The following is a 103,164-nucleotide window of genomic DNA, read 5'->3' as shown; positions in this document are numbered from 1 at the left end:
GGGCCGCTTTGCGGCCGTTTCGCGGCACAAGGCCGCTCCTACAGGAACAACGCGATCCTTGTAGGAGCGGCCTTGTGCCGCGAAAGGGCTGCAAAGCAGCCCCAATCAAGCAATATCACTTCTCTTCTTTGGTGGCCACCGGCGCTGGCGGCGGCCGCAGCCCCACCTCGGCCACCAGCTTCAGCTGCTGCCCATTGCGCACCACCTCGATGGTGATCTTCTCATTGGGCTTGATCCGCGCCACTTGGTTCATCGATTTGCGCCCGTCACCGGCCGGCTCGCCATTGATGCTCAGGATCACATCGCCCAGTTGCAGCCCCGCGCGCGCCGCCGGGCCATCGCGGAAGATACCCGCCACGACAATGCCCGGGCGGCCCTGCATGCCGAACGACTCGGCCAGTTCCTGGCTCAGCGGCTGCACTTCAATGCCCAGCCAGCCACGGATCACCTGGCCGTGCTCGACAATCGACTTCATCACCTCCAGCGCCAGCTTGACCGGGATGGCGAAGCCGATGCCCTGGGAGCCGCCGGACTTGGAGAAGATCGCCGTGTTGATGCCCACCAGGTTGCCGTTGGCATCCACCAGCGCGCCGCCGGAGTTGCCCGGGTTGATCGCAGCGTCGGTCTGGATGAAGTCTTCGTAGTTGTTCAGGCCCAGCTGGTTGCGACCGGTGGCGCTGATGATGCCCATGGTCACGGTCTGGCCGACGCCGAACGGGTTGCCGATGGCCAGGGTCACGTCACCGATGTGGATGTTGTCGGAGCGGCCGATGGTGATCGCCGGCAGGCTCTTGAGGTCGATCTTCAGCACCGCCAGGTCGGTTTCCGGATCGCTGCCGATCACCCGGGCGAGGGTCTCGCGGCCGTCCTTGAGGGCCACGACGATCTGGTCGGCGCCGCTGGTGACGTGGTTGTTGGTCAGCAGGTAGCCTTCCGGGCTCATGATCACCGCCGAGCCCAGGCTCGACTCCCAGCGCCGCTGCTTGGGCAGGTTGTCGCCGAAGAAACGACGGAACTGCGGGTCTTCGAACAGCGGGTGGGCGCTCTTGTTCACCACCTTGGTGGTGTACAGGTTGACCACCGCAGGCGCGGCCAGGGTCACGGCATCGGCGTAGGACACCGGGCCCTGCATGATCTTCGTGGTTTGCGGGGCCTGCTGCAGGTTGACGTCCTGGCTGGGCAGGCCGACCCATTGCGGGAAGCGCTGGATGATCAGGATGGCGATCAGCACACCGGTGAGCAGGGGCCAGCCGAAGTAACGCAGAGCCTTGAACATGAATGAATCCTGGGAGTAGGGCGGGGGCCTTGTCAGTTCGGCCCGGGGCGAGCGCGCGCGATCATACACGTGAAAAAACCGGACGGCGACGGTTGGTGTATCGCGGGGCAAGCCCGCTCCCACGCCGTTCGCGCACGGCGTGGGAGCGGGCTTGCCCCGCGAAGGGGAGAACCTGACAGCGGTTCCCCCGAAACCGGCGACGGCCCATAATGGCGGCCATTATAGGGCCTCGCGCCCTGGTGCAACGCCGAATTCGAGGAGATTTTTCATGGCCGTCGCCCTCAATACCCTGGTCGAGGAAGCCGAGCGCTACCTGGGCAGCGCGAAGATCCAGGACTACTGCCCCAACGGCCTGCAGGTCGAAGGCCGCCCCCAGGTCAGCCGTATCGTCAGCGGCGTGACCGCCAGCCAGGCGCTGCTGGACGCGGCGGTCGAGGCCGAAGCCGACCTGGTGCTGGTGCACCATGGCTACTTCTGGAAGGGCGAGAACCCGTGCATCACCGGGATCAAGCAGCGGCGCCTGAAGACCCTGCTCAAGCACGACATCAGCCTGCTGGCCTTCCACCTGCCGCTGGACGTACACCCGGAAGTGGGCAACAACGTGCAGCTGGCGCGCCAGTTGGATATCACGGTCGAAGGCCCGCTGGACCCGAACAATCCCAAGGTGGTCGGCCTGGTCGGTTCGCTGGCGGAACCGGTGTCGGCGCGGGACTTTGCCCGCCGGGTGCGCGAGGCGCTGGGGCGTGAGCCGCTGGTCGTCGAGGGTGAGCAGATGATCCGCCGGGTCGGCTGGTGCACCGGCGGTGGGCAGGGCTACATCGACACCGCCATCGCCGCCGGGGTCGACCTGTTCATCAGTGGCGAGGCGTCGGAGCAGACCTTCCACAGTGCCCGCGAGAATGGCGTGAGCTTCATTGCCGCCGGGCACCACGCCACCGAACGCTATGGCGTGCAGGCGCTGGGCGATTACCTGGCGCGGCGGTTCGCGGTCGAGCACCTGTTCATCGATTGCCCGAATCCGATCTGATGATGCAGATGTCGTTCCTGTAGGAGCGGCCTTGTGCCGCGAAAGGGCTGCGCAGCAGCCCCAGGATTTCAGCGTTGATGCATAAATCGCCGGGGCTGCCTTGCAGCCCTTTCGCGGCACAAGGCCGCTCCTACAGGGCCCAAACCCCCAGTCATATCGTTAGATTGTTTCGATCTAGGCAGCCTCCTAAATAGAATCAGGTGCTGTGATAAAGTGGCTCGCTCGAACACGGCCCGCAGGCCGTCCATAAGATCGTTTTTCGTGAGTAGCCATGGTCGACAATCTGACGCACTTGAAACAGCTGGAGGCGGAGAGCATCCACATCATCCGCGAGGTGGCCGCCGAGTTCGACAACCCGGTGATGCTGTACTCGATCGGCAAGGATTCCGCGGTCATGCTGCACCTGGCGCGCAAGGCGTTCTTCCCGGGCAAGCTGCCGTTCCCGGTGATGCACGTCGACACCCAGTGGAAGTTCCAGGAGATGTACCGCTTCCGCGACAAGATGGTCGAAGAGATGGGCCTGGAGCTGATCACCCACGTCAACCCCGAGGGTGTGGCGCAGGGCATCAACCCGTTCACCCATGGCAGCTCCAAGCACACCGACATCATGAAGACCCAGGGCCTGAAGCAGGCGCTGGACAAGCATGGCTTCGACGCCGCCTTCGGCGGTGCGCGCCGTGACGAAGAGAAGTCGCGGGCCAAGGAGCGCGTCTACTCGTTCCGTGACAGCAAGCACCGCTGGGACCCGAAGAACCAGCGCCCGGAGCTGTGGAACATCTACAACGGCAAGGTCAACAAGGGCGAGTCGATCCGCGTGTTCCCGCTGTCGAACTGGACCGAGCTGGACATCTGGCAGTACATCTACCTCGAAGGCATCCCGATCGTGCCGCTGTACTTCGCCGCCGAGCGCGAAGTGATCGAGAAGAACGGCACCCTGATCATGATCGACGACGAGCGCATCCTCGAGCACCTGAGCGACGAGGAGAAGGCGCGCATCGTCAAGAAGAAAGTGCGTTTCCGTACCCTGGGCTGCTACCCGCTGACGGGCGCGGTCGAGTCTGAAGCCGAGACCCTGACGGACATCATCCAGGAAATGCTCCTGACCCGAACGTCCGAGCGCCAGGGCCGCGTCATCGACCACGATGGCGCCGGTTCCATGGAAGACAAAAAACGCCAAGGCTACTTCTAATTTCAGGGTTTCCTCATGTCGCACCAATCCGATTTGATCAGCGAGGACATCCTCGCCTACCTGGCCCAGCACGAGCGTAAAGAGCTGCTGCGCTTCCTGACCTGTGGCAACGTGGACGACGGCAAGAGCACCCTGATCGGGCGCCTGCTGCACGACTCGAAGATGATCTACGAGGACCACCTCGAGGCCATCACCCGCGACTCGAAAAAATCCGGCACCACTGGCGAGGAAGTCGACCTGGCGCTGCTGGTGGACGGCCTGCAGGCCGAGCGCGAGCAGGGCATCACCATCGATGTCGCCTACCGCTACTTCTCCACCGCCAAGCGCAAGTTCATCATCGCCGACACCCCGGGCCACGAGCAGTACACCCGCAACATGGCCACCGGCGCGTCCACGTGCGATCTGGCGATCATCCTGGTCGATGCCCGCTACGGCGTACAGACCCAGACCCGCCGGCACAGCTACATCGCCTCGTTGCTGGGCATCAAGCACATCGTCGTCGCGGTCAACAAGATGGACCTCAAGGGCTTCGACGAGCAGGTCTTCGAGTCGATCAAGGCCGACTACCTGAAGTTCGCCGAGGGCATCAACCTCAAGCCGAGCAGCCTGCACTTCGTGCCGATGTCGGCGCTCAAGGGCGACAACGTGGTCAACCGCAGCGAGCGTTCGCCGTGGTACACGGGCCCGGCGCTGATGGAGATCCTCGAGACCGTCGAGATCGCCGCCGACCGCAACGTCACCGACCTGCGTTTCCCGGTGCAGTACGTCAACCGTCCGAACCTGAACTTCCGTGGCTTCGCCGGCACCATCGCCGGTGGCGTGGTGCACAAGGGCGACGAGATCGTCGTGCTGCCGTCGGGCAAGAGCAGCCGGGTCAAGTCCATCGTCACCTACGAAGGTGAACTGGAGAACGCCGGCCCCGGCCAGGCCGTGACCCTGACCATGGAAGACGAGATCGACATCTCCCGTGGCGACCTGCTGGTACATGCCGACAATGTACCGTCGGTCACCGACCAGTTCGATGCCATGCTGGTGTGGATGGCCGAGGAGCCAATGCTCCCGGGCAAGAAGTACGACATCAAGCGCGCCACCAGCTACGTGCCGGGCTCGATTGCGAGCATCACCCACAAGGTCGATGTGAACACCCTGGAGCAGGGCGCCGCCAGCGCGCTGCAGCTCAACGAGATCGGCCGGGTCAAGGTCGCGCTGGACAGCGCCATTGCCCTGGACGGCTACGAGAGCAACCGCACCACCGGCGCGTTCATCGTCATCGACCGCCTGACCAACGGCACCGTCGGCGCCGGCATGATCATCGCCCCGCCGGTACTGCCGCACGGCAGCACCGGTCAGCACGGCAAGCTGGCCCATGTGTCGACCGAAGAGCGCGCCCTGCGCTTCGGCCAGCAGCCGGCCACCGTGCTGTTCAGCGGCCTGTCCGGCGCCGGCAAGAGCACCCTGGCCTACGCGGTGGAGCGCAAGCTGTTCGACATGGGCCGTGCGGTCTATGTGCTCGATGGCCAGAACCTGCGCCACGACCTGAACAAGGGCCTGCCGCAGGATCGCGCCGGGCGCACCGAGAACTGGCGCCGCGCCGCCCATGTGGCGCGCCAGTTCAACGAAGCCGGCCTGCTGACCCTGGCTGCGTTCGTTGCCCCGGATGCCGAAGGCCGCGAGCAGGCCAAGGCGCTGATCGGCAAGGAGCGCCTGGTCACGGTCTACGTCCAGGCGTCGCCGCTGGTGTGCCGTGAGCGTGATCCACAGGGGCTGTACGCGGCCGGTGGCGACAACATTCCGGGCGAGAGCTTCCCGTTCGATGTGCCGCTGGATGCGGACCTGGTGATCGACACCCAGTCGGTCAGTGTCGATGAAGGTGTGAAGCTGGTGCTGGATGTGCTGCGTCTGCGTGGCGCGATCTGAGTAACCGCGTGATCTGAGAAACCCCGCTTCGGCGGGGTTTTTTGTTTGGTTCGGGAGAGCCGGGGCTGCTGTGCAGCCCGTTCGCGGCACAAGGCCGCTCCTACAGGGGACCGCGCAACCCTGTAGGAGCGGCCTTGTGCCGCGAAAGGGGCGCAGCGCGCCCCCGACTCTCTAAATGTGTTTCTCGGAAACGGGAATCACCCGCCGCTCCTTCACCGCCTTGTACGAAAAACTCGAATAGATCTCCTTCACCCCCGGCAACCGTTGCAGCACCTCCCGGGTGAATTCGCCAAACGACTCCAGGTCCCGGGCGAGGATCTCCAGCAAAAAGTCATAGCGCCCGGAGATGTTGTGGCAGGCGACGATCTCGGGAATTTCCATCAGCCGCTGTTCGAATGCCAGGGCCATCTCCTTGGTGTGCGAGTCCATCATGATGCTGACGAACGCGGTCACCCCGAAGCCCAGCGACTTGGGCGAAAGAATGGCCTGGTAGCCGGTGATGTAGCCGTTGTCCTCCAGCAACTTGACCCGCCGCCAGCAGGGCGAGGTGGTCAGGGCGACCTGGTCGGCGAGTTCGGAAACGGTCAGGCGGGCGTTGTCCTGCAGGGCGGCGAGCAGGGCGCGGTCGGTACGGTCGAGAGCTGAAGGCATATCTTGCCCTCCTGGTTCTGTTTTTGTTGTTTTTCTTTCAAAACATGCCCGATTGCGTGGGCAAATTTGGAAAAAGCGCGGCAGCTTGGTGGCATAAGCTTATAACAAACCACAAGAGGCTGTTGCCATGCGCGACTCCAACAAGAACACCGGATTCTCCACGCGGGCCATCCACCATGGCTACGACCCGCTGTCCCACGGCGGCGCCCTGGTGCCGCCGGTGTACCAGACCGCCACCTATGCCTTCCCCACCGTCGAGTACGGCGCCGCCTGCTTCGCGGGTGAGGAACCGGGGCATTTCTATAGCCGTATTTCCAATCCGACCCTGGCCCTGCTCGAGCAGCGCATGGCGTCCCTGGAAGTAGGCGAGGCCGGGCTGGCGCTGGCCTCCGGCATGGGCGCCATCACCGCCACGCTATGGACCCTGCTACGCCCGGGTGACGAGCTGATCGTCGGCAGCACCCTGTACGGCTGCACCTTCGCCTACCTGCACCACGGCATCGGCGAGTTCGGCGTGAAGATCCGCCATGTCGACCTCAACGACATCCCGGCACTGCAGGCCGCGATCACTCCGAAGACGCGGATGATCTATTTCGAAACCCCGGCCAACCCCAACATGCAACTGGTGGATATCGCCGCGGTGGTCGATGCCGCCCGTGGCCACGACCTGAGCATCGTGGTCGACAACACCTACTGCACGCCCTACCTGCAGCGCCCGCTGGAACTGGGCGTGGACCTGGTGGTGCATTCGGCCACCAAGTACCTGTCCGGGCATGGCGACATCACCGCCGGGCTGGTGGTCGGGCGCAAGGCGCTGGTCGATCGCATCCGCCTGGAAGGGCTCAAGGACATGACCGGCGCGGTGCTGTCGCCCCATGACGCGGCGCTGCTGATGCGCGGCATCAAGACCCTGGCCCTGCGCATGGACCGCCACTGCGCCAATGCCCAGCAGGTGGCCGAGTTCCTCGCCGAACAATCACAGGTCGAGCTGCTGCATTACCCGGGCCTGCCGTCCTTCCCGCAGTACGCGCTGGCCCAGCGGCAGATGCGCCTGCCGGGCGGCATGATCGCCTTCGAACTCAAGGGCGGGATCGAGGCCGGTCGTCGTTTCATGAACGCCCTGCAGCTGTTCAGCCGCGCGGTCAGCCTGGGCGATGCCGAGTCGCTGGCCCAGCACCCGGCGAGCATGACCCATTCGAGCTATACCCAGCAGGAGCGTGCCGAGCACGGCATCTCGGAAGGCCTGGTGCGTCTGTCGGTGGGGCTGGAAGACATCGACGACCTGCTCGCCGACATTGCCCAGGCCCTGAAGGCCTGCGCCTGAACCGCCACGGACGAGGCCTGCGCGATGGTAGCGATGATGAACCCGAACGAGCCGTTGACGGCCCTCGAAGCCGCCCTGGACAGTGACCCCGGGGAAACCGCCGAGTGGTGCGAGGCCCTGTCCTCGACCCTGGCACACTGTGGCCCGGCACGGGCGCGCTATCTGCTGCAGCGCCTGCAGGCCCATGCCCTGGAACTGGGCCTTGAACGTGAGGCCCAGGCCTTCTCGGCCTATCGCAACACCTTGCCGGTGGAGCAGCAGGGCAACTATCCGGGCGATCTGGAGCTGGACGAGCGAATCACCGGCATCCTGCGCTGGAACGCCCTGGCCATGGTGGTGCGGGCCAACCATGCCTACGGCGAGCTTGGCGGGCATATCGCCAGCTATGCCTCGGCGGCGGAAATCTTCGAGGTCGGTTTCCAGCATTTCTTCCGTGGCGAGGGCGGCGGCGCGCAGCGCAGTGGCGACCTGGTGTTTTTCCAGCCGCACTCGGCGCCGGGCATCTATGCCCGCGCCTTCCTTGAAGGGCGTCTGAGCGAGGCGCAACTGGCCAACTACCGGCAGGAAGTCGCGGGCAATGGCCTGTGCTCCTATCCGCATCCCTGGCTGATGCCTGACTTCTGGCAGTTCCCCACCGGCTCCATGGGCATCGGCCCACTCAATGCCATCTACCAGGCGCGGTTCATGCGCTACCTGCAGCACCGCGGCCTGCTCGACACCTCGGCGCGGCATGTGTGGGGCGTGTTCGGCGATGGCGAGATGGACGAGCCGGAATCGATCGCCGGCCTGACCCTGGCGGCCCGCGAAGGCCTGGACAACCTGACCTTCATCGTCAACTGCAACCTGCAGCGCCTGGACGGCCCGGTGCGCGGCAACGGCCAGATCATCCAGGAACTCGAAGCGCTGTTCAGCGGCGCCGGCTGGAACGTGATCAAGGTGCTGTGGGGCTCGGAGTGGGACGCGCTGTTCGCCCGGGATCATGAGCATGCGCTGCTGCGCCAGCTGGCAGCGACACCCGACGGGCAGTTCCAGACCCTCGGCGCCAAGGACGGCAGCTACAACCTCGAGCACTTCTTCAAGCAGAACCCGGCGCTGCAGCGCCTGGTGGCGCATATGAGCGCCGACGAGATCAACGCCCTCAAGCGCGGTGGCCACGATTTTCGCAAGCTGCATGCCGCCTATGCCGCGGCCAAGGCCTGCAAGGGCCGGCCGACGGTGATCCTGGCCAAGACCAAGAAAGGCTACGGCATGAGCAGCGCCGGCGAGTCGCGGATGACCGCGCACCAGGCCAAGAAGCTCGATGTGCAGGCACTGCTGGCCTTCCGCGACCGTTTCCACCTGCCGCTGTCGGATGAGGCAGTGGAGCAGCTGCGGTTCTATCGTCCGGCCGCCGACAGCCCGGAGATGATCTACCTGCGCCAGCGCCGCGAGGCCCTGGGCGGGCCGCTGCCGGTGCGGCGCAGCGACTGCGCCGGCCTGCCCGTGCCGGACCTGGACAGCTTCGCCGGCTTTGCCCTGCGCGCCGAGGGCAAGGAGATGTCCACCACCATGGCCGCCGTGCGCCTGCTCGGCAACTGGCTCAAGGTGCCGGGGCTGGGGCCTAGGGTAGTGCCGATTGTCGCCGATGAGGCGCGGACCTTCGGCATGGCCAGCCTGTTCCGCCAGATCGGCATCTACTCGCCCCAGGGGCAACGCTACGAGCCGGAGGACGCCGGCTCACTGCTGGTCTACAAGGAAGCGCGCGACGGCCAGTTGCTGGAGGAGGGCATCACCGAGGCCGGGGCGATCTCCTCGTGGATCGCGGCGGCGACTGCTTACGCGGTGCATGGCGAGGCGATGCTGCCGGTGTACATCTATTACTCGATGTTCGGCTTCCAGCGGGTCGGCGACCTGATCTGGGCCGCCGCCGACCAGCGCGCCCGCGGTCTGTTGCTCGGTGCCACCGCGGGGCGCACCACGCTGGGTGGCGAGGGGCTGCAGCACCAGGACGGCTCGAGCCTGGTCATGGCTTCCATGGTGCCCAACTGCCGGGCCTGGGACCCGTGCTTTGCCGGCGAGCTGGCGGTGATCCTTGATCATGCCGCACGGCGCATGCTGGTAGAGCAACAAGACGAGTTCCACTACGTGGCGGTGATGAATGAAAACTACCCGCAGCCGTCATTGCCCGAGGACGTGCACGAGGATGTGTTGCGAGGCATGTACCGGTTTGCCCGGCATGCGTCGGCAGCGCCCCGTGGCCAGGTACGGCTGTTGGGTTCGGGCACCATCCTGCGCGAGGTGATCGCCGCCGGCGAGTTGTTGGCCAGCGACTGGCAGGTCGACAGCGAGGTGTTCAGCGTCACCAGCTTCAGCGAGCTGGCGCGTGGGGCCAGGGATGCGCAACGCCTGGCGATGGCCGGGGATCAGGGAGATTGCCATGTGCGTCAAAGCCTGCCCGGTGATGCCCCGGTGATTGCGGCTAGCGACTATGTGCGTGCCTGGCCGCAGCTGATTGCCGAGTATGTGCAGGCGCCCTACATCACCCTGGGCACCGATGGATTCGGGCGCAGTGATACGCGTCAGCAACTGCGGCGGTTCTTTGAGGTGGACCGGCATGCCGTGGTCTTGGCGGCGTTGTACGGGCTGGTGTGCCAGGGCGTATTGCCGGCGGATGTGCTGGGGGAGGCGAGGGCGCGGTATGGGATTGGCGAGGAGGGGGCGGCCTGGTATCGGTGAGGTAGCCTGTGCCAGCCCTATCGCGGGTCAAGCCCGCTCCCACGGAAAACATTACGCTGTGAGTTAAATGGAACTGCGTGGGAGCGGGCTTGCCCCGCGATCACCGGCGAAGCCGGTGCCATACACCACAGCAAGCCCGCTCCCCCCGCTGGTGCAATTTGCGACGTTTCCCTGCACGCAGGCGCAGCTGGGAGATCTTCTACAGGTATTGAGTGAGTGATATGGCGGGTAGATCCTGCCCACAAAAAAGGCCTCTTTCGAGGCCTTCTGCTTGTCATCGACTCAACGCTTGAGCCCGTAGCTCTCGTCGAGCATGCCCGGCGAGTTCGGGGTCTTCGGTGCGTAGTCGCGCGGCACCTCGGCGGTGTCCTTCGGCGGCGTCAGGCGATCACGCGGGCCTTGCGCGGCTTCCGAGTGCAGCGCGGCCAGCAGGCGCTGGCGGGTCAGTTCATCCAGGGCCAGGCGGTTGGCGCCGTCGGCCAGGTGATCCTGGACGTCCTGGTAGCTCTGGGTCAGCTTCTTGACCAGCGAAGCGGTGCTGTTGAAGTGGGTCACCACTTCATTCTGGTAATTGTCGAAGCGCTGCTGGATGTCATCCAGCTGGCGTTGGGTGTTGCTCGGTGCCGCGTTGGGCAGCAGGCGGGCCAGCGCGAAACCGACGCCGACGCCGACAACCAGGGCCAGGGTCGGCAGCAACCAAACAAGGAGCGAGTGTTCCACGAGTCCTTCCTCTATAAACGGCTTTGCTTTACGTTAACGGCTCAGACCTGCGCTGTATACCGCGAGCGATCGCAAATCAGAACAGAATTCCTCAGCTAGACGAGTCGACCCTCCTCGAGGTCACGGAGTAGTGCCTTGCTTATCCGCGAAACACCCTTGTTCATCGATGGCCCGTGTGGCCAGCTGGAAGCCTTGTACCTGGACGTGGCCGACGCCCGCGGCGCGGTGCTGATCTGCCACCCCAACCCGGTCCAGGGCGGCACCATGCTCAACAAGGTGGTCTCGACCCTGCAACGCACCGCCCGCGACGCCGGTTACGTCACCCTGCGCTTCAACTACCGTGGCGTTGGCCAGAGCGCCGGCAGCCACGACATGGGCGCCGGTGAAGTGGCCGATGCCGAGGCCGCCGCGGCCTGGCTGCGCGCGCAGCATCCCGAACTGCCGCTGGTGCTGATGGGCTTCTCCTTCGGTGGTTTCGTCGCCGCCAGCCTGGCCGGGCGCCTGGAAGCCGGGGGCGCGGCCCTGCAGCAGCTGTTCATGATCGCCCCGGCGGTGATGCGCCTGAGCGAACAGTTCCCGTTGCCTGAGCGTGTCACCCTCACGGTGGTGCAGCCGGACACCGACGAAGTGGTCGATCCGCAGCTAGTCTACGACTGGTCGAATGACCTGTCGCGTCCCCATGAGCTGCTGAAAGTGGCAGAATGCGGACACTTCTTCCATGGCAAGCTGACCGATCTGAAGGATCTGCTGCTGCCGCGCCTTTCGAACTGAGCCAAGCCTGAATAAGCGAACACCCATGACCACGCGCATCCTCACCGGTATCACCACCACCGGCACCCCGCACCTGGGCAACTACGCCGGCGCCATCCGTCCGGCCATCCTCGCCAGCCAGCAGCCCGGCGTCGACTCGTTCTACTTCCTGGCCGACTACCACGCCCTGATCAAGTGCGACGACCCGCAGCGCATCCAGCGCTCGCGCCTGGAAATCGCCGCCACCTGGCTGGCCGGTGGCCTGGATCCGGACAAGGTGACCTTCTACCGTCAGTCGGACATCCCCGAGATCCCCGAGCTGACCTGGCTGCTGACCTGCGTCGCCGCCAAGGGTCTGCTCAACCGCGCCCACGCCTACAAGGCCTCGGTGGACAAGAACGTCGAGGCCGGCGAAGACCCGGATGCCGGCGTGACCATGGGCCTGTTCAGCTACCCGGTGCTGATGGCCGCCGACATCCTGATGTTCAACGCCAACAAGGTACCGGTCGGCCGCGACCAGATCCAGCACGTGGAAATGGCCCGCGACATCGGCCAGCGCTTCAACCACCTGTTCGGCCAGGGCAAGGACTTCTTCGCCCTGCCGGAGGCGGTGATCGAGGAGAGCGTCGCCACCCTGCCGGGCCTGGACGGTCGCAAGATGTCCAAGAGCTACGACAACACCATCCCGCTGTTCACCAGCGCCAAGGACATGAAGGACGCGATCTCGCGCATCGTCACCGACTCCAAGGCGCCGGGCGAGGCCAAGGACCCGGACAATTCGCACCTGTTCACCCTGTTCCAGGCCTTCTCCACGCCAGCGCAATGCGCCGAGTTCCGCGAAGAGCTGCTGCAGGGCCTGGGCTGGGGCGAGGCCAAGCAGCGTCTGTTCCAGCTGCTCGACGGCCAACTGGCGGAAAAGCGCGAGCACTACCACCAGCTGATCTCGCGCCCGTCGGACCTGGAGGACATTCTCCTTACCGGTGCCGCCAAGGCCCGCAAGATCGCCACGCCGTTCCTCGAGCAGCTGCGCGAGGCGGTTGGCCTGCGTTCGTTCCGCACGGCGGTCCAGGCCAGCACCGAAGTGAAGAAGAAGGCCGCCAAGGCCGCCCGCTTTGTCAGCTTCCGCGATGAAGACGGCAGCTTCCGTTTCCGCCTGCTGGCCGCCGATGGCGAGCAACTGCTGCTGTCGCGCAGCTTCGCTGATGGCAAGAGCGCGGGGGCGGTGAGCAAGCAACTGCAGCAAGGTGGCGAGGCCGATGTACGGGTCGAGGGCCTGAGCTTCAGCCTGTGGCTGGAAGGTGAGCAGGTTGCCGACGGGCCGCAGTTCGAGGCCGCCGAGGCCCGTGATGCAGCCATCGCAAGCCTGCGCGAGGCCCTGGCGCCACAGCAGGACTGAGTGCTTCCCCTGTAGGAGCGGCCTTGTGCCGCGAAAGGGGCGCGAAGCGGCCCCGGCAGTTCTGCATGAAACGGAGATCCCGGGGCCGCTGCGCAGCCCTTTCGCGGCGCAAGGCCGCTCCTACAGGTGCAGGTAATGAGGCAAGTGGTCGCATGTATCATTGCCATCAGGCGGGCCGGTCGCTACAGTGACGGCCCGTTTTTTGTTGCCTCGCTAACGAAATCATGACGCCCCTAGAACGATATCAAGCAGATCTGAAACGTCCCGACTTCTTCCATGACGCGGCGCAGGAAACTGCGGTGCGTCACCTGCAGCGCCTGTACGATGACCTGGTGCGCGCGCAGAACAACAAGCCGGGCATGTTCGGCAAGCTGTTCGGCAAGAAGGAGCAGACGCCGGTCAAGGGCCTGTACTTCTGGGGTGGGGTAGGGCGAGGCAAGACCTACCTGGTCGACACCTTCTATGAAGCGCTGCCCTTCAAGCAGAAGATGCGCACGCACTTCCACCGTTTCATGAAGCGCGTCCATGAGGAAATGAAGACCCTCAAGGGCGAGAAGAACCCGTTGACCATCATCGCCAAGCGCTTCAGCGAAGAGGCCAAGGTGATCTGCTTCGACGAGTTCTTCGTCTCCGACATCACCGATGCGATGATCCTCGGCACCCTGATGGAAGAGCTGTTCAAGAACGGCGTGTCGCTGGTGGCCACCTCCAACATCGTGCCGGACGGCCTGTACAAGGACGGCCTGCAACGTGCGCGCTTCCTGCCGGCCATCGCCATGATCAAGCAGTACACCGACGTGGTGAACGTCGACAGCGGCGTCGACTATCGCCTGCGCCACCTGGAACAGGCCGAGCTGTTCCACTTCCCGCTCGACGACGCGGCGCATGAAAGCCTGCGCGCCAGCTTCAAAGCGTTGACCCCAGAGTGCACCCAGGCCGTCGAGAACGACGTGCTGATGATCGAGAACCGCGAGATTCATGCCCTGCGCACCTGCGACGACGTCGCCTGGTTCGACTTCCGTGCCCTGTGCGATGGGCCGCGCAGCCAGAACGACTACATCGAGCTGGGCAAGATCTTCCACGCCGTGCTGCTGAGCAACGTCGAGCAGATGGGCGTGACCACCGACGACATCGCCCGGCGCTTCATCAACATGGTCGACGAGTTCTACGACCGTAACGTGAAGCTGATCATCTCGGCCGAGGTGGAGCTCAAGGACCTGTACACCGGCGGGCGCCTGAGCTTCGAGTTCCAGCGGACCCTGAGCCGGTTGCTGGAGATGCAGTCCCACGAGTTCCTGTCGCGGGCGCACAAGCCGTAAGCCATTCCTGTCGTGGGAGCGGGCTTGCCCCGCGATGGCGCCAGATCAAACAGCCCTTTTGTCTGATCTGGCGCCATCGCGGGGCAAGCCCGCTCCCACGATAGAAGGCTCAGGCCTCCTGCATGAACTGCTGCCGATACTGGTTCGGCGACAGCTCCGTGTGCTGGCGGAACAACCGGGCGAAGAAGCTCGCGTCGTCGTACCCCACCTCGTAGCTGATGGTCTTGATGCTCTTGCGCGTGCTCGACAGCAGGCCCTTGGCCGTCTCGATCCGTAGCCGCTGAAGGTAGTGCAGGGGCTTGTCGCCGGTGGCGCTCTGGAAGCGGCGCATGAAGTTGCGGATGCTCATGCCGTGGTTGCGGGCCACGTCCTCGAAGCGGAACTTGTCGGCGAAGTGTTCCTCGAGCCAGTGCTGGATCTGCAGGATGATCAGGTCCTGGTGCAGCTTCTGGCCGCCGAAGCCCATGCGACCCGGGGTGTAGCTGCGCTGCACCTCGTAGAGGATGTCGCGGGCCACGGCGCGGGCCACGTTGGCGCCGCAGAAACGCTCGATCAGGTAGATGTACAGGTCGCAGGCCGAGGTGGTGCCGCCGGCGCAGTACAGGTTGTCGGCGTCGGTCAGGTGCTTGTCCTGGTTCAGGCGGATCTTCGGGAAGCGCTCGGCGAAGTTGGCGAAGAAGCGCCAGTAGGTGGTCGCCTCCTTGCCATCGAGCAGCCCGGATTCGGCCAGCCAGAACACGCCGCTGGCCTCGGCGCACAGCACCGCGCCACGGGCATGCTGCTCGCGCAGCCAGGGCAGGACCTGGGGGTAGCGCTGCAGCAGGTTGTCGAAGTCGTCCCAGAACGCCGGCAGGATGATCACGTCGGCGTCGTTCAGGCCGCTGTCGACCGGCAGCTGCACGTTGCTGAAGCTGTCCACGGGCAAGCCGTCCGGGCTCACCAGGCCGATCTCGAACATCGGCTGCAGGCCCAGGCCCAGCTGCTTGCTGTAGCGCAGGCTGGCCAGGTGGAAGAAATCCTTGGCCTGCATCAGTGTCGAAGCGAACACTTTATCCACGGCCAGGATGCTGACGCGCCGCAAGGACGCGGAGGGTTGGGTAAACATCATTGTCATTGTTCTTATAGGGTAGAGTGGTCAATCACCGGCTGGATCGTCTTATTTTTTGGCGATTGTGTCTACCCCGCCAAAGTACGATCTCCCTCGCGGGGCAAGCCCGCTCCCACGCCTGCCTCGCGATGGGGGCTGCGCTCAAGGCGCCGGGTTCGGCTGCTCCTGATGCACCGCCTCGATCGCCGCCAGCAGCTCATCGCCCAGGTTCAGCGCCTGGCTGTCGATATTGCTGCGCAACTGCTCGAGGCTGGTGGCGCCGATGATGTTGCTGGTCACGAACGGCTGGCGCGTCACGAAGGCCAGCGCCATCTGCGCCGGGTCCAGCCCATGCTCGCGGGCCAGCTGCACGTAGCGATCGCAGGCGGCCACGGTCTGCGGGTTGGAGTAGCGGGCGAAGCGGCTGTACAGGGTCAGGCGGGCGTTTGCCGGGCGGGCGCCGTCCTGGTACTTGCCCGAGAGCATGCCGAAGGCCAGCGGCGAATAGGCCAGCAGACCGCACTGCTCGCGGATCGCCACCTCCGCCAGGCCCACCTCGAAGCTGCGGTTGAGCAGGTTGTAGGGGTTCTGGATCGACACCGCCCGCGGCCAGCCGCGGGTCTCGGCCAGGTGCAGGAACTTCAGGGTGCCCCATGGGGTTTCGTTGGACAGGCCGATATGACGGATCTTGCCGGCGCGCACCTGGTCGTCGAGCACCTCCAGGGTTTCCTCCAGCGGAGTGAAGATGTCCTGGGGCAGGTGCTGGTAGCCGAGCTTGCCGAAGAAGTTGGTGCTGCGCTCGGGCCAGTGCAACTGGTACAGGTCGATGCGGTCGGTCTGCAGGCGCTTCAGGCTCTCGTCCAGGGCGGCGACGATGTGCTGGCGGTTGTGCTTGAGCTGGCCGTCGCGGATATGGCTGATGCCGTTGCCGGGGCCGGCGACCTTGCTGGCGAGGATCCAGTCGTCGCGGTCGCCGTTGGCGGCGAACCAGTTGCCGATGATGCGTTCGGTGGCGGCATAGGTTTCCGGGCGCGGCGGCACCGGGTACATCTCGGCGGTGTCGATGAAGTTGATGCCGTGGGCCTTGGCCAGCTTGATCTGGGCGAAGGCGTCATCCTGGGTGTTCTGCTCGCCCCAGGTCATGGTGCCCAGGCACAGGGCGCTGACGTTGAGGTCGGTACGAGCGAGCTTGCGGTAATCCATCGGGAAGGCGCTCCGTGGCAAAGAGGTCCATAAAAGCAGGTTGAAATTTTTCCTGCAATCTGGATAATTCGGCCCCTCTCCGTGTGGCGGAAGTGATGCACCACCACAAAGGGAACCCTTGTCGAACATTGGCGTGCCCGACCCGAGCCCCCAAAAGCGTCAGCGTTCGGCTGCGCGCTTGCCCTTGGCAAGCTGTGCACTATCCAGTAAGATTCGCCGTCTATTTTTCGCTGGGCGGCCTCTGAGGCTTTAGAGAATGAAAACTTTTACTGCTAAACCGGAAACAGTAAAGCGCGAGTGGTTCGTAGTCGACGCCGCTGGTCAGACCCTGGGTCGTCTGGCTACCGAAATCGCTAGCCGCCTGCGTGGCAAGCACAAGCCAGAATACACCCCTCACGTTGACACCGGCGACTACATCGTCGTCATCAACGCCGAGCAAATCCGTGTGACTGGTGCCAAGTCTTCCGACAAGATGTACTACTCCCACTCCGGCTTCCCGGGCGGTATCAAGGAAATCAACTTCGAGAAGTTGATCGCCAAGGCCCCTGAGCGTGTTATCGAAACCGCGGTCAAAGGCATGCTGCCGAAGAACCCGCTGGGTCGCGACATGTACCGCAAGCTGAAAGTGTACGCGGGTGCAGCTCACCCACACACTGCTCAGCAGCCTCAAGAACTGAAGATCTAACGGGATAGTTCATTATGTCGGCGACTCAAAACTACGGCACTGGCCGTCGCAAGACCGCAACCGCACGTGTATTCCTGCGTCCGGGCACTGGCAACATTTCCATCAACAACCGTTCTCTGGACGTGTTCTTCGGCCGCGAAACCGCTCGCATGGTTGTTCGCCAGCCGCTGGAACTGACCGAGACCGTTGAGAAGTTCGACATCTACGTCACCGTTTCCGGTGGTGGTGTCAGCGGTCAAGCCGGTGCAATCCGCCACGGCATCACCCGCGCCCTGATGGAATACGACGAAACCCTGCGTGGCGCCCTGCGTCGTGCTGGCTTCGTCACCCGCGACGCTCGTGAAGTCGAGCGTAAGAAAGTGGGTCTGCGTAAAGCGCGTAAGCGTCCTCAGTACTCCAAGCGTTAATACCGCTTCGGCAGTCGAAAAAAGCCCGGTTCCTTTTTGGAACCGGGCTTTTTTTATGTCTTCAACTAACCTGTTTGCTAGTCCGTGGCCGTTTGTCGCATAGACGCAGATCAAGCAAAGCGAGGGTAGTGGCCCGACCAGCGGGTAATCACCTTGTCAGCGTGTGGATTTGTTCCTTACCATTGCGGCCAATTTTTAGTGCCACAGACGTACCTAAGTAGATGCCTGTTAGAACAGGCCAAGCAAGCTGATGGGAGAGGACTGAATGAGCAATGACGGCGTCAACGCAGGCCGGCGCCGCTTCCTCGTAGCCGCGACATCCGTGGTCGGGGCAGCGGGGGCAGTGGGGGCAGCGGTACCGTTCGTGGGGTCATGGTTTCCCAGTGCCAAGGCGAAAGCCGCAGGGGCACCGGTGAAGGTCAATATCGCCAAGGTCGAGCCCGGCCAGCAGATGGTGGCCGAGTGGCGCGGTCAACCTGTATTCATCGTGCGGCGAACGGAAGAGATCCTCGGAAATCTGAAAAAGATCACCGGCGAGCTGTCCGACCCCGAATCCAAGGCGTCGGTGCAGCCGACCTACGTCGATCCGCAAGTTCGCTCGATCAAGCCCGAGATCCTCATCCTGGTCGGCCTGTGCACGCACCTGGGCTGCTCGCCGACGTTCCGTCCTGAAGTCGCTCCCGCCGACCTGGGCCCGAAATGGGTCGGTGGCTATTTCTGCCCGTGCCACGGCTCGCACTACGACCTCGCCGGGCGCGTCTACAAGTCCCAGCCGGCGCCTCTTAACCTGCCAGTGCCACCGCACTCGTACGAGTCGGACGAAATCATCGTCATCGGCGTCGATCAGGAGAACGCATGATGAGCAAGTTCATGGAGTGGATCGATGCGCGCTTCCCCGCGACGAAGATGTGGGAAGACCACCTGAGCAAGTATTACGCGCCCAAGAACTTCAACTTCCTGTACTTCTTCGGCTCCCTGGCACTGCTGGTGCTGGTCAACCAGATCGTCACCGGCGTGTGGCTGACCATGAGTTTCACCCCCTCGGCGGAAGAGGCCTTCGCCTCGGTCGAGTACATCATGCGCGACGTCGAGTACGGCTGGATCCTGCGCTACCTGCACTCCACCGGTGCGTCGGCGTTCTTCATCGTGGTCTACCTGCACATGTTCCGCGGGCTGCTCTACGGCTCCTACCAGAAGCCGCGCGAGCTGGTCTGGCTGTTCGGCATGCTGATCTACCTGGCGCTGATGGCCGAGGCCTTCATGGGCTACCTGCTGCCGTGGGGCCAGATGTCCTACTGGGGTGCCCAGGTGATCATCTCGCTGTTCGGCGCGATCCCGGTCATCGGTGACGACCTGACCCAGTGGATCCGTGGTGACTACCTGATCTCCGGCATCACCTTGAACCGCTTCTTCGCCCTGCATGTGGTGGCCCTGCCGATCGTGATCCTCGGCCTGGTGGTGCTGCACATCCTGGCACTGCACGAAGTGGGTTCGAACAACCCCGATGGTGTGGATATCAAGAAGAACAAGGACGAGAACGGCATTCCGCTGGATGGCATCCCGTTCCACCCGTACTACACCGTCAAGGATATCGCCGGTGTGGTGGTGTTCCTCTTCGTGTTCTGCGCGGTGGTGTTCTTCTTCCCGGAAATGGGTGGCTACTTCCTGGAAAAACCGAACTTCGAACAGGCCAACGCCTTCAAGACCCCTGAGCACATCGCGCCTGTGTGGTACTTCACGCCGTTCTACGCGATCCTCCGTGCGGTGCCCGACAAGTTGTTCGGGGTCATCGCCATGGGTGCGGCGATCGCCGTGCTGTTCGTGTTGCCCTGGCTGGACCGCAGCCCCGTGCGCTCCATGCGCTACAAGGGCTGGCTGAGCAAGATCTGGTTGCTGGTGTTCTGCGTGTCCTTCGTCATCCTTGGCGTGCTGGGCGTACTGGCGCCAACCCCGGGACGTACCTTGCTGTCGCAGGTGTGCACGGTGCTGTACTTCGCCTACTTCCTGCTGATGCCGTTCTACACAAGGCTCGAGAAGACCAAACCGGTTCCGGAAAGGGTGACTGGCTGATGAAAAAGTTGATTGCAGTATGCTTGCTGGCACTGATGCCTAGCCTGTCGTTCGCCGCCGAACATGGCCTGGAGCTGGACAAGGTCGATATCGACCTGACCGACAAGGCCGCGATGCAGGATGGCGCGCGCACCTTCGCCAACTATTGCATGGGCTGCCACAGCGCCAAGTTCCAACGCTATGAGCGCGTGGCCGACGACCTGGGGATTCCCCATGAGCTGATGCTCGAGAACCTGGTGTTCACCGGCGCCAAGATCGGCGACCACATGAAGATCGGCATGCAGCCCAACGATGCCAAGACCTGGTTCGGCGCCGCGCCGCCCGACCTGACCCTGGTCGCCCGGGTGCGTGGCAACGACTGGCTGTACACCTACCTGCGCAGCTTCTACGAGGACAAGTCGCGACCATACGGGGTGAACAACAAGGTCTTCCCCAACGTCGGCATGCCCAACGTGCTGGTGGGCCTGCAGGGCAACCAGGTGATCGGTTGCAAGCAGGTGCAGACCGAAGTCGATGGCAAGAAGCAGTTCGACCCGCTGACTGGCAGTCCGCTGACCCATGAAGCATGCGACCAGCTGACCGTGGAGGAGAAATCCGGTACCCTGACGGCCGAGCAGTTCGACGAGAAGGTCAAGAACCTGGTGACCTTCCTGGCCTATTCGGCCAACCCGGTCAAACTGGAAAGCCAGCGCATCGGTACCTACGTGTTGCTGTACCTGGCTTTCTTCTTCGTGTTCGCCTACTTGCTCAAGCGCGAATACTGGAAGGACGTGCACTGATCACGCAGTAGTTTCTGGTAGTTGAACGCGCCCGGGGGGCTCCAGCGATATTGCTGGGGCGCCCCGGGCGCGTTTTCATTTGAAGTTTTACAAGCATCCCGTGCGAGGAGGCGCTACATGGGCGCAACCAACAGGTTAGCCTGCTATTCCGACCCCGCTGATCATTACTCTCATCGGGTCCGCCTGGTGCTCGCGGAGAAAGGCGTCACGGTGCAGATCATCGATGTCGACGCCAATCGCCTGCCGCCCAAGCTGATTGAAGTGAACCCTTACGGCAGCTTGCCGACCCTGGTCGATCGCGACCTGGCGCTGTACGAGTCGACCGTGGTGATGGAGTACCTCGAGGAGCGTTACCCGCACCCGCCGCTGATGCCGGTCTACCCGGTGGCCCGGGGCAACAGCCGCCTGCTGATGCACCGCATCCAGCGTGACTGGTGCGCCCTGGCCGACACCGTGCTCGATGCGCGCAGCAGCGAGGCGGCACGCACCCAGGCGCGCAAGGAACTGCGCGAGAGCCTGACCGGCGTGGCCCCGCTGTTCGGCGAGATGGCCTGCTTCATGAGCGAGGAGCAAAGCCTGGTCGATTGCTGTCTACTGCCCATACTCTGGCGCTTGCAGGTGATGGGTATCGAATTGCCGCGGCAGGCCAAGCCGCTGCTGGATTACATGGAGCGACAGTTCGCCCGCGAGCCTTTCCAGGCGAGCCTGTCCGCTGCCGAACGTGAAATGCGCAAGGTTTAAGAGGAACCGTTGATGAACTCCAGTCGCCCCTATCTGGTTCGTGCGCTGTACGAGTGGATCGTCGACAACGATTGCACGCCGCATATGCTGGTCAATGCCGAGTATCCGGCGGTCCAGGTGCCCCAGGGTTTTGCCAGCGATGGCCAGATCGTCCTGAACATTTCTCCCAGTGCCGTGCGCAGCCTGCACATGGACAACGAGGCGGTGAGCTTCGAAGGCCGCTTCGGCGGCGTGGCGCACTCGCTCTTTGTGCCGGTCGGCGCCATCCTCGGGATCTACGCCCGGGAGAACGGTCAGGGTATGGTCTTCGAGCTGGAGCCACCGCTCGAGGATGAGGATGACCTTGAAGACGACGCCGTGGAGCCGGATGACCAAGGTCCGCCCGAGCCGCCGCGCCCGAGTGGCCGTCCAAGCCTGAAGGTGGTCAAGTAACTACGCAGCAAGAAGATCCCGGCCGCTGCGCGAGCCTCATGGAGCGCATGCCTGTGTTTTGTGACAGCTGTTGGCTATTTATTAACGCCGATTGACATATCGTAATCAATTTCAGAAGCTCACGACTTGCAGCCGAAGGCTGCCTCCAGGCCTGAGGCCGAAGTAACCTGGCCAGGGGCGGGAAACCGCCTCTGGCTCGATGGGGCCTTGCGGCCAGGTAATGCAGCGACACACCGGTCGACCCAGGACGGGCGACCCGACAACAAAAACAAGAGAAGTCATCGACATGGATGTGAGATGTGATCAGCTCAAGGCGCTGACGGGCACCCTGTGCCTGGCGTTCGCCACCGGACTGCCGCTGTCTGCTGCGGCGGCCTACCAGGAAACCGGTCGCCCGGGCGACCCCGCCAGCTGGCGGTCGGCCGAGTACCAGCAGGACTGGGGCCTGGAGCGCATGCAGGCGAGCCAAGCCTATGCCGCCGGCATCACCGGCGCCGGGGTCAGCATCGGCGCCTTGGACTCGGGGTTCGATGCCGCCCATCCCGAAGCCAGTCCCGGACGTTTTCACTCGGTTACCGCCACCGGCCAGTATCTGGACGGCACTCCGTTCAGCGTGTCCGGGGTGCTCAATGGCGCCAACGACAGCCATGGCACCCATGTCACCGGCACCATGGGTGCGGCCCGTGATGGCGCTGGCATGCATGGCGTGGCCTTCAATGCCCAGGTCTACGTGGGCAACACCAACCACGACGACAAGTTTTTGTTCGGTCCCGGCCCTGACCCCAAGTATTTCAAGGCGGTCTACGATGCCCAGGTGGACGCCGGTGTGCGGGCCATCAACAACAGCTGGGGCAGCCAGCCCAAGGATGTCAGCTACCAAACCCTGGACGGCTTGCGCGCGGCCTACGCCCAGCATTTTCAGCAGGACACCTGGCTCGACGCCGCCGGCGACGTGGCGCGCCGCGGCGTGATCAACGTATTCAGCGCCGGCAACAGCGGCTATGCCAACGCCAGCGTGCGCTCGGCGCTGCCGTACTTCCAGCCGGAGCTGGAAGGTCACTGGCTGGCGGTGTCGGGTCTGGACAAGAACAACCAGCAGAAATACAACCAGTGCGGTATCGCCAAGTACTGGTGCCTGGCGACCCCGGGTGCGGCGATCAGCAGTACCGTGCCCGGTGGCGGCTACGCCACCTACAACGGCACCTCGATGGCCGCGCCCCATGCCACCGGGGCCTTGGCCCTGGTCATGGAGCGCTATCCCTACCTGAACAACCAGCAGGCCCTGCAAGTACTGCTGACTACCTCGCGCCAGCTCGACGGTTCGCCAACCCAAGGACCTAGTGACCGGGTAGGTTGGGGCGTCCCGGACCTGGGCCGGGCGTTGCACGGGCCCGGGCAGTTGCTGGGTGAATTCGACGTCAACCTGGGGCGCGGGCAGGGCGATACCTGGAGCAACGGCATCTCTGACCAGGCCTTGGTGCAGCGTCAAACCGAGGACGCCGCGGAGCGCCAGGCCTGGCAGCAGACCCTCAAGGATCGCGGCTGGGAGCATGGCCTGGCAGCGGGCGCCAGCCAGCAGGATCGCAGCGACTATGCCCTGGGCATGGCTCGCGACGCGGCTGCCGCGCAGCGTGTCTACCAGGGCAGCCTGGTCAAGTCCGGGGCTGGCTGGCTCGAACTCACGGGGGACAGCAGCTACCGTGGCCCGACCCGGGTCGATGGCGGCCTGCTGGCGGTCAACGGCAGCCTGCAATCGGCGGTGACGGTCAACGCAGGCGGTACCCTGGGCGGCAATGGGCGGGTCGGCGCCCTGACCGCCAGCGCCGGGGGCGTGGTGGCCCCGGGTAACTCCATTGGCACCTTGAATGTCGCTGGCAACCTGGACTTGCAGCCGGGCTCGACCTACCGGGTGGAACTGTCGCCCACGGCCAGCGACCGGCTCGTCGTTGCTGGCCAGGCCAGTGTCGGCGGCGCCAATCTCAGCCTGGAGCCCCAGGCGCGGGCGAACCTGTTGGCCGGCGGCCCGGTATCCAGCCTGGTGGGGCGCCAGTTCGATATCCTGCAGGCGGCGGGTGGCGTCAACGGGCGCTTTGCCCAGGTCGAGCCCGACTACCTGTTCCTGGGGACCTTCCTCGATTATTCAGCCAACGGCGTGCAACTGGACGTGACGCGCAGCGCCACGACGTTCGCCAGCGTCGGCGCCACGCCCAACCAGCGCGCCAGCGGCGGCGCCGTGGAACGGTTGGGTCCAGGCAATCCCGTGTATGAAAGCCTGCTGCTTTCGACCTCGGCGGACCAGGCCCGGGACGGCCTGCGCCAGCTGGCCGGGGAGATCTACCCGGCGCTGGACTCGATGCTGCTCAGCCAGGGCTCGGTCTTGCGCGATGCCCTGGGTGAGCGCGTGCAAGACCGAGCCTTGAGCGCTGGCGCGTCTGGAGCGAGTGCCAGCGAGTCGGGCTCGACCCAGCTCTGGCTCAAGGGCCTGGGCAGTTGGGGGCGCATCGAGGGCGTGCAGGGCAGCGAGTCCTATACCAGTTCCCTGGGCGGCGTGCTGTTGGGCGTGGACCATGACCTTGACGAGCAGACCCGGGCCGGCCTGGCCGCAGGTTATAGCGACAGCTCCCTGGGCATGGGCGGCAGCCATTCCCGGGCCACGGTCGACAGCTATCACCTGGGCGCCTATGTCCGCCACGACCTGGACCAGCTGCGCCTGAGCCTGGGCGCCAGCCACAGCTGGCATCGTGCCGAGGTCCGGCGCGACCTGGCCTATGGCGAGGTGTCCGGTCGTCAGCGCGCACGGGTCGATGCCCGCAGCCAGCAGGTGTTCGCCGAGGCGGCCTATCGCCTGGCGTTGCCAGCGGTGCAGTTGGAACCTTTCGCCAACCTGACCTACCAGCATCTGGATCGCGACGGCTTCCACGAGAAAGGCGATGCCGCGGCGCTGCATGCCGGTGACGAGCAGCGCGATGCCTGGCTCAGCACCTTGGGCCTGCGTGGGCGCCAGCAATGGCAACTGGGCCCGCAACAAGACCTGCAGTTGGCGGCAAGCCTGGGCTGGCAGCATCGCCTGAGCGGCACCCAGGATCGCGAACACCTGGCTTTCGCCAGCAGCGACCTGCCGTTCCGGGTGGAGACTGCGCCGGCCTTGCGCGATGCCGCGCTGGTGGGGCTGCAGGCGCGGGTGGGGTTGACCCGCGACCTGGACCTGAGCCTGGACTACCAGGGGCGCCTGGCCAGTCGCGAACAACAGCATGGCGCGGGACTCAACCTGCAATGGCGGTTCTGAAACGCCCTGGCGCGAGTTGGGCCAGGCGTTGCAACACGGAGTGTGACCAACGCGGTACTAAACCAAAACAAAACTAAGGAAGGTTGTAGTGAAGCAAGTCAGAAAGGATGACAGCGCACTCGCGCAGGGCTGGGCCCTGGCCCCACTGGGGCGGGCATTGGTGGGTTGGGTGGCGTTGATGGGCACGGCCCAGGCCGCGCCCTATGTGGAGAGTGGCCGGCTGGATGACGCCAGCAGCTGGCGCAGCAGCGAGTTCAAGGCCGATTGGGGGCTGGGGGCAATCCACGCCGACAGCGCCTATGCCGCCGGCTATAGCGGCAAGGGGGTGAAACTGGGGATCTTCGACCAGCCGGTATACGCCCCGCACCCCGAGTTCGCCGGCAAGGACAAGATCGTGACCCTGGTCACCAGCGGCATCCGCCAGTACACCGACCCCTATATTCCGGTGAAGGCCGGCGATGCGTTCCGCTATGACGGCAGCCCGTCGGTGGGCTCGGACGGCAAGCTCGGCTCCCACGGCACCCACGTCGGCGGGATCGCCGCCGGCAACCGTGACGGCGAGTCGATGCACGGCGTGGCCTATGATGCGCAGATCATCAGCGCGGACAACGGCGACCCCGGTCCCGAGGACGGCATCGTCCTGGGCAACGATGGCGCGGTATACAAGGCCGGTTGGGACAGCCTGGTGGCCAGCGGCGCGCGGATCATCAACAACAGCTGGGGCATCGGCATCACCGATCGCTTCGCCAAGGGCGGGCGCAATCCGGACTTCCCGCATTTCACCGTGGACGATGCCCGGGCACAGTTCGCGCAGATCCAGCCGCTGCTGGGCACCTTGCCCGGCGGCGCCTACGACGGGGCCATCGCCGCCGCCCGCAGCGGAGTGCTGACGATCTTCGCCGCCGGCAACGACTACAACCTGAACAACCCGGATGCGATTGCCGGGCTGGGCTACTTCGTCCCGGAGATCGCGCCCAACTGGCTGACCGTGGCGGCGTTGCAACAGAACCCAGACACCAGTAGCGCCAACCCCTACCTGGTCAGTACGTTCTCTTCCCGTTGCGGCTATACCGCAAGCTTCTGCGTATCGGCTCCCGGTACCCGGATCTACAGCGCGGTGATCGGCGGCACCAGCCTGGCAGACCTGACCCAGGGCTACGCCAACAAGAACGGCACGTCCATGGCCGCGCCCCATGCCGCTGGCGCGGCGGCGGTGCTGATGGAGCGCTTCCCCTACATGAGCGGCGCACAGATCGCCAGTGTGCTGCGCACCACCGCCACCGACATGGGCGCGCCCGGCATCGATGCCTTGTACGGTTGGGGCATGATCAACCTGGACAAGGGTATCCGTGGCCCGGGGATGTTGGTCACCGAACAGGACATTCCCGAGGAGTTCCGTATCGCCGGCGGCTACGGCCCGAGCCAGTTCGTGGTCGATCTGCCGGGTGTCGGCGCTGTGGTGGATGACGGCAGGCCGACCAAGCGGCTCTGTAACAGCCCTGATTGCGGGTGGGACCTTTGGAGTAACGATATCGCTGGCCATGGCGGCCTGACCAAGCAGGGCATCGGCACCCTGGTACTCAGCGGTAACAACACCTACGGCGGCCCAACCCTGGTAAACCAGGGGCGGCTGGCGGTCAATGGCTCGCTGCAATCGACGGTGACGGTCAATGACGGCGGCGTGCTGGGCGGCAACGGCCGGATCGGTGCGCTGGTGGTCAACAGTGGCGGCGTGGTGGCGCCAGGCAATTCCATCGGCACCCTACGCGTGGGCTCCGACGTGACCTTCCAGCCGGGCTCGACCTATGCCGTGGAGGTTGATGCTACTGGCAGCGACCGCCTGGTCAGCGATGGCACGGTTTCGGTAAACGGTGCGAACCTGGCCCTGGATCTGCAGAACCCCGGGGTTTCGCTGCAGTCCCGGCAGGCAACCAGCCTGGTGGGGCGTCAGTTCGACATCCTGCAGGCCGCAGGCGGCGTGCAGGGCGGTTTTGCCGCTGTGCAGTCCAACCTGCTGTTCCTCGGTGGTGGCTTGGCCTATACCGGCACCGGGGTGCAGCTGGCGGTGCAACGTAGCGCCAGCTTCGCCAGTGTCGGCTTGACCGCCAACCAGCGTTCGGTGGCCGAGGCCGCCGATCGGCTCGGCGCGGGCAACCCGGTCTATGAGAGCCTGCTGTTGTCGGCTGATGCCGGCAGCGCCCGGCAGGCGTTCGATCAGCTGTCCGGTGAAATCCACCCGGCGGTGGGCAACCTGCTGCTCAACGACAGTCGCCAATTGCGCGACGCCGTGGGCGAGCGTACTCGCCAGCAGGGTGTCGCCGCCGCTCCGGCCTTGGACGGTCAGGGCAACGGCCTGTGGGTCAAAGCCCTGGGAGCCTGGGGCAAGGCCGACGGTGATTCCGGGCATGCGCGCTACAGCAGTTCGATTGGCGGCATGCTGCTGGGGGTTGATGGACAGATGAGCGAGGACACCCGCGTCGGCGTCTTCACCGGCTACAGCGACAGCTCGCTGAGCATGGGCGATGGTCGTCATTCCTCGGCCAGCGTCGACAGCTACCACCTGGGTGCCTATGCCGGTAAGGAACTGGAGCAGGTGCGCCTGAGCCTGGGCGGCAGCCACAGCTGGCACCGCATCGAGACCAAGCGCGAGCTGCAGTACAACGAGGTCAGTGATCGCCAGAAGAGCAAGCGCGATGCGCAGAGCACCCAGGTGTTCGGCGAGGCCGCCTGGAAGGTCGCGGTGCCGGGCATGGCGCTGGAGCCGTTCGCCAACCTGGCCTATGTGCATATCGCCAGCGACAGCTTCAAGGAGCATGGTGGCGCTGCCGCGCTCAAGGGTGGACGGGATAACCGCGATGCCTGGCTCTCGACCCTGGGCATGCGCGCCGGCAAGCAGCTGCAGTTGTCCAGCGGCCAGGCGGTGGAACTTTCCGCAACCCTGGGCTGGCAGCACAACCTGAGCTCCACCGGATCCGACCAGCACCTGGCCTTTGCCGGTCAGGGCGATACCTACAAGGTCCAGGCGCTGTCTCTGGACCGTGATGCGGCGGTGGTCGGCGCACGGGCGGGGATCAGCCTGGGGCGTCAGGCCCGGGTCAACCTCGATTACAACGGACTGCTGGGTAGCCGCGACAAGAGCCACGGGGTCGGCCTGACCCTGGACTGGGCGTTCTGAGGCCCTGAAAAACAAAACGCCCGATGCTGTGCATCGGGCGTTTTGCTTGGCCTGGCTGAACCGCCATTTCGCAATTACAGGTCCTTGATGCTCTGCACCTGGTCCTTGTTGATGCGGGTCGGCTTGCCGTCCAGTTGCTTGAACTCGTAGAAGCCGGAGTTGCGGTCGAAGTGCGGAGTGTCGGTAGTCTGCAGTTCGCGGCCATCGTTGAGGGTGATCACGCTCGGGGTGGAGCAGCCGGCCAGGGTGGCGAAGGCGCCGATCAGCAGGGCGGGCAGCAGCAGCTTTTTCATGGGGTACTTCCTGGATCAGAGGGAAAAGGCGAGCGTCATGACGCTCGCCGAAGGGTTGTCAGTCGATGTATTCGAACAACTTGACGATCTTCTGCACGCCCGACACGCCCTGCACCACGTTGGTGGCGGCGTTGGCCTCCTGCTGCCGGACCAGGCCGAGCAGGTAGACAATACCGTTCTCGGTGATCACCTTGATGCGCGAGCTGGGAACGCTTTCGTCGGTCAGCATCTGGGTCTTGATCTTGGTGGTCAGCCAGGCGTCGTTGTTGCGCGCCAGGATCGAAGAGGGCTGAATCACTTGCAGCTCGTTATGCACCTTCTTGACCCGCTGCACCTGGCCGGCGGTCTGCTCGGCGAGGGACTTGAGGTCGGCGCGCGGGGTCTGGCCGGCGAGCAGCACCACGCCGTTGTAGCTGCTGACGACGATGTGCGAGCCCTTGTCCAGCTCAGGGTTGGCCTTGGCGATGTTGACCGAGACCTTGGTCTCGATCAGCGAATCGTCGATCTTGCTGCCGATGGTGCGGGTGCCGCGGTCATCCTCGATCGGCGAGTTGCGGGTCGAGGTCAGCACGGAACTGCAGCCGGAGACACCCAGGCACAGGGTTAGGGCCATCAGGCCGAGACGCTTGGAGATCATTCTTCACTCCCGAACAGTTGGCTGTCGATCAGGTCGCACAGACAGTGGATCGCCAGCAGGTGGACTTCCTGGATGCGTGCGGTCACGGTCGAGGGTACGCGGATTTCCACGTCCTCGGGCAGCAGCAGCGAGGCCATGCCGCCGCCGTCGCGCCCGGTCAGGGCAACGACGATCATTTCGCGGTCATGGGCGGCCTGGATCGCCTGGATCACGTTGGCCGAGTTGCCGCTGGTGGAGATCGCCAGCAGAACGTCGCCGGGCTGGCCCAGGGCGCGGATCTGCTTGGAGAAGATTTCGTTGTAGCTGTAGTCGTTGGCGATCGAGGTGAGCGTGGAGCTGTCGGTGGTCAGGGCGATGGCCGGCAGGCTCGGGCGCTCGCGCTCGAAGCGGTTGAGCAGCTCCGAAGAGAAATGCTGGGCATCACCGGCCGAGCCGCCGTTGCCGCAGGCGAGCATCTTGCCGTCGTTGAGCAGGGTGTTGACCATGACCAGGCTGGCCTGCTCGATGTAGGGTGCCAGGATGTCCATTGCCTGTTGCTTGGTGTCGATGCTGTTCTGGAACAGTCGGCGGATTCGGGATTGCATGTCCATCTGGGTGACCTTAAGAGGGGCGGTGGCCTTTGCTACGCGCAACAGTGACCAGCCCGCGAAACATAGAGCTAGAAAATCGAATTGGGTTCAGCATTCGAAGGCGTTTTTCAGCCAATGAAGCGGTTGCCCCGCATGCCCCTGGCCCTGCAGGGCGACTACGTCGAAACGGCAGGGGTGGGTGGCCCAGTGAGGCGTTTGCTGCAGGAAGAGGTTGGCGGCCAGCGCCAGTCGCTGCTGCTTGCGCCCATCGATACTGGCGAGCGCTCCGCCGAACTCCGCATGCAACCGGTAGCGGACTTCGACGAATACTACTGTATCGGCATCGAGCATGACCAGATCGAGCTCGCCCCGCTTGCATCGCCAGTTGCGCGCCAGCAGCCGCAGGCCTTGCCCTTGAAGGTAGTCAAGGGCATGGTCCTCGGCGGCCTGGCCGGCATGGCTGGGCGATGCGCCAGGCATCAGCGCGGCGTGTCCGGCAGGCGCTTGACCTGACCGCCGGCGAACTCGGCCCACGGCAGCTGGCGTTCGACGCGCTGGTTGGCATTCATGCTCAGGCTGCCGGACAGGCCTTCGACGCGGTTGTCCGGCAGTGCCTTGAGCTGGCCCAGGCGCGGTGCCAGGCTGTAGGCATCGACGCCCATGGCGTACAGGCGGCCGAGGCTGCCGGCGGCCTGCGGCCACTGCTGCACGACCTGCTGGCGCAGGCTGTTGCTGGTGTCCAGCAGCCACGGCGTTTCGCAGAAGCGGATGCCGTTCATGTCGTTGTACTGGTTGACGTCGCCGCTGGCGCTGTACAGGTTGGAGGTGGCGTAGACCGGCACGTCGCCGGCGTACTGGAAGTTCAGCGTCGGCTTGATCTGCTGGGCCTGCTGCGGCGTCGAGGCGAGGAAGATGAAGTCGATGTCCTGGCGACGCGAAGGCTGGGCGGCGATGTTGCCGCCGACGGTGCTCTGCAGGCTCTTGGCGCGGCCTTCGCTCTGGCGCAGCTGGAACAGGTCGGCGATCTGCTGGGCGAGGGCGACCGGCTGGGCGATGCGCTGGGCGCTGATCAGGGTGCCGCCATTGCCTTCCCAGTCCTGACGGAAGGCGGCGAGCACGCGGTCGCCCCACTCACCGCTCGGCACCAGGGCCACGGCGCGGACCATGCCGTCGGCGCGGGCGCGGCGGGCGACTTCGCGGGCTTCGTCTTCGGCGGCCAGACCGAACTGGAACAGTTGCGGCGGGGCTTTCTGGCCGGCGTCAGCGTAGTTCAGGGCCAGGGTGGTGATGGGCAGTTGCGGGTAGGCGGCGAGCTTCTTGACCAGCGGTTTTTCCAGCGGGCCGACCACCAGTTGCACACCGGCGGCCTGGGCCTGGCGGTAGAAGTCATCGAGCGAGGTGATGCGCGAGCTGTCGAACACCTGCACCGCCGGGGCCGGCTGGCCACCTTGCTGGGCCTGGAAGTGGGCGGCCATGAAGCCGTCGCGCAGGGCGCGGGCGACGCCGGCCAGCGGGCCTTCCTGGGGCAGCAGCAGGGCGATCTTGGTCAGCGGCTGGCTGGCCAGCTCCTTGAGCTTGACCAGGGCGGTCGGCAGTTGCCTGGCCGCCGGGTGCTCGGGGTGTTGCTGGCGCCAGCTGTCGATGGCGGCCTGTTGCTGTTCCAGGGTGCCGGCGCGCTTCACGGCGAGGGCCAGGCTGGTCCAGCCGGCCAGGGTCTCGTTGGCGGCGGGCTGCTGCAGTTGCTCTGCGGGCAGCGAGGCGACCAGGGCCCAGGTCGCGTCGTTGTTGGCGGCGGCGGCCTGCTCGCTGAGCAGCGGCGCCAGCAGTACGCGCTGCTGGGCGGCGGCCAGGGCCTGGCCATCGGCTTCGAGGGCGGCGGCGTGGACGCTGTAGGTGCGAACCTGCTGCTCGGCCGGCAGTTCGCCGACGCGCTGCAGGCTCGGGTGGCCGAGGGCGGTCAGGGCGGCCTTGGGCTGGTTGCGGCTCATGGCCAGTTCCGCGGCCAGGGTCGAGGCGAACACCTGCTGGGCGGGCTTGAGCGGTTCCAGCGGGACCTGCTCGAGGATCCGGGCCGCGCGCGGGAAGTCCTTCTGCTTGTATGCCAGGTCCGCGGCGCTCAGGCGCAGCAGGGCCGCGTCCTCGGCGGACTTGCTGGAGGCTGCCTTCTCGAGCAGTTGCTCGATGCTGGCGTCCGGGGTGCGCGGCAGTTCGCCCAGGCTGGATGAGGGCGAGCTGGCGCAGGCTGCCAGCAGGGCAGCGAGGCAGAGGGCTGTGAGCAGCCGCAGACAAGCGATCATGTAAAGGTCCTGTTACTCGATCAAGTTGGCCGGCAATTGTACCCAAGCGGGGGGCGGGGCGCGATCTCGTCGACACTGATCCTTCACTATAGGTGGCCGCTGGGGGTGCCGGGGGTGAAGTTCTTTGCGCCCTGTTACCGGCGCTCGGGCTACAATGACGACCTTTGATCCGGAAAGCAGGTGTGCGCAGTGACTGATGTTGCAGGGGTTTCGAAATCCACGTTGGGCAAGCTTTACGTCGTCGCCACGCCCATCGGCAACCTCGACGACATGAGCGCCCGGGCGCTGAAGGTGCTGGCCGACGTGAGCCTGATCGCCGCCGAGGACACCCGTCACTCGGTGCGCCTGCTGCAGCATTTCGGCATCGACACGCCGCTGGCGGCCTGCCATGAGCACAACGAGCGCGATGAAGGCGGGCGTTTCATCACCCGCCTGCTGGCCGGCGACGATGTGGCGCTGGTGTCCGATGCCGGCACCCCGCTGATTTCCGACCCGGGCTATCACCTGGTGCGCCAGGCGCGTGCCGCCGGGGTGCAGGTGGTGCCGGTGCCCGGCGCCTGCGCGCTGATCGCCGCGCTGTCGGCGGCGGGGCTGCCGTCGGACCGCTTCATCTTCGAGGGGTTCCTGCCGGCCAAGGCCGCCGGGCGCAAGGCGCGCCTGGAGCAGGTCAGGGAAGAGCCGCGCACGCTGATCTTCTATGAGGCGCCGCATCGCATCCTCGAATGCCTGCAAGACATGGAGGCGGTGTTCGGTGGCGAGCGTCCGGCGTTGTTGGCCCGCGAGATCACCAAGACCTTCGAGACCCTGAAGGGGCTGCCCCTGGCCGAGCTGCGCGCGTTCGTGCAGGACGACAGCAACCAGCAGCGTGGCGAGTGCGTGGTACTGGTGGCTGGCTGGAGCGCGCCGGAGGGCGAGCAGGCGATCAGCGCCGAGGCCCAGCGCGTGCTCGACCTGCTGCTGGCCGAGCTGCCGTTGAAGAAGGCCGCGGCATTGGCGGCCGAGATTACCGGAGTACGCAAGAACCTGCTCTACCAGTTGGCGCTGGAGAAACAGAAATCCCATTAATGGCGTAATGGTATTATTTGTCACATCGCTTGTTCTTGGGCGCGCCTACCGGTAACCTTGGCGGCGGAGAGTCGATCGGACAGTCGCTGCCGTCTTTTGTTCCGCAAGAGGCGGGGGAGGAAAGTCCGGGCTCCATAGGGCAGAGTGCCAGGTAACGCCTGGGAGGCGCGAGCCTACGGAAAGTGCCACAGAAAACAACCGCCTAAGCACTTCGGTGCCGGTAAGGGTGAAAAGGTGCGGTAAGAGCGCACCGCACGGCTGGCAACAGTCCGTGGCTAGGTAAACCCCACTCGGAGCAAGACCAAATAGGGTTCCATACGGCGTGGCCCGCGTCGGAACCGGGTAGGTTGCTAGAGGCGTCCAGTGATGGCCGTCGTAGAGGAATGACTGTCCTCGACAAAACCCGGCTTACAGATCGACTCTCCACCTCTTCCCTCCCTGCTTGAATCGATAGCAGAAGCGTCCTGGTAATACCGAAAAATTCTTACTCTTAATAAATCACTTTAACTTCGCACTCTATCCGCTTGAGTGTGTTTGATTTTTCCCGTCAGTTTTCTTCTCCGGCAATCCTTCCACCTTCCTTTGTTGAGCTAAATCGCCGTCCTGTAAGGGATTTCCTTATGAACGTGCCTTGACGGTGTGGCGGGCGGATTCCTATAGTGTGCGCAAGTGGCAGAAAGTGGGATGAAGTGGGTTTTCTGACACAAAAAAGCTAACATTGTGGGGAATCGCAGCCGTGTTCCGCGGAGCCAACGCCGTCAGCCTCGATGCCAAGGGCCGTCTCGCCATGCCGAGCCGGTACCGTGACGAGCTCGATTCGCGTTGCAATGGTCAACTGATCGTGACCATCGACGCCGTTGACCCCTGCTTGTGTGTTTATCCCCTCGATGAGTGGGAACAGATAGAAGCCAAGTTGCGCGCCTTGCCGTCGTTGCGTGAGGAAAACCGTCGCCTGCAGCGTTTGCTGATCGGTAACGCGGTTGACCTGGAGCTCGATGGCAGCGGGCGTTTCCTGGTGCCGCCGCGCCTGCGTGAGTACGCCAAGCTGGACAAGAAGGCGATGCTGGTGGGGCAGCTGAACAAATTCCAGCTGTGGGATGAGGATGCCTGGAACGCGGTTTCGGCAGCCGACCTTGCAGCTATTCAACAACCGGGCGCCATGCCCGATGATTTGCGTGACCTGATCCTGTGACCATAGATAGCGGCTTCAACCACATCACCGTCCTCCTCGACGAAGCCGTCGAGGCCTTGGCCCTGCGCGCCGACGGTTGCTATCTGGACGGCACCTTCGGGCGCGGCGGCCACAGCCGCCTGATCCTCAGCAAGCTCGGGCCGCAAGGGCGGCTGCTGGGGTTCGACAAGGATCCACAGGCGATTGCCACCGGGCAAGCGCTGGCGGCCGAAGACGGCCGCTTTGTCATTGTGCAGCGCAGCTTTGCCGAGCTGGGCGCCGAGGTGGCCGAGCGCGGACTGGACGGCAAGGTCGGCGGCATCCTGCTCGACCTGGGCGTGTCTTCGCCGCAGCTCGATGACCCCGAGCGCGGCTTCAGCTTCCTCAACGACGGCCCGCTGGACATGCGCATGAACCCGGACCAGGGCGTCAGCGCCGCCGAGTTCATCGCCACCGCGCCAGAGGAAGAAATCGCCCGCGTGTTCAAGGAATACGGCGAGGAGCGCTTCGCCAAGCGCATGGCCCGTGCCGTGGTGCTGCGCCGCGAGCAGCAGCCGTTCACCCGCACCGGCGATCTGGCCGAGGTGCTCAAGGTCGCCAACCCGGCCTGGGAGAAGGGCAAGAACCCGGCCACCCGTGCCTTCCAGGGGCTGCGCATCCACGTCAACAACGAACTGGGCGACCTGGAGACCGGCCTCGAAGCCGCGATCGACGCGCTGGAGGTCGGTGGCCGCCTGGCGGTGATCAGCTTCCATTCCCTCGAGGATCGCATCGTCAAGCTGTTCATGCGCAAGCTGGCCAAGGGCGAGCAGGACAACCTGCCGCGCAACCTGCCGGTACAGCACAAGACCTTCGAGCCGAAGATCAAGCTCATCGGCAAGGCGCAGTTCGCCTCCGAAGTCGAGCTCAAGGCCAACCCGCGATCGCGCAGCGCCGTGATGCGGGTGGCGGAGAAGTTGCGGTGAGCCGGCTGTTTGCCAAACCTTTGCCAGGCGGAAGCTTCCTGATGCTTCTGCTGTTCGTCGCCGTCCTGATTTCGGCCATTGCCGTCTCCTACAGCGCCCACTGGAACCGCCAGCTGCTCAACACCCTGTACGGTGAGCTGAGCGAGCGCGACAAGGCCCAGGCCGAGTGGGGTCGGCTGATCCTCGAGCAAAGCACCTGGACCGCGTCCAGCCGTATCGAGAGCCTGGCCTCCGAGCAGCTCAAGATGCGCGTGCCCGCCGCTGACGAAGTGCGGATGGTGGCGCCATGATGAAGCTCGAGGGCGCACTCTACCCCTGGCGGTTCAGGGTGGTGATCGGCTTGCTGGCGCTGATGGTCGGTGCCATCTGCTGGCGCATCATCGACCTGCAGGTGGTCGACCGTGACTTCCTCAAGGGCCAGGGCGATGCCCGCAGCCTGCGTCATATCCCCATTCCCGCGCACCGTGGCCTGATCACCGATCGCAATGGCGAGCCGCTGGCCGTCAGTACCCCGGTCACCACCCTGTGGGCTAACCCCAAGGAGATGCAGGCAGCCAAGGAACGCTGGCCGCAGCTGGCCGCCGCGCTCGGGCAGAACCCGCAGCAGCTGACCGAGCGCCTCACCCAGCAGGCCAGCAAGGAATTCATCTACCTGGTCCGCGGCCTGACCCCGGAGCAGGGCCAGCACGTGCTCGACCTGAAGGTGCCGGGCGTCTACGGCCTGGAAGAGTTCCGCCGCTTCTATCCGGCCGGCGATGTCACCGCGCACATGGTCGGCTTCACCGACCTGGACGACCATGGTCGTGAAGGCGTCGAGCTGGCCTATGACGAATGGCTCGCCGGAGTGCCCGGCAAGCGGCAGGTGATCAAGGACCGGCGCGGCCGGCTGATCAAGGACATCCAGGTAACCAAGAACGCCAAGGCCGGCAAGACCTTGGCGTTGTCGATAGACCTGCGCCTGCAATACCTGGCCACCCGCGAACTGCGCAACGCCATCGCCGAACAGGAAGCCAAGGCCGGCAGCCTGGTGATCATGGACGTCAAGACCGGCGAGGTCCTGGCCATGGTCAACCAGCCGACCTACAACCCCAACAACCGCCGCAGCATGTTCCCGGCGGCCATGCGCAACCGGGCGATCATCGACGTCTTCGAGCCGGGCTCGACGGTCAAGCCGATCTCCATGAGCGCGGCGCTGCAGAGCGGCCGCTGGAAACCCACCGACAAGGTCGAGGTGTATCCGGGCAGCCTGCAAATTGGTCGCTACACCATCAAGGACGTGTCCAGGAGCGAGGGCCCGATCCTCGACCTGACCGGCATCCTGATCAACTCGTCCAACGTCGGCATGAGCAAGATCGCCTTCGATATCGGTGGCGAGGCCATCTACCGGGTGATGTCCCAGGTCGGTCTGGGCCAGTACACCGGCCTCGGTTTCCCGGGCGAGCGCGTCGGCAACCTGCCCAACCACCGCGAGTGGCGCAAGGCCGAGACCGCGACCCTGTCGTACGGTTACGGCGTGTCGGTGACCGCCCTGCAACTGGTGCATGCCTACGCCGCGCTGGCCAACGACGGCAAGATGGTGCCGCTGTCGATCCTCAAGGTCGACAAGGCGCCGGAAGCCGTGCAGGCGATCCCCAAGGAAACCGCCGAAACCGTGCAGGCCATGCTGCAGCAGGTGATCGAGGCGCCGCGCGGGGTATTCCGCGCCCAGGTGCCGTTCTACCACGTGGGGGGCAAGTCGGGTACCGCGCGCAAGGCCACCGTCGGCTCCAAGGGCTACACCGAGAACGCCTATCGCTCGCTGTTCGCTGGCTTCGGCCCGATGAGCGACCCGCGCTACGCCATCGTCGTGGTCATCGACGAGCCGAGCAAGGGCGGCTACTTCGGCGGCCTGGTCTCGGCCCCCGTATTCAGCAAAGTGATGTCGGGCACCCTGCGCCTGATGAATGTACCGCCGGACAACCTGCCGCCCTCGACGCAGCAAGCCAGCGCAGTACCCGCCAAGGGAGGGCGAGGTTGATGACGATGCCATTGAGCAAACTGTTTGCCCATGCCAGCCGCGATCCGTTGATCCGCGAGCTGACCCTGGACAGCCGCGCCGTGCGTCCGGGCGACCTGTTCCTGGCCGTGCCGGGGGCCAAGGTCGATGGTCGCGCGCATATCGCCGATGCCTTGGCCCGTGGCGCCGCCGCGGTGGCCTATGAAGAGCAGGGTGCCAGCGTGCTGCCGCTCACCGATGCGCCGCTGATTCCGGTCAAGGGCCTGATCGGCCAGTTGTCGCAGATCGCCGGGCGCTTCTATGGCGAACCGAGCCGTCAGCTCGACCTGGTCGGCGTGACCGGTACCAACGGCAAGACCAGCGTGACCCAGCTGCTGGGCCAGGCGCTTGATGCCCTTGGCCGGCGTTGTGGCCTGATCGGCACGCTTGGCACTGGCTTCTATGGCGAGCTGCAGAGTGGTCGCCTGACCACGCCGGACCCGATTGCTGTGCAATCGACCTTGAACGACCTGAAAAAGGGCGGCGCCAAGGCCGTGGCCATGGAGGTTTCCTCCCATGCCCTCGAACAGGGTCGGGTGGCCGCGCTGGACTTCGATATCGCGGTGATGACCAACCTGTCCCGCGACCACCTGGACTACCACGGCAGCATGGAGGCCTACGAGGCCGCCAAGGCCAAGCTGTTCGCCTGGCCAAGCCTGCGCGCCCGGGTGGTCAACCTGGACGATGACTTTGGGCGTCGCCTGGCAGACGCTCCAGCCACATCGCGCCTGATCAGCTACAGCCTGCAGGATTCGGCGGCGACGCTGTTCTGCAAAGAGTCTGCCTTCAACGATGATGGCGTGCGCGCCGTGATCGTCACCCCACAGGGCGAGCATGTCCTGCGCAGCCGTCTGCTGGGGCGTTTCAATCTGAGCAACATGCTGGCGGCGGTAGCCACGCTGATGGCGCTGGATTACCCGCTGGATGAAATTCTCAAGGTCACCCCGCAACTGCACGGGCCGGTCGGTCGCATGCAGCGCCTGGGTGGCGGTGACAAGCCGTTGGTGGTGGTCGATTACGCCCACACTCCGGATGCTCTGGAGAAAGTACTCGAAGCCTTGCGTCCGCACGCTCACGGCAAGCTGCTGTGCCTATTCGGCTGTGGTGGCGATCGTGACGCCGGCAAGCGTCCGCTGATGGCCGAAGTGGCCGAGCGCCTGGCCGACCGTGTGCTGGTCACCGACGACAACCCGCGTAGCGAAGACCCCCTGCGGATCTTTGCCGATATTCGCCCCGGTTTCGCCAAGCCTGCGGCCGTCGCGTTCGTCGCCGGCCGTGGCACGGCCATTGCCCAACTGATCGCCAGTGCCAGGGCCGACGACGTGATCGTCTTGGCAGGCAAGGGTCACGAGGACTACCAGGAGATCAACGGCAAGCGCCATGACTTCTCCGACCTGGTCGAAGCCGACAAGGCACTTGCAGCCTGGGAGGCGCCACATGCTTAAGCCGATGATTCTCAGCCAGCTGACCGGTGCCCTGGGTGCACGCCTGGCAGGGGCCGACGCCAGCTTCAGCGGAGTGAGCATCGACAGCCGCACCGTCGGTGCCGGCCAGCTGTTCGTCGCCCTGACCGGGCCGCGCTTCGATGGCCACGACTATCTGGCCGACGTGAAAGCCAAAGGCGCCGTCGCCGCGCTGGTCGAGCGTGAAGTCAGCGATGTCGACCTGCCACAGCTGCTGGTCGCCGATTGCCGTATCGCCCTTGGCCAGCTCGGCGCCCTGAACCGTGCCGCCTTCGACAAGCCGGTGGTGGCCATCACCGGCTCCAGCGGCAAGACCACGGTCAAGGAAATGCTCGCCGCGATCCTGCGCACCCGCGGGCCGGTGCATGCCACCCGTGGCAACCTGAACAACGACCTCGGCGCACCTTTGACCCTGCTGGAGATCGCTCCGGAGCACAGCGCCGCGGTGATCGAGCTGGGCGCCTCGCGCATTGGCGAGATTCGCTACACCGTTGGCCTGACCCAGCCGCAAGTGGTCATCATCAATAACGCCGGTACCGCCCATGTCGGTGAGTTCGGTGGCCCGGAGAAGATCGTCGAGGCCAAGGGCGAAATCCTCGAAGGCCTGGGCGAGGGCGGCACGGCCATCCTCAACCTGGCCGACAAGGCGTTCGAGATCTGGCGCAAGCGGGCAGGCGCTCACCGCATCTTCAGTTTCGCCCTGGACAATCCGCAGGCGGACTTCCACGCCAGTGATATCGGGCGCGACGCTCGTGGCTGCCCGTCGTTCACCCTGCACGGCCCGACTGGCAGCGTCCCGGTGCAGTTGAACCTGCTCGGCACCCACAACGTCAGCAACGCCCTGGCCGCTGCGGCCGCCGCCCATGCCGTCGGTCTGAGCCTGAGCGGCATCGCCGCCGGTCTGAACGCCGTGCAACCGGTCAAGGGCCGCACCGTGGCGCAGATCGCGCCGAACGGCGTGCGGGTCATCGACGACAGCTACAACGCAAATCCCACCTCGATGTGCGCCGCCATTGATATACTCGCCGGCTTTTCCGGACGCACCGTCCTGGTGCTCGGGGATATCGGCGAACTGGGGCAATGGGCCGAGGAAGGTCACCGCCAGGTGGGTGACTACGCACGCGGCAAGGTCGACGCGCTGTACGCGGTGGGTGCCAACATGGCTCATGCGGTCAAGGCGTTCGGCGCCAATGCCCGCCATTTCGCCACTCAAGCTGAGCTTATCGCTGCCGTTGGCACCGAGAATGCCAGCGACACCACTATCTTGATCAAGGGCTCGCGCAGCGCTGCGATGGAAAACGTCGTGGCCGCACTGTGTGGTGCCAGCGGGGAGAAACATTAATGCTGCTGCTGTTGGCTGAGTATCTGCAACAGTTCCACAAGGGCTTCGCGGTCTTCCAGTACCTGACCCTGCGCGGGATCCTGGGTGTGCTGACCGCGTTGTCACTGGCCCTGTGGTTGGGCCCGTGGATGATCCGTACCCTGCAGACCCGCCAGATCGGTCAGGCCGTGCGCAACGACGGCCCGCAATCGCACCTGTCCAAATCCGGCACCCCGACCATGGGCGGCGCGCTGATCCTGTCCGCCATCGCCATCAGCACCCTGCTGTGGGCCGACCTGACCAATCGCTACGTATGGGTTGTCTTGATCGTCACCCTGGCGTTCGGCGCCATCGGCTGGGTCGATGACTACCGCAAGGTGATCGAGAAGAACTCCCGCGGCCTGCCAAGCCGCTGGAAATATTTCTGGCAGTCGGTGTTCGGCCTGGCCGCGGCGATCTTCCTGTACAAGACCGCGCCGACCAGCGTCGAGACCACGCTGATCATTCCGATGCTCAAGGACCTGGCGATTCCGCTGGGCGCCGGGTTCATCGTGCTGACCTATTTCGTCATCGTCGGCTCGAGCAACGCGGTCAACCTGACCGACGGCCTCGATGGCCTGGCGATCATGCCGACGGTGATGGTCGGCGGTGCCCTGGGCATCTTCTGCTACCTGTCGGGCAACGTGAAGTTCGCCGAATACCTGCTGATCCCGTACGTGCCTGGCGCGGGCGAGCTGATCGTGTTCTGCGGCGCGCTGATCGGCGCCGGCCTGGGCTTCCTGTGGTTCAACACCTACCCGGCCCAGGTGTTCATGGGCGACGTCGGCGCACTGGCGCTGGGCGCGGCCCTGGGGACCATCGCGGTGATCGTCCGCCAGGAGATCGTCCTGTTCATCATGGGCGGCGTGTTCGTGATGGAAACCCTGTCGGTGGTCATCCAGGTGGCTTCGTTCAAGCTCACCGGCAAGCGCGTGTTCCGCATGGCGCCGATCCATCACCACTTTGAACTCAAGGGTTGGCCCGAGCCACGGGTGATCGTCCGCTTCTGGATCATCACCGTGATTCTGGTGCTGATTGGCCTTGCCACCCTGAAACTGAGGTAACCGAGCGTGTCACTGATCGCTTCCGACCAATTCCGCATCGTTGTCGGCCTCGGCAAGAGCGGCATGTCCCTGGTTCGCTTCCTGGCGAACCGGGGCATTGCCTTTGCGGTCGCCGACACCCGCGAGCAACCGCCGGAACTGGACACCCTGCGCCGTGAGTACCCGCAGGTGGAAGTGCGCTGTGGCGAGCTGGACGTGGATTTCCTGTGCCGGGCCAACGAGCTGTACGTGAGCCCCGGCCTGGCCCTGGCCACGCCTGCCCTGCAGCAGGCTGCCGCGCGCGGCGTGAAGCTGTCCGGCGACATCGAGCTGTTCGCCCGCCACGCCAAGGCGCCGATCATCGCCATCAGCGGCTCCAACGCCAAGAGCACCGTGACCACCCTGGTCGGCGAGATGGTCGCCAAGGCAGGCAAACGTGTGGCAGTCGGCGGCAACCTTGGCACCCCGGCCCTCGACCTGCTGGCCGACGATGTCGAGCTGTACGTGCTGGAGCTGTCGAGCTTCCAGCTGGAGACCACCGACCAGCTCAACGCCGAAGTGGCCACCGTGCTGAACATCAGCGAAGACCACATGGACCGCTACAGCGGCCTGCCGGCCTATCACCTGGCCAAGCACCGGATCTTCCGCGGCGCCCGCCAGGTGGTGGTGAACCGCCAGGATGCCCTGAGCCGTCCATTGCCGGTCGAAGGCCGGCCGAGCTGGAGCTTCGGTCTCAACGCGCCGGACTTCAAGGCCTTTGGCCTGCGCGAGGTCGAGGGCGAGAAGTACCTGGCCTTCGAATTCCGGGCCCTCATGCCGGTGCGTGAGCTGAAGATCCGTGGCGCCCACAACCAGAGCAATGCCCTGGCCGCGTTGGCTCTCGGCCATGCCGCCGGCCTGCCATTCGAGCCGATGCTCGAGGCGCTGCGTGAATTCAAGGGCCTGGCCCATCGCTGCCAGTGGGTACGTGAGCGCAACGGAGTGAACTGGTACGACGATTCCAAGGCCACCAACGTCGGTGCGGCCCTGGCCGCCATCGAAGGCCTGGGCGCCGATATCGAAGGCAAGCTGGTACTGATCGCCGGTGGCGACGGCAAGGGCGCCGACTTCGCCGCCCTGCGCGAGCCGGTGGCTCAACACTGCCGTGCCGTGGTGCTGCTCGGCCGTGACGCCGAGCGTCTGGCCGAAACCTTGGGCGATGCCGTGGCGCAAGTCCGGGTCAAGAGCCTCGACGAAGCCGTGCAGCGTTGCGCCGAGCTGGCCCAGCCGGGTGACGCGGTACTGCTGTCGCCTGCCTGCGCCAGCCTCGACATGTTCAAGAATTTCGAAGAACGCGGGCGCCTGTTCGCCCAGGCGGCGGAGGGGCTGGCATGATCTTCGGCATCCTCAAACCGTACCCGTCGCCGCTGATCAGCGGCCGTGGCATCGACCTCGACTTCCCGCTGCTGGCCGGTTGCCTGGCGCTGCTGGGCCTGGGCCTGGTGATGATTACTTCGGCCTCCTCGGAAGTGGCCGCGGTGCAGTCGGGCAACCCGCTGTACCACATGTTCCGCCACCTGGTGTACGTCACCCTCGGCCTGGGCGCCGGGTTGATGACCATGCTGGTGCCGATCGCCACCTGGCAGCGCATGGGCTTCCTCATGCTGATCGGTGCCTTCGGCCTGCTGGTGCTGGTACTGGTACCGGGTATTGGCCGCGAAGTGAACGGTTCGATGCGCTGGATCGGCTTCAGCTTCTTCAACGTGCAGCCGTCGGAGATCGCCAAGGTCTTCGTGGTCATCTACCTCGCTGGCTACCTGGTGCGCCGGCAGACCGAGGTGCGCGAGAGCTGGATGGGCTTCTTCAAGCCGTTCATCGTGCTGCTGCCGATGGCCGGCCTGCTGCTGATGGAGCCGGACTTCGGCGCCACGGTGGTGATGATGGGCGCCGCGGCGGCCATGCTGTTCCTTGGCGGGGTAGGGTTGTTCCGCTTCTCGCTGATGGTGGTGCTGGCGGTCATTTCGGTGGTGGTGCTGGTCCAGGCCCAGCCGTACCGCATGGCGCGCCTGATCACCTTCACCGACCCCTGGTCCGACCAGTTCGGCTCCGGCTACCAGCTGACCCAGGCGCTGATCGCCTTCGGCCGCGGCGAGTGGCTGGGTGTGGGCCTGGGCAACAGTGTGCAGAAGCAGTTCTACCTGCCCGAGGCGCACACCGACTTCGTGTTCTCGGTGCTGGCCGAAGAGCTGGGCGTGATCGGCTCGCTGCTGACCATCGCGCTGTTCGTCTTCATTACCGTGCGTGCGCTGTACATCGGCCTGTGGGCCGAGAAGGCCAAGCAGTTCTTCGCCGCCTACATGGCCTTTGGCCTGTCGTTCCTGTGGATCGGCCAGTTCCTGATCAACATCGGCGTGAACGTCGGCCTGCTGCCGACCAAGGGCCTGACCCTGCCGTTCCTCAGCTACGGCGGCAGCTCGCTGGTGATCTGCTGCGCCTGCGTAGGGCTGTTGCTGCGCATCGAGTGGGAGAGTCGCACGCACCTGGGCAGCGAGGAACACGAATTCAAGGAGAGCGATTTTGCCGAGGAGACCAGTCATGGCCGCTGACGGCAAGAACATCCTGATCATGGCCGGCGGTACCGGGGGCCACGTGTTCCCGGCCCTGGCCTGCGCCCGCGAGTTCCAGGCCCGTGGCTACAGCGTGCACTGGCTGGGCACCCCGCGTGGCATCGAGAACGAACTGGTACCCCAGGCCGGCCTGCCGCTGCACTTGATCCAGGTCACCGGCCTGCGTGGCAAGGGCAAGCTGTCGCTGCTCAAGGCACCGTTCACTTTGATCAAGGCCGTGCTGCAGGCGCGGCGCATCGTGCGTGAGCTCAAGCCGGTCTGCGTGGTCGGCTTCGGTGGCTATGTGACCGGCCCCGGCGGTGTTGCCGCCCGCTTGTGCGGGGTGCCGCTGGTGATCCACGAGCAGAATGCCCGCGCCGGCACCACCAATCGCCTGCTGCTGCCGTTGGCCGCACGTGTCTGCGAAGCCTTCCCGGACACCTTCGCCGCCAGCGACAAGCTGCGCACCACCGGCAATCCGGTGCGTGCTGAGCTGTTCATGGAGGCGGCACGCGCGCCCCTGGCCGAGCGCCGTGCGCGCCTGCTGGTCATGGGCGGCAGCCTGGGTGCGGAACCATTGAACAAATTGTTGCCTAAGGCCCTGTCCGAAGTGCCGGCGAACCTGCGCCCCGAGGTGTTCCACCAGGCCGGGAAAAATCACGCCCCTGTCACCGCCGAGCGTTATCACGAGGCGGGTGTCGAGGCCCAGGTCGAACCGTTCATCAAGGACATGGCCCATGCCTATGGCTGGGCCGATATGGTGGTGTGCCGGGCCGGCGCCCTGACCGTCAGCGAACTCGCGGCGGCGGGCCTGCCCTCGATGCTGGTGCCCTTGCCCCATGCCATCGACGACCACCAGACCCACAACGCCCAATACCTGGCTCGCGAAGGCGCCGCCTTCCTGATGCCACAAGCGACTACTGGCGCAGCGCAGCTCGCTGAACGCCTGAACGAGGTGCTGATGCAACCCGAGAAACTCAACGCCATGGCCGGCACCGCCCGCCGCCTGGCCAAACCTGGCGCAACCAGCACCGTGGTCGATATCTGCCTGGAGGTGGCCCATGGTTGAGAGCCAGAAAGCCATGCCCCACCCGAAAATGGGCCGTATCCGTCGCATCCACTTCGTCGGTATCGGCGGCGTGGGCATGTGCGGCATTGCCGAAGTGCTGCTGAACCTGGGCTATGAAGTGTCCGGTTCCGACCTGAAAGAGTCGCCGGTGACCGAGCGCCTGCAGTCGTTCGGCGCGCAGATCTTCGTCGGCCACCGCGCCGAGAACGCCGCCAACGCCGATGTGCTGGTGGTGTCGAGCGCGATCAACCCGGCCAACCCGGAAGTCGCCACCGCCCTGGAACGCCGCATTCCCGTGGTGCCACGCGCCGAGATGCTCGCCGAGCTGATGCGCTACCGTCACGGCGTTGCCGTTGCCGGCACCCACGGCAAGACCACCACCACCAGCCTGCTGGCCTCGGTGTTCGCCGCCGGCGGCCTGGACCCGACCTTCGTCATCGGCGGTCGCCTGACCGCGGCCGGCACCAACGCGCAGCTGGGCACCAGCCGCTACCTGATCGCCGAGGCCGACGAGAGCGACGCCAGCTTCCTGCACCTGCAGCCGATGGTCGCCGTGGTCACCAATATCGATGCCGATCACATGGCCACCTACGAGGGTGACTTCAACAAGCTGAAGAAGACCTTCGTCGAGTTCCTGCACAACTTGCCGTTCTACGGGCTGGCGGTGATGTGCCTGGACGACCCGGTGGTGCGCGAGATCCTGCCGCAGGTCAAGCGTCCGACCGTCACCTACGGCTTCAGCGAAGAGGCCGATATCCGCGCCATCAACGTGCGCCAGCAAGGCATGCAGACCCACTTCACCGTGCTGCGCCGTGACTGCGAGCCGCTGGAAGTGTCGGTGAACATGCCGGGCAACCACAACGTGCTCAACGCCCTGGCCACCATCGCCATCGCCACCGACGAAGGCATCAGCGACCAAGCCATCGTTCAGGGCCTGTCGGGCTTCCAGGGCGTTGGTCGACGCTTCCAGGTGTACGGCGAGTTGCCGGTCGACGGCGGCAGCGTGATGCTGGTCGACGACTACGGCCATCACCCGACCGAAGTCGCCGCGGTGATCAAGGCCGTGCGTGGCGGCTGGCCGAGCCGTCGCCTGGTGATCGTCTACCAGCCGCACCGCTACAGCCGCACCCGCGACCTGTACGACGATTTCGTGCAGGTGCTGGGCGATGCCAACGTGCTGCTGCTGATGGAGGTCTACCCGGCCGGCGAAGAGCCGATCCCTGGTGCCGACAGCCGCCAGCTGTGCCACAGCATCCGCCAGCGCGGCAAGCTCGACCCAATCTACATCGAGCGCGGCGCCGAGCTCGCGCCACTGGTCAAACCGCTGCTGCGCGCCGGCGACATCCTGATCTGCCAGGGTGCCGGTGATGTCGGCGGCCTGGCCCCGCAACTGATGAAAAGCCCGCTGTTCGCCGGCGCCAAGCAGGAGAAGTCGAAATGACCAGCGCCTACGACACGCTGCATTCCACCCTTGACGTCAAGGCCTTCGGCCGCGTCGCCGTGTTGTACGGTGGCAAGAGCGCCGAGCGCGAGGTCTCGCTCAAGTCGGGCAGGGCCGTGATCGAGGCGCTGAGCAGCGCCGGAGTCGACGTGGTCGCCATCGACGTCGGTGACGACCTGCTGGATCGCTTGCAGAACGAGAAGATTGACCGCGCCTTCATCATCCTCCACGGCCGTGGCGGTGAGGACGGCAGCATGCAGGGCCTGCTCGAATGCCTGGGCATCCCTTACACCGGCAGCGGCATCCTCGCCTCGGCGCTGGCCATGGACAAGCTGCGCACCAAGCAGGTGTGGCAGAGCCTGGGCATCCCGACCCCGCGTCACGCGGTGCTGGGCAGCGAGCAGGATTGTGTTGCCGCCAGTGCGGAACTGGGCTTCCCGTTGATCGTCAAACCTGCCCATGAAGGTTCGAGCATCGGCATGGCCAAGGTGAACAGCGAGCAGGAACTGGTCGCCGCCTGGAAAGACGCCGCCAAATACGATTCGCAGGTACTGGTCGAGCAATGGATCCACGGCCCGGAGTTCACCGTCGCCGTATTGCGTGGCCAGGTGCTGCCGCCGATCGCGCTGGGCACCCCGCACGTGTTCTACGACTACGACGCCAAGTACATCGCCAATGACACCCAGTACCGCATCCCGTGCGGCCTGGACAGCGTCAAGGAACAGGAACTGATCGACCTGACCGCGCGCGCCTGCGATGCCGTTGGCATCGAGGGTTGGGGCCGGCTGGACGTGATGCAGGACGAGCAGGGCCGGTTCTGGCTGCTCGAGGTCAACACCGCACCGGGCATGACCGACCATAGCCTGGTGCCCATGGCGGCCCGCGCCGCCGGCCTGGACTTCCAGCAACTGGTGCTGGCGATCCTGGCCGACAGCGTAGCGAAGCGAGGTTAACCAGCCATGCAAGGCGCGATGATACGTCAGCAACCACCCGTTACCGGCCGCAGCAAGCCGGTGCCACGTGGTGCCAGCCGACTGGTGGCCGACGAGCCCGTATCGGCGCGCCTGCCTCGGCCAAGCTTCGGCGGTCTCAAGCGCCTGTTGTGGCCGGTGCTGCTGGTGGCCGCAGGCTTTGGCGCCTACGAGGGCGCCATCCGCCTGATGCCCTACGCCGACCGGCCGATCACCAAAATCGACGTGCAGGGCGACCTCAGCTACATCAGCCAGCAGTCGGTGCAGCAGCGGATCGCGCCGTACGTGGCGGCGAGCTTCTTCACCGTCGACCTGGCGGCGATGCGCGTGGAGCTGGAGCAGATGCCCTGGATCGCCCACGCCGAAGTGCGCCGGGTGTGGCCGGACGAGGTGGTGATCCGCCTGGAAGAACAGTTGCCGGTGGCGCGCTGGGGCGACGAGGCCTTGCTCAACAACCAGGGCCAGGCCTTCACCCCGCGCGAGCTGGCCAACTACGAGCACCTGCCGCAGCTGTTCGGGCCGCAGCGCGCTCAGCAACAAGTCATGCAGCAGTATCAGGTATTGAGCCAGATGCTGCGCCCCATGGGCTTTTCCATCGCTCGCCTGGAGCTGCGCGAGCGAGGCAGCTGGTTCCTGACCACCGGTGCGGGCAGCGCCGGGGCGGGCGTCGAGCTGCTGCTGGGGCGCGACCATCTGGTGGAGAAGATGCGCCGTTTCATTGCCATTTACGACAAATCGCTTAAAGACCAGATCACCAATATCGCCCGCATCGATCTGCGTTATTCCAACGGACTTGCCGTTGGTTGGCGGGAACCGAATGCACCGACGACGGCCCAACCCGCCGTTGCGAAGAATTAGAGAGAGGCAGGACCATGGCAAACGCGCATAGCGGCAAAATGATCGTCGGGCTGGACATCGGCACCTCCAAGGTGGTGGCGCTGGTGGGTGAGGTCGGCGAGGACGGCACCCTGGAGATCGTCGGGATCGGCACCCATCCGTCCCGCGGCCTGAAGAAGGGCGTGGTGGTGAACATCGAATCGACCGTGCAGTCGATCCAGCGCGCCGTCGAAGAGGCCCAGCTGATGGCCGGCTGCCGCATCCACTCGGCGTTCGTCGGCGTGGCCGGCAACCACATCCGCAGCCTGAACTCCCACGGCATCGTCGCCATCCGCGACCGCGAAGTCAGCACCGCCGACCTCGAGCGCGTGCTCGACGCCGCCCAGGCCGTGGCCATTCCGGCTGACCAGCGGGTGCTGCACACCCTGCCGCAGGACTACGTGATCGACAACCAGGAGGGCGTGCGCGAGCCCCTGGGCATGTCGGGCGTGCGCCTGGAAGCCAAGGTCCACGTGGTCACCTGCGCGGTCAACGCGGCGCAGAACATCGAGAAGTGCGTGCGCCGCTGCGGCCTGGAAATCGACGACATCATCCTCGAGCAGCTGGCCTCGGCCTACTCGGTGCTGACTGACGACGAGAAAGAGCTGGGCGTGTGCCTGGTGGACATCGGTGGCGGCACCACCGACATCGCCATCTTCACCGAAGGCGCGATCCGTCACACCGCGGTGATCCCGATCGCCGGTGATCAGGTCACCAACGACATCGCCATGGCCCTGCGCACCCCCACGCAGTACGCCGAGGAAATCAAGATCCGCTACGCCTGCGCCCTGGCCAAGCTGGCCGGCGCCGGCGAGACCATCAAGGTGCCGAGCGTCGGCGACCGCCCGCCACGCGAGCTGTCGCGCCAGGCCCTGGCCGAAGTGGTGGAGCCGCGTTACGACGAGCTGTTCACCCTGATCCAGGCTGAACTGCGTCGCAGCGGTTTCGAGGACCTGGTGCCGGCCGGCATCGTCCTCACCGGCGGCACCGCGAAGATGGAAGGCGCCGTGGAACTGGCCGAGGAGATCTTCCACATGCCGGTACGCCTGGGCGTGCCGCACAGCGTTCGGGGCCTGAGCGACGTGGTGCGCAACCCGATCTATTCCACCGGCGTGGGCCTGCTCACCTACGGCCTGCAGAAGCAGTCCGAGGACCCGTCCCTGACCGGTATCAGCAACAGCAACAGCAGCAACAACAGCTATGGCGATGAACCGAAGGGCCCTGTGCTTGAACGACTCAAGCGTTGGGTCCAGAGCAACTTCTAAGTTTCAAAGCAGTAGTGGTAGGCGCGACAACTAGAGAACTGTAAGGAGAGGGAAAATGTTCGAGCTCGTAGACAACGTCCCGCAAAGTCCGGTCATCAAGGTGATCGGCGTTGGCGGTGGCGGCGGCAACGCCGTCAACCACATGGTCAAGAGCAGCATCGAAGGCGTGGAATTCATCTGCGCCAACACCGATGCTCAGGCGCTGAAAAACATCGGCGCACGCACCATCCTGCAACTGGGCACGGGTGTGACCAAGGGCCTGGGTGCCGGTGCCAATCCGGAAGTCGGTCGTCAGGCCGCGCTGGAAGACCGTGAGCGCATCGCCGAGGTGCTGCAGGGCACCAACATGGTGTTCATCACCACCGGCATGGGCGGCGGTACCGGTACCGGCGCGGCGCCAATCATCGCCGAAGTGGCGAAAGAGATGGGTATCCTCACCGTTGCGGTGGTGACCCGTCCGTTCCCGTTCGAGGGCCGCAAGCGCATGCAGATCGCCGACGAAGGCATCCGCATGCTGGCTGAGAGCGTCGACTCGCTGATCACCATCCCCAACGAGAAGCTGCTGACCATCCTGGGCAAGGATGCAAGCCTGCTGTCCGCCTTCGCCAAGGCCGACGACGTGCTGGCCGGTGCCGTTCGCGGTATCTCCGACATCATCAAGCGTCCGGGCATGATCAACGTCGACTTTGCCGACGTGCGCACCGTGATGGGCGAGATGGGCATGGCGATGATGGGTACCGGTTGCGCCAGCGGCCCGAACCGTGCTCGCGAAGCCACCGAGGCGGCGATCCGCAACCCGCTGCTCGAGGACGTCAACCTGCAGGGCGCCCGCGGCATCCTGGTGAACATCACCGCCGGTCCCGACCTGTCGCTGGGCGAGTACTCCGACGTGGGTAGCATCATCGAGGCCTTCGCCTCCGACCACGCGATGGTCAAGGTCGGCACCGTGATCGATCCGGACATGCGCGACGAGCTGCACGTGACCGTGGTGGCCACTGGCCTGGGCGCGCGTATCGAGAAACCGGTCAAGGTGGTCGACAACACCCTGCAGACTGCCCAGCAGGTGTATGAGTCCTCCAACCCGGCCCCGGTTCGCCAGGAGCAGTCGGCGGTCAACTACCGTGACCTGGAGCGTCCGACCGTGATGCGCAACCAGGCCCACGCGGGTGCCGCGGCGGCAGCTAAACTCAACCCTCAGGATGATCTGGACTACCTGGATATCCCGGCGTTCCTGCGTCGTCAGGCCGATTAATGGAATTTATCAGGGGTATTAGGGTGATTGGTGTTCAGCAAAGGCCGGGTCTGTTATCATCCCCAGCCTTTGTTGATACCTGTTCGCAATTTGCGCTGAAGCGGCCAATGCCATGATTAGACAACGCACCCTGAAGAATACCATCCGTGCCACAGGTGTCGGCCTGCACTCCGGGGAGAAGGTCTACCTGACCCTCAAGCCTGCGCCTGTCGACACCGGCATCGTCTTCCGTCGCGCCGACCTCGACCCTGTGGTCGAAATCCCGGCGCGCGCGGCCAACGTCGGTGAGACCACCATGTCCACGACATTGGTCAACGGTGACGTCAAAGTCGATACGGTCGAGCACCTGCTCTCCGCCATGGCGGGCCTGGGCATCGATAACGCCTACGTCGAGCTCTCCGCCTCGGAAGTGCCGATCATGGATGGCAGCGCCGGACCCTTCGTATTCCTGATCCAATCGGCCGGCCTGGAAGAACAGGACGCAGCCAAGAAGTTCATCCGCATCCTGCGCGAAGTGACAGTGGAAGAGGGCGACAAGCGCGCCACTTTCCTGCCTTTCGACGGGTTCAAGGTGAGCTTCGAGATCGACTTCGATCACCCGGTCCTCAAGGGCCAGACCCAGAGCGCGGTCGTCGATTTCTCCAGCACCTCGTTCGTCAAGGAAGTCAGCCGTGCCCGCACGTTCGGCTTCATGCGTGACATCGAGTACCTGCGCAAGCACAACCTTGCGTTGGGCGGCAGCGTGGAGAACGCCATCGTGGTCGACGAGACCGGTGTGCTTAACGAAGACGGCCTTCGTTCCGATGACGAATTCGTCAAGCACAAGATCCTCGACGCCATCGGCGACCTTTATCTGCTGGGCAATAGCCTGATCGGCGAGTTCAAGGGCTACAAGTCCGGGCACGCGCTGAACAACCAGCTGCTGCGCAAGCTGATCGCTGAAACGGACGCTTGGGAAGTGGTCACCTTCGAAGATGCCAGCACGGCACCGATCTCGTACATGCGCCCTGTTGCGGCCGTGTAAGTTCGAACACTCTCTCTAGTGATTAAGGCCACCTTCGGGTGGCCTTTTTTATGGAGTGCAGCCAGAAGGTGGAGCGTGGGAGCGGGCTTGACCCGCGATAGGCCCGCGCACGCTATCGCGGGGCAAGTCGGGTCGCCGCATCGCCGCTCCCACGTGGTCGTGTATCAGGCTTTGCTCTGCGCATGCGCCGCCAGGCGCTCCAGCGCTGCGCGCAGCTTCGGGTCGCTGATGCCCTCGGCCGAACCTAGGATGCTGTCTGCGGCAGATTCCGACAGTTCAGGCCCGTGACCTTCGTGTTTTGCTGCTACCAGCGGTGGTTGCACCTTGAACTGGATGCGGCTCAGGTTGGCGAACGCCTCCATGGCTTGCAGCTGGCGTTGCAGGCGCTTCTGCTGGTAGCGCAGACGGGTGGCCCAATGGCCGTCGGTTACCACCAGCAATAATGTCCCTTCCTTCCAGGAGGCCACGTGGCAGTGCTCGCGGGCGGCCGGTTGCAGCTGGCTTTCCAGCAGGCGCTGCAGGTGCTCGAGGCGTTCGGCCTGGTTGAGCAGCAGGCGCAGTGGCCGTGCCTTGCGCAACAGGTCGGCGGGGGGGCGGGCAGGGGTGGGTTTGTAGGCCATGGAGGTCTGCAGAGGGTTACAGGATCGACAGTCTACCAGTTGGGCATTCATCGCGGGGCAAGCCCGCTCCCACGCCAGCGTGTGGCGGGGCGTGGGAGCGGGCTTGCCCCGCGAGCGGTCGTCGGATCTTGATGCAAGTCATTCGCGATACGTTTCATCTTCGCGCACCTTGAACTTGCGCAAAAAGCCCCTATGTTAGTCAGGCCCCCTAAAAGCGCTGTGCCAGCATCGTGGAAATCCACCACTTTCCTCACCATCGTTTCCGGGTAGAATGCTCGTTCGCATGCGGCCTCAGGGCTGCACGGGCGACTCACGGGGCCGCCCTCCATCCCTACGTGTGGAAGATCCTGCCGATATGTTTGCGCCTTTGTTAAAAAAACTTTTTGGAAGCAAGAACGAGCGTGAAATCAAACGCATGCTCAAGACGGTGAGCACCGTCAATGCCTTCGAAGAGAAGATGGTGGCCCTCTCCGACGAGCAGCTGCGGGGCAAGACCGCAGAGTTCAAGGAGCGTCTGGCCAAAGGCGAGACTCTCGACCAGCTGCTGCCCGAAGCCTTCGCCGTGGCCCGCGAGGCCGGCAAGCGCGTGATGGGCATGCGTCACTTCGATGTCCAGCTGATCGGCGGCATGACCTTGCACGAAGGCATGATCGCAGAAATGCGTACCGGTGAAGGCAAGACCTTGGTCGGTACCCTGGCCGTGTACCTCAACGCGCTGTCCGGCAAGGGCGTGCACGTGGTCACCGTCAACGACTACCTGGCCCGCCGCGACGCCAACTGGATGCGTCCGCTGTACGAGTTCCTCGGCCTCAACGTCGGCATCGTCTCGGCCTTCCAGCCGCCGGAAGAAAAGCGTGCCGCCTATGCCGCCGACATCACCTACGGCACCAACAACGAATTCGGTTTCGACTACCTGCGCGACAACATGGCGTTCAGTCAGGACGAGAAGTTCCAGCGTGAGCTGAACTTCGCCGTGATCGACGAAGTCGACTCGATCCTCATCGACGAGGCGCGCACCCCGCTGATCATCTCCGGCCAGGCCGAGGACAGCTCCAAGCTGTACATCGAGATCAACCGCCTGATCCCGCGTCTGACCCAGCACATCGAGGAAGTCGAAGGCCAGGTGACCCAAGAGGGCCACTACAGCATCGACGAGAAGAGCCGCCAGGTCGAACTGAACGAGGCCGGCCACCAGTTCATCGAGGACATGCTGACCCAGTCCGGCCTGCTGGCCGAGGGCGAGAGCCTGTATTCGGCGCACAACCTGAGCCTGCTGACCCACGTCTACGCCGGCCTGCGCGCGCACAAGCTGTTCCACCGCAACGTCGAGTACATCGTCCAGGAAGGCCAGATCCTCCTGATCGACGAGCACACCGGCCGTACCATGCCGGGCCGCCGCCTGTCCGAAGGCCTGCACCAGGCCATCGAGGCCAAGGAAAACCTGAACATCCAGGCCGAGAGCCAGACCCTGGCCTCGACCACCTTCCAGAACTACTTCCGTCTCTACAGCAAGCTGTCCGGCATGACCGGTACCGCCGACACCGAGGCGTTCGAGTTCGCCCAGATCTACAACCTCAACGTGATGGTCATCCCACCGAACAAGCCGTTGGCCCGCAAGGACTTCAACGACCTGGTGTACCTGACCGCCGACGAGAAGTACGCCGCGATCATCGCCGACATCAAGGAAAGCATGGCCCATGGCCGTCCGGTCCTGGTCGGTACCGCGACCATCGAAACCTCCGAGCACATGTCCAACCTGCTCAAGAAGGAAGGTATCGACCACAAGGTCCTGAACGCCAAGTACCACGAGAAAGAAGCCGAGATCATCGCGCAAGCCGGTGCTCCGGGCGCGCTGACCATCGCCACCAACATGGCCGGTCGTGGTACCGACATCCTGCTGGGCGGCAACTGGGAGGCCGAAGTGGCCGCCCTGGACAACCCGACCACCGAGCAGATCGCCCAGATCAAGGCCGACTGGCAGAAGCGTCACCAGCAGGTGCTGGAAGCCGGTGGCCTGCACGTGATCGCCTCCGAGCGCCACGAGTCGCGCCGCATCGACAACCAGCTGCGTGGCCGTGCCGGCCGTCAGGGCGATGCCGGTTCCAGCCGCTTCTACCTGTCGCTGGAAGACAGCCTGATGCGCATCTTCGCCTCCGACCGGGTGAAGAACTTCATGAAGGCCCTGGGGATGCAGTCCGGCGAGGCCATCGAGCACCGCATGGTGACCAACGCCATCGAGAAGGCGCAGCGCAAGGTCGAAGGCCGCAACTTCGACATCCGCAAGCAACTGCTCGAATACGATGACGTGGCCAACGAGCAGCGCAAGGTGATCTACCACATGCGCAACAGCCTGCTGGCCGCCGAGAACATCGGCGACACCATCGCCGAGTTCCGCCAGGAAGTGCTCGACGCCACCATCAGCCAGCACATCCCGCCGCAATCGCTGCCCGAGCAGTGGGACGTGGCCGGCCTGGAAGCTTCGCTGGCTAGCGATTTCGCCATCAAGCTGCCGATCCAGCAGTGGCTCGACGAGGACGATCACCTCTACGAGGAGACCCTGCGCGAGCGGCTGATCAAGGAAATCACCGACGCCTACAACGAGAAGGAAGACCAGGCCGGCATCGACGCCCTGCGCACCTTCGAGAAGCAGATCCTGCTGCGCGTGCTGGACGACCTGTGGAAAGACCACCTGTCGACCATGGACCACCTGCGCCACGGTATCCACCTGCGTGGCTATGCGCAGAAGAACCCGAAGCAGGAGTACAAGCGCGAGTCGTTCACCCTGTTCCAGGAACTGCTGGAGTCGATCAAGCGCGACACCATCCGCGTGCTGTCGCACGTCCAGGTACGCCGCGAAGACCCGGCCGAGGAAGAGGCGCGCCTGCGCCGCGAGGCCGAGGAACTGGCCAGCCGCATGCAGTTCCAGCATGCCGCCGCGCCGGGCCTGGAAGGTGAGCAGCTGGCTGAGGAAGGCGCTGAAGTCGCGGTGGCCTCTGCACCGGTTCGCAACGACATGAAGCTGGGCCGCAACGAGCCGTGCTGGTGTGGTTCGGGCAAGAAATTCAAGCATTGCCATGGTCAGATTGAATGATCTGAATTCGCCACTGGCTTGAGATCCCGGGGCTGCCTTGCAGCCCTTCGCGGCACAAGGCCGCTCCTACAGGAATCGCAACACCCCTGTAGGAGCGGCCTTGTGCCGCGAAAGGGGCGCAAAGCGCCCCCTAATTCCCCACAATTTTCTAGGAGCGCTCTAATGGCTGTTGGTCTTGGTCCCCTGCCCACCCTGCACCCGGTTCCCGGTTTCGAACTCGGTATCGCCTCGGCGGGCATCAAGCGCCCAGGGCGCAAGGATGTGGTGGTGATGCGCTGCGCCGAAGGCTCCAGCGTCGCCGGCGTGTTCACCCTCAACGCCTTTTGCGCGGCCCCGGTGATCCTCTCCAAGCAGCGTGTGCAGGGCACCGTGCGTTATCTGCTGACCAACACCGGCAACGCCAACGCCGGGACCGGCGCGCCGGGTCTGGCCGCCGCCGAGCGCACCTGCGCCAAGCTGGCGGAGCTTGCCGGCGTGCCGGCGGAGTCCGTGTTGCCGTTCTCCACCGGCGTGATCGGCGAGCCGCTGCCGGTCGAGAAGATCGAAGGCGCGCTGCAGGCCGCCCTGGACAACCTGTCGGAAAACCACTGGGCCGAAGCCGCCACCGGCATCATGACCACCGACACCCTGCCCAAGGGCGCCAGCCGCCAGTTCCAGTACGACGGCAAGACCATCACCGTCACCGGCATCAGCAAGGGCGCGGGCATGATTCGCCCGAACATGGCCACCATGCTCGGCTACATCGCCACCGACGCCAAGGTCGCCCCGGCGGTGCTCAAGGACCTGATGCTCGACGGCGCCAACAAGTCGTTCAACCGCATCACCATCGACGGCGACACCTCGACCAACGACTGCTGCATGCTGATTGCCACCGGCAAGGCCGATGTGCCGGAAGTGACCGAGGCCAGCGGCGCACTGTTCGAAGCGCTGAAGAAAGCGGTGTTCGAGGTGTGCATGGAGGTGGCCCAGGCCATCGTCCGTGACGGCGAAGGCGCCACCAAGTTCGTCACCGTGCAGGTCAACGGCGGTGGCAACCACCAGGAGTGCCTGGACGTCGGCTACGCCGTGGCCCACTCGCCGCTGATCAAGACCGCGCTGTTCGCCTCCGACCCCAACTGGGGCCGTATCCTCGCCGCGGTTGGCCGTGCCGGTGTGCCAGAGCTGGATGTTAGCCTGATCGACGTCTACCTCGACAACGTGTGCATCGCCAGCCAGGGCGGTCGCAGCCCGAGCTACACCGAGGCGCAGGGTTCGGCAGTGATGGCCCAGGAGGAGATCACCATCCGCATCGAGCTGGGTCGTGGCCAGTGCAGCGAAACCATCTGGACCACCGACCTGTCCCACGAGTACGTGAAGATCAACGCCGAATACCGGACCTGATGCATAGGGGCCGCTTTGCGGCCCTTTCGCGGCACAAGGCCGCTCCTACAAGGGAACGCGATCTCCTGTAGGAGCGGCCTTGTGCCGCGAAAGGGCTGCAAGGCAGCCCCAATATCCCGATTCCGCTGGAGCCCAATCATGAGCTATCACCTGATCATCGGCGACAAGCTGTATTCCTCCTGGTCGCTACGCGGCGCCCTGGCCCTCGAGCTGGCCGGCGTCCCCTACGAAGAAACCCTGGTCAAGCTCAACCAGCCTGACACCCGCCAGCGCCTGCTGGCCTTCTCGGCCACCGCCAAGGTGCCGCTGCTGCAGAGCGAGCACGGCGTGATCGCCGACTCCCTGGCCATCGCCGAATACCTCAACGAACGCCACCCCGAGGCCCGCCTGTGGCCCGAGGACATCGCCGCCCGTGCCCAGGCCCGTTCGGCCTGCGCGCAGATGCACAGCGGCTTCTTCGCCCTGCGTGGCGCCATGCCGTTCGACCTGTCTCGTGCCCAGGCGCTGGATGAGGTGCCGCTGGACGTGCAGGTCGATATCGACCGCATCGTTGCCCTGTGGAACGAATGCCGCGTGGTCGCCAAGGGCAACGGCCCGTTCCTGTTCGGCCGGCCGACCCTGGCCGACGCCTTCTTCGCGCCGGTGGCCGTACGCCTGCGTACCTACCGTGTTGCGGTGCCGGCCGAAGCGGCTGCCTACATCGAGACCATCTACCAATGGCCGGCCTTCCAGGCCTGGCAACAAGCTGGCCTGGCGGAGCGTGAAGGGTGAAACGGATTCATGTAGTCGCAGCGGTCATTCGTGGCGCCGACGGGCGGATCCTGATTGCCCGCCGCGCCGATACCCAGCACCAGGGCGGCCTGTGGGAGTTCCCCGGCGGCAAGGTGGAGGAGGGTGAGGGCGTCGAGGCGGCGCTGGCCCGTGAGTTGCGTGAGGAACTGGGTATCGAGGTCGCGACTTCGCGGCCGTTGATCAAGGTCAGCCACGACTATCCGGACAAGCAAGTACTGCTGGATGTGCGTGAAGTGCACGTCTTTACCGGCGAACCCCATGGCGCCGAGGGGCAGCCCCTGGCCTGGGTGGCGCCGCGTGACCTTGGCCAGTATGAGTTCCCCGAGGCCAACAAGCCGATCGTCGCTGCGGCGCGCTTGCCCGACCAGTACCTGATCACCCCGGACGGTTTGGAGGTGCCTGAGCTGCTCAAGGGTATCCAGAAGGCCGTGGCCAGCGGCATCAAGCTGATCCAGCTGCGTGCGCCGGACATGTACGACCCCAAGTACCGCGACGTCGCGGTGGATGCGGTCGGCCTGTGTGCGGGCAAAGCCCAGTTGATGCTCAAGGGGCCACTGGAATGGCTGGGCGACTTCCCGTCGGCGGGCTGGCACCTGACCGCCGCGCAGTTGCGCAAGTATGCCGCCAAGGGGCGGCCATTCCCGAAGGAGCGTTGGCTGGCGGCGTCCTGCCACAGTGCCGAGGAACTGGCGTTGGCCGAGCAGATGGGGGTGGATTTCGTCACCTTGTCGCCGGTGCAGGCGACCCAGACTCACCCGGAGGCGGTGCCGCTGGGGTGGGACGAGGCGCAGCGGTTGATCGGCGGAATCAGCCATCCGGTGTTTCTGCTGGGCGGGGTCGGGCCGGGTGAGCGGGAGCAGGCCTGGGAGGTTGGGGCGCAGGGTGTGGCCGGGATCCGGGCGTTCTGGCCTGAGATCTGATACATCAGGCCATCGCGGGGCAAGCCCGCTCCCACGCCAGTCCACAATCTGGCGTGGGAGCGGGCTTGCCCCGCGATGCGTTCAGGCGGGCTTCTCGGCCGCTTGCCACAGCACTTCATTCACTCCCTGGCGCCGCCCAATGATCCGGGCCGCGACGAACAGCAGGTCCGACACCCGGTTGATATAGGCCAGCCCCACCCCCTCCAGCGGCTCCAGCGCATTCAGCTGCTGGCAACGCCGTTCCGCCGCCCGCGCCGCGCTGCGGCAGACATGGGCCTGGGCCACCAGCATCGAGCCCCCGGGCAGGATGAAGTTCTTCAGCGGCCCCAACTCTTCGTTCCAGCGGTCGATGGCCGCCTCCAGGCGCTCCACCTCGGCAGTGTTCAACGCCTGGTAGCTGGGCATCGCCAGCTCCCCGCCAAGGTCGAACAAGCGGTGCTGACAAGGCACCAGTACCTCGATCAGCTCGCCAAGCCCGGCCTCGGCCAGCCCGGCCAGCAGCACGCCCAACTGGCTGTTGAGGCTGTCCACCTCGCCGATCGCCTCGATCCGCGGATGGTCCTTGGGCACTCGGCGCCCGTCGCCCAGGCCGGTTTCGCCTTTGTCGCCGGTGCGGGTGTAGATCTTCGACAGGCGATAGCCCATGTCATGTCTCCGTCTGAGTAGTGCTCGGCTGGGCCGGGCTCAGGGGCAGGCGCAGGGTGAAGCAGGTGCCCTGGCCGGGGGTGGACTGCACCTCCATCTGCCCCTTGTGGTTGTTGGTGATGATGAAGTACGACACCGACAGACCCAGGCCGGTACCCTGGCCGATCTCCTTGGTGGTGAAGAACGGCTCGAAGGTGCGCTTGCGCACCGTCTCGGGCATGCCGACGCCATTGTCCTCGACCTGGATTTCCGCCCACGGCGGATTGAGGCGGGTGCGCAGGGTGATGCGCCCCGGTTCGCTGGGCTGCGGGCGTTGGTGAATGGCCTGGGCGGCGTTCTTCAGCAGGTTGAGCAGCACTTGTTCCAGCTCGTTGGCGGTGCAGGGCACCGGGCCCAGTTGCGGGTCGAACTGGCGGACGATGGCCTGGCCCTTGAAGTCGAAGCCGATGGCCAGGTCGAAGTCGTTGCCGGCAATTTCCACGGCCTGGTCGATTAGCGCCGGCAGTTCGCAGGGGGCCAACTGGCGGTTGCTGCGGCGGCTGAAGCTGAGCATGTGGGTGACGATCTTGGCCGCCCGGGCGCCAGCCTGCTGGATGCCGTCGAGCAGTTGCGGCACTTCGCGGCTCTCCAGATAGCGGTTGACGGCCGGCAGGTCGATGCCCAGCTCGTCGGCCTGTTCCTGGTTGCGCGGCAGGTCTGGCGACAGGCGCCGGCGAATGTTCTGCACATTGTGCAGGATGGCGCCCAGCGGGTTATTGATCTCGTGGGCCATGCCCGCGGCCAGGCCGCCGACCGAGAGCATCTTTTCCGACTGCACCATCATTTCTTCCAGGGACAGGCGCTGGGTGATGTCGTCGATGCGGATCACCACGCCACGTCCAGCGCCACCCATCAGCGGGTAGAAGGTCAGGGCATAGTGGCGCAGGTCCTCGCCCTTGGGCCAGGTGACCCGCTCGATCTTGGCCACCCGGTGTTTCTCCACGCTCTCCTTGAGCTGCGGCAGGAAGGGCTTGAGCGGCTCGAAGGCGAGGAACACCGGCTGGTTCAGCGCTTCGTCCAGCGGTGTGCCGGAGAGCACCGTGGCCTCGTGGTTCCACTGGGTGACGTAGAGCTGCTCGTCGAGGGCAATCAGTGCCGAGGGCATGGAGTCGATGATGCTGTTCAGGTAGTTCTGAAAGCCCGTGAGTTTTTTCTCGATCTTGCTGCGCACCTGGACTTCAAGTTCCAGCTTGCGGTTGGTGTGACGGGTTTCCTCGGCCAGGCCCTGGGCCTGGTCGTAGGCGTCCTGGAACTCGTCGCGGGTGCGCTTGAGCTGCTGCTCGCGGGCCTCGATGCGCGACAGCATGGTGTTGAACGCCTCGGCCAGACTGCCGATCTCGTCATCGTTGCCGCGTTTGGCGCGCAGGGCATAGCTCTCCTCGCGAGTAACCTGGCGGGTCAGCTCTTCGAGGCGATTGATCGGCACGGTGATCAGGCGCTTGATCTGCCGGGCGATGACCAGCCACAGCAGTATGCTGAACACCAGGATGGCCAGGCTGGCGGAGAGCGTGCCGGTGTAGAACGCGGTGGGCAGCTCGCTGCTGGCCACCAGCAGCAGGTGCGCGGGCGGGGCGGCGCTGCGCGGCAGGCGGATCAGCTGGGTGCTGCGAAACTCCATCAGGCGCCAGCCATCGATGTTGCGGTAGCGCTTGGGCAGGGTCAGCGGGTCGCCGTGCTGCAGCTGGGCCAGCATCTGCCCGTCGCCGCCATAGATTGCGGCGGCGCGCAACGGCGAGTAGCTGTCGAGCTCCTTGAGCAGCGCCGTGGCGTTCTGTGTCGAGTCGCCGGCGCGCGCGGACAGCTGCGGGTTGGAGACCAGCCGGCCGATGGTCTGCAGGGCCTGGGGCGCCATGCTCTCCTGGGTGATCCAGTAGGCGGCGCTGATGAAGGCAAGGTTGGCCACCAGCAGGATGGTCACCAGCAGCACCAGCAGGGCCGCCAGCAGTTTCTGCCCGACCGGGAGGTTTTCCAGGCGTTGACGCAAGGTCATGGGTGAAGAGGTGTCCTGTCCTGTGGATAAGGGGCGTCAGTCGCTGCGCAAACCGCGCGCCTCGAGGTTTACCGCCAGGCGCCGGCGCAACTTTTCCAGATGCGGCACGCTGGCGCCATGCCGTGCGGCGGCGCGGCAGGCGTGGCCGAGCAGGTAGTGGACCTCGGTGCGCCGGCCATGGCGAACGTCCTGGTACATGGAAGAGTAGTTGGCCGCAGTGGCGATGATCACCCGCTGCACTTCCTCGTGCAGGTCGTTGGCGGCCTCGGGCTGGCCGCAGCGGCGCAGCAGGTCGGCCAGTTCGTCGCACAGTTGGTCGACTTCGGCCAGGTGGCCAAGCAGGCCGCCGTTCTGGCAGTCGTGCAGTACGGTGAGCGGATTGATCGCGCAGTTGAGCGCTAGCTTGCGCCACAGGCGGGTAGGGATGTCGAGCGCCCATTGGGCCGGGATGCCGGCGTCGTGCAGGTCTGTGAACCAGGACGGGACGTTGGGATTGGCCGGGTCGCCCAGCCAGTTGAAGCCGTGGCCGGCGAAGCGCACCTGCCAGTCGGCCTCGCGGAACGCGCCCTCGGTGCTGGAGGCGAAGATGCAGCGGGCGTGGGGCACCTGGTCGGCGACTTCGTCCTGGCTGCCCAGGCCGTTCTGCAACAGCACCAGCTCGGCGCCGTTGGCCAGCCGCGGGGCCAGACGGGCCACGGCGGGCGCGGCGTCGTAGGCCTTGCAGGCGACCAGCAGGCGATGGATCGGGCCGCGGGCGTCGGCAGTCTCCGCGGGGATCGCGTAGTGGTGGGCGCCGTTCTGTTCGACCAGGGTCAGCCCACCGCCGTGCTCATAGGCGGCCAGACGCTGTTGGTCGCGCAGGATCAGGCGGACCGCCTTGCCGGCGCGGGCCAGGCGACAGGCCCAGAGGCTGCCGAGGCTGCCGGCGCCGAGAATATGCCAGGTGCTGCTCATCTGCGTTTCGCAACCCGTTATAATGAGTCCGCATTTTAACCATCAAACCCGACGCGCTCCATCTTCAGGCCGAGCGCGCTTTTTTTTATGGAGAACAACCATGCCTTCGTTCGACGTGGTATCGGAACTGGACAAGCACGAAGTGCAGAACGCCGTCGAAAACGCCATCAAGGAGCTCGACCGCCGTTACGACCTCAAAGGCAAGGGCAGCTTCGAGTTCAAGGAGAAGGAGCAGACCGTACTGCTGACTGCCGAGGCCGAGTTCCAGCTCGAGGCGATGATCGAGATCCTGCGCTTGGCGCTGGTCAAGCGCAAGATCGACGTCAAATGCCTGGAAGCCAAGGACGCCTATGCCTCCGGCAAGGAAATGAAGCAGGAAGCCAAGTTCCGCGAAGGCATCGACAAGGAGCTGGCGAAGAAGATCGTCGCTCACATCAAGGACGCCAAGCTCAAGGTCCAGGCCGCCATTCAGGGCGAGCAGGTACGTGTTACCGGCAAGAAGCGTGATGATCTGCAAGAGGCCATTGCTGCCTTGCGCGCCAAGGAATTCGACATGCCGCTGCAGTTCAACAACTTCCGCGACTGATCCGCGGCGGCCCGGAACCTTGATGGCGCAGTGATGTCCATCGGGGTCCGGGCCGCTTGCTTTGCGTTGCCCGCCTCATTGTGTACTTGCCGTTCGGCATCAGGAGATAAACATGGATTTGAACGCTGAAGTCGATCAGCTGGTCCGCCAATCGCAAACCTGGCTTCCCTTGATCATGGAGTACGGCAGCCGCCTGTTGCTGGCGCTGCTGACTCTGGCCATCGGCTGGTGGATCATCAACAAGCTCAGCGCCCGCCTGGGCAAGCTGGTCGGCCTGCGTGCCGATGCGGCGCTGCAGGGCTTCATCAGCACCCTGGCCAACATCGTGCTGAAGGTGCTGCTGATGGTCAGCGTGGCCTCGATGATCGGCATCGAGACCACTTCGTTCGTCGCCGCCATCGGTGCCGCGGGCCTGGCCATCGGCCTGGCCCTGCAGGGGAGCCTGGCGAACTTCGCCGGCGGCGTGCTGATCCTGATGTTCCGTCCGTTCCGCATCGGTGACTGGATCGAGGCGCAAGGTGTCAGTGGCACCGTGGACAGCATCCAGATCTTCCACACCGTGCTGCGCACCGGTGACAACAAGACCGTGATCATGCCCAACGGCAGCCTGTCCAACGGCATCATCACCAACACCAACCGCCAGCCGACCCGCAAGGTGGTGTTCGACGTGGGCGTGGACTACGACGCCGACCTGCAGAAGGCGCGCAACGTGCTGCTGGAGCTGGCCCAGGATCCGCGCGTGCTGCAGGATCCGGCGCCACAGGCGGTGATCTCGACCCTGGGTGACAGCTCGATCACCGTGTCGCTGCGTATCTGGGTCAAGACTGCCGACTACTGGGACGTGCTGTTCATGCTCAACGAGCATGCCCGCGACCGTCTCAAGGCCGAAGGCATCGACATTCCGTTTCCGCAGCGGGTGATCCGCGTGGTGCAGGAGGCGGCGGTCCAGTAACGCCGCGTCGCTTCCTATCGCGGGGCAAGCCCGCTCCCACATGGCCAGCAACGGTCTTGTGGGAGCGGGCTTGCCCCGCGATGCTTTTCAAGACCCTTACACTTGTTCACAGCCGGGTACTGTCATTTCTGGCATATACCTTGATCCTGCCTACAAACCCGATGTCCGCCATGAAACCTTTGCTGTATATCACTCCCTTGCGCGCCTTGCTGTTCGGTCTGACCCTGGCGCTGTTCGAACTGCTGACCTACCTCGCCAGCGACGCGGTCATGCCCGCCATGCCGGTGGTGGTTGGCGATCTTCAGGCCAGTCCCGAATACATTCCCCACGCCCTCAACCTCTACCTGCTGGGCGGGGTGCTGCTGCAATGGCTGATCGGCCCGCTGGCGGATCGCTATGGCCGGCGCCCCTTGCTGCTGGTCGGCTGCATCTTCTTCGGCCTGGCCTGCCTTGCAACCTTCTGGGCGCAGGACATCGGCCTGTTCAACCTGCTGCGCCTGCTGCAGGGCATCGGTCTGGGCTTCGTGGTCACGGTCAGCTATCCGGCGCTCAATGAGGCGTTCAGCGAGGCCGATGCGGTGCGCATGATGGCCCTGCTGGCCAATATCGCCCTGCTGTCGCCGCTGCTCGGCCCGCTGGTGGGTACCCTGATGCTGCAGTGGCTGGACTGGCGCTGGCTGTTCGTGGCGTTTGCCGCAGGCGCGGTGCTGTGCTGGTTGCTGCTCTACCGGCTGATGCCGGAAACCCTTGGCGTGGAGCGGCGCGACGGTTCGCGCCTGCCGTTTACGCCCATCCACCTGCTGCCGTTGCTGGCTGGCTACGGCCAGTTGCTGGGCAATCGGCGCTTCGTGGCCGGCAGTGCGGCGCTGGGGTTGGTGGGGCTGCCGCTGATTGGCTGGATCGGCCTGTCGCCAGTGTTGCTGATCCATGACGAAGGCCTGAGCACCCTGGAATACGCGCTGTGGCAGCTGCCGGTGTTCGGCGGGCTGATCATGGGCAACCTGATCATCAACCGCATCGCCGATCGCTACCCGCTGCCGGCACTGGTGCGCGGGGCCCTGTGGCCATACCTGGCGGGGCTGTCGCTGATGGTCGCGGCGACCTGGTATTGGCCGACGGTTCCCAGCGTGGTGGCCGGCATGTCGCTGTACGCGCTGGGCCTGGGCGTGGCCAACGCCGTGCTGTACCGCATGACGCTGTTCTCCAGCGAACAGAGCAAGGGCCTGGTATCGGCGATGCTGGGGATGATCACCATCGCCTTGCTGGGGCTGGGCGGCGCGGTGTTGGCGATGCTCGGCGCGGGTGCGAGCCTGATGCACTTTGCCGTGGCGGCGGGCGTGGCGGGGGCACTGGCGTTGTGGCCATTGTGGTTCGTGGTGGGCAGGCGTTCGGGGGAAGGGGCTGTCACTCAGTAAACCCGAGTCCTGTAGGAGCGGCCTTGCGCCGCGAAAGGGGCGCAGCGCGCCCCCTGCAATAGTCATGTGGACGCTCTGAGTGCCGGGGCCGCTATGCGGCCCTTTCGCGGCACAAGGCCGCTCCTACAGGTCAGGGTTGCTCGGCGGTCGAGTTATTCACCGGCACCGGCTTTCCCCGACCAACCTCCTGCCGCCAGTGCAGGGCGATCAGCACCAGCGTCGGCACGCCGAGCAGCGCGGTGATCAGGAAGAAGTCGTGGTAGCCGAACTTCTCCACCATCACCCCGGAATAGCCACCGATCAGGCGCGGCAGCAACAGCATGATCGAGCTCAGCAGGGCGTACTGGGTGGCCGAGAACTTCAGGTTGGTCAGGCTCGACAGGTAGGCGACGAAGGCCGACGTGGCCAGCCCCGAGCTGAAGTTGTCCAGCGAAATGGTCACCACCAGCATTTCCAGGTTCGGGCCCATGTCGGCCAGCATCAGGAACAGGATGTTGGTCGCCGCCGAGGCCGCGCCGCCGATGAACAGGATCGGCAGGATGCCGAAACGCACGATCAGCAGGCCACCGGCACCGGCGCCGACCAGGGTCATGATCAGGCCGAAGATCTTGCTGACGCTGGCGATCTGGTCCTTGGTGAAGCCCATGTCGATATAGAACACGTTGGCCATCACGCCCATCACCGTGTCGGACATGCGGTAGGTGGCGATCAGCCCGAGCAGCAGCAGGGCCTGCCAGCGGTAGCGCGCGATGAAGTCGTTGACCGGTGTGAGCACCGGTGCCAGGCCGCGTCGGCCCAGGGACGACAGGCACGCCCAGGTCAGCAGCACGTAGAGGATCAGGCGCAGGAAGGCGCGGTCCTCGAGCAGCAGGTCGAGCATGGTCGAGTCGCCGAACACCACGCTGGCCCAGTCGGTGTTGAACAGCTGGGTGAAGCTGGCGGGCACCGAGACCAGCAGGATGATCAGCACGAACACCGAGGCCAGCTGGTGCATAAGCCCGTAGCGGGCCGCCGACAGCTGGGTGCGCAGGGGCACCGGCGGTTCGCGCATCACCAGGGTGGTGAACAGCGCGGGCAGCATCAGCACGCCGAACAGCACGTAGGTGCCGGTCCAGGCCTGGTGCAGGTAGCTGAATCCGGTGGAGCCGAACCACTCGGCGAAGAACAGCGCACCGGCGGTGGCGAGCAGGGCGGCAACCCGGTATCCGGCCATGTAGCTGGCGGCCAGGGCGGCCTGGCGCTGATCGTCGGCGATCTCCAGGCGGTAGGCGTCGACGGCAATGTCCTGGGTGGCGGAGGCGAAGGCCACCAGCACCGCCAGGGCAATCAGCCACGACAGGTGCTTCTGCGGGTCGCAGAAGCCCATGCCGATCAGCCCGAGCACCACCAGCACCTGGGACAACAGCAGCCACGAACGACGACGGCCCATGCCGCCGAGCAGCGGCAGGCGCCATTGGTCGAGCAGCGGCGACCAGACCCACTTGAAGGCGTACGCCAGGCCGATCAGGCTGGCATAGCCGATGGTCTCGCGCGCCACACCCGCCTCGCGCAGCCAGACCGAAAGCGTCGAGAACACCAGCATGTACGGCAGGCCGGCGGCGAATCCGAGCAGCAAAAGCACCAAAGTTGACGGGCTGGCATAGGCAGCGAGCGCAGCGCGCCAGGTTTTACGGGGCATGGGCCAACATCTGCCTCAAGGTTTGCGAAAACAAAGCGCGCACTCTAACCGCTGTGCTCCATTGGACGCCAGCCATGGCGCGCCATATCCACACGATTATTGGCCACATTCACCCCTTCTGCGCGTAGACGGGCGCGTTGTTCGTCGCCCGACGGCGTGCCCAGGGCCAGGCTCAGCCGACCGCCGGCACCCAGCACCCGGTGCCAGGGCAGGCGGGTGTCCGCCGGCAACTGCCCGAGGGTACGCCCGACCCAGCGTGCGGCACGGCCGAGGCCGGCCAGTTCGGCCAGCTGCCCGTAGCTGACCACCTTGCCGGCGGGCACTTGGCCCAGCACCGAGTACAGTGCCATTCGTCGGGCCTCTGCGTCTTCCGGCGGGGAGGGTGGTGGCATGGACATCACGGGGTACCTGGCCTGCGGATGAAACCGGACAGGCGGTCCGGGCAAATGCGAGTGGAACTCATCGGCATGGTCTGGGTCTGTCCTTGCTCAGGTTGTCGGTATCTGGATAATGCCCGGCTTTTTCGTCGAATCGAACCCATATTGCGCTTATGTCTTCTAGAACCCTGCTTTGCCTCATCGCCGCGTCCCTCTGTACTCCCGTGCTCGCCGACACCGTGTGGATGAAGAACGGTGACCGCCTGAGCGGCAAGATCAAGGTCTTCGACGGCGGCAGGCTGCTGCTGGAGACGCCCTACGGCGGTTCGATCGCCCTGGACTGGAAACAGGTGAAGACGCTGGAGAGCGACCAGGAACTGCTGGTCAAGCAGGACGCCTACTCCGGCGAGAAGGCCAAGTCGCTCAAGGCCGCCGAACCGGGCAAGGTGACCCTGGCCAACGGCGATGCGCCGAAGACCGTCGAGTTGGCCAGCATCGAGCAGATCATGAAGCCACGGCCGGTGGTCGAGGACTTCCTGTGGAAGGGCAATGTCGATGTGGCCATGGACTACAAGCGCGCCGAGAACAATACCGACGACTACGACGTCAGCTTCAAGACCACCGCCCGCCACGGTCGTTGGCGGCACAACGCCGAGGGCGAGTACAACCGCGAGACCAAGGACGACGTCACCACCACCAACAACTGGAGCGCCGAGTACGCCCTGGACCGCTTCATCACCGAGAAGTGGTTCTGGCAGGGGCGCCTGGAGTACAAGCGCGACCATATCGAGGACCTGGCGCGCCAGCGTACCGTTGGTACCGGCCCAGGCTACCAGTTCTGGGATGACGAGCTGGGCGCGTTCTCGCTCGGTTCGCTGATCAACCGAACCGATTTCGAATACCGCGATGGCGGCAAGGACAACTTCTATTCCGCCGCGGTGAAGTGGGACTACAACCGCTACCTGATCGGCAAGAAGGTGGAGTTCTTCACCAATGGCGAGGTCGGCAAGCCGCTGGGCGGTGTGGCCGAGTACGCGCTGGATGCCGAGATGGGGCTGCGTTACAAGGTGACCGAGTGGGCTTCGCTCAACCTGAAGGCGGAGAAGGACCTGATCAAGGGCACCCGCGACAGCGACCTGGACAAGACCCGCTATACCGCCGGGTTTGGTGTTACCTGGTAAGTCGATCCGGTAACGCGCTGCGCGTGCTCTTTGTAGGAGCGGCCTTGCGCCGCGAAAGGGCCGCAAGGCGGCCCCGGCGATGTCTGCCTCATCGCTGAGATCCTGGGGCTGCTATGCAGCCCTTTCGCGGCACAAGGCCGCTCCTACAGGGGTATGCGTAGATCTACACGGCAGCGGACCCAGTGGCAGCGGCGGGTGATAATGCTTATCTTGTCACCCATCCAGTCTGTCGCCAGGAGACTCTCCAGTGAGTACCAACGCCCTCCGCCCCGCCCGGGAACTGCTGCTCAAGGAATATCGTGGCGTTCTCTCGACCCACTCCAAGTCCATGCCCGGCTATCCCTTCGGCTCGGTGGTGCCTTATTGCCTGGACGCCGAGGGCCATCCGCTGATCCTCATCAGCCGTATCGCCCAGCACACCCACAACCTGCAGAAAGACCCCAAATGTTCGCTGCTGGTGGGCGAGCGCGATGCCGAGGACGTCCAGGCAGTCGGGCGCCTGACGGTGATGGCCGAGGCGCGCAAGCTGAGCGACGACGCGGCCATCGAGGCTGCCGCGGCCCGCTACTACCGGTACTTCCCTGAATCGGCCAATTACCACAAGGCTCACGACTTCGATTTCTGGGTGCTCGAGCCGGTACGCCACCGCTACATCGGCGGTTTCGGTGCGATCCACTGGCTCGACCAGGTGACCCTGGCCAACCCGTTTGCGGGCGAGGCCGAAAAAAGCATGATCGAGCACATGAACGATGACCATGCCAATGCCATTGATCACTACGTAAAACTGGCGGGGTTGCCGCGCTCGGCGCACATGGTCGGCATCGACAGCGAGGGCATGCACCTGCGTATTGGCCAGGGCATTTACTGGCTGCCTTTCCCGTCTAGTTGCAATACGCCGACACAAGTCCGTGAGGCCCTGGTTTTGCTGGCGCGCGCTGACAAATGGCCGGATTCGACGCAGGTCGAGGGTTGAAAACAGGCATCGAGGCATCCATCTGATGGTCTTACAGGAAGACTCTCTTCCGTCGAGGAACCCTTGATGCGTGCTTTTCTACTGCTGTTGTTGCTTTTCCCCGTGCTGGAGCTGTTCGTCTTCGTCAAGGTCAGCGCGGCCATCGGTTTCTTTCCGGCGCTGCTGTTGATCATCGCCGGTTCCGCCCTGGGTGTGCTGGTGATGCGTGTGGCCGGCCTGGCCACCGCCCTGCGTGCCCGGGCGAGCCTGCAGCGCGGCGAGCTGCCAGCTGAGGACATGTTCCAGGGCTTGATGCTCGCCGTCGGTGGTGGCCTGCTGCTGTTGCCAGGCTTCATCAGCGATGTGCTGGGCCTGCTCTGCCTGCTGCCGTTTACCCGCCGCCTGGTGGCCGGCAAGCTGCGTCGCCGTGCTGAGGAGCAGACCCTGCGCCAGCGGGCGTTCCAGGATGACCCATTCCAGGCCCAGCCCCGCGATGGTGGCCATCGTCCGAACGTGATCGAGGGCGAGTACGAACGCCGCGACAAGTAACCCCCGAAAAGGGCTTGGAAGGCGTGGGAGCGGGCTTGCCCCGCGATAGGCGCTCGCATCTGCCTACCCCGTCGCGGGGCAAGCCCGCTCCCACGACGACGCATTCAAAAAAATTTCCATGCAAAGCCTTGTAATTGATTTCACTGGCCGCATGTAGTGGTCACCGCAAGGTTTCCGGTGAGTTCACCGGGCATGACACACAGGGTTCGCTGAAGGCGAGCCCTGACCGGCAACGCCGGATCGAATCAACCCGCCGGTGTCGACACCGGCCGATGAAAACCACAATTTGGGAGAGATCGACAATGAAGCTTCGTCCTCTGCATGACCGCGTCGTCATCCGTCGCAGCGAAGAAGAATCGAAAACCGCTGGCGGTATCGTCCTGCCGGGTTCGGCCGCTGAAAAACCAAACCGCGGCGAAGTCGTTGCCGTCGGCACCGGTCGTATCCTGGACAACGGCGAAGTACGCGCGCTGGCCGTGAAAGTGGGTGACAAAGTGGTTTTCGGCCCTTACTCGGGCAGCAACACCGTGAAAGTCGATGGCGAAGACCTGCTGGTCATGGCCGAGAACGAAATCCTGGCCGTTATCGAAGCCTGATTTCTCCCCGACTTCCCGTTATTCCAAAGAATTCCAAGGATTAAACGATCATGGCTGCTAAAGACGTAAAATTCGGCGATTCCGCCCGTAAGAAAATGCTGGTTGGTGTCAACGTTCTGGCTGACGCGGTAAAAGCGACCCTGGGCCCGAAAGGCCGTAACGTGGTCCTGGCCAAGAGCTTCGGCGCGCCGACCATCACCAAGGACGGCGTTTCCGTCGCCAAAGAGATCGAGCTCAAGGACGCTTTCGAGAACATGGGCGCCCAGCTGGTCAAGGAAGTCGCTTCCAAGGCCAACGACGCTGCCGGTGACGGCACCACCACCGCTACCGTCCTGGCCCAGGCCATCGTCAACGAAGGCCTGAAAGCCGTCGCTGCCGGCATGAACCCGATGGACCTCAAGCGCGGTATCGACAAGGCCACTGCTGCCGTTGTTGCCGAACTGAAAAACCTGTCCAAGCCATGCGCCGACTCCAAGGCCATCGCCCAGGTCGGCACCATCTCCGCCAACTCCGACAACTCCATCGGTGAAATCATCGCCGAAGCCATGGAAAAAGTCGGTAAAGAAGGCGTGATCACCGTTGAAGAAGGCTCGGGCCTGGAAAACGAACTGTCCGTCGTAGAAGGCATGCAGTTTGACCGTGGCTACCTGTCGCCGTACTTCGTCAACAAGCCGGACACCATGGTTGCGGAGCTTGAAGGCGCGCTGCTGCTGCTGGTCGACAAGAAGATCTCCAACATCCGTGAGCTGCTGCCAGTACTGGAAGCCGTTGCCAAGGCCGGCCGTCCGCTGCTGATCGTTGCCGAGGACGTCGAAGGCGAGGCCCTGGCCACCCTGGTGGTCAACAACATGCGCGGCATCGTCAAGGTTGCCGCGGTCAAGGCCCCGGGCTTCGGCGACCGCCGCAAGGCCATGCTGCAGGACATCGCCGTCCTGACCGGCGCTACCGTGATCTCCGAAGAGATCGGCCTGTCCCTGGAAACCGCCACCCTGGAGCACCTGGGTAACGCCAAGCGCGTGATCCTGTCCAAGGAAAACACCACCATCATCGACGGTGCTGGCCAAGAGTCCGACATCCAGGCTCGCGTCACCCAGATCCGCGCCCAGGTTGCCGACACCACTTCGGACTACGACCGTGAGAAGCTGCAAGAGCGTCTGGCCAAGCTGGCTGGCGGTGTTGCCGTGATCAAGGTCGGTGCCGGCACCGAAGTCGAGATGAAAGAGAAGAAAGCCCGCGTCGAAGACGCCCTGCACGCTACCCGTGCAGCCGTCGAAGAAGGCGTGGTGCCTGGCGGTGGCGTTGCCCTGGTGCGCGCCCTGGAAGCCATCAAGGACCTCAAAGGCGACAACGAAGAGCAGAACGTCGGTATCGCCCTGCTGCGCCGTGCTGTTGAAGCGCCACTGCGCCAGATCACTGCCAACGCCGGCGACGAGCCAAGCGTTGTCGCTGACAAGGTCAAGCAAGGTTCGGGCAACTTCGGTTACAACGCCGCCACCGGCGAGTACGGCGACATGATCGAAATGGGCATCCTGGACCCGGCCAAGGTTACCCGTTCGGCGCTGCAAGCTGCCGCTTCGATCGGTGGCCTGATGATCACCACCGAAGCTATGATCGCTGACGCTCCCGTAGAAGCCTCTGCTGGTGGCGGCATGCCAGACATGGGCGGTATGGGTGGCATGGGTGGCATGGGCGGCATGATGTAAGCCAGCCTTACCCCCTGCACCAAGGAAAGCCCCGGCTCGCGAGAGCCGGGGCTTTTCGTTTTTCTGTGCCGGCCTCTTCGCGGGTGAACCCGCTCCCACAGATACGGCGCGATCCCTGTGGGAGCGGGTTTACCCGCGAATCAGGCGACGTTGCGCTCGATGGCTGGTGCTTCCATCAGGCCGCGTCTGTACAGCACCAGGTAATACGACCCCAGCCCGATCAACCAGCAGAACACCGCCGTCCACACGTTGTGCGACAGGAAATGCGCGCCCTGCATCATCCGTCCGACTGACAGCACCGAGCCGGCCACGAAGGCTACCGCCAGCGCCACCCGCGCCAGGCGCGGACGCCGGTCGCGCAGCATGAAGAACAGGCCGAACAGGCAGAACCCGGTCGCGGCGTGTCCACCCGGCCAGCACAGTCCGGGCTTGTCGGTGGCCGGGCGTGGCTCCAGCAGCTTGCTGTAGGTCTCCTTGCCGCCGAACTGGGTCAGGCTCCACGGGCATTGCACCTGGGTCACCTTCTTCAGCGGCGTGACGAAGGCGGTCGACAGCCCCAGCGCCAACACCAGGCAACCCAGCTCGCGGCGCCAGCCCAGCAGCCGCTGCCAGACGAAACTCAGGGCGAAGCCGACCACGGCCAGCAGCCCGAAGACGATCACGCCCTGCTTGACCCGGTCATGCAGGATGGTCTCCAGCAGGTAGCTGTGGCGACCGATGAACTGACTGGCAACCGGGTCGTAGAACAGGTTGGCCACGTCCATATCCAGCGATGTCCATTCAAGCAGGACCAAGGCCACGGCGGTGACGAAAGGAATGCCCAGGTACAGCCACGGGTTGATCGGGCGAGGGCGCACGGATGCCTGCATGGTGACTCCAGAAGATGGAAAAGACCGTGCATTGTCGGGTGCCCGCTATCCTGTGTGCGTGAATGATCGGTGAAAAAACTGTCAAGTTCGGTGATTTCTAGCCAGGGCATGGCACCATGCAGGCATTGGCCGTAAGCTGCGCCTGCCGCGTCCGGCGAAGCGCCGCACAGGAGACCTCGATGCGCATTCTTTTGGTTGAAGACAACCGCGATATTCTGGCCAACCTGGCCGACTACCTCGGCATGAAGGGCTACACCGTCGACTGTGCCCAGGATGGCCTGTCCGGCCTGCATCTGGCCGCGACCGAACACTACGACCTGATCGTGCTCGACATCATGTTGCCCGGCATCGATGGCTACACGCTGTGCAAGCGCCTGCGCGAGGATGCTCGTCGTGACACGCCGGTGATCATGCTCACCGCCCGCGACCAGCTGGACGACCGTCTGCAAGGCTTCCGCTCGGGTGCGGACGACTACCTGCTCAAGCCGTTCGCGCTGTCCGAGCTGGCGGCGCGCATCGAGGCGGTGCTGCGTCGCGCCCAGGGCGGTGGCCGGCGTACCCTGCAGGTCGCCGACCTGAGCTATGACCTCGATACCCTGGAGGTGACCCGTCAGGGGCGCCTGCTCAAGCTCAACCCGGTCGGCCTCAAGTTGCTGGCTGTGCTGATGCAGAAGAGCCCCCATGTGTTGCGTCGCGAAGTGCTCGAGGAAGCGCTGTGGGGCGACGACTGCCCGGACAGCGACAGCCTGCGCAGTCACGTCCACCAGTTGCGCCAGGTGATCGACAAACCGTTCGACAAGCCCCTGCTGCATACCGTCCATGGCGTCGGCTATCGCCTCGCCGAGGGCCGCGATGGAGTTTAAGCAGAGCCTTGCCCAGCGCATCATCATCGCTTTCGCGCTGATGAGCGCGCTGGTGGCCGGGGCCTTTGCCTTTGGCATTGTCGCCACGGTGCACCTGGTCGAGGAACGCTTGATCTCCTCGGTGCTTGGTGGCGACCTGCAACGCCTGTTGCGCATGGACAGCGTCAGCGACTGGAGCCACCGGCCACGCCCCGACCAGCTGTTCTATTTCAGCGGCGGGCGCGATGACTTCGAATTGCCCAAGGACCTGCGTCACCTGGAGGCGGGTTTCCACGAGGTGTTTCGCGACCAGCTCTCGTACCATGCCATGGTCGAGATCGTCGACGGTCGGCGCTATGTGCTGTTGCAGGACCAGAGCGATTTCGAGGAGCGTGAACGGGTACTGTTCGCTGTGGTGGTGGTCGGCTTCGTGCTCAGCCTGGCCCTGGCGGTGATCCTCGGCTGGTTGCTGGCACGAAGGGTGATGGCGCCGGTGATCCGCCTGGCGCGCCAGGTGCGTCACCGTGACCAGTTGCTGGGGCTGGCGCCACCGTTGGCGCCGGACTACGCGGCGGACGAGGTCGGCCAGCTGGCCGTTGCCTTCGACGATACCCTGGGGCGCCTGCGCGATGCCCTGACCCGCGAGCGGCTGTTCACCAGTGACGTCAGCCATGAGCTGCGCACACCGTTGATGGTCCTGGCGACCTCGTGCGAGCTGTTGATGGAAAACCCCGGCCTCGATGGGCGGGCGCGCAGCCAGGTCGAACGTATTGCCCGGGCAACCGAGGAAATGCGCGAACTGGTGAAGACCTTCCTGATGCTGGCCCGTGCCCAGCGCGATGAAGGTGCCGTCGCTTCACGGGCAAGCTTGCGCGAGGTGGGCGACGATCTGATCGGCGTATGGCGCGACACCATCGAGCAGAAGGGGCTGGCGCTTTACTACGATGGTCGGGTCAGTGCCAGCCCGGTGCTGTACAACGCCACGTTCCTGCAGTCGGTGATGGGTAACCTGCTGCGCAATGCGGCGCACTACACCGACAGCGGTTACATTCGCCTTAGCCTGGAGGCCAATGGCTTCAGTGTCGAGGACAGTGGCGTGGGGATTCCGGAGGAGCAGCGCGAGGCGATGTTCCGGCCGTTCGTGCGTGGCGACGAGCGCCGTGGCGAGGGCCTGGGCCTGGGCTTGTCGCTGGTGCAACGCATCTGTGACGACCAGGGCTGGCGCGTAACCCTGACCGCGACGCTTCCCCATGGCTGCCGCTTCCAGGTCGACCTGAGCCAAGGCACGAAAGTGGTGCAGGATGGTGAAGGCCGGGATGGGCTATTGGATCCTGATTAACGTCCAGTAACACCTGCATTGGTCGCTGACAGATTTTTCACACGGACATGACCTGATTCCAACGCTTGCCTGCCTAAGGTGAGCGCACTGGAGTCAGGAGATGTCCAATGCGTAGCCCCATCAAACTCGAATTCTCGGACAAGTACGACCGCAACCACGCCCGGGAATACTTCCTCAAGCATCAGGATGGCCTGGCTCGACGCCTTTCCCACCAGCGTGACGAGCAACTGGCCCGCCGCGCCCTGGCGCTGGCCGGTGAGCCTGGCCTGGTGCTCGACCTGCCCTGCGGTGCCGGGCGGTTCTGGCCGCTGCTGGCCGAAAAGGCCAACCGCGTGATCATCGGTGCCGACAATTCGGCGGCGATGATCGAGACAGCCTGTGCGTCACAACCGCCAGAGGTGGTTGCACGGGTACGCCCCTTGCAGACTTCCGCGTTCGCCATCGACCTGCCGGACAACGCGGTCGACAGCATCTTTTGCATGCGCCTGTTCCACCATATCGGTGATCCGGCCCATCGGAAGACAATTCTTTCTGAGTTTCAACGAGTTAGCCGCGACAGCGTGATCCTTTCACTGTGGGTGGATGGCAATTTCAAGGCCTGGCGCCGCCGCAAGCTCGAAGCCAGGCGCAGTGCCCGGGCCGCGCAGGACAGCTACCAGAACCGCTTCGTGTTACCGGCGGCTACAGTTGAAGAAGAATTTGTGTCAGCGGGATTCAGAATCCAGGAACGACTCGACTTTCTGCCGTTCTATGCCATGTGGCGAGTGTACGTATTGCGCAAGGGGTAATGAGTGATGGCGGTAGCCCAGAATCAGTCCAGGCAGTTCGACTACTACTGGCAGCAGCAGGGGGAGTGGGTCGAGGAGCCCAACCAGCGGCGTGGTGGCGAGAGTGGCGTGCAGCGCCTGAGCGACGGTGATGGGCATCTGCTGTATGCCAAACGCCAGGTCGGGCACATCTACCGCAGCCTGCTGCATCCGTTCGGGCGCCCCACGGTGTTGCGCGAACTCGATGCGCTGAACAGTTTCGAGCAACTGGGTGTGCGGGTACCGCGGATTGTCTATGCCGGGGCCGAGCGGGACGCGGATCATCAGTGGCGGGCCTTGCTGGTCAGCGAGGCGCTCGATGGTTTCGTCGACCTCGATGCCTGGCATGCCGCCGGGGCCCGCGAGCATTACCCGCAGGCGGTGCACGAGCGCATGCTCAAGGATCTGGCCGACAACCTGGCGCGCATGCACCTGGGGCATTGGCAGCATGGCTGCCTGTACGGCAAGCATGTGTTCGTCAAGGTGCTGGGCGAGGGTGAACAGGCGCGGGTGGAAGTGGCGTTGCTGGACCTGGAGAAGTGCCGGCGGCGGATCAGTTGCCAGCGGGCGGCCTATAACGACCTGCGGCAGTTGCGCCGCCACTCGTCGTTCAACGAGGCGGAATGGCAGACCTTGCTCTATTTTTACCAAATGGCGTTTGGCAGCGCGGTCAAAGGTTTAGAGCAATGAAACTAGAAATCGCTCGAGCTTTGTTCCTGGTCGCGGCGTTGGCGGTGACCACGGCGGCGGCGGCGGCCTGGGAACAGCCGCGGCCTACGGTGTTCAGCAAGGCTGAGGTCGGTGGGGTGTGTCCGTTGCCACGGGTGGCCAAGGTGGAGCAGGGGCGGGCTGAGCCGGATCATGATCTTCTGTTGTTCTTGTTTGGGATGAGGCAGGGGTTGCGGCCGTTTGGTTGACGTGGGTTTTGTGTTTTTGCGCCAGGGGTTTATTTATGAATCTCTGGCGTTTGTTTATTTGGGTTTTATAGTTGGTTGGTTGGTTGGTTGGTTGGTTGGTTGGTGTTTGTTTTTGAAGTTGTATGCGCATTCATTTGCGATGTCGACGCTTATTCACCTTTCCGCCCTTACGGCGGGTTACTTTGGTCTTGGCCAAAGTAACCAAAGCCGCTGCGCTCCATTCATCCGGCCCTACGCTTCGCTCCGGGTTCCCTCACTCCGGCCTTGCTCCCGGGAGGACCGCGCTGCAGGGCCCATCCTGGGCCCCAGCGCTTGACGGGCATCCATGCCCGTCACCTCCCTCCGCAAGACCTGCGTTCGGCCTCCTGAAGTCGCGAAGTTACGAGCGGCGCCTGGACTGGCGCAGCTGTCGCTAGTTGAAAGCTTAATTAATCTCTCGATCGCATCGCGGGGCAAGCCCGCTCCCACGCAGATGATTCAGCTTGGTGCGGGAATAACGTGGGAGCGGGCTTGCCCCGCGATAGGCTGGAACAGCCAATATATAACTAACTGTCAAACAGTCATCTTCAGACTTCCTGCTCTTGCTTCTAAGCGCGCGATAGCTCAGGCAACACCAATTGCGACTTCAGGAGGCCGAGCGGAGTTCTTGCGGAGGGAGGTGACGGGCATGGATGCCCGTCAAGCGCTGCGCCCCAGGATGGGGCGTTCAGCGCGGTCCTCCTGGGAGCAAGAACGGAGCGAGGGGACCCCGGAGCGCAGCGTAGGGGCCGGATGAACGGAGCGGAACGGTTTTGCCTACTTTTCCCTAGAGAAAAGTAGGTCGCCGTAAAGGCGAAAAGGTGACTAAGTGTCGACATATTCTACGAATGCGCATAAAAAAACCAAAACAATCACCCGCGAACACCAACGATACCCCGCCCTCCCTTATGCGCCAAAACACTATAAATACAAGGCAAAACAAACAACGTAAACAACGTCCCAACCGACATCCCGGTAGCAATCACCATCCCGATATCAAACCGGCTGACCGCCCCGGCCCCAGAGGCCAAAATCAAGGGCACCATGCCAAACACCATGGCCGCCGTGGTCATCAGCACCGGCCGCAAGCGAATCGCGGCAGCTTCCTCAATCGCCTCCCGTACCCCAAGCCCCCGCTCATCCCGTAGCTGATTGGCAAACTCGACAATGAGAATCCCATGCTTGGTGATCAGCCCGATCAGGGTCACCAAACCCACCTGGGTATAGATGTTCATGCTCGAAACCCCCAGGAACAACGGCAACAACGCCCCGCAGATCGACAACGGCACCGTCACCAGAATCACCAGCGGATCCCGAAAACTCTCGAACTGCGCCGCCAGCACCAGAAAGATGATCGCCAGCGCCAGGCCGAAGGTCACCCACAACGCGCTGCCTTCCTGGACGAACTGCCGCGCCGTCCCGGCATAGTCCAGCGAGAACCCCTCGGGCGCCTCCTCGCGGGCGATGGCGCGCACGGTCTCCAGCGCCTCGCCCATGCTCACCAGCGGCACGCCCTGGATGATCGCCGAGTTCAACTGCTGGAACTGGTTGAGCTGGCGCGGCCGGGCGCGGTCGCTGAGGGTGATCAGGGTCGCGAGCGGCAGCAATTGCCCCTGCTCGTTCTTCACGTAGTAGTTGTTCAGCCAGTCAGGGTTGGCCCGGTACGGGCGCTCGACCTGGGCGATGACCTTGTAGCTGCGGCCCTCCAGGGTGAAGCGGTTGATCTCGGCCTCGCCCAGCAAGGTCGCCAGGGTGCTGCCCAGGGTGTCCATCGACACACCCATCTGCGCCGCCTTGGCACGGTCGATGTCGATCACCACCTCGGGCTTGTCGAAGGCCAGGTCGATGTCGAGGAAGGCGAACTTGCCCGACGCCTGGGCGCGTTCCTTGACCCGCTGGGCCACCTCCAGCAGGGCCGGGTAGTCACCGGCGGTGTTGATCACCAGCTGGAACGGCAGACCCTCGCCGGTGCCGGGCAGCGACGGCAGGTTGAAGCCGAAGATCTGCAGCCCGCCGATCTGCTCGAGCTCGGCCTGCACCAGCGGCAACAGCTGCATCTGCGTGCGCTCGCGCTCGTTCCAGGGCTTGAGCAGGAAGCCACCGATCCCGCTCTGCACACCGTTGAAACCGTTGATCTGGAACGACGAATAGTACTCGGGGAAGCGCTTGAAGATCGGCGTGAACTGGTCAGTGTAGGCGTTGAGGTAGTCCAGGTTGGCGGTCTGCGGCGAGCTGCTCATCATGAAGATCACCCCCTGGTCCTCCTCCGGCGCCAGTTCGTTGCGGGTGAACATCAGCAATACCGGGATCAGGCACAGGATCAGCACGGCGAATACCAGCACCACCGGGCGGCTGTTCAGGGTGCCGTGCAGCAGGCGCTGGTAGCGTACCTTGAGCGCGTCGAAGATCAGGTCCAGGCGGTGCGCCAGGCCACTGGGGTTCTGCTCGTGACGCAGCAGCAGGGCGCACATCATCGGCGACAGGGTGAGGGCGACGATGCCGGAAATGACCACCGCCCCGGCCAGGGTCAGGGCGAACTCCTTGAACAAGGCACCGGTCAGCCCGGTGAGAAAGCCGATGGGTGCGTACACCGCGGCCAGGGTGATGGTCATAGACACCACCGGCAGGGCGATTTCGCGGGCACCTTCCAGGGCCGCGTCGAAGGGCGTCTTGCCCTCCTCGATATGACGGTGAATGTTTTCCACCACCACGATCGCGTCGTCCACCACCAGGCCGATGGCCAGCACCATGGCCAGCAGCGTCAGCAGGTTCAGGGAGTAGCCCATCATCTGCATGAAGAACAGCACGCCGATCATCGACAGCGGGATGGTCACCACCGGGATCACCACCGAGCGCAGGGCGCCGAGGAACAGGAACACCACGACGATGACGATCAGCACCGCTTCGCCGAGGGTCTTGATCACCTCGTCGATGGAGGCCTGGATGAACAGGGTGGCGTCATAGGCGATGGATACCTTGAGGCTCGAAGGCAGCTCCTCTTCCAGTTGCGGCATGATCCGCCGCACCTCCTTGATCACCTCCAGCGGGTTGGCCGCCGGCGTGGCCTTGATGCCGATGTACACCGATGGCGTGCCGTCGAACGAACTGACTGTGTCGTAGTTTTCCGCGCCCATTTCCACCCGTGCCACGTCGCCCAGCAGCACCCGGCTGTTGCCGCTGGTCTTGACCGGCAGGGCGGCGAAGGCCTCGGCGGATTTCAGCTCGGTGGTGGCGTTGATGCTGGTGACCACGTACTCGCCCTTCACCTCGCCGGCGGCGGAGAGGAAGTTGTAGCGGCGTACGGCGTTGGTCACGTCCACCGCCGACAGGCCGAAGCCGGCCAGCTTCACCGGGTCGATCCAGATGCGCATGGCGAACACCTGGTTGCCGAGGATCTCGGCCTCGGCCATGCCTGGCAAGGTGGCCAGCTTGGGCTGGATGACCCTGGACAGGTAGTCGGTGATCTGCGGGTTGCTCATCTCGTTGCTGTAGAAGCTGATGTACATCAGCGCCGAGGCATCGGCGGCTTCCTTGCTCAGTACCGGGTCCTCGGAGTCCTGGGGCAGCTTGTTGCGCACCTCGTTGGCCTTGGCCAGCAACTGGGTGAACAGGCGGTCGGTGTCGGCGCCGATCCGCGCATAGACCGAAATGATCGAGAAGTTCTGTCGGCTCACCGAGGTCATGTAGTCGATGCCGTCGGCGCTGGCCAGGCTCTGCTGCAAGGGCTGGGTGATGTAACCCTGGATGGTCTCGGCATTGGCCCCGGGGTAGGCGGTGGTCACGGTGATCAGGGCGTTTTCCATCTGCGGGTACTGGCGGATCTGCAGCTTGCTCCAGGCCTGCAGGCCGAGCAGCAGGATCAGCAGGCTGACCACGCAAGCCAACACCGGGCGGCGGATGAACGGGTCGGTGAACGCCATGGCCGCCTCCCGTTCACTTCGCGCCGGGCGCGGCGGGCTTGAGGGCGCTGTCGGCGCTGATGCGGATCGCCGCGCCGGGCGTCAGCTTGAGCTGGCCGGCGGTGACCACCTGATCGCCGGCCTGCAGCCCCTTGAGCACCACGACCCAGCCCTCGCGACGCTCGCCGGTCTGTACGGTGAGCTGCTCGGCGATCAATTGCGGCTGGCCGTTGGCGTCGCGCTGGGGCTGGCCGTCCTCGCCCTTTTTCTCGCTGACCCGGTACACCGAGTTTCCGTAGAGGGTGTAGGTGATGGCGTTCTCCGGCACCACCACCAGCGGCTGCGGGTCGGGCAACAGCACTTGCAGGCTGGCGAACATGCCCGGCAGCAGCTTGCCCTCGGGGTTGGCCAGGGTGGCACGGACCAGCAGGTTGCGGGTGCTTTCCTCGACCTTGGGGTTGATCGCGCTGAGGCTGGCGGGGAAGGTCTGGTCGGGGTAGGCGGCCACCTGTGCCAGCACCCGCTGGCCGAGGCTCAGGTGCGGCAGCGCCTGCTCGGGCACATTGAAGTCGACATAGAGGCTGGACAGGTCCTGCAGGGTGGCGATCACCGTGCCGCTGGCCAGGTAGGCGCCGACATCCACCTGGCGGATGCCGATGGTGCCGCTGAACGGGGCGCTGATGCTCTTTTTCGCCAGCGAGGCCTTGAGCTGTTCGACCACCGCCTGGTTGCGCCGGTACTGGGTGGTCAGGCGGTCGAACTCGCCGCGGGAGATGGCCGAATCACCGACCAGCTGGCTGCCCCGGCCAAAGTCGACCTTGGCCAGCCCCAGGTCGGCCTGGGCGGTGCCGAGCAGGGCGGTTTCCTGGTCGCTGTCCAGTTGCAGCAACAACTGGCCGGCCTTCACCTGTTGCCCGGACTCGAAGTGCAGCGACTTCACCGTGCCGGCGACTTCCAGGCTCAGCTCCACGCCTTGATAGGCCTTGAGGCTGCCGACCGCCGGCAGGCGCTCCTGCCACTGGCGCAGCTCGGCCTGGGCCGCGGCCACGCTCACCGGCGGCCGGGGCTGCGAGAACATCTGCACCTGCTGGTAGATGGAAAAGGCCTTGATGCCCCCCAGGATCAACACGATCAGCAGGACGACGGCCAACATGATCAGCATGCGGCGGCGCAACATGGTCCGGTTCCCTGGATGTGGGTTATCGATTTGTCGGGCACGACCACGGGCGATCCGGCCCACGTGCGGTGGGGGAAAGTATTGTCGGTTTTTGCGAAAAGAGGAGGGATAAACTTGTGCCGGCCAAATCGCGGGGCAAGCCCGCTCCCACGTCAGGCCGTGGGAGCGGGCTTGCCCCGCGATAGCTTTTACGACAAATCAGACCAGGTGCAGGTGGTTATCCCAGAAGCCTGAAGGCAGGTTCATCGGCTGGCCGATCAGCTCTGCCTTGCGGCAATCGTAGAACCGGCAACGCCCCTGCCCGGAAGTGACGACGAAGCCATCCTTCACCGCCCCGACCCCGGCGCAATCTGGCATCGGCGCGTCGAGCTTCACCGCGCCGCTGTCCAGGTCCCAGATGAACAGGCGATTGGCCCGTGGCGCGGTCAGTGCCACCAGGCGCAGGTCGCTGTGAATCGCGACGCTGGCAGTGTACTGGGCCATCGACTGCAGCTGGCGCTCCGGCACCGGGAAGGCCTTGAACGGCTCGCCCGGACGCTTGATCGCCAGCAGCTCGGCGGTCTCCTCGGCGCCACCCATGAACTGCTGGCAGGCGGCGATGGTGCCATCGTCGCCCACCGCCAGGTGGCGCACGCTGTTCATCTGCTGGGCCAGGGTCTCCTTGCTCAGCAGGGTGCCGTCGCGCTGCATCAGCACCAGGCTCGGCTGCATGGCGTCGAGGTTCATCTCTACCCGGCTCTCGGCCTCGGTGCGGATACCGCCGTTGGCCACCACCAGGGTCTCGCCATCGGGCAGCCAGGCCACTTCGTGGGGGCCGATGCCGTGGGTGGAGAGCTCGCCGCTGTGCACCAGGCGCTCGCCTTCGAAACGGTAGACGCCCAGTACGCCGCGACCGGGGTCGGTGGTGTCGTTCTCGGTGGTGTACAGCCACTCGCCATCCTTGTGGATCACCGCATGGCCGTAGAAGTGCCGCTGCGGTTGCGAGGCGAGGGTCTGCAGCAGCCGGCCGTCGCGCAGGTCGACCAGGTAGCTCTCGGTACCGGGCCGGCGCGCGACGAACAAGGCGATCGGCAGCGTCGGGTGGTTGATGATCGCATGGCAACGCTGGGCCACCTGGGTGCTGAACACCTGGGTGCCGTCCAGGCGAAAGCCCACGGCGTAGTGCTGGCCGTCGCCGTCGTCGCGCGCCGACAGCAGCAAGGGTTCGCTGCCTTTGCCGCGGAACAGGCTCCAGCCGCCCAGGGTCAGGGCACTGAGCAACACGCTACCGAGTTTCAGGGCCTGGCGTCGCAGCATGATCAGTCACCGTCGTTGGCATTGAAGCCCAGCTGGATGTTCAACGCCTTGGCCAGCTCGCCCTCGTGCAGGCGGTGGACGACGTTGAGCGCGTCGTAGATCTGGTTGAGGGTCTGCTTGCCGGCGTCGTCGGCAAGCAGCTCGCCCAGGGTCTTCTGGTTGTCGGCCAGCAGTTTGATCGCCGCAGCGTAGGCGTCGTCGATCTTTTGCGCCAGTGCCGTCTGGTCCTTGCCCAGCAGGCCGCGCAGGCCCTGGTTGTCGACCCCGACCCATACCGTCTGGGCGGCCTTGAGCGAGGCTTCCAGGCTCTTGATCGACGAGTGGCTGCGCCAGGCCTCGGCCTGCAGCGGCTGCGCGATGCCCTTGCTCTGCCGGCCCATCGGCGCGCCGAGTTTCTTCTTCAGGGTGTCCAGGGCGGTGACCTGGGCCCGCAGCAGGTCGGCGATCGCCTCGTGGGAGTCGGCGTAGCGCTGGTTGGGGAACTTGGTCATCTGCGACAGCATGCCGTCGGTGCTGTTCCAGCCCTTGAGGATCTCCTCGGCCAGGGCCTTCTGGTGTTCACCGATGGCCACCAGCAGCGGGCAGTAGCGGGCCTTCTGCTCGGCGCTGGCGATGTCCGGCTTGCTGTCGAACAGGATGTATTCGTAGGCCGACAGGCCACGCACCACCACGCTGGCCTTGCCCAGCGACTCGGCGGTGACCGCCTGTTCGCCGTTGACCAGCTGCTCGACCTGGCGACCGACCAGGTTCTTCTTGTCGGGCCAGAACTGTACCTGCCAAGGGCGGTTACCCTCGGCCAGCGGGCCGACCAGCAGCGGCTGCAGCTCGGCCCAGGCCTTCTGCGCGTTGAGGAAGTCAGCGCGGGCGGTCTCCAGGGACTGTTTGCCTTCGCAGTAGGCCAGGGCGCTGGCGGCCAGCTGCCGGTCGGCCTCGACCCAGCGGCTGTAGGTCGGCAGGATCACCTGTTTGGCGATGGCCGCGGAGGTCACCGCCTGCGGGTCTTGCGGCGAACAGGCGCCGAGGGCGAGTGCGGCGAGGCTGGTGAACAACAGTTTGGGTCGGAACATGCCCGGCTCCTTGTGCGGTTTAAAGGGAATTCAGGAACGCCAGCAGCGCGGCGCGCTGCTCGGCATTGAAGGTCAGTACGTGATCGCGCGCCGCCTGGGCCTCGCCACCGTGCCAGAGCACGGCTTCGAGCAGATTGCGGGCGCGGCCGTCGTGGAGGAACTGGCTGTGGCCGCTGACGGTTTCGCTCAGGCCGATGCCCCACAATGGCGGGGTGCGCCAGTCCTGGCCGTTGGCGGCGAACTCGGTGCGCTCGTCGCTAAGGCCCGGGCCCATGTCGTGCAGTAGCAGGTCGCTGTAGGGGCGGATCACCTGGCCGGCCAGTTCCGGCTCGGCCGCATCGGCGGCAGTGGTGAACTGTGGCGTGTGGCAGCCCTGGCAGCCGGCCTGGTAGAACAGGTTCTTGCCCGCCAGCACCTGCGGCGCATCGACGTTGCGCCGGGCCGGCACGGCGAGGTTGCGGGTGTAGAAGGTGACCAGGCGCAGGATGTTGTCGCTGACTTCCTTCTCGCCGCCCTGGCCGTCGCCATTGGGTGCGGCCAGGCAATCGGCCTGCGCCGCCGTGCAGTCGTCCTTTGGCAGCAGGGTGGTGGTCAGGCCCATGTCTCCGGCGAAGGCGTGCACGTTCTGCTGGTTGACGTTGGGCTGTCCGGCCTTCCAGCCGAAGCGGCCGACCACGGTCTTGCCCTGGGCGTCGTCCCAGACCCGGTTGGCGCGGCCGCGGATACCGTCGCGGTTGAGGTCATCCGGGTCCTCGTTGGCCAGCAGGTCGGCTTCGGGGATGGCTTCGAGCAGGCCCAGGCCGATCATCGGCGGGGCGACCCGGGCCGAGAAGCGGGTGTCCGGGTGCAGCGGGCCGTAGCCGAGCTGGCTGATCTGCAGGGTCGGGCGGCGCAGTTCGACCTGGTGGCCGTCCTTGAAGGTGACGCTGTGGTTGTCGTAGCTCACCCGCACCTTGCCTTCCGGGGCCACGCCGGGGATGGACATGTCCTGCAGCTGGGTGCCGTAGACCGGTTCGGGGACCACGCCCAGGCGCTCGATCTCGCGGGCGTAGTAGGGCTGGTCGGGGATCGACAGGCGCACCAGCATCGACACCGCGTTGCTGTCGTCCGGCTCCGGCGGATGGCCGCGACCGTCACGCACATGGCAGTTCTGGCAGGCGTTGGTGTTGAACAACGGGCCCAGGCCATCGCGGGCGGTGGTGGTGGACGGGGCAATCACCCAGGGGTTGCGAAAGAAGCTGTTGCCCACGGCGAAATCCAGGCGTCGTTCCGGCGTGAGGTTGGCCGAGGGCAGCGAATAGGCGTTGCGGTCGCTGCGTTGCACCGTGGCCTTGCCGCCGGAGAGGGCTTCGCCGGGCTCGGCCTGGGTGAAACGCGGAGCGTCGTCACAGGCGGCGAGGGCGAAGGCCAGCAGCAGGGGGCTTAGGCGGAGCAAGGACATCGAGGATCCTGGGCATGGGCGAAAAACCGGCGTGCAAGCTTATCAGGCCAGGGATGTTTGAATAAGAGCAATTTGCAATTGCTGGATGAAATCGATGTCAGTTGGCCTATCGGTAGGAGCGGCCTTGTGCCGCGAAAGGGCCGCGAAGCGGCCCCGGGATTTCGGAGCTGATGCAGAAACTGCCGGGGCTGCGTTGCAGCCCTTTCGCGGCACAAGGCCGCTCCTACAAGGGGGCGGTGGTGTTGCTGGAAAACAAAAAGGCGGCCCGAAGGCCGCCTCTGCTGAACCACGACGCTGATCAGAACTCGTGATCGGCGGTATCCGGGTTCAGGTTGTCGATGCCCAGCTTGCCCGCGGCCTGCTCGATCGCGCCGGTCTGCTTGACCAGCGAGGCGATGGCGTCACGCACGATCTGGTTGCCGGCGGCGTTGTCGGCGGCGATCAGCTGGTCGTAGTGCTCGCCCTTGAGGGCGTGATCGACGATCACCTGGATCTTGGCCTCGGTGGCTTCCAGGTCGGCCTTGAGGGTGGCGTCGGTGGCCGGGTCGGCCTTGGCCACCAGCGACGACAGGCTCGGGCCGCTCAGCTTGGTACCGTCGACACGGGTGTACTCGCCCAGGTAGACGTTGCGGATGCCCTTGGCGTCGTAGAAGTGCGAGTAGTGGGTGTTGTCGCTGAAGCAGTCGTGCTCGTCTTCCGGCGAGTTGGCTTCCAGCGAGACCTTCATGCGCTCGCCGGCCAGCTCGCCCAGCGACAGGCTGCCCATGCCGAACAGCATCTTGCGCAGGCCGTCGTTGGCCGGCTCGCCCTCGAGGGTGGCGCGGTAGTTGTCGGCGACGTTCGGCGCCCAGTTGCCGACCATCTCCTCGAGGTCCTTGACCAGCAGGTCGGTAACCGCTTTCAGGTAGGCGCGGCGACGGTCGTTGTGGCCGCCCGTGGCACCCTTGCCTTCCAGGTAGTCGGAAGCCGGACGGTTGCCCGCGCCTGGGCCTGTGCCATTGAGGTCCTGGCCCCAGAGCAGGAACTCGATGGCATGGTAGCCGGTGGCGACGTTGGCCTCCGAGCCGCCCAGCTCGTTGAGGGTGGCGAGCTTCTCGGGGGTGATGTCCTTGACGTCGATCTTGTCTTCGCCGACCTGGATCTCGGTGTTGGCGATGATGTTGGCGTTGGCCGCCGGGTTGCCCAGGGCGTGCTCGTAGCTCTTGTCGACGTAGTCGATCAGGCCTTCGTCCAGGGGCCAGGCGTTCACCTGGCCTTCCCAGTCGTCGATGATGGTGTTGCCGAAGCGGAACACTTCGCTTTGCAGGTACGGCACGCGCGAGGCGACCCAGGCATCACGGGCGGCCTTCAGGGTCTGGTCGTTGGGCTTGGCCAGGAACGCGTCGACGGCGGTCTGCAATTGCTTGGCGGTGCTCAGCGAGTCGCTGTACACGGCATGGACCATGTCGGCGTAGTGCTTGACCACGGCCTTGGCGGCCGCTTCATCGACAGCCCCCGGCGCTGCGGCGGCGGTGCTGGCGGCGGCAGGTGCCTGGGCTTGCGGTGCGGCGGCCTTGTCGTCCTTGCCTTCGCCGCAACCGGCGAGGGCGATGGCGATGGCCAGCAGACTGGCGGAGGCCAGAGGCATTCGAATCATTGTGGTTTCCTGCGTCGTGTGGTTGGACCAAGGGTGGACCGTGCGCCGTGGCACGCGAAACCGCCACATCATGCGAAAGATTTGCATTTGCTGTAAAGGGGCGGGCGCGCATTTCATGCAAACGCCCGTTCGCGGTGCACCGCCAAGGCCGGCGGGGCTTACAGGGCGGAAACCTGGTTGCGTTGCGCCTGTTTGAGGAAACTGGTCAGTTCGCGCGCGGACAACGGCTTGCTGTAGTGGTAGCCCTGACCCTCGTGGCAGCCCTGGGCGATGATGTAGCTCTCCTGCTCGGCGGTCTCGACGCCTTCGGCGATCACCTGCATGCCCAGGCTCTTGCCCAGCTGGATGATGGCGCGAACGATGGTGGCGTCGTCGTCATCGTCGAGCAGGTCCTGGACGAAGCTCTTGTCGATCTTGATCTTGTCCAGCGGCAGCGATTTCAGGTAGCTGAGCGAGGAATAGCCGGTGCCGAAGTCATCGATGGCGATCAAGGCGCCGGAGCGGCGCAGGCTCAGCAGGTGCTGGGCGGCGGTGCTGATGTCTTCCATCAGGCCGGTCTCGGTGACTTCCAGCTCCAGGCTGCGGGGTGGCAGGCGGTAGGCCTGCAGCAGGTTGTTGACCACCCGCGGCAGTTCGTTGTGGTGCAGTTGCACGGTGGACAGGTTGACCGCCATGCGCAGTTCGCTGAAGCCCTGGTCGTGCCATTCGCGCAGTTGCCGGCAGGCCTGGTCGAGCACCCATTCGCCGATGCTGATGATGCTGCCGTTCTGCTCGGCCAGGGGGATGAACTGGTCGGGCGGGACCATGCCCAGCTCCGGGTGCTGCCAGCGCAGCAGCGCCTCGACGCCGACCACGCGGTGGTCGCGGTAGCTGATCTGCGGCTGGTACACCAGGTACAGCTGGTTGCGCGGCAGGGCTTCGCGCAGGTCCTTTTCCAGCTCGCGACGGCGGCGCATCTCGCTGTCGACACTGGCGATGTAGAACTGGTAGCGGTTACGTGAGCGGGCCTTGGCCAGGGTCATGGTCTGCTCGGCTTTCTGCAGCAGCTTCTCGGTGCTGTCGCCGTCCTCGGGGAACAGGGTAATGCCGATGGTGGCGCGCAGGCGGATCTGCTGGTGGTCGAGGTCGAAGGGCGCCTCGAGGTCGTCGAGGATGCTCTGGGCCAGTTCGGCGGCTTCATAGGGCTGCTCGATGTTGGCCTGGACCAGGGCGAACTGGTCGCCCCCCAGCCGGGCCAGGGCGCCAAGGCGGCCGCTGTGGGCGCGCAGGCGGTCGGCCAGGGCCAGCAGCAGCTGGTCGCCGACCTGGTAGCTGAACTGCTCGTTGATGCCCTTGAAGTCGTCCAGGCCCACGCACAGCACGGCGACGCGGCGTTGCAGGCGGCCACCGTCGTCCAGGATCTTGTCCAGTTGCTGTTGCAACTGCTGGCGGTTGGGCAGGCCGGTGAGGAAGTCGTACTGGGCCATGCGCTGCAGGCTGTTCTCGGCCTCGTGGCGCAGGTGGGTGTTGCGTTCGATGGAGGCCAGCAGCTGGTTGGCGGTGTTGACCCAGAGGCCCAGCTCGTTGCGCTCGTGACCCTTGAGCTGCGGGATCTGGTGCTGGCTGGGGCGGTCGGGGTTTATCTGGGTCAGGTGGTCGATGATCTTCGACAGTGGCTTGGTCAGCAGCCAGTGGTACACCAGGTACAGCACCAGGCCCATGGCCAGTGCCCTGAGCACGCCGGAGATGAAGATGATCACGGCGTTGATCAGGAAGTCCTCGCCGTAGGAGGAGGTGTCGAGGGTGATGCTCAGGTCGCCGTAATACTCGCTGTACGGGCCGCGGCCGACCAGCTGCGTGGTGTAGGTGCGCTCCTGGCCGAGGATCAGGTCGGTCAGCCAGCGCATGGACATGTCCTGCAGCGGCCGGGATTTTTCCGCCAGCATGGTTTCGTTCGGGTGGCCGATGGAGGCCATGCGCACCGATTCGTCCTGGAACAGGCCTTCCATCACCTGCATGCCCATTTCCCGGTCGAGGCTGTACACCGCCTGGGTCGATGGGTCGCGGAACATGTCGAGGATGCGCTGGGCATCGTTGTTCACGGACTGGCGGGTCTTGTAGGCGTCATAGACGATCTGCGCACAGCTGAGTACGACGCCGACAGCCAGCGCCGAGAGCAGTACGACCCTCAGCAGCTTGACCGATAAGCTGTTTCGAAATTCCAGCTTCAATGGGGTTTCCTTAATCCATGCGCATGCCATTATTTTGCCATCAACCATGGCGGGAGACTATCGACCCGATACCCCGGCAGGCAACCCGTCCGTCGACGGAATTGCCCTTGGCTCTGTATCGGTCGAGCGGTCATGCGACTTGAGTGCGCTGCGTCAACTTTCCAGATGGTTGATGTTAGCGCGCTATGCGGGCTGAGCAAGAGCGCGGAGATGGGTTGCAAACAATTCTGTCAGGTATGCCGTTACCGAATGCGGCGACATCCCGCCAGGCAATAAAAAACCCGGCACTCAGGCCGGGTCTTTTGAATTCAAGGCGAATGATCAGGCCTTGAAGGTCTTGCCTTCGAACTGCTCGGCAACGAAGGTCCAGTTGACCAGGTTCCAGAACGCCTCGACGTACTTCGGACGCAGGTTGCGGTAGTCGATGTAGTAGGCGTGTTCCCAGACGTCGCAGGTCAGCAGCGGGGTGTCGCCGCTGGTCAGCGGGCAGCCGGCGCCGATGGTGCTGGCCAGGGCCAGGGAGCCGTCGGCCTTCTTCACCAGCCAGCCCCAGCCGGAGCCGAAGGTGCCGACCGAAGTCTTGGTGAACTCTTCCTTGAACTTGTCGAACGAACCGAAGGCGGCGTTGATGGCCTCGGCCAGGGCGCCGGTCGGCTGGCCGCCGCCGTTTGGCGACAGGCAGTTCCAGTAGAAGGTGTGGTTCCAGACTTGGGCTGCGTTGTTGAAGATGCCGCCCGAAGAGCTCTTGACGATCTCTTCCAGGGTCTTGCCTTCGAATTCGGTGCCTGGGACCAGGTTGTTCAGGTTCACGACATAGGTGTTGTGGTGCTTGTCGTGGTGAAACTCCAGGGTTTCCTTGGAGATGTGCGGCTGCAGGGCATCGTGGGCGTACGGCAGCGGCGGCAATTCAAAAGCCATGGTGGATCTCCTGATTCAGGTCTGTTTGCGGTTTGCGCCAGGCCTCACGGGTGGCCTGATGAGCGTCGGCGAGTTTGTACCCTTTGCGACGCAAGGGCTGGATCATAGCACCGGCCCGGGCGCTTAACCACGCAACATCTGTGGGGAATAGAGGTTCCAGAGCGGTTGGCGGGTGCCGACCGGTGGTTAGCCAGGAGCATTGCTGTAGACGGTCATCAGTCCATCGGGATACACATTTGAGCAGGAAGCAGAGTTGCAAGCATTACCAGCGTGGGAGCGGGCTTGCCCCGCGAACACCGGCACAGCCGGTGCCAGGCACCGCATCGCGGGGCAAGCCCGCTCCCACGCTGGTGATCTGGTGTATTCAGTTGAAGATCAACTGCGCCGCCACCGCGAACATCATCACCGCCACCATCAGGTCGAGCATGCGCCAGGTCGCCGGGCGTGCCAGCCACGGCGCCAGCCAGGCGGCGCCGATCGCCAGGGTCGAGAACCACACCAGCGAGGCACTGGCGGCGCCGGCCACGTAGGCGCCGGGCACGGTCTGCTGTGCGCCGAGGGAGCCGATCAGCAGCACGGTGTCCAGGTACACATGGGGGTTGAGCAGGGTCACCGCCAGCGCGCTCAGCAGCACCGCGCGGCGCGAGCGCACACCCTGGCCTTGCTGGTGCTGCAGGCTTTGCTTGGAAAACGCGCTGCGCAGGGCCTTGGCGCCGTACCAGATGAGGAACACCGCGCCACCCCAGCGCGCCACGGCCAGCAGCGTGGGATTGTGCGCCAGCACCGTGGCCAGGCCGAACACGCCAGCGGCGACCAGCAGCGCGTCGCAGACCACGCACAGCGCCGCCACCGGCAGGTGATGTTCGCGGCGCAGGCTCTGCGCCAGGACGAAGGCGTTCTGCGCGCCGATGGCCATGATCAGGCCGAAGGCCACCAGCATGCCGTTGAGATAGCTTTGCCACATAGCGGGAACACTCCACGGGCACCGATGCAAGCATCGGCACGGATCAACAAGAAAGATGTGGCTATTGTCAGGGCTGCAGCTGTATAAGAAAAACAAATAGAGCTGATCAGTCATTAGAGAAATCGATGTTCGACTACAAGCTGCTCGCCGCCCTCGCCGCGGTGATCGAACAAGGCGGTTTCGAACGTGCCGCCCAGGTGCTGGGGCTGTCGCAATCGGCCATCTCGCAACGCATCAAGCTGCTCGAAGCGCGGGTCGGCCAGCCGGTGCTGGTGCGCGCCACGCCACCGAGCCCGACCGAGGTCGGCCGGCAGTTGCTCAACCATGTGCAGCAGGTGCGCCTGCTCGAGCGCGACCTGCAGCGCCAGGTGCCGGCGCTGGACGAGGAAGGCATGCCAGAGCGCCTGCGCATCGCCCTCAACGCCGACAGCCTGGCGACCTGGTGGGCCGGTGCGGTGGGGGCCTTCTGCGCGCAGCAGCAGGTCTTGCTTGACCTGGTGGTCGAGGACCAGGAGGTCGGCCTCAAGCGCATGCGTGCCGGCGAGGTTGCGGCCTGCCTGTGCGGCAGCGAACGTCCCGTGGCTGGGGCGCGCAGCCTGCCGCTGGGGTCGATGCGCTATCGAGCGCTGGCCAGTCCCGCGTTCATGGCGCGCTACTTCCCCCAGGGTTTCGCGGTCGAGCGGTTGGCCCGTGCCCCGGCAATCGTGTTCGGGCCGGACGATTTTCTCCAGCATCGCTACCTGGCGTCGCTAGGCGTGCAGGAAGGTTTCCTGCATCACCTATGCCCCTCGTCCGAAGGTTTCCTGCGCATGACCGAGGCCGGCCTGGGCTGGGGGCTGGTGCCGGAGCGGCAGGTGGCCGAGCAGCTGGCCCGTGGTGAGCTGGTGGAAATCTGCGCCGATACTCCCATCGATGTACCGCTGTACTGGCATCATTGGCGCAACGGCGGGCAGTTGCTCGCCCAGCTGACCGACCACCTGCGCCATTCGGCGCGGCAGTGGCTGGTGCCCTTGTAGGCACATCGGGCGTCAGTTGCATCCGAAATCTGGCAAGGCGGAGTCTTACATGCGAATTCTGGTCACCGGCGCGAGCGGCTTCATTGGCGGGCGCTTTGCGCGTTTCGCCCTGGAGCAGGGCCTGGAGGTGCGGGTCAATGGTCGGCGGGCAGAGGGCGTGGAGCACCTGGTCAAGCGCGGGGCGCAGTTCATCCCGGGCGACCTGGGCGACGCCGAATTGGCCCGGCGCCTGTGCCAGGGTGTGGATGCGGTGGTGCATTGCGCTGGCGCCGTGGGCACCTGGGGCCGCTACCAGGACTTCCACCAGGGCAACGTGGTGTTGACCGAGAACGTGGTCGAGGGCTGCATCAAGGAGCATGTGCGGCGCCTGGTGCACCTGTCGTCGCCGTCGATCTACTTCACCGGCCGGTCACGCCTGGATATCCGCGAGGACCAGGTACCGCGCCGCTTCCATGACCATTACGCGCTGACCAAGCACCTGGCCGAGCAGAAAGTGTTCGGCGCCCAGGAGTTCGGCCTGGAAGTGCTGGCGCTGCGACCGCGTTTCGTCACCGGGGCCGGCGACGCAAGCATCTTCCCGCGGCTGATGCGCATGCAGGCCAAGGGGCGCGTGGCGATCATCGGCAATGGCCTGAACAAGGTCGATTTCACCAGTGTGCACAACCTCAACGAAGCGCTGCTCAGTGCGTTGTTCGCCGAGGAGCAGGCACTTGGCCAGGCCTACAACATCAGCAACGGCCAGCCCTTGCCGCTGTGGGACGTGGTCAACTACGTGATGCGCCGCATGCAGCTGCCGCAGGTCACCCGCTACCGCTCCCCCGGCCTGGCCTATGGCCTGGCGGCGCTCAACGAGGCCGCCTGCCTGCTTTGGCCCGGGCGTCCGCAGCCGACCCTCAGCCGCACGGCGGTGCAGGTGATGAGCAGCGATTTCACCCTCGATATCGGCCGCGCCCGGCAGTACCTGGACTACCGACCCCAGGCCGATGTGTGGTCCGCGCTGGATGAATTCTGTGCCTGGTGGCAGGCGCAGGCGGGACAACGCTGAACCTGTGGGCGGGATGATGGTCATCAGTGCGCCGCCCAGGCGGTTTATACTCATGTCTCTTTGCTACCACCGCGGTTGAATGCACCCATGCGTAACGACGCCCACGACGATTTTGACGATGTGCCCACCTTGCGTGCCGGCACCCCCGACGACGATGAACTGCTGCCCGCCCATGTGGCCCGCAGCCGCCAGAAGGCGGCGCGCCCACGCAGCAATGGCCCGCTGTGGGCCTTGCTCGGTGCCTCGTTCATCGCCCTGGGCGGGCTTGGCTGGTGGAGCTTCCAGCAGATCACCCTGATGGAGCAGCAACTGGTCGCGACCCAGGAAAGCTTTGCCCGCATCAGCGAGGAAGCGGCCGGGCGGTTGCAGGCAATCAGCGGCAAGGTCGATGCCAGCGAGTCCAGCAACAGCACTGGCAGCGAGGCGTTGAAGCTGCAGATTCGCCAGTTGCAGGCCTCGCTGGCCGAGCAGGGCAAGCAGCAACAGGGCGTCGCCGGCCAGGCCGGCGACCTGGGCAAGCGCCTGGAGCAGGTGCTGGCCGACACCCGCGAACAGCAGAAGGTGGTGACCGAGTTGCAGGGACAGTTGCAGGCGCAGCTCAAGGCGGTCAACGCTGAGCTTGCGACGCTCAAGTCGGGCCAGGTGGATGGCGGCAAGCTGGATGGTCAGCTCAAGAGCCTGAGCAATGAAGTGGCGGCGCTGAAGAAACAGGGCAACCCGAGCGCGGCCATCGAGCGCCTGGAGCAGGATGTGCTGGTGCTCAAGAGCCAGGTGGACAACCGCCCGGCCACATCGGCCGGCGGCGCCTCGGTGCAGGAGTTCGATGCCTTCCGCGGGCAGGTGACGCGCAACATCAGTACCCTGCAGAGCCAGATCCAGAACCTGCAGCAGCAGATCAACGCCCGGCCCTGAGTCCTTGGACTATCGCTGGGCAAGCCCGCTGCCACGACGACGAACCTGCCCTACGTTCGCTTCACTCACATCCGTGGATAGTCGATGTAGCCCACGGCCCCCTTGGCGTAGAAGGTTTCCGGACGCGGCGCATTGAGCGGCGCGTCGGCGGCCAGGCGCGCGGGCAGGTCGGGGTTGGCGATGAACGGGATGCCGAAGGCCACCGCATCGGCCTTGCCGCTGGCCAGGGCAGCGTTGGCGCTGGCCTTGTCGAAGCGCTCGTTGACGATATACGGGCCAGCGAACGCCGCCTTGATCAGTGGGCCGATGCTGTCGTCGCCTTCCTTCTCCCGCGAGCAGATGAAGGCGATGCCACGCTTGCCCAGCTCCCGTGCCACGTAGGTGAAGGTCTCGGCACGGTCGGCGTCGCCCATGTCGTGGGCATCGGCCCGTGGCGCCAGGTGCACGCCCACGCGGCCCGGGCCCCATACCTCGATGGCGGCGTCGGTAACTTCCAGCAGCAACCGCGCGCGGTTCTCCAGCGAGCCGCCATAGCGGTCGGTGCGCTGGTTGGTGCTGCTCTGCAGGAACTGGTCGAGCAGGTAGCCATTGGCGCCGTGGATCTCCACGCCGTCGAAGCCGGCGGCCTTGGCGTTCTCGGCGCCGCTGCGATAGGCCTCGACGATGTCGGCGATCTCTTCGGTTTCCAGGGCTCGTGGGGTCGGATAGTCGCTCAATGGGCGCACCAGGCTGACATGGCCCTTGGGCTGGATCGCGCTGGGGGCCACCGGCAGCTCGCCGTTCAGGTACGACGGGTGGGAGATGCGCCCGACATGCCACAGTTGCAAGAAGATCCGCCCACCGGCGCCGTGGATGGCCTTGGTCACGTTGTGCCAGCCACGCACCTGCTGGTCGTTCCAGATTCCCGGGGTATCCGGATAGCCGACGCCCATCGGCGTGACCGAGGTCGCTTCGCTGAGAATCAGGCCGGCGCTGGCGCGCTGTACGTAGTACTCGGCCATCAGCGCGTTGGGCACGCGGCCTTCGTCGGCGCGGCAGCGGGTCAGCGGGGCCATGATGATGCGGTTGGGCAGTTCCAGGTCGCCCAGCGTGATCGGGTCGAACAGCGTAGTCATATGCGAAGCCTCGCGTGGATCAGGTCAGAGCTCTTGGCTCATTTGCTCGAGGAACGCCTTGATGGTCGCCTCGTTGCGTTTGAAGAAATGCCACTGGCCGATCTTCTGGCTGCTGATCAGGCCGGCGCGCTGCAGGGTGGCCAGGTGGGCGGAGACGGTCGACTGCGACAGGCCGCAGCGTTGGTCGATCTGCCCGGCACACACACCGTGCTCGGTGCTGTGGTGCTGGTCGGGAAACTGCGCGGCCGGATCTTTCAGCCAGTTGAGGATGTCTCGCCGGACCGGGTGGGCCAGGGCTTTTATGATTTCGTCGAGATCGAGGGGCATGGTTGGCTCGTGGTGTGTAGCGGTATATCGCGATGGAGCGAAATATAAATCGCTGCATCGCGATATACAAATATGAAAGGGTTCTGAGGCAAGCGTCATTGGCTATATCGGTTCATGACGATATGGGGGTGGGCGGTGCTAGACTGGCGCCATGAACTACCTCGCGCACCTTCACCTGGGCGGCCCGGCGCCGCAACAACTGCTCGGCAGCCTGTATGGCGACTTCGTCAAGGGCACGCTGGAGGGACGTTTTCCGCCGGCGCTGGAGGCTTCGATCCGGCTGCACCGGCACATCGACAGCTACACCGACAGCCACCCGCTGGTGCTGGCGGCGCTGGCGCGTTTCCCGCGCGAGCGGCGGCGCTTCGCCGGGATCGTGCTGGATGTGTTCTTCGATCATTGCCTGGCCAGGCACTGGGGGGAGTACGCGGAGCAGCCGCTGGTACAGTTCACCGGTAACTTCTACAAGGTGCTGCTGGCTGAACCGCAGCTGCCGGGCCGGCTGGCACGGATCGCGCCGTTCATGGCGGCGGATGACTGGCTGGGGGCCTATGGCGACTTCGCCACCCTGGAGCAGGTGTTTGGCGGCATTGCCCGGCGCTTGTCACGGCCCGAGGGGATGGACGGGGTGATGGGGGAGCTGGAGCGTCTGTATGAGCCTTTGTTGGCGGATTTTCGTGAGTTCTATCCGCAACTGCAGGCGTTTGCGGTAGCGCGAAGAGTGGCAGGCAGTTGATGCTCTCCTGCCTGTGCTGGCCTCTTCGCGGGTAAACCGCTCCCACAGGTACAGTGCACTAGTTGAAGCTGGCGTTGCCCTTGTGGGAGCGGGTTTACCCGCGAAGAGGCCGGCACAGCTGACGTCAACTGTTCAGGCCGCCTTGGCCAGGCGGCGCGGCTCGACTTCCACGATGCCGAACAATGCCTGGCGCACCGCCTGCTGCGCCTGGAACGCCAGCGCCGCGCGTTCCTGGCCTTCGCTGCCAATCGGAGGCAACAGGTGGATCACCACCTCGCCCCGGTCGTGGCCAAAGATCCGCATCAGATGGGACACCAGGTCGTCCTCGCCAATGAACGGCGCGATCGAATCGGCTTGACCCGCGCGCAGATACTGGATCGCCACCGGCTGCAGCGGCGTGCCCTGATCGATGGCCCCGGCGAGTAGACGTCCATGGAAGGTACGCAGGGTGCGACCGTCGGTGGTGGTGCCTTCCGGGAAGATCAGCAGGGGGCGTTGCTCGCCCAGCTGTTCGCTGATCTGCTGGCGCAGGCGTTGGGCATCGCCACCGCCACGGCGGATGAACAACGTACCGGCTTTTTCGGCCAGCCAGCCGGCCACCGGCCAGTGGCGGACCTCGGCCTTGGACAGGAACGACAGCGGTGTGAGCATGCCGAGCAGCGGGATATCGGTCCACGATACATGATTGCAGACCCAGAGCATTGGCCGTTGTGGCAGTTCACCCCTGACCTTTACGTCGAAGGGCAGGGCGGCAACCAGGCGGCCCATGAACAGGCGTGTCCAGCGCTGGCGGTGTTCGATCGAGGCCTTCAGGCCCAGGCGTTCGCCCAGGGCGATGATGCTGGCCATTGCCAGCCCCAGGGTCAGCACCAGGAACAGCCGCAATAGGCGGGCAGCGGCCCGCAGGCGCAGCATCAGACCGCCGCCTTGAAGTGACGGGCGTAGCGCGGGCAGAGGTCGTCGCGCTTGAGCAGGATGAACACGTCGGCGACCTGGAAGTCCTCGTCCCAGCAAGGCTCGCCGCAGATCTTCGCGCCCAGGCGCATATAGGCCTTGAGCAGCGGCGGCATCTCGGCGATGACGTTGTTCGGCAACGGCAGGCTGGGCAACGGGTTCTTCGGTTCGGCGCGCAGGTGTTCGGTGCACAGGTAGCGTTCGCGCAGGCGCTGCATGATCGCGTGGGCTTGTACGCCGCCGTCCTGCATGGGGATGCTGGCGCAGCCCATCAGGTAGCTGTAGCGGCCTTCGTTGAGCACTTCGGCCAGCTCGCTCCAGAGCACGGCGATGGTGCCGCCGTTGCGGTAGGCCGGGTCGACGCAGGTGCGGCCCAGTTCGAGGATCGGGCCCTGCAGCTGCAACAGCCCGTGCAGGCTGAATTCTTCTTCGCTGTAGAAGCGGCCCAGGCTGCTGGCGGCCTGGTGGTCGAGCAGGCGGGTGGTGGCGACCAGTTGGCCGGTGGCCAGGTCGCGCACGCCGATGTGGCGGCAGTGGATGTCGTAGTCGTCCATGTCCAGGCCGTGTTCGGCGCCCTTGAGCTTGGCCTTGAATTCGGCGCTGAACACCTTGAAGCGCAGGGCCTGTGCTTCCTGCAGGGCCGCGGCGCCGACCAGGCGTTCGGCTTGCAGACGGCGTTCAGTGCTGTTGTCGCCAGAGCGAGCGATCCGAGTCATTGCGAGTCTCCATAAGCCAGCCAAAGGGTTGCGGCCGGTCGGCTTTGTTGTGCAAAGTCAGCCTAGGTACGCCCGGTGTCACCCCTGTGAATCTTTGGTGATGCTTGCGTGACACCCCTACAAGGAGCTTGCGATGGCCTGGTTGCAACGACTCAACGACCCTTTGCGCCACCCACTGGCGGCGACCTTGGGCGAAACCTATGCGGCGGTGCTTGAACGCCTGGGCGCCGTCGCGCCGTTCGAGCTGGCGGTGCTGGGCGGGCGGGCCATGGCCACGCCGGGCCTGGCCTTCCTGCTCGGTTACCAGGCGGCGCTGCGCGTGCTCTGGCCCAGCGCCCCCGCCAGCCTGGGGGCGTTGTGCGCCACCGAGCGGCGCAGCGTGCGCCCGGCGGACATGCACACCCGCCTCGATGGTTTGCGCCTGACCGGCAGCAAGGACTTCGTCACCGCCGGGCTGGACGCTGAATGGCTGTTGGTGGCGGCGCGCCATGAAGGGCCGGGCGAGGCGCCGCGGTTGCAACTGGCGGTGGTCTATCCGGGGGAGCCGGGTGTCAGCCTCGAGGCCTTGCCGACCCTGCCGTTGATGCCCGAAGTCGGCCATGGCCGGCTGCAGCTCAAGGAGGCCGCGTGCGAGTTGCTTGCCGGCGATGGCTGGGACGCCTACGTCAAACCGTTCCGTTCCCTTGAAGACCTTTATGTGCTCGCCGCGCTGGTGGCCTGGCTGCATGGCGTCGCCCAGGAATGCGCCTGGCCGCAGGACCTGCGGCTGCGGTTGATCGCGCTGCTGGCCGGTTGTGCCGAGGGCAGCCGGCAATGCCCGGACAGCGTGGCCTGCCACTTGCTGCTGGGTGGCCTGTTTGCCCAGTTCCAGGGCTTGCGGAGCGAGATCGACCAGGCGTTGGCCGCAGGGCCCGAGCACTGGGCGCAATTGTGGCTGCGCGACCAGGGCCTGCTGGCGCTGGCTGGCGCGGCCCGTGACAAGCGCCTGGCCAAGGCCTGGAGTGCCGCCGGATTGTCATGAAAGCCTGAGAAATTGGGGGCACCTTTGAACCTGGGCCGCCGTGCGCCCGATCGCGGGACCTGTGGGAGCGGGCTTGCCCCGCGATGGGCGCACAGCAGCCCTCTGCAGGTTGCTCCCCATGAAGGCACTATTGCTTGCCCTGGCCATGACCGCAGGCCCGGCCTTGGCCGAAGACTGGCCCACAGCGCAGTGGCCAGTCGATAACGCTGTCATCGACTGGCAAGCCGTCGACTCCTACGCCTTCGCGCCACGCGCTGCCGAACGCGGCGGCATTCGTACCGACGCACTGTTGATCATTCGCGATGGTCGTATTCTCCACGAGCGCTACGTTGAGCCAACCCGTGCCGACACACCGCACCTGACCTGGTCAGTCAGCAAGAGCGTGCTGGCCACGGTCATGGGCGTGGCCTACGGTGAGGGGCGCTTCAAACTCGACGAACCGGCCGTGCGCTACTACCCGGCCCTGCAGCAGCATCCCGGGCTGCGCCTGGCCGACCTGTTGCACTGGGCCAGTGGCCTGGCCTGGCAAGAGGACTACGAATATGCACCCTTGAAGTCGTCGGTGGTGGCCATGCTCTATACCCGTGGCCGCACCGACATGGCGGCCTACACGGCGGCAATGCCCGCCGCCAGTGCGCCCGGCACGCATTTCGCCTATTCCAGCGGCGACAGCAACCTGCTCGCCGCCAGCCTGCGCGGCATGCTCGACCCCGCGGGCTATGCCGACTACCCCTGGCAGGCCCTGTTCACCCCGCTGGGGATCGACAGCGCGGTCTGGGAGCGGGATGGCGTGGGTACCTATGTCGGTTCTTCCTATCTCTATCTCGATGCCCGCGACCTGGCGCGCATCGGCCTGCTGATGCAGCGCGACGGACGCTGGCGCGAGGGCCAGTTGCTACCAGCTGATTGGGTGGCGTTCAACCGCACCCTGTTCAGCGCCGCCCAGCCGGTGCCGGGCGAAGCCAACCCCGGCGGTCATTGGTGGCTCAACCAGCCGCTGCCCGGGGAGTCGGCGCCGTGGCCGGATGCGCCAGCGGACACCTTCGCCGCGCTCGGCCATTGGGGCCAGGCGCTCTATGTGCTGCCCTCGCGCAAGCTGGTGATCGTGCGCTACGCCGATGACCGCGACGCCAGCTTCAGCCACAACGAACTGCTCAAGCGGGTGCTGGCCGCCGTGGCCGGGGAGGGCGCATGAAGCGGGTCGTGCTCGTGCTGTTGCTGGCCGGGTTGGCCTGGGCCTGGCATGAGCGCCGGGCGCTGGCGGACTTCCCGGGCATTCTCTCGGCCTATTCGGCGAAGGAGTATTGTTCGTGCCGCTTCGTCATGGGCTTCGCTGAAACCTACTGCCGAGGCTATGTACAGCAGTACCTGCCCTTGAGCCTGCTGGAGGAGGACGGCGCCCGGCGCCTGGTCACCGCCGAAGGACTGGGGCGGCGCAACCAGGCCGCCTGGCAGGGCATGCGCGAGGGCTGCCGCTTGCTGCCGTGAGACCGTGCGGGTAAGGTTGACGGCCTTGATTTACAGGATTTCACATGTTCAAGCCGTCCCGCCTGCTGCCCGCCCTCCTGCTCGCCCTGTGCCTGCCCGCTCACGCCAACTGGCACCTGGACGGCGAGTCCTCGCGCCTGTCCTTCGTCACCGGCAAGAACGGCAATATCTCCGAGGTCAACCGATTCCTGGTGCTGCACGGCAAGGTCGACCGCAAGGGCGCGGCCGAAGTGAGCATCGAGATGGACTCGATCAGCAGCGGTATCCCGCTGCGCGACGAGCGCATGCGCGACAACCTGTTCGCCTTCGAGCAGTTCCCCGAGGCCACGGTACAGGCGCAGATCGACCTGCGTCCGATCAACGACCTGGCCAATGGCGCGCAGCTGGAGCTGCGCCTGCCGGTCAGCGTCACCCTGCATGGCCAGACCCGCAGCTACAACACCCTGCTGCTGGCCACGCGCCTGGACGAGCGACGATTCCAGGTGGTGACCCTCGAGCCGCTGATCCTGCGCGCCTCTGACTTCGGCTTGCTGCCGGGTCTGGAAAACCTGCGCAAGCTGGCCGGGCTCAAGTCGATCAATCCCTCGGTGCCGGTGAGCGCGGTGCTGATCTTCACTGCCCGCTGACATGCCGGGGCCGGTCTTCCCCTGGCGGGATGGCAACCAGTTCGAACTGCTGATCGACGGCCCCGAGTTCTTTCCGCGCATGCTGCTGGCGATCGTGCGCGCCGAGTTCCAGGTCGACCTGGAGCTGTACCTGGTCGAGGGCGGCGCCTGCGCCGAGGCGGTGGTCGAGGCCCTGGAGCAGGCGGCGCGCCGCGGCGTACGGGTGCGCTGCCTGTTCGACGACTACGGCTCGCTGGCCTTCCCCACGGCCCTGCGCGAGCGCCTGCTGGCGGCGGGCGTCTACCTGCGCTGGTACAACCGCCTGCGCTGGCGCCGGGGTTTGCGCAACCTCTATCGTGATCATCGCAAGCTGCTGCTGGTGGATGAGCGGCTGGCGGTGGTCGGCGGCACCGGGGTCACCGATGAATTCTGGACGCCGGGCGAGGAGGCCAGCGAATGGCACGAGGTGATGGTGCGCATGCAGGGGCCGATCGTCACTGACTGGCAACTGTTGTTCGATCGCCAGTGGCACGCCAACCAGCGCCGCACCGCCTGGCGTCCGCCCGAGGGCTTCGGCCTGCCGCGCCTGCCCCAGGTCCCGGCTCAGGGCCAGGGCATGGGTCGGGTGGCCTACGCCGACGCCCGCCAGCACAAGGACATCCTGCATGCGCTGGTCCGCGCCCTGAACAGCGGCCAGCGCCGTATCTGGCTGGCCACGCCTTACTTTCTACCGACCTTCAGCGTGCGCCGCTCCCTGCGCCGCGCTGCGCAGAAGGGCCTCGATGTGCGACTGCTGTTGACCGGCCCGCGCACCGATCATCCGGCGGTGCGCTATGCCGGGCACCGCTACTATCCGCGACTGCTGCGCGCCGGGGTGCGGATCTTCGAGTACCAGCCGTGCTTCCTGCACCTGAAGATGGTGCTGGTGGATGACTGGGTCAGCGTGGGGTCGTGCAATTTCGATCACTGGAACCTGCGCTTCAACCTCGAAGCCAACGTCGAGGCCCTCGACCCGCCGCTGACTGCCGCGGTGGCCGCCAGCTTCGAGCGCGACTTCGCCCAGAGCCTGGAAGTCGATCTGGCGCGCTGGCATGCGCGGCCGTTGTGGCGGCGGGTGCAGCAGCGCCTGTGGGGCTGGCTCGACCGGGTGGTGGCCAACCTGTTGGATCGCCGAAACTAGCGTCGTATATCGCCTTCTGGCAAAGCGGACTATCGTGCAGGGACTGTTCCCAGACAACCGAAGGAGTGGATGCGATGACGGCGAAGAAGATTCTCATGCTGGTGGGCGATTACGTCGAGGACTACGAGGTCATGGTGCCATTCCAGGCCCTGGCCATGGTCGGCCATACCGTCCATGCCGTGTGCCCGGAGAAGATTGCCGGGCAGACGGTGCGCACGGCGATCCACGATTTCGAGGGCGAGCAGACCTACAGCGAGAAGCCGGGACACAATTTCGCCCTGAACTACGACTTCGTCCAGGTGCGCGCCGAAAGCTACGACGCGTTGCTGATTCCCGGTGGCCGCGCCCCAGAGTACCTGCGCCTGAACGACAGGGTGCTGGAGCTGGTCAAGGCCTTCGACCAGGCTGGTAAGCCGATCGCGGCGGTGTGCCATGGGGCCCAGTTGCTGGCGGCGGCAGGTGTGCTCGAAGGGCGTGAGTGCAGCGCGTATCCCGCCTGTGCACCCGAGGTACGGCTGGCGGGTGGGCGGTTCATCGATATCGCGGTGGACCAGGCCCACGTGGATGGCAACTTGGTTACCGCGCCGGCCTGGCCTGCGCATCCGGCGTGGCTGGCGGCGTTCTTGAAAGTGCTGGGCACCCGTATCTCCTGACTGACACGCTGAACTGTAGGAGCGGCCTCGTGCCGCGAATGGGCCGC

The 103,164-nt window shown here is 65.0% G+C and carries 91 protein-coding genes and 1 other RNA gene; 62 read left to right on the top strand and 30 right to left on the bottom strand.

Translation table 11 applies throughout. The features are described 5' to 3' along the window. Positions 1-115: 115 nt before the first annotated feature. Positions 116-1,276 (bottom strand): Do family serine endopeptidase AlgW, encoded by a 1,161-nt coding sequence (gene algW, locus NMG10_RS13285; RefSeq protein ID WP_198745891.1) that lies wholly within the window; start codon positions 1,274-1,276, stop codon positions 116-118. 268 nt (positions 1,277-1,544) lie between these two features. Here algW and NMG10_RS13280 point away from each other — a divergent pair, with 268 nt between their 5' ends. From NMG10_RS13280 to cysN, 3 genes are all read left to right on the top strand, one after another. Further along, positions 1,545-2,303 carry a Nif3-like dinuclear metal center hexameric protein gene (locus NMG10_RS13280; protein ID WP_028689771.1) on the top strand — a complete coding sequence of 253 codons (759 nt, stop codon included), beginning with the start codon at positions 1,545-1,547 and terminating at the stop codon, positions 2,301-2,303. Positions 2,304-2,574: 271 nt separating this feature from the next. Further along, positions 2,575-3,492 (top strand): sulfate adenylyltransferase subunit CysD, encoded by a 918-nt coding sequence (gene cysD, locus NMG10_RS13275; protein WP_011535568.1) that lies wholly within the window; start codon positions 2,575-2,577, stop codon positions 3,490-3,492. Positions 3,493-3,507: 15 nt separating this feature from the next. After that, a complete protein-coding gene (cysN, locus tag NMG10_RS13270; RefSeq protein WP_203647925.1) occupies positions 3,508-5,409 on the top strand; it encodes a sulfate adenylyltransferase subunit CysN in 1,902 nt (633 codons plus the stop codon). Positions 5,410-5,580: 171 nt separating this feature from the next. Here the strand turns inward: cysN and NMG10_RS13265 are convergent, their stop codons facing one another. Further along, a complete protein-coding gene (locus tag NMG10_RS13265) occupies positions 5,581-6,060 on the bottom strand; it encodes an Lrp/AsnC family transcriptional regulator (protein WP_028689769.1) in 480 nt (159 codons plus the stop codon). A 127-nt stretch (positions 6,061-6,187) separates the two neighbouring features. Between NMG10_RS13265 and NMG10_RS13260 the strand changes: the two genes are divergently transcribed. Further along, entirely contained in the window at positions 6,188-7,384 is a 1,197-nt protein-coding gene (locus NMG10_RS13260; RefSeq protein WP_254464502.1) for a methionine gamma-lyase, read from the top strand. Positions 7,385-7,417: 33 nt separating this feature from the next. Continuing rightward, the gene (gene mdeB / locus NMG10_RS13255; RefSeq protein ID WP_254464501.1) at positions 7,418-10,099 is read left to right on the top strand and encodes an alpha-ketoglutarate dehydrogenase; all 2,682 of its coding nucleotides are present in this window, start codon (positions 7,418-7,420) and stop codon (positions 10,097-10,099) included. Positions 10,100-10,381: 282 nt separating this feature from the next. Here mdeB and NMG10_RS13250 read toward each other — a convergent pair whose 3' ends face one another. Beyond that, a complete protein-coding gene (locus tag NMG10_RS13250; RefSeq protein WP_203647922.1) occupies positions 10,382-10,819 on the bottom strand; it encodes a YhcB family protein in 438 nt (145 codons plus the stop codon). Positions 10,820-10,954: 135 nt separating this feature from the next. On the opposite strand from NMG10_RS13250, the gene NMG10_RS13245 reads away from it, so the two are divergent. From NMG10_RS13245 to zapE, 3 genes are all read left to right on the top strand, one after another. Then, positions 10,955-11,590, top strand: a complete 636-nt coding sequence (locus NMG10_RS13245; RefSeq protein WP_232854677.1) for an alpha/beta hydrolase — start codon at positions 10,955-10,957, stop codon at positions 11,588-11,590. 25 nt (positions 11,591-11,615) lie between these two features. After that, the gene (locus NMG10_RS13240; protein ID WP_254464500.1) at positions 11,616-12,965 is read left to right on the top strand and encodes a tryptophan--tRNA ligase; all 1,350 of its coding nucleotides are present in this window, start codon (positions 11,616-11,618) and stop codon (positions 12,963-12,965) included. Positions 12,966-13,189: 224 nt separating this feature from the next. Further along, positions 13,190-14,284 carry a cell division protein ZapE gene (zapE, locus tag NMG10_RS13235; RefSeq protein WP_203647919.1) on the top strand — a complete coding sequence of 365 codons (1,095 nt, stop codon included), beginning with the start codon at positions 13,190-13,192 and terminating at the stop codon, positions 14,282-14,284. 109 nt (positions 14,285-14,393) lie between these two features. On the opposite strand, the gene NMG10_RS13230 is transcribed toward zapE, so the two are convergent. Together NMG10_RS13230 and NMG10_RS13225 are read right to left on the bottom strand one after the other, a co-directional pair. Next, positions 14,394-15,290 (bottom strand): GlxA family transcriptional regulator, encoded by an 897-nt coding sequence (locus NMG10_RS13230; protein WP_203652703.1) that lies wholly within the window; start codon positions 15,288-15,290, stop codon positions 14,394-14,396. 243 nt (positions 15,291-15,533) lie between these two features. After that, positions 15,534-16,574, bottom strand: a complete 1,041-nt coding sequence (locus NMG10_RS13225) for an NADP(H)-dependent aldo-keto reductase (RefSeq protein WP_254464499.1) — start codon at positions 16,572-16,574, stop codon at positions 15,534-15,536. A gap of 256 nt (positions 16,575-16,830) precedes the next feature. Between NMG10_RS13225 and rplM the strand changes: the two genes are divergently transcribed. The 9 genes from rplM to NMG10_RS13180 all read left to right on the top strand — a co-directional run bounded on the left by rplM (position 16,831) and on the right by NMG10_RS13180 (position 28,149). Then, on the top strand, positions 16,831-17,259 hold the full coding sequence (gene rplM, locus NMG10_RS13220) for a 50S ribosomal protein L13 (protein WP_008097538.1): 429 nt from the start codon (positions 16,831-16,833) through the stop codon (positions 17,257-17,259). A 14-nt stretch (positions 17,260-17,273) separates the two neighbouring features. Next, the gene (gene rpsI / locus NMG10_RS13215; RefSeq protein WP_043198013.1) at positions 17,274-17,666 is read left to right on the top strand and encodes a 30S ribosomal protein S9; all 393 of its coding nucleotides are present in this window, start codon (positions 17,274-17,276) and stop codon (positions 17,664-17,666) included. 265 nt (positions 17,667-17,931) lie between these two features. Then, complete coding sequence (petA, locus tag NMG10_RS13210; protein ID WP_023628711.1) at positions 17,932-18,525, top strand: ubiquinol-cytochrome c reductase iron-sulfur subunit; 594 nt, start codon at positions 17,932-17,934, stop codon at positions 18,523-18,525. Continuing rightward, complete coding sequence (locus NMG10_RS13205) at positions 18,525-19,736, top strand: cytochrome bc complex cytochrome b subunit (RefSeq protein ID WP_203647917.1); 1,212 nt, start codon at positions 18,525-18,527, stop codon at positions 19,734-19,736. The genes petA and NMG10_RS13205 overlap by 1 nt, the downstream gene beginning before the upstream one ends. After that, positions 19,736-20,515: a cytochrome c1 gene (locus NMG10_RS13200; RefSeq protein ID WP_050703833.1), complete on the top strand. Its 780-nt coding sequence runs from the start codon at positions 19,736-19,738 to the stop codon at positions 20,513-20,515. The genes NMG10_RS13205 and NMG10_RS13200 overlap by 1 nt, the downstream gene beginning before the upstream one ends. 117 nt (positions 20,516-20,632) lie before the next feature. Then, positions 20,633-21,256: a glutathione S-transferase N-terminal domain-containing protein gene (locus NMG10_RS13195; protein WP_232854674.1), complete on the top strand. Its 624-nt coding sequence runs from the start codon at positions 20,633-20,635 to the stop codon at positions 21,254-21,256. A gap of 12 nt (positions 21,257-21,268) precedes the next feature. Then, on the top strand, positions 21,269-21,688 hold the full coding sequence (locus NMG10_RS13190; protein ID WP_203647915.1) for a ClpXP protease specificity-enhancing factor: 420 nt from the start codon (positions 21,269-21,271) through the stop codon (positions 21,686-21,688). Between the two features lie 286 nt (positions 21,689-21,974). Next, positions 21,975-24,974, top strand: a complete 3,000-nt coding sequence (locus tag NMG10_RS13185) for an autotransporter serine protease (RefSeq protein ID WP_254464498.1) — start codon at positions 21,975-21,977, stop codon at positions 24,972-24,974. Positions 24,975-25,152: 178 nt separating this feature from the next. Next, on the top strand, positions 25,153-28,149 hold the full coding sequence (locus NMG10_RS13180) for an autotransporter domain-containing protein (RefSeq protein ID WP_254464505.1): 2,997 nt from the start codon (positions 25,153-25,155) through the stop codon (positions 28,147-28,149). 74 nt (positions 28,150-28,223) lie between these two features. On the opposite strand, the gene NMG10_RS13175 is transcribed toward NMG10_RS13180, so the two are convergent. The 5 genes from NMG10_RS13175 to NMG10_RS13155 form a co-directional block, all read right to left on the bottom strand. Beyond that, positions 28,224-28,442, bottom strand: a complete 219-nt coding sequence (locus tag NMG10_RS13175) for a YgdI/YgdR family lipoprotein (RefSeq protein ID WP_028689754.1) — start codon at positions 28,440-28,442, stop codon at positions 28,224-28,226. A gap of 58 nt (positions 28,443-28,500) precedes the next feature. Next, positions 28,501-29,079, bottom strand: a complete 579-nt coding sequence (locus NMG10_RS13170) for a BON domain-containing protein (protein WP_050703839.1) — start codon at positions 29,077-29,079, stop codon at positions 28,501-28,503. After that, positions 29,076-29,669, bottom strand: coding sequence for a phosphoheptose isomerase (locus NMG10_RS13165; RefSeq protein ID WP_198744430.1), 594 nt, complete (start codon positions 29,667-29,669; stop codon positions 29,076-29,078). Before NMG10_RS13165 ends, NMG10_RS13170 begins: the two co-directional genes overlap by 4 nt. An 87-nt stretch (positions 29,670-29,756) precedes the next feature. Next, a complete protein-coding gene (locus NMG10_RS13160; RefSeq protein WP_203647913.1) occupies positions 29,757-30,128 on the bottom strand; it encodes a YraN family protein in 372 nt (123 codons plus the stop codon). Continuing rightward, a complete protein-coding gene (locus NMG10_RS13155) occupies positions 30,128-31,945 on the bottom strand; it encodes a penicillin-binding protein activator (protein WP_254464497.1) in 1,818 nt (605 codons plus the stop codon). The genes NMG10_RS13160 and NMG10_RS13155 overlap by 1 nt, the downstream gene beginning before the upstream one ends. A gap of 189 nt (positions 31,946-32,134) precedes the next feature. Between NMG10_RS13155 and rsmI the strand changes: the two genes are divergently transcribed. The 18 genes from rsmI to lpxC all read left to right on the top strand — a co-directional run bounded on the left by rsmI (position 32,135) and on the right by lpxC (position 51,530). Next, positions 32,135-33,010, top strand: a complete 876-nt coding sequence (gene rsmI / locus NMG10_RS13150; RefSeq protein WP_274235419.1) for a 16S rRNA (cytidine(1402)-2'-O)-methyltransferase — start codon at positions 32,135-32,137, stop codon at positions 33,008-33,010. A gap of 67 nt (positions 33,011-33,077) precedes the next feature. Next, positions 33,078-33,437, top strand: an RNA gene (rnpB, locus tag NMG10_RS13145) — RNase P RNA component class A. A gap of 309 nt (positions 33,438-33,746) precedes the next feature. Further along, on the top strand, positions 33,747-34,202 hold the full coding sequence (gene mraZ / locus NMG10_RS13140; RefSeq protein WP_011535546.1) for a division/cell wall cluster transcriptional repressor MraZ: 456 nt from the start codon (positions 33,747-33,749) through the stop codon (positions 34,200-34,202). Positions 34,203-34,204: 2 nt separating this feature from the next. Beyond that, the gene (gene rsmH / locus NMG10_RS13135; protein ID WP_254464503.1) at positions 34,205-35,146 is read left to right on the top strand and encodes a 16S rRNA (cytosine(1402)-N(4))-methyltransferase RsmH; all 942 of its coding nucleotides are present in this window, start codon (positions 34,205-34,207) and stop codon (positions 35,144-35,146) included. Further along, positions 35,143-35,436: a cell division protein FtsL gene (ftsL, locus tag NMG10_RS13130; RefSeq protein WP_028689746.1), complete on the top strand. Its 294-nt coding sequence runs from the start codon at positions 35,143-35,145 to the stop codon at positions 35,434-35,436. Before rsmH ends, ftsL begins: the two co-directional genes overlap by 4 nt. Beyond that, on the top strand, positions 35,436-37,163 hold the full coding sequence (locus tag NMG10_RS13125; protein ID WP_162232950.1) for a penicillin-binding protein 2: 1,728 nt from the start codon (positions 35,436-35,438) through the stop codon (positions 37,161-37,163). The genes ftsL and NMG10_RS13125 overlap by 1 nt, the downstream gene beginning before the upstream one ends. Further along, positions 37,163-38,626 (top strand): UDP-N-acetylmuramoyl-L-alanyl-D-glutamate--2,6-diaminopimelate ligase, encoded by a 1,464-nt coding sequence (locus NMG10_RS13120; protein ID WP_254464496.1) that lies wholly within the window; start codon positions 37,163-37,165, stop codon positions 38,624-38,626. The genes NMG10_RS13125 and NMG10_RS13120 overlap by 1 nt, the downstream gene beginning before the upstream one ends. Next, entirely contained in the window at positions 38,619-39,986 is a 1,368-nt protein-coding gene (murF, locus tag NMG10_RS13115) for a UDP-N-acetylmuramoyl-tripeptide--D-alanyl-D-alanine ligase (RefSeq protein WP_234562084.1), read from the top strand. Before NMG10_RS13120 ends, murF begins: the two co-directional genes overlap by 8 nt. After that, positions 39,986-41,068, top strand: coding sequence for a phospho-N-acetylmuramoyl-pentapeptide-transferase (gene mraY / locus NMG10_RS13110; protein WP_254464495.1), 1,083 nt, complete (start codon positions 39,986-39,988; stop codon positions 41,066-41,068). Before murF ends, mraY begins: the two co-directional genes overlap by 1 nt. Before the next feature lie 6 nt (positions 41,069-41,074). Further along, positions 41,075-42,421, top strand: a complete 1,347-nt coding sequence (gene murD / locus NMG10_RS13105; RefSeq protein WP_254464494.1) for a UDP-N-acetylmuramoyl-L-alanine--D-glutamate ligase — start codon at positions 41,075-41,077, stop codon at positions 42,419-42,421. Further along, the gene (ftsW, locus tag NMG10_RS13100; protein WP_186732091.1) at positions 42,421-43,632 is read left to right on the top strand and encodes a putative lipid II flippase FtsW; all 1,212 of its coding nucleotides are present in this window, start codon (positions 42,421-42,423) and stop codon (positions 43,630-43,632) included. Before murD ends, ftsW begins: the two co-directional genes overlap by 1 nt. Further along, positions 43,622-44,701: an undecaprenyldiphospho-muramoylpentapeptide beta-N-acetylglucosaminyltransferase gene (murG, locus tag NMG10_RS13095; protein ID WP_203647907.1), complete on the top strand. Its 1,080-nt coding sequence runs from the start codon at positions 43,622-43,624 to the stop codon at positions 44,699-44,701. Before ftsW ends, murG begins: the two co-directional genes overlap by 11 nt. Continuing rightward, positions 44,694-46,142 (top strand): UDP-N-acetylmuramate--L-alanine ligase, encoded by a 1,449-nt coding sequence (gene murC, locus NMG10_RS13090; protein ID WP_203647906.1) that lies wholly within the window; start codon positions 44,694-44,696, stop codon positions 46,140-46,142. The genes murG and murC overlap by 8 nt, the downstream gene beginning before the upstream one ends. Then, positions 46,139-47,095, top strand: coding sequence for a D-alanine--D-alanine ligase (locus NMG10_RS13085; RefSeq protein WP_203647905.1), 957 nt, complete (start codon positions 46,139-46,141; stop codon positions 47,093-47,095). Before murC ends, NMG10_RS13085 begins: the two co-directional genes overlap by 4 nt. A gap of 6 nt (positions 47,096-47,101) precedes the next feature. Beyond that, positions 47,102-47,971: a cell division protein FtsQ/DivIB gene (locus NMG10_RS13080; RefSeq protein WP_062364074.1), complete on the top strand. Its 870-nt coding sequence runs from the start codon at positions 47,102-47,104 to the stop codon at positions 47,969-47,971. Between the two features lie 14 nt (positions 47,972-47,985). Next, positions 47,986-49,254: a cell division protein FtsA gene (gene ftsA / locus NMG10_RS13075; RefSeq protein ID WP_028689735.1), complete on the top strand. Its 1,269-nt coding sequence runs from the start codon at positions 47,986-47,988 to the stop codon at positions 49,252-49,254. Positions 49,255-49,309: 55 nt separating this feature from the next. Next, the gene (ftsZ, locus tag NMG10_RS13070; protein WP_054894013.1) at positions 49,310-50,506 is read left to right on the top strand and encodes a cell division protein FtsZ; all 1,197 of its coding nucleotides are present in this window, start codon (positions 49,310-49,312) and stop codon (positions 50,504-50,506) included. A 112-nt stretch (positions 50,507-50,618) separates the two neighbouring features. Then, on the top strand, positions 50,619-51,530 hold the full coding sequence (lpxC, locus tag NMG10_RS13065) for a UDP-3-O-acyl-N-acetylglucosamine deacetylase (protein ID WP_028689733.1): 912 nt from the start codon (positions 50,619-50,621) through the stop codon (positions 51,528-51,530). A gap of 164 nt (positions 51,531-51,694) precedes the next feature. On the opposite strand, the gene NMG10_RS13060 is transcribed toward lpxC, so the two are convergent. Next, a complete protein-coding gene (locus NMG10_RS13060) occupies positions 51,695-52,150 on the bottom strand; it encodes a DUF721 domain-containing protein (RefSeq protein ID WP_232854667.1) in 456 nt (151 codons plus the stop codon). Between the two features lie 355 nt (positions 52,151-52,505). On the opposite strand from NMG10_RS13060, the gene secA reads away from it, so the two are divergent. The 4 genes from secA to NMG10_RS13040 all read left to right on the top strand — a co-directional run bounded on the left by secA (position 52,506) and on the right by NMG10_RS13040 (position 58,333). Next, positions 52,506-55,241, top strand: coding sequence for a preprotein translocase subunit SecA (gene secA, locus NMG10_RS13055; protein WP_203647903.1), 2,736 nt, complete (start codon positions 52,506-52,508; stop codon positions 55,239-55,241). A 162-nt stretch (positions 55,242-55,403) separates the two neighbouring features. Further along, a complete protein-coding gene (argJ, locus tag NMG10_RS13050; protein ID WP_254464493.1) occupies positions 55,404-56,621 on the top strand; it encodes a bifunctional glutamate N-acetyltransferase/amino-acid acetyltransferase ArgJ in 1,218 nt (405 codons plus the stop codon). Positions 56,622-56,759: 138 nt separating this feature from the next. Further along, positions 56,760-57,392 (top strand): glutathione S-transferase family protein, encoded by a 633-nt coding sequence (locus NMG10_RS13045; RefSeq protein ID WP_232854665.1) that lies wholly within the window; start codon positions 56,760-56,762, stop codon positions 57,390-57,392. Beyond that, complete coding sequence (locus tag NMG10_RS13040; RefSeq protein WP_254464492.1) at positions 57,389-58,333, top strand: Nudix family hydrolase; 945 nt, start codon at positions 57,389-57,391, stop codon at positions 58,331-58,333. The genes NMG10_RS13045 and NMG10_RS13040 overlap by 4 nt, the downstream gene beginning before the upstream one ends. An 81-nt stretch (positions 58,334-58,414) precedes the next feature. Here NMG10_RS13040 and NMG10_RS13035 read toward each other — a convergent pair whose 3' ends face one another. Genes NMG10_RS13035 through NMG10_RS13025 form a run of 3 tightly spaced genes read right to left on the bottom strand, consistent with a single transcriptional unit; the run spans position 58,415 to position 61,961 of the window. Next, on the bottom strand, positions 58,415-58,978 hold the full coding sequence (locus NMG10_RS13035) for a cob(I)yrinic acid a,c-diamide adenosyltransferase (RefSeq protein WP_254464491.1): 564 nt from the start codon (positions 58,976-58,978) through the stop codon (positions 58,415-58,417). A gap of 1 nt (position 58,979) precedes the next feature. Next, the gene (locus tag NMG10_RS13030) at positions 58,980-61,007 is read right to left on the bottom strand and encodes an ATP-binding protein (RefSeq protein ID WP_232854663.1); all 2,028 of its coding nucleotides are present in this window, start codon (positions 61,005-61,007) and stop codon (positions 58,980-58,982) included. 36 nt (positions 61,008-61,043) lie between these two features. Further along, the gene (locus NMG10_RS13025) at positions 61,044-61,961 is read right to left on the bottom strand and encodes a putative 2-dehydropantoate 2-reductase (RefSeq protein WP_203647897.1); all 918 of its coding nucleotides are present in this window, start codon (positions 61,959-61,961) and stop codon (positions 61,044-61,046) included. Between the two features lie 100 nt (positions 61,962-62,061). On the opposite strand from NMG10_RS13025, the gene NMG10_RS13020 reads away from it, so the two are divergent. From NMG10_RS13020 to NMG10_RS13010, 3 genes are all read left to right on the top strand, one after another. Further along, on the top strand, positions 62,062-62,547 hold the full coding sequence (locus NMG10_RS13020) for a YajQ family cyclic di-GMP-binding protein (RefSeq protein ID WP_203647896.1): 486 nt from the start codon (positions 62,062-62,064) through the stop codon (positions 62,545-62,547). Positions 62,548-62,659: 112 nt separating this feature from the next. Next, complete coding sequence (locus NMG10_RS13015; RefSeq protein ID WP_203647895.1) at positions 62,660-63,499, top strand: mechanosensitive ion channel family protein; 840 nt, start codon at positions 62,660-62,662, stop codon at positions 63,497-63,499. 170 nt (positions 63,500-63,669) lie between these two features. After that, a complete protein-coding gene (locus NMG10_RS13010; protein ID WP_232854662.1) occupies positions 63,670-64,914 on the top strand; it encodes an MFS transporter in 1,245 nt (414 codons plus the stop codon). Between the two features lie 130 nt (positions 64,915-65,044). Here the strand turns inward: NMG10_RS13010 and NMG10_RS13005 are convergent, their stop codons facing one another. Together NMG10_RS13005 and NMG10_RS13000 are read right to left on the bottom strand one after the other, a co-directional pair. Next, positions 65,045-66,592, bottom strand: coding sequence for an AmpG family muropeptide MFS transporter (locus NMG10_RS13005; protein WP_203647893.1), 1,548 nt, complete (start codon positions 66,590-66,592; stop codon positions 65,045-65,047). A 44-nt stretch (positions 66,593-66,636) separates the two neighbouring features. Further along, positions 66,637-66,990, bottom strand: a complete 354-nt coding sequence (locus NMG10_RS13000) for an MGMT family protein (RefSeq protein ID WP_110739830.1) — start codon at positions 66,988-66,990, stop codon at positions 66,637-66,639. Between the two features lie 152 nt (positions 66,991-67,142). Between NMG10_RS13000 and NMG10_RS12995 the strand changes: the two genes are divergently transcribed. From NMG10_RS12995 to groL, 5 genes are all read left to right on the top strand, one after another. Further along, on the top strand, positions 67,143-68,150 hold the full coding sequence (locus NMG10_RS12995; protein WP_254464490.1) for a DUF481 domain-containing protein: 1,008 nt from the start codon (positions 67,143-67,145) through the stop codon (positions 68,148-68,150). A 247-nt stretch (positions 68,151-68,397) separates the two neighbouring features. After that, a complete protein-coding gene (locus NMG10_RS12990; protein ID WP_232854660.1) occupies positions 68,398-69,123 on the top strand; it encodes a HugZ family protein in 726 nt (241 codons plus the stop codon). Between the two features lie 66 nt (positions 69,124-69,189). Further along, on the top strand, positions 69,190-69,651 hold the full coding sequence (locus NMG10_RS12985) for an FxsA family protein (protein WP_254464489.1): 462 nt from the start codon (positions 69,190-69,192) through the stop codon (positions 69,649-69,651). 302 nt (positions 69,652-69,953) lie between these two features. Continuing rightward, the gene (locus NMG10_RS12980) at positions 69,954-70,247 is read left to right on the top strand and encodes a co-chaperone GroES (protein WP_028689692.1); all 294 of its coding nucleotides are present in this window, start codon (positions 69,954-69,956) and stop codon (positions 70,245-70,247) included. Positions 70,248-70,297: 50 nt separating this feature from the next. After that, complete coding sequence (gene groL / locus NMG10_RS12975; protein WP_203647890.1) at positions 70,298-71,950, top strand: chaperonin GroEL; 1,653 nt, start codon at positions 70,298-70,300, stop codon at positions 71,948-71,950. Positions 71,951-72,090: 140 nt separating this feature from the next. Here the strand turns inward: groL and NMG10_RS12970 are convergent, their stop codons facing one another. Then, positions 72,091-72,819 (bottom strand): phosphatase PAP2 family protein, encoded by a 729-nt coding sequence (locus NMG10_RS12970; RefSeq protein WP_254464488.1) that lies wholly within the window; start codon positions 72,817-72,819, stop codon positions 72,091-72,093. A 179-nt stretch (positions 72,820-72,998) separates the two neighbouring features. Here NMG10_RS12970 and colR point away from each other — a divergent pair, with 179 nt between their 5' ends. The 5 genes from colR to NMG10_RS12945 all read left to right on the top strand — a co-directional run bounded on the left by colR (position 72,999) and on the right by NMG10_RS12945 (position 76,723). Continuing rightward, entirely contained in the window at positions 72,999-73,682 is a 684-nt protein-coding gene (colR, locus tag NMG10_RS12965) for a two-component system response regulator ColR (RefSeq protein WP_028689695.1), read from the top strand. Beyond that, a complete protein-coding gene (locus NMG10_RS12960; RefSeq protein WP_254464487.1) occupies positions 73,672-75,000 on the top strand; it encodes a HAMP domain-containing sensor histidine kinase in 1,329 nt (442 codons plus the stop codon). The genes colR and NMG10_RS12960 overlap by 11 nt, the downstream gene beginning before the upstream one ends. Before the next feature lie 107 nt (positions 75,001-75,107). Then, entirely contained in the window at positions 75,108-75,788 is a 681-nt protein-coding gene (locus NMG10_RS12955; protein WP_050703871.1) for a class I SAM-dependent methyltransferase, read from the top strand. 6 nt (positions 75,789-75,794) lie between these two features. Further along, on the top strand, positions 75,795-76,496 hold the full coding sequence (locus NMG10_RS12950; RefSeq protein ID WP_203647888.1) for a lipopolysaccharide kinase InaA family protein: 702 nt from the start codon (positions 75,795-75,797) through the stop codon (positions 76,494-76,496). Continuing rightward, on the top strand, positions 76,493-76,723 hold the full coding sequence (locus tag NMG10_RS12945) for a hypothetical protein (protein ID WP_028689699.1): 231 nt from the start codon (positions 76,493-76,495) through the stop codon (positions 76,721-76,723). Before NMG10_RS12950 ends, NMG10_RS12945 begins: the two co-directional genes overlap by 4 nt. A gap of 890 nt (positions 76,724-77,613) precedes the next feature. Here the strand turns inward: NMG10_RS12945 and NMG10_RS12940 are convergent. From NMG10_RS12940 to NMG10_RS12900, 9 genes are all read right to left on the bottom strand, one after another. After that, positions 77,614-80,661 (bottom strand): multidrug efflux RND transporter permease subunit, encoded by a 3,048-nt coding sequence (locus NMG10_RS12940; RefSeq protein ID WP_254464486.1) that lies wholly within the window; start codon positions 80,659-80,661, stop codon positions 77,614-77,616. 13 nt (positions 80,662-80,674) lie between these two features. Then, positions 80,675-81,817 carry an efflux RND transporter periplasmic adaptor subunit gene (locus NMG10_RS12935; RefSeq protein WP_254464485.1) on the bottom strand — a complete coding sequence of 381 codons (1,143 nt, stop codon included), beginning with the start codon at positions 81,815-81,817 and terminating at the stop codon, positions 80,675-80,677. Between the two features lie 198 nt (positions 81,818-82,015). After that, positions 82,016-83,113, bottom strand: a complete 1,098-nt coding sequence (locus NMG10_RS12930; protein ID WP_232854654.1) for a DUF1513 domain-containing protein — start codon at positions 83,111-83,113, stop codon at positions 82,016-82,018. 2 nt (positions 83,114-83,115) lie between these two features. Beyond that, positions 83,116-84,180, bottom strand: a complete 1,065-nt coding sequence (locus NMG10_RS12925; protein ID WP_254464484.1) for an imelysin family protein — start codon at positions 84,178-84,180, stop codon at positions 83,116-83,118. Positions 84,181-84,199: 19 nt separating this feature from the next. After that, positions 84,200-85,621, bottom strand: a complete 1,422-nt coding sequence (locus NMG10_RS12920) for a di-heme oxidoredictase family protein (RefSeq protein ID WP_254464483.1) — start codon at positions 85,619-85,621, stop codon at positions 84,200-84,202. A 298-nt stretch (positions 85,622-85,919) separates the two neighbouring features. Continuing rightward, entirely contained in the window at positions 85,920-87,257 is a 1,338-nt protein-coding gene (locus tag NMG10_RS12915; protein WP_203647882.1) for an imelysin family protein, read from the bottom strand. Between the two features lie 158 nt (positions 87,258-87,415). Beyond that, the gene (locus NMG10_RS12910) at positions 87,416-89,467 is read right to left on the bottom strand and encodes a bifunctional diguanylate cyclase/phosphodiesterase (protein ID WP_050703880.1); all 2,052 of its coding nucleotides are present in this window, start codon (positions 89,465-89,467) and stop codon (positions 87,416-87,418) included. A 321-nt stretch (positions 89,468-89,788) separates the two neighbouring features. Next, entirely contained in the window at positions 89,789-90,385 is a 597-nt protein-coding gene (locus tag NMG10_RS12905; protein ID WP_203647881.1) for a superoxide dismutase, read from the bottom strand. A gap of 364 nt (positions 90,386-90,749) precedes the next feature. Beyond that, complete coding sequence (locus tag NMG10_RS12900) at positions 90,750-91,349, bottom strand: LysE/ArgO family amino acid transporter (protein ID WP_186713154.1); 600 nt, start codon at positions 91,347-91,349, stop codon at positions 90,750-90,752. Positions 91,350-91,474: 125 nt separating this feature from the next. On the opposite strand from NMG10_RS12900, the gene NMG10_RS12895 reads away from it, so the two are divergent. The 3 genes from NMG10_RS12895 (at position 91,475) to NMG10_RS12885 (ending at position 94,322) form a co-directional block, all read left to right on the top strand. Beyond that, positions 91,475-92,365, top strand: coding sequence for a LysR family transcriptional regulator ArgP (locus NMG10_RS12895; RefSeq protein ID WP_186713153.1), 891 nt, complete (start codon positions 91,475-91,477; stop codon positions 92,363-92,365). Between the two features lie 49 nt (positions 92,366-92,414). Then, entirely contained in the window at positions 92,415-93,410 is a 996-nt protein-coding gene (locus NMG10_RS12890; RefSeq protein ID WP_203647880.1) for an NAD(P)-dependent oxidoreductase, read from the top strand. 87 nt (positions 93,411-93,497) lie between these two features. After that, positions 93,498-94,322, top strand: a complete 825-nt coding sequence (locus NMG10_RS12885; protein ID WP_234562680.1) for an ATPase — start codon at positions 93,498-93,500, stop codon at positions 94,320-94,322. Between the two features lie 65 nt (positions 94,323-94,387). Here the strand turns inward: NMG10_RS12885 and NMG10_RS12880 are convergent, their stop codons facing one another. Continuing rightward, complete coding sequence (locus NMG10_RS12880; RefSeq protein WP_203647878.1) at positions 94,388-95,437, bottom strand: alkene reductase; 1,050 nt, start codon at positions 95,435-95,437, stop codon at positions 94,388-94,390. A gap of 24 nt (positions 95,438-95,461) precedes the next feature. Beyond that, positions 95,462-95,764 (bottom strand): helix-turn-helix transcriptional regulator, encoded by a 303-nt coding sequence (locus NMG10_RS12875; RefSeq protein ID WP_084941921.1) that lies wholly within the window; start codon positions 95,762-95,764, stop codon positions 95,462-95,464. 151 nt (positions 95,765-95,915) lie between these two features. Between NMG10_RS12875 and NMG10_RS12870 the strand changes: the two genes are divergently transcribed. Continuing rightward, on the top strand, positions 95,916-96,500 hold the full coding sequence (locus NMG10_RS12870; protein WP_203647876.1) for an ACP phosphodiesterase: 585 nt from the start codon (positions 95,916-95,918) through the stop codon (positions 96,498-96,500). Positions 96,501-96,632: 132 nt separating this feature from the next. On the opposite strand, the gene NMG10_RS12865 is transcribed toward NMG10_RS12870, so the two are convergent. Together NMG10_RS12865 and olsB are read right to left on the bottom strand one after the other, a co-directional pair. Then, entirely contained in the window at positions 96,633-97,415 is a 783-nt protein-coding gene (locus NMG10_RS12865; RefSeq protein WP_254464482.1) for a 1-acyl-sn-glycerol-3-phosphate acyltransferase, read from the bottom strand. Beyond that, entirely contained in the window at positions 97,415-98,170 is a 756-nt protein-coding gene (gene olsB, locus NMG10_RS12860) for an L-ornithine N(alpha)-acyltransferase (protein ID WP_028689712.1), read from the bottom strand. Before olsB ends, NMG10_RS12865 begins: the two co-directional genes overlap by 1 nt. 133 nt (positions 98,171-98,303) lie before the next feature. On the opposite strand from olsB, the gene NMG10_RS12855 reads away from it, so the two are divergent. The 6 genes from NMG10_RS12855 (at position 98,304) to NMG10_RS12830 (ending at position 103,117) form a co-directional block, all read left to right on the top strand. Then, entirely contained in the window at positions 98,304-99,191 is an 888-nt protein-coding gene (locus NMG10_RS12855) for an acyl-CoA dehydrogenase (RefSeq protein ID WP_203647874.1), read from the top strand. Positions 99,192-99,309: 118 nt separating this feature from the next. After that, positions 99,310-100,386 carry a serine hydrolase gene (locus NMG10_RS12850; RefSeq protein WP_254464481.1) on the top strand — a complete coding sequence of 359 codons (1,077 nt, stop codon included), beginning with the start codon at positions 99,310-99,312 and terminating at the stop codon, positions 100,384-100,386. Further along, entirely contained in the window at positions 100,383-100,679 is a 297-nt protein-coding gene (locus NMG10_RS12845; RefSeq protein ID WP_203647872.1) for an amidase, read from the top strand. Before NMG10_RS12850 ends, NMG10_RS12845 begins: the two co-directional genes overlap by 4 nt. Before the next feature lie 44 nt (positions 100,680-100,723). Then, positions 100,724-101,305 (top strand): YceI family protein, encoded by a 582-nt coding sequence (locus NMG10_RS12840; protein ID WP_254464480.1) that lies wholly within the window; start codon positions 100,724-100,726, stop codon positions 101,303-101,305. 1 nt (position 101,306) lies between these two features. Beyond that, positions 101,307-102,464, top strand: a complete 1,158-nt coding sequence (locus tag NMG10_RS12835; RefSeq protein ID WP_203647871.1) for a phosphatidylserine/phosphatidylglycerophosphate/cardiolipin synthase family protein — start codon at positions 101,307-101,309, stop codon at positions 102,462-102,464. A 74-nt stretch (positions 102,465-102,538) separates the two neighbouring features. Next, a complete protein-coding gene (locus tag NMG10_RS12830) occupies positions 102,539-103,117 on the top strand; it encodes a DJ-1/PfpI family protein (RefSeq protein ID WP_062572944.1) in 579 nt (192 codons plus the stop codon). The last annotated feature ends 47 nt before the right edge of the window (positions 103,118-103,164 follow it).

Origin of the sequence: Pseudomonas sp. DVZ6 (assembly GCF_024259445.1) — a bacterium.
In the GTDB taxonomy this organism is placed as follows: Bacteria; Pseudomonadota; Gammaproteobacteria; order Pseudomonadales; family Pseudomonadaceae; genus Aquipseudomonas; species Aquipseudomonas peradeniyensis.
This window is presented reverse-complemented; position numbering and strand designations above follow the sequence as displayed.

What these genes read in the sequence shown, in the direction of transcription:
- algW (WP_198745891.1), bottom strand. Translation starts at nt 1,276, where the DNA reads ATGTTCAAGGCTCTGCGTTACTTCGGCTGGCCCCTGCTCACCGGTGTG.
- NMG10_RS13280 (WP_028689771.1), top strand. Translation starts at nt 1,545, where the DNA reads ATGGCCGTCGCCCTCAATACCCTGGTCGAGGAAGCCGAGCGCTACCTG.
- cysD (WP_011535568.1), top strand. Translation starts at nt 2,575, where the DNA reads ATGGTCGACAATCTGACGCACTTGAAACAGCTGGAGGCGGAGAGCATC.
- cysN (WP_203647925.1), top strand. Translation starts at nt 3,508, where the DNA reads ATGTCGCACCAATCCGATTTGATCAGCGAGGACATCCTCGCCTACCTG.
- NMG10_RS13265 (WP_028689769.1), bottom strand. Translation starts at nt 6,060, where the DNA reads ATGCCTTCAGCTCTCGACCGTACCGACCGCGCCCTGCTCGCCGCCCTG.
- NMG10_RS13260 (WP_254464502.1), top strand. Translation starts at nt 6,188, where the DNA reads ATGCGCGACTCCAACAAGAACACCGGATTCTCCACGCGGGCCATCCAC.
- mdeB (WP_254464501.1), top strand. Translation starts at nt 7,418, where the DNA reads ATGATGAACCCGAACGAGCCGTTGACGGCCCTCGAAGCCGCCCTGGAC.
- NMG10_RS13240 (WP_254464500.1), top strand. Translation starts at nt 11,616, where the DNA reads ATGACCACGCGCATCCTCACCGGTATCACCACCACCGGCACCCCGCAC.
- zapE (WP_203647919.1), top strand. Translation starts at nt 13,190, where the DNA reads ATGACGCCCCTAGAACGATATCAAGCAGATCTGAAACGTCCCGACTTC.
- NMG10_RS13225 (WP_254464499.1), bottom strand. Translation starts at nt 16,574, where the DNA reads ATGGATTACCGCAAGCTCGCTCGTACCGACCTCAACGTCAGCGCCCTG.
- rplM (WP_008097538.1), top strand. Translation starts at nt 16,831, where the DNA reads ATGAAAACTTTTACTGCTAAACCGGAAACAGTAAAGCGCGAGTGGTTC.
- rpsI (WP_043198013.1), top strand. Translation starts at nt 17,274, where the DNA reads ATGTCGGCGACTCAAAACTACGGCACTGGCCGTCGCAAGACCGCAACC.
- petA (WP_023628711.1), top strand. Translation starts at nt 17,932, where the DNA reads ATGAGCAATGACGGCGTCAACGCAGGCCGGCGCCGCTTCCTCGTAGCC.
- NMG10_RS13205 (WP_203647917.1), top strand. Translation starts at nt 18,525, where the DNA reads ATGAGCAAGTTCATGGAGTGGATCGATGCGCGCTTCCCCGCGACGAAG.
- NMG10_RS13200 (WP_050703833.1), top strand. Translation starts at nt 19,736, where the DNA reads ATGAAAAAGTTGATTGCAGTATGCTTGCTGGCACTGATGCCTAGCCTG.
- NMG10_RS13195 (WP_232854674.1), top strand. Translation starts at nt 20,633, where the DNA reads ATGGGCGCAACCAACAGGTTAGCCTGCTATTCCGACCCCGCTGATCAT.
- NMG10_RS13190 (WP_203647915.1), top strand. Translation starts at nt 21,269, where the DNA reads ATGAACTCCAGTCGCCCCTATCTGGTTCGTGCGCTGTACGAGTGGATC.
- NMG10_RS13185 (WP_254464498.1), top strand. Translation starts at nt 21,975, where the DNA reads ATGGATGTGAGATGTGATCAGCTCAAGGCGCTGACGGGCACCCTGTGC.
- NMG10_RS13180 (WP_254464505.1), top strand. Translation starts at nt 25,153, where the DNA reads ATGGGCACGGCCCAGGCCGCGCCCTATGTGGAGAGTGGCCGGCTGGAT.
- NMG10_RS13175 (WP_028689754.1), bottom strand. Translation starts at nt 28,442, where the DNA reads ATGAAAAAGCTGCTGCTGCCCGCCCTGCTGATCGGCGCCTTCGCCACC.
- NMG10_RS13170 (WP_050703839.1), bottom strand. Translation starts at nt 29,079, where the DNA reads ATGATCTCCAAGCGTCTCGGCCTGATGGCCCTAACCCTGTGCCTGGGT.
- NMG10_RS13165 (WP_198744430.1), bottom strand. Translation starts at nt 29,669, where the DNA reads ATGGACATGCAATCCCGAATCCGCCGACTGTTCCAGAACAGCATCGAC.
- NMG10_RS13160 (WP_203647913.1), bottom strand. Translation starts at nt 30,128, where the DNA reads ATGCCTGGCGCATCGCCCAGCCATGCCGGCCAGGCCGCCGAGGACCAT.
- NMG10_RS13155 (WP_254464497.1), bottom strand. Translation starts at nt 31,945, where the DNA reads ATGATCGCTTGTCTGCGGCTGCTCACAGCCCTCTGCCTCGCTGCCCTG.
- NMG10_RS13125 (WP_162232950.1), top strand. Translation starts at nt 35,436, where the DNA reads ATGAAGCTCGAGGGCGCACTCTACCCCTGGCGGTTCAGGGTGGTGATC.
- NMG10_RS13120 (WP_254464496.1), top strand. Translation starts at nt 37,163, where the DNA reads ATGACGATGCCATTGAGCAAACTGTTTGCCCATGCCAGCCGCGATCCG.
- murF (WP_234562084.1), top strand. Translation starts at nt 38,619, where the DNA reads ATGCTTAAGCCGATGATTCTCAGCCAGCTGACCGGTGCCCTGGGTGCA.
- mraY (WP_254464495.1), top strand. Translation starts at nt 39,986, where the DNA reads ATGCTGCTGCTGTTGGCTGAGTATCTGCAACAGTTCCACAAGGGCTTC.
- murG (WP_203647907.1), top strand. Translation starts at nt 43,622, where the DNA reads ATGGCCGCTGACGGCAAGAACATCCTGATCATGGCCGGCGGTACCGGG.
- murC (WP_203647906.1), top strand. Translation starts at nt 44,694, where the DNA reads ATGGTTGAGAGCCAGAAAGCCATGCCCCACCCGAAAATGGGCCGTATC.
- NMG10_RS13085 (WP_203647905.1), top strand. Translation starts at nt 46,139, where the DNA reads ATGACCAGCGCCTACGACACGCTGCATTCCACCCTTGACGTCAAGGCC.
- NMG10_RS13080 (WP_062364074.1), top strand. Translation starts at nt 47,102, where the DNA reads ATGCAAGGCGCGATGATACGTCAGCAACCACCCGTTACCGGCCGCAGC.
- ftsA (WP_028689735.1), top strand. Translation starts at nt 47,986, where the DNA reads ATGGCAAACGCGCATAGCGGCAAAATGATCGTCGGGCTGGACATCGGC.
- ftsZ (WP_054894013.1), top strand. Translation starts at nt 49,310, where the DNA reads ATGTTCGAGCTCGTAGACAACGTCCCGCAAAGTCCGGTCATCAAGGTG.
- lpxC (WP_028689733.1), top strand. Translation starts at nt 50,619, where the DNA reads ATGATTAGACAACGCACCCTGAAGAATACCATCCGTGCCACAGGTGTC.
- NMG10_RS13060 (WP_232854667.1), bottom strand. Translation starts at nt 52,150, where the DNA reads ATGGCCTACAAACCCACCCCTGCCCGCCCCCCCGCCGACCTGTTGCGC.
- secA (WP_203647903.1), top strand. Translation starts at nt 52,506, where the DNA reads ATGTTTGCGCCTTTGTTAAAAAAACTTTTTGGAAGCAAGAACGAGCGT.
- argJ (WP_254464493.1), top strand. Translation starts at nt 55,404, where the DNA reads ATGGCTGTTGGTCTTGGTCCCCTGCCCACCCTGCACCCGGTTCCCGGT.
- NMG10_RS13045 (WP_232854665.1), top strand. Translation starts at nt 56,760, where the DNA reads ATGAGCTATCACCTGATCATCGGCGACAAGCTGTATTCCTCCTGGTCG.
- NMG10_RS13035 (WP_254464491.1), bottom strand. Translation starts at nt 58,978, where the DNA reads ATGGGCTATCGCCTGTCGAAGATCTACACCCGCACCGGCGACAAAGGC.
- NMG10_RS13030 (WP_232854663.1), bottom strand. Translation starts at nt 61,007, where the DNA reads ATGACCTTGCGTCAACGCCTGGAAAACCTCCCGGTCGGGCAGAAACTG.
- NMG10_RS13025 (WP_203647897.1), bottom strand. Translation starts at nt 61,961, where the DNA reads ATGAGCAGCACCTGGCATATTCTCGGCGCCGGCAGCCTCGGCAGCCTC.
- NMG10_RS13020 (WP_203647896.1), top strand. Translation starts at nt 62,062, where the DNA reads ATGCCTTCGTTCGACGTGGTATCGGAACTGGACAAGCACGAAGTGCAG.
- NMG10_RS13015 (WP_203647895.1), top strand. Translation starts at nt 62,660, where the DNA reads ATGGATTTGAACGCTGAAGTCGATCAGCTGGTCCGCCAATCGCAAACC.
- NMG10_RS13010 (WP_232854662.1), top strand. Translation starts at nt 63,670, where the DNA reads ATGAAACCTTTGCTGTATATCACTCCCTTGCGCGCCTTGCTGTTCGGT.
- NMG10_RS13005 (WP_203647893.1), bottom strand. Translation starts at nt 66,592, where the DNA reads ATGCCCCGTAAAACCTGGCGCGCTGCGCTCGCTGCCTATGCCAGCCCG.
- NMG10_RS13000 (WP_110739830.1), bottom strand. Translation starts at nt 66,990, where the DNA reads ATGTCCATGCCACCACCCTCCCCGCCGGAAGACGCAGAGGCCCGACGA.
- NMG10_RS12995 (WP_254464490.1), top strand. Translation starts at nt 67,143, where the DNA reads ATGTCTTCTAGAACCCTGCTTTGCCTCATCGCCGCGTCCCTCTGTACT.
- NMG10_RS12985 (WP_254464489.1), top strand. Translation starts at nt 69,190, where the DNA reads ATGCGTGCTTTTCTACTGCTGTTGTTGCTTTTCCCCGTGCTGGAGCTG.
- NMG10_RS12980 (WP_028689692.1), top strand. Translation starts at nt 69,954, where the DNA reads ATGAAGCTTCGTCCTCTGCATGACCGCGTCGTCATCCGTCGCAGCGAA.
- groL (WP_203647890.1), top strand. Translation starts at nt 70,298, where the DNA reads ATGGCTGCTAAAGACGTAAAATTCGGCGATTCCGCCCGTAAGAAAATG.
- NMG10_RS12970 (WP_254464488.1), bottom strand. Translation starts at nt 72,819, where the DNA reads ATGCAGGCATCCGTGCGCCCTCGCCCGATCAACCCGTGGCTGTACCTG.
- colR (WP_028689695.1), top strand. Translation starts at nt 72,999, where the DNA reads ATGCGCATTCTTTTGGTTGAAGACAACCGCGATATTCTGGCCAACCTG.
- NMG10_RS12960 (WP_254464487.1), top strand. Translation starts at nt 73,672, where the DNA reads ATGGAGTTTAAGCAGAGCCTTGCCCAGCGCATCATCATCGCTTTCGCG.
- NMG10_RS12955 (WP_050703871.1), top strand. Translation starts at nt 75,108, where the DNA reads ATGCGTAGCCCCATCAAACTCGAATTCTCGGACAAGTACGACCGCAAC.
- NMG10_RS12950 (WP_203647888.1), top strand. Translation starts at nt 75,795, where the DNA reads ATGGCGGTAGCCCAGAATCAGTCCAGGCAGTTCGACTACTACTGGCAG.
- NMG10_RS12945 (WP_028689699.1), top strand. Translation starts at nt 76,493, where the DNA reads ATGAAACTAGAAATCGCTCGAGCTTTGTTCCTGGTCGCGGCGTTGGCG.
- NMG10_RS12940 (WP_254464486.1), bottom strand. Translation starts at nt 80,661, where the DNA reads ATGGCGTTCACCGACCCGTTCATCCGCCGCCCGGTGTTGGCTTGCGTG.
- NMG10_RS12935 (WP_254464485.1), bottom strand. Translation starts at nt 81,817, where the DNA reads ATGTTGCGCCGCCGCATGCTGATCATGTTGGCCGTCGTCCTGCTGATC.
- NMG10_RS12930 (WP_232854654.1), bottom strand. Translation starts at nt 83,113, where the DNA reads ATGCTGCGACGCCAGGCCCTGAAACTCGGTAGCGTGTTGCTCAGTGCC.
- NMG10_RS12925 (WP_254464484.1), bottom strand. Translation starts at nt 84,180, where the DNA reads ATGTTCCGACCCAAACTGTTGTTCACCAGCCTCGCCGCACTCGCCCTC.
- NMG10_RS12920 (WP_254464483.1), bottom strand. Translation starts at nt 85,621, where the DNA reads ATGTCCTTGCTCCGCCTAAGCCCCCTGCTGCTGGCCTTCGCCCTCGCC.
- NMG10_RS12915 (WP_203647882.1), bottom strand. Translation starts at nt 87,257, where the DNA reads ATGATTCGAATGCCTCTGGCCTCCGCCAGTCTGCTGGCCATCGCCATC.
- NMG10_RS12905 (WP_203647881.1), bottom strand. Translation starts at nt 90,385, where the DNA reads ATGGCTTTTGAATTGCCGCCGCTGCCGTACGCCCACGATGCCCTGCAG.
- NMG10_RS12900 (WP_186713154.1), bottom strand. Translation starts at nt 91,349, where the DNA reads ATGTGGCAAAGCTATCTCAACGGCATGCTGGTGGCCTTCGGCCTGATC.
- NMG10_RS12895 (WP_186713153.1), top strand. Translation starts at nt 91,475, where the DNA reads ATGTTCGACTACAAGCTGCTCGCCGCCCTCGCCGCGGTGATCGAACAA.
- NMG10_RS12890 (WP_203647880.1), top strand. Translation starts at nt 92,415, where the DNA reads ATGCGAATTCTGGTCACCGGCGCGAGCGGCTTCATTGGCGGGCGCTTT.
- NMG10_RS12885 (WP_234562680.1), top strand. Translation starts at nt 93,498, where the DNA reads ATGCGTAACGACGCCCACGACGATTTTGACGATGTGCCCACCTTGCGT.
- NMG10_RS12880 (WP_203647878.1), bottom strand. Translation starts at nt 95,437, where the DNA reads ATGACTACGCTGTTCGACCCGATCACGCTGGGCGACCTGGAACTGCCC.
- NMG10_RS12875 (WP_084941921.1), bottom strand. Translation starts at nt 95,764, where the DNA reads ATGCCCCTCGATCTCGACGAAATCATAAAAGCCCTGGCCCACCCGGTC.
- NMG10_RS12870 (WP_203647876.1), top strand. Translation starts at nt 95,916, where the DNA reads ATGAACTACCTCGCGCACCTTCACCTGGGCGGCCCGGCGCCGCAACAA.
- NMG10_RS12865 (WP_254464482.1), bottom strand. Translation starts at nt 97,415, where the DNA reads ATGCTGCGCCTGCGGGCCGCTGCCCGCCTATTGCGGCTGTTCCTGGTG.
- olsB (WP_028689712.1), bottom strand. Translation starts at nt 98,170, where the DNA reads ATGACTCGGATCGCTCGCTCTGGCGACAACAGCACTGAACGCCGTCTG.
- NMG10_RS12855 (WP_203647874.1), top strand. Translation starts at nt 98,304, where the DNA reads ATGGCCTGGTTGCAACGACTCAACGACCCTTTGCGCCACCCACTGGCG.
- NMG10_RS12850 (WP_254464481.1), top strand. Translation starts at nt 99,310, where the DNA reads ATGAAGGCACTATTGCTTGCCCTGGCCATGACCGCAGGCCCGGCCTTG.
- NMG10_RS12845 (WP_203647872.1), top strand. Translation starts at nt 100,383, where the DNA reads ATGAAGCGGGTCGTGCTCGTGCTGTTGCTGGCCGGGTTGGCCTGGGCC.
- NMG10_RS12840 (WP_254464480.1), top strand. Translation starts at nt 100,724, where the DNA reads ATGTTCAAGCCGTCCCGCCTGCTGCCCGCCCTCCTGCTCGCCCTGTGC.
- NMG10_RS12835 (WP_203647871.1), top strand. Translation starts at nt 101,307, where the DNA reads ATGCCGGGGCCGGTCTTCCCCTGGCGGGATGGCAACCAGTTCGAACTG.
- NMG10_RS12830 (WP_062572944.1), top strand. Translation starts at nt 102,539, where the DNA reads ATGACGGCGAAGAAGATTCTCATGCTGGTGGGCGATTACGTCGAGGAC.